General features: G+C 63.2%; 97 protein-coding genes, 13 tRNA genes and 2 pseudogenes (2 of these 112 cut by a window edge). 37 read left to right on the top strand and 75 right to left on the bottom strand.

The genetic code is table 11. The features are described from left to right. From HG549_RS07640 to gltX, 11 genes are all read right to left on the bottom strand, one after another. Positions 1-280, bottom strand: the 5' end (the start) of a protein-coding gene (locus tag HG549_RS07640) for a tRNA-dihydrouridine synthase (protein ID WP_170028936.1). The gene continues 692 nt to the left of window position 1, outside the view; the window shows 280 of its 972 coding nt (coding positions 1-280); it begins with the start codon at positions 278-280; its stop codon lies off the left edge, out of view. A gap of 52 nt (positions 281-332) precedes the next feature. Further along, positions 333-767 (bottom strand): thioesterase family protein, encoded by a 435-nt coding sequence (locus tag HG549_RS07635; protein ID WP_170028935.1) that lies wholly within the window; start codon positions 765-767, stop codon positions 333-335. 136 nt (positions 768-903) lie between these two features. Further along, positions 904-1,785: an alpha/beta fold hydrolase gene (locus HG549_RS07630; RefSeq protein ID WP_170028934.1), complete on the bottom strand. Its 882-nt coding sequence runs from the start codon at positions 1,783-1,785 to the stop codon at positions 904-906. Between the two features lie 13 nt (positions 1,786-1,798). After that, on the bottom strand, positions 1,799-2,338 hold the full coding sequence (locus HG549_RS07625) for a TetR/AcrR family transcriptional regulator (RefSeq protein WP_170028933.1): 540 nt from the start codon (positions 2,336-2,338) through the stop codon (positions 1,799-1,801). Between the two features lie 166 nt (positions 2,339-2,504). Further along, positions 2,505-2,580: transfer RNA gene (locus tag HG549_RS07620), tRNA-Glu, on the bottom strand. A gap of 42 nt (positions 2,581-2,622) precedes the next feature. Then, positions 2,623-2,698: transfer RNA gene (locus tag HG549_RS07615), tRNA-Ala, on the bottom strand. A 61-nt stretch (positions 2,699-2,759) separates the two neighbouring features. Continuing rightward, positions 2,760-2,835: transfer RNA gene (locus HG549_RS07610), tRNA-Glu, on the bottom strand. Between the two features lie 43 nt (positions 2,836-2,878). Next, positions 2,879-2,954, bottom strand: a tRNA-Ala gene (locus HG549_RS07605). A gap of 53 nt (positions 2,955-3,007) precedes the next feature. Then, a tRNA-Glu gene (locus tag HG549_RS07600) sits at positions 3,008-3,083 on the bottom strand. Positions 3,084-3,155: 72 nt separating this feature from the next. Beyond that, a tRNA-Ala gene (locus tag HG549_RS07595) sits at positions 3,156-3,231 on the bottom strand. Between the two features lie 334 nt (positions 3,232-3,565). Next, a complete protein-coding gene (gene gltX, locus HG549_RS07590; RefSeq protein WP_170028932.1) occupies positions 3,566-5,047 on the bottom strand; it encodes a glutamate--tRNA ligase in 1,482 nt (493 codons plus the stop codon). A gap of 143 nt (positions 5,048-5,190) precedes the next feature. Here gltX and HG549_RS07585 point away from each other — a divergent pair, with 143 nt between their 5' ends. Beyond that, positions 5,191-6,246 (top strand): HlyD family secretion protein, encoded by a 1,056-nt coding sequence (locus HG549_RS07585; protein WP_170028931.1) that lies wholly within the window; start codon positions 5,191-5,193, stop codon positions 6,244-6,246. Beyond that, positions 6,236-7,786, top strand: a complete 1,551-nt coding sequence (locus HG549_RS07580; protein ID WP_170028930.1) for an MDR family MFS transporter — start codon at positions 6,236-6,238, stop codon at positions 7,784-7,786. Before HG549_RS07585 ends, HG549_RS07580 begins: the two co-directional genes overlap by 11 nt. Positions 7,787-7,939: 153 nt before the next feature. On the opposite strand, the gene uvrB is transcribed toward HG549_RS07580, so the two are convergent. Beyond that, complete coding sequence (uvrB, locus tag HG549_RS07575; RefSeq protein WP_170028929.1) at positions 7,940-9,955, bottom strand: excinuclease ABC subunit UvrB; 2,016 nt, start codon at positions 9,953-9,955, stop codon at positions 7,940-7,942. Between the two features lie 287 nt (positions 9,956-10,242). On the opposite strand from uvrB, the gene HG549_RS07570 reads away from it, so the two are divergent. Beyond that, the gene (locus HG549_RS07570; protein ID WP_170028928.1) at positions 10,243-11,439 is read left to right on the top strand and encodes an amino acid aminotransferase; all 1,197 of its coding nucleotides are present in this window, start codon (positions 10,243-10,245) and stop codon (positions 11,437-11,439) included. 62 nt (positions 11,440-11,501) lie between these two features. Continuing rightward, positions 11,502-11,577 (top strand) — tRNA-Asn (locus HG549_RS07565). Between the two features lie 95 nt (positions 11,578-11,672). On the opposite strand, the gene HG549_RS07560 is transcribed toward HG549_RS07565, so the two are convergent. From HG549_RS07560 to HG549_RS07535, 6 genes are all read right to left on the bottom strand, one after another. Beyond that, complete coding sequence (locus HG549_RS07560) at positions 11,673-12,233, bottom strand: DUF1285 domain-containing protein (protein ID WP_170028927.1); 561 nt, start codon at positions 12,231-12,233, stop codon at positions 11,673-11,675. A gap of 10 nt (positions 12,234-12,243) precedes the next feature. After that, positions 12,244-12,849, bottom strand: a complete 606-nt coding sequence (locus HG549_RS07555; protein ID WP_170028926.1) for a DUF4823 domain-containing protein — start codon at positions 12,847-12,849, stop codon at positions 12,244-12,246. A gap of 66 nt (positions 12,850-12,915) precedes the next feature. Beyond that, the gene (locus HG549_RS07550; protein WP_170028925.1) at positions 12,916-13,884 is read right to left on the bottom strand and encodes a GTP 3',8-cyclase MoaA; all 969 of its coding nucleotides are present in this window, start codon (positions 13,882-13,884) and stop codon (positions 12,916-12,918) included. Between the two features lie 104 nt (positions 13,885-13,988). Further along, entirely contained in the window at positions 13,989-14,624 is a 636-nt protein-coding gene (locus HG549_RS07545) for a TetR/AcrR family transcriptional regulator (RefSeq protein ID WP_170028924.1), read from the bottom strand. A gap of 474 nt (positions 14,625-15,098) precedes the next feature. Next, positions 15,099-15,881, bottom strand: coding sequence for a TatD family hydrolase (locus HG549_RS07540; RefSeq protein ID WP_170028923.1), 783 nt, complete (start codon positions 15,879-15,881; stop codon positions 15,099-15,101). Between the two features lie 30 nt (positions 15,882-15,911). Beyond that, entirely contained in the window at positions 15,912-16,898 is a 987-nt protein-coding gene (locus HG549_RS07535) for a DNA polymerase III subunit delta' (protein ID WP_170034086.1), read from the bottom strand. Between the two features lie 177 nt (positions 16,899-17,075). On the opposite strand from HG549_RS07535, the gene HG549_RS07530 reads away from it, so the two are divergent. Next, the gene (locus HG549_RS07530; protein WP_256666081.1) at positions 17,076-17,912 is read left to right on the top strand and encodes a deoxynucleotide monophosphate kinase; all 837 of its coding nucleotides are present in this window, start codon (positions 17,076-17,078) and stop codon (positions 17,910-17,912) included. A gap of 114 nt (positions 17,913-18,026) precedes the next feature. Here HG549_RS07530 and HG549_RS07525 read toward each other — a convergent pair whose 3' ends face one another. After that, positions 18,027-19,814: an IlvD/Edd family dehydratase gene (locus HG549_RS07525; protein WP_170028922.1), complete on the bottom strand. Its 1,788-nt coding sequence runs from the start codon at positions 19,812-19,814 to the stop codon at positions 18,027-18,029. A 97-nt stretch (positions 19,815-19,911) separates the two neighbouring features. Further along, complete coding sequence (locus HG549_RS07520; protein ID WP_170028921.1) at positions 19,912-21,114, bottom strand: fumarylacetoacetate hydrolase family protein; 1,203 nt, start codon at positions 21,112-21,114, stop codon at positions 19,912-19,914. Positions 21,115-21,228: 114 nt separating this feature from the next. Here HG549_RS07520 and HG549_RS07515 point away from each other — a divergent pair, with 114 nt between their 5' ends. The 3 genes from HG549_RS07515 to HG549_RS07505 all read left to right on the top strand — a co-directional run bounded on the left by HG549_RS07515 (position 21,229) and on the right by HG549_RS07505 (position 25,322). After that, positions 21,229-22,173, top strand: coding sequence for a LysR family transcriptional regulator (locus tag HG549_RS07515; RefSeq protein WP_170028920.1), 945 nt, complete (start codon positions 21,229-21,231; stop codon positions 22,171-22,173). 101 nt (positions 22,174-22,274) lie between these two features. Continuing rightward, the gene (locus HG549_RS07510) at positions 22,275-23,858 is read left to right on the top strand and encodes an aldehyde dehydrogenase (NADP(+)) (RefSeq protein WP_170028919.1); all 1,584 of its coding nucleotides are present in this window, start codon (positions 22,275-22,277) and stop codon (positions 23,856-23,858) included. Between the two features lie 99 nt (positions 23,859-23,957). Continuing rightward, positions 23,958-25,322: an MFS transporter gene (locus HG549_RS07505; protein WP_170028918.1), complete on the top strand. Its 1,365-nt coding sequence runs from the start codon at positions 23,958-23,960 to the stop codon at positions 25,320-25,322. 90 nt (positions 25,323-25,412) lie between these two features. On the opposite strand, the gene mltG is transcribed toward HG549_RS07505, so the two are convergent. The 9 genes from mltG to HG549_RS07460 all read right to left on the bottom strand — a co-directional run bounded on the left by mltG (position 25,413) and on the right by HG549_RS07460 (position 32,962). Further along, positions 25,413-26,600 carry an endolytic transglycosylase MltG gene (mltG, locus tag HG549_RS07500; RefSeq protein WP_170028917.1) on the bottom strand — a complete coding sequence of 396 codons (1,188 nt, stop codon included), beginning with the start codon at positions 26,598-26,600 and terminating at the stop codon, positions 25,413-25,415. A gap of 4 nt (positions 26,601-26,604) precedes the next feature. Then, a complete protein-coding gene (gene pabC, locus HG549_RS07495; protein WP_170028916.1) occupies positions 26,605-27,420 on the bottom strand; it encodes an aminodeoxychorismate lyase in 816 nt (271 codons plus the stop codon). After that, complete coding sequence (gene fabF, locus HG549_RS07490; RefSeq protein ID WP_170028915.1) at positions 27,420-28,664, bottom strand: beta-ketoacyl-ACP synthase II; 1,245 nt, start codon at positions 28,662-28,664, stop codon at positions 27,420-27,422. The genes pabC and fabF overlap by 1 nt, the downstream gene beginning before the upstream one ends. A gap of 186 nt (positions 28,665-28,850) precedes the next feature. Then, the gene (gene acpP / locus HG549_RS07485) at positions 28,851-29,087 is read right to left on the bottom strand and encodes an acyl carrier protein (RefSeq protein ID WP_016715141.1); all 237 of its coding nucleotides are present in this window, start codon (positions 29,085-29,087) and stop codon (positions 28,851-28,853) included. A 202-nt stretch (positions 29,088-29,289) separates the two neighbouring features. Then, on the bottom strand, positions 29,290-30,030 hold the full coding sequence (fabG, locus tag HG549_RS07480) for a 3-oxoacyl-ACP reductase FabG (protein WP_063911721.1): 741 nt from the start codon (positions 30,028-30,030) through the stop codon (positions 29,290-29,292). A gap of 15 nt (positions 30,031-30,045) precedes the next feature. Continuing rightward, entirely contained in the window at positions 30,046-30,984 is a 939-nt protein-coding gene (fabD, locus tag HG549_RS07475) for an ACP S-malonyltransferase (protein WP_170028914.1), read from the bottom strand. Between the two features lie 240 nt (positions 30,985-31,224). Next, positions 31,225-32,235 carry a phosphate acyltransferase PlsX gene (gene plsX, locus HG549_RS07470; RefSeq protein WP_170028913.1) on the bottom strand — a complete coding sequence of 337 codons (1,011 nt, stop codon included), beginning with the start codon at positions 32,233-32,235 and terminating at the stop codon, positions 31,225-31,227. A 3-nt stretch (positions 32,236-32,238) separates the two neighbouring features. Further along, positions 32,239-32,421: a 50S ribosomal protein L32 gene (gene rpmF / locus HG549_RS07465; protein ID WP_010223221.1), complete on the bottom strand. Its 183-nt coding sequence runs from the start codon at positions 32,419-32,421 to the stop codon at positions 32,239-32,241. Between the two features lie 13 nt (positions 32,422-32,434). Continuing rightward, positions 32,435-32,962 carry a YceD family protein gene (locus HG549_RS07460; protein ID WP_170028912.1) on the bottom strand — a complete coding sequence of 176 codons (528 nt, stop codon included), beginning with the start codon at positions 32,960-32,962 and terminating at the stop codon, positions 32,435-32,437. A 97-nt stretch (positions 32,963-33,059) separates the two neighbouring features. Here HG549_RS07460 and HG549_RS07455 point away from each other — a divergent pair, with 97 nt between their 5' ends. Continuing rightward, positions 33,060-33,638, top strand: coding sequence for a nucleoside triphosphate pyrophosphatase (locus HG549_RS07455; RefSeq protein ID WP_170028911.1), 579 nt, complete (start codon positions 33,060-33,062; stop codon positions 33,636-33,638). A 37-nt stretch (positions 33,639-33,675) separates the two neighbouring features. Here HG549_RS07455 and HG549_RS07450 read toward each other — a convergent pair whose 3' ends face one another. Genes HG549_RS07450 through rluC form a run of 3 tightly spaced genes read right to left on the bottom strand, consistent with a single transcriptional unit; the run spans position 33,676 to position 36,306 of the window. After that, a complete protein-coding gene (locus HG549_RS07450) occupies positions 33,676-34,665 on the bottom strand; it encodes a S49 family peptidase (protein WP_170028910.1) in 990 nt (329 codons plus the stop codon). Positions 34,666-34,671: 6 nt separating this feature from the next. Further along, positions 34,672-35,346 (bottom strand): HAD family hydrolase, encoded by a 675-nt coding sequence (locus HG549_RS07445; protein ID WP_170028909.1) that lies wholly within the window; start codon positions 35,344-35,346, stop codon positions 34,672-34,674. Positions 35,347-35,349: 3 nt separating this feature from the next. Beyond that, positions 35,350-36,306 (bottom strand): 23S rRNA pseudouridine(955/2504/2580) synthase RluC, encoded by a 957-nt coding sequence (gene rluC / locus HG549_RS07440; protein WP_170028908.1) that lies wholly within the window; start codon positions 36,304-36,306, stop codon positions 35,350-35,352. A gap of 796 nt (positions 36,307-37,102) precedes the next feature. Between rluC and rne the strand changes: the two genes are divergently transcribed. Then, positions 37,103-40,441 (top strand): ribonuclease E, encoded by a 3,339-nt coding sequence (gene rne / locus HG549_RS07435; RefSeq protein ID WP_170028907.1) that lies wholly within the window; start codon positions 37,103-37,105, stop codon positions 40,439-40,441. Positions 40,442-40,614: 173 nt separating this feature from the next. Here the strand turns inward: rne and murB are convergent, their stop codons facing one another. From murB to HG549_RS07395, 8 genes are all read right to left on the bottom strand, one after another. After that, complete coding sequence (murB, locus tag HG549_RS07430; protein ID WP_170028906.1) at positions 40,615-41,634, bottom strand: UDP-N-acetylmuramate dehydrogenase; 1,020 nt, start codon at positions 41,632-41,634, stop codon at positions 40,615-40,617. Further along, positions 41,631-42,095 carry a low molecular weight protein-tyrosine-phosphatase gene (locus HG549_RS07425; protein WP_170028905.1) on the bottom strand — a complete coding sequence of 155 codons (465 nt, stop codon included), beginning with the start codon at positions 42,093-42,095 and terminating at the stop codon, positions 41,631-41,633. Before HG549_RS07425 ends, murB begins: the two co-directional genes overlap by 4 nt. After that, positions 42,095-42,859 (bottom strand): 3-deoxy-manno-octulosonate cytidylyltransferase, encoded by a 765-nt coding sequence (kdsB, locus tag HG549_RS07420; RefSeq protein WP_170028904.1) that lies wholly within the window; start codon positions 42,857-42,859, stop codon positions 42,095-42,097. Before kdsB ends, HG549_RS07425 begins: the two co-directional genes overlap by 1 nt. After that, positions 42,856-43,041, bottom strand: a complete 186-nt coding sequence (locus tag HG549_RS07415; protein ID WP_003247142.1) for a Trm112 family protein — start codon at positions 43,039-43,041, stop codon at positions 42,856-42,858. Before HG549_RS07415 ends, kdsB begins: the two co-directional genes overlap by 4 nt. A gap of 43 nt (positions 43,042-43,084) precedes the next feature. Then, complete coding sequence (gene lpxK / locus HG549_RS07410; RefSeq protein ID WP_170028903.1) at positions 43,085-44,086, bottom strand: tetraacyldisaccharide 4'-kinase; 1,002 nt, start codon at positions 44,084-44,086, stop codon at positions 43,085-43,087. Further along, a complete protein-coding gene (locus HG549_RS07405) occupies positions 44,086-44,520 on the bottom strand; it encodes a biopolymer transporter ExbD (protein WP_170028902.1) in 435 nt (144 codons plus the stop codon). Before HG549_RS07405 ends, lpxK begins: the two co-directional genes overlap by 1 nt. Next, entirely contained in the window at positions 44,517-45,152 is a 636-nt protein-coding gene (locus tag HG549_RS07400; protein ID WP_170028901.1) for a MotA/TolQ/ExbB proton channel family protein, read from the bottom strand. Before HG549_RS07400 ends, HG549_RS07405 begins: the two co-directional genes overlap by 4 nt. 782 nt (positions 45,153-45,934) lie before the next feature. Next, entirely contained in the window at positions 45,935-48,148 is a 2,214-nt protein-coding gene (locus HG549_RS07395) for a DNA internalization-related competence protein ComEC/Rec2 (RefSeq protein ID WP_170028900.1), read from the bottom strand. A gap of 142 nt (positions 48,149-48,290) precedes the next feature. Between HG549_RS07395 and HG549_RS07390 the strand changes: the two genes are divergently transcribed. Further along, positions 48,291-48,917, top strand: a complete 627-nt coding sequence (locus HG549_RS07390; RefSeq protein ID WP_170028899.1) for a DUF2062 domain-containing protein — start codon at positions 48,291-48,293, stop codon at positions 48,915-48,917. On the opposite strand, the gene HG549_RS07385 is transcribed toward HG549_RS07390, so the two are convergent. The 3 genes from HG549_RS07385 to HG549_RS07375 form a co-directional block, all read right to left on the bottom strand. Then, a complete protein-coding gene (locus tag HG549_RS07385; protein WP_170028898.1) occupies positions 48,801-49,580 on the bottom strand; it encodes an ABC transporter permease in 780 nt (259 codons plus the stop codon). The genes HG549_RS07390 and HG549_RS07385 overlap by 117 nt on opposite strands. Further along, entirely contained in the window at positions 49,577-50,509 is a 933-nt protein-coding gene (locus tag HG549_RS07380; protein ID WP_170028897.1) for an ABC transporter ATP-binding protein, read from the bottom strand. The genes HG549_RS07385 and HG549_RS07380 overlap by 4 nt, the downstream gene beginning before the upstream one ends. 145 nt (positions 50,510-50,654) lie before the next feature. Further along, the gene (locus HG549_RS07375) at positions 50,655-51,278 is read right to left on the bottom strand and encodes a glutathione S-transferase (protein WP_170028896.1); all 624 of its coding nucleotides are present in this window, start codon (positions 51,276-51,278) and stop codon (positions 50,655-50,657) included. Positions 51,279-51,500: 222 nt separating this feature from the next. On the opposite strand from HG549_RS07375, the gene HG549_RS07370 reads away from it, so the two are divergent. Both HG549_RS07370 and HG549_RS07365 read left to right on the top strand, forming a co-directional pair. Then, positions 51,501-53,948, top strand: a complete 2,448-nt coding sequence (locus tag HG549_RS07370) for an acyl-CoA dehydrogenase (RefSeq protein ID WP_170028895.1) — start codon at positions 51,501-51,503, stop codon at positions 53,946-53,948. A 90-nt stretch (positions 53,949-54,038) separates the two neighbouring features. Further along, complete coding sequence (locus tag HG549_RS07365; protein ID WP_170028894.1) at positions 54,039-54,452, top strand: PA2817 family protein; 414 nt, start codon at positions 54,039-54,041, stop codon at positions 54,450-54,452. A gap of 102 nt (positions 54,453-54,554) precedes the next feature. Here HG549_RS07365 and HG549_RS07360 read toward each other — a convergent pair. From HG549_RS07360 to HG549_RS07340, 5 genes are all read right to left on the bottom strand, one after another. Next, a tRNA-Gly gene (locus tag HG549_RS07360) sits at positions 54,555-54,630 on the bottom strand. A gap of 87 nt (positions 54,631-54,717) precedes the next feature. After that, positions 54,718-54,793: transfer RNA gene (locus tag HG549_RS07355), tRNA-Gly, on the bottom strand. A 3-nt stretch (positions 54,794-54,796) separates the two neighbouring features. Continuing rightward, positions 54,797-54,872: transfer RNA gene (locus tag HG549_RS07350), tRNA-Glu, on the bottom strand. 91 nt (positions 54,873-54,963) lie between these two features. After that, a tRNA-Gly gene (locus HG549_RS07345) sits at positions 54,964-55,039 on the bottom strand. 4 nt (positions 55,040-55,043) lie between these two features. Further along, positions 55,044-55,119: transfer RNA gene (locus HG549_RS07340), tRNA-Glu, on the bottom strand. A gap of 285 nt (positions 55,120-55,404) precedes the next feature. On the opposite strand from HG549_RS07340, the gene HG549_RS07335 reads away from it, so the two are divergent. Then, the gene (locus HG549_RS07335; RefSeq protein WP_170028893.1) at positions 55,405-56,172 is read left to right on the top strand and encodes a hypothetical protein; all 768 of its coding nucleotides are present in this window, start codon (positions 55,405-55,407) and stop codon (positions 56,170-56,172) included. Between the two features lie 102 nt (positions 56,173-56,274). Here the strand turns inward: HG549_RS07335 and HG549_RS07330 are convergent, their stop codons facing one another. Then, positions 56,275-61,269 carry a hypothetical protein gene (locus HG549_RS07330; protein ID WP_170028892.1) on the bottom strand — a complete coding sequence of 1,665 codons (4,995 nt, stop codon included), beginning with the start codon at positions 61,267-61,269 and terminating at the stop codon, positions 56,275-56,277. A 229-nt stretch (positions 61,270-61,498) separates the two neighbouring features. Further along, positions 61,499-65,839 carry a hypothetical protein gene (locus HG549_RS07325; RefSeq protein WP_170028891.1) on the bottom strand — a complete coding sequence of 1,447 codons (4,341 nt, stop codon included), beginning with the start codon at positions 65,837-65,839 and terminating at the stop codon, positions 61,499-61,501. A 331-nt stretch (positions 65,840-66,170) separates the two neighbouring features. On the opposite strand from HG549_RS07325, the gene HG549_RS07320 reads away from it, so the two are divergent. Both HG549_RS07320 and HG549_RS07315 read left to right on the top strand, forming a co-directional pair. Next, complete coding sequence (locus HG549_RS07320; RefSeq protein ID WP_170028890.1) at positions 66,171-68,435, top strand: autotransporter outer membrane beta-barrel domain-containing protein; 2,265 nt, start codon at positions 66,171-66,173, stop codon at positions 68,433-68,435. Between the two features lie 97 nt (positions 68,436-68,532). After that, positions 68,533-68,933: pseudogene (locus HG549_RS07315) on the top strand (IS5 family transposase); the annotation flags it as partial. A gap of 127 nt (positions 68,934-69,060) precedes the next feature. Here the strand turns inward: HG549_RS07315 and HG549_RS07310 are convergent. The 5 genes from HG549_RS07310 to HG549_RS07290 form a co-directional block, all read right to left on the bottom strand. Further along, entirely contained in the window at positions 69,061-69,849 is a 789-nt protein-coding gene (locus HG549_RS07310; RefSeq protein ID WP_170028889.1) for a hypothetical protein, read from the bottom strand. A gap of 236 nt (positions 69,850-70,085) precedes the next feature. Further along, positions 70,086-71,996, bottom strand: a complete 1,911-nt coding sequence (locus tag HG549_RS07305) for a hypothetical protein (protein ID WP_170028888.1) — start codon at positions 71,994-71,996, stop codon at positions 70,086-70,088. Between the two features lie 5 nt (positions 71,997-72,001). Next, positions 72,002-74,089: a hypothetical protein gene (locus HG549_RS07300; protein WP_170028887.1), complete on the bottom strand. Its 2,088-nt coding sequence runs from the start codon at positions 74,087-74,089 to the stop codon at positions 72,002-72,004. Positions 74,090-74,232: 143 nt separating this feature from the next. After that, a complete protein-coding gene (locus tag HG549_RS07295) occupies positions 74,233-74,724 on the bottom strand; it encodes a GAF domain-containing protein (protein ID WP_170028886.1) in 492 nt (163 codons plus the stop codon). Continuing rightward, the gene (locus HG549_RS07290) at positions 74,725-75,612 is read right to left on the bottom strand and encodes an ATP-binding protein (RefSeq protein ID WP_170028885.1); all 888 of its coding nucleotides are present in this window, start codon (positions 75,610-75,612) and stop codon (positions 74,725-74,727) included. Between the two features lie 201 nt (positions 75,613-75,813). Here HG549_RS07290 and HG549_RS07285 point away from each other — a divergent pair, with 201 nt between their 5' ends. Next, positions 75,814-78,171: a response regulator gene (locus HG549_RS07285; protein WP_170028884.1), complete on the top strand. Its 2,358-nt coding sequence runs from the start codon at positions 75,814-75,816 to the stop codon at positions 78,169-78,171. Here HG549_RS07285 and HG549_RS07280 read toward each other — a convergent pair. Next, positions 78,161-78,649 (bottom strand): glutathione peroxidase, encoded by a 489-nt coding sequence (locus HG549_RS07280; RefSeq protein WP_170028883.1) that lies wholly within the window; start codon positions 78,647-78,649, stop codon positions 78,161-78,163. The two genes, HG549_RS07285 and HG549_RS07280, sit on opposite strands and share 11 nt — an antisense overlap. Positions 78,650-78,663: 14 nt before the next feature. Further along, a complete protein-coding gene (gene msrB, locus HG549_RS07275; protein WP_112251862.1) occupies positions 78,664-79,059 on the bottom strand; it encodes a peptide-methionine (R)-S-oxide reductase MsrB in 396 nt (131 codons plus the stop codon). Between the two features lie 167 nt (positions 79,060-79,226). Here msrB and HG549_RS07270 point away from each other — a divergent pair, with 167 nt between their 5' ends. Together HG549_RS07270 and htpX are read left to right on the top strand one after the other, a co-directional pair. After that, the gene (locus HG549_RS07270; protein WP_170028882.1) at positions 79,227-80,438 is read left to right on the top strand and encodes a pyridoxal phosphate-dependent aminotransferase; all 1,212 of its coding nucleotides are present in this window, start codon (positions 79,227-79,229) and stop codon (positions 80,436-80,438) included. Between the two features lie 557 nt (positions 80,439-80,995). Next, positions 80,996-81,883, top strand: a complete 888-nt coding sequence (htpX, locus tag HG549_RS07265; protein WP_170028881.1) for a protease HtpX — start codon at positions 80,996-80,998, stop codon at positions 81,881-81,883. A 71-nt stretch (positions 81,884-81,954) separates the two neighbouring features. Here htpX and HG549_RS07260 read toward each other — a convergent pair whose 3' ends face one another. Next, positions 81,955-82,605 (bottom strand): thiopurine S-methyltransferase, encoded by a 651-nt coding sequence (locus HG549_RS07260; RefSeq protein WP_170028880.1) that lies wholly within the window; start codon positions 82,603-82,605, stop codon positions 81,955-81,957. 101 nt (positions 82,606-82,706) lie between these two features. On the opposite strand from HG549_RS07260, the gene HG549_RS07255 reads away from it, so the two are divergent. Continuing rightward, on the top strand, positions 82,707-83,474 hold the full coding sequence (locus HG549_RS07255; RefSeq protein ID WP_170028879.1) for a class III extradiol ring-cleavage dioxygenase: 768 nt from the start codon (positions 82,707-82,709) through the stop codon (positions 83,472-83,474). Between the two features lie 226 nt (positions 83,475-83,700). Here HG549_RS07255 and HG549_RS07250 read toward each other — a convergent pair. Together HG549_RS07250 and HG549_RS07245 are read right to left on the bottom strand one after the other, a co-directional pair. Next, a pseudogene (locus tag HG549_RS07250) lies at positions 83,701-85,414 on the bottom strand (DEAD/DEAH box helicase). A gap of 430 nt (positions 85,415-85,844) precedes the next feature. Continuing rightward, positions 85,845-86,600 carry a spermidine synthase gene (locus HG549_RS07245; RefSeq protein ID WP_170028877.1) on the bottom strand — a complete coding sequence of 252 codons (756 nt, stop codon included), beginning with the start codon at positions 86,598-86,600 and terminating at the stop codon, positions 85,845-85,847. 117 nt (positions 86,601-86,717) lie between these two features. Here HG549_RS07245 and HG549_RS07240 point away from each other — a divergent pair, with 117 nt between their 5' ends. Then, positions 86,718-88,064 carry a class II 3-deoxy-7-phosphoheptulonate synthase gene (locus tag HG549_RS07240; RefSeq protein WP_003247094.1) on the top strand — a complete coding sequence of 449 codons (1,347 nt, stop codon included), beginning with the start codon at positions 86,718-86,720 and terminating at the stop codon, positions 88,062-88,064. 116 nt (positions 88,065-88,180) lie between these two features. Here the strand turns inward: HG549_RS07240 and HG549_RS07235 are convergent, their stop codons facing one another. Beyond that, complete coding sequence (locus tag HG549_RS07235; protein ID WP_170028876.1) at positions 88,181-88,399, bottom strand: DUF1127 domain-containing protein; 219 nt, start codon at positions 88,397-88,399, stop codon at positions 88,181-88,183. Positions 88,400-88,495: 96 nt separating this feature from the next. On the opposite strand from HG549_RS07235, the gene HG549_RS07230 reads away from it, so the two are divergent. Next, a complete protein-coding gene (locus HG549_RS07230; RefSeq protein ID WP_170028875.1) occupies positions 88,496-89,347 on the top strand; it encodes a LysR substrate-binding domain-containing protein in 852 nt (283 codons plus the stop codon). Positions 89,348-89,398: 51 nt separating this feature from the next. On the opposite strand, the gene HG549_RS07225 is transcribed toward HG549_RS07230, so the two are convergent. Continuing rightward, positions 89,399-90,148, bottom strand: coding sequence for a sulfite exporter TauE/SafE family protein (locus HG549_RS07225; protein ID WP_170028874.1), 750 nt, complete (start codon positions 90,146-90,148; stop codon positions 89,399-89,401). Positions 90,149-90,262: 114 nt separating this feature from the next. Between HG549_RS07225 and HG549_RS07220 the strand changes: the two genes are divergently transcribed. The 3 genes from HG549_RS07220 to HG549_RS07210 all read left to right on the top strand — a co-directional run bounded on the left by HG549_RS07220 (position 90,263) and on the right by HG549_RS07210 (position 92,299). Continuing rightward, entirely contained in the window at positions 90,263-91,216 is a 954-nt protein-coding gene (locus HG549_RS07220; RefSeq protein ID WP_170028873.1) for a LysR family transcriptional regulator, read from the top strand. A gap of 59 nt (positions 91,217-91,275) precedes the next feature. Then, positions 91,276-91,731, top strand: coding sequence for a MarR family winged helix-turn-helix transcriptional regulator (locus HG549_RS07215; protein WP_170028872.1), 456 nt, complete (start codon positions 91,276-91,278; stop codon positions 91,729-91,731). Positions 91,732-91,870: 139 nt separating this feature from the next. Continuing rightward, positions 91,871-92,299, top strand: coding sequence for an organic hydroperoxide resistance protein (locus HG549_RS07210; protein ID WP_170028871.1), 429 nt, complete (start codon positions 91,871-91,873; stop codon positions 92,297-92,299). Positions 92,300-92,510: 211 nt separating this feature from the next. On the opposite strand, the gene efp is transcribed toward HG549_RS07210, so the two are convergent. Then, positions 92,511-93,080, bottom strand: a complete 570-nt coding sequence (gene efp, locus HG549_RS07205; RefSeq protein WP_170028870.1) for an elongation factor P — start codon at positions 93,078-93,080, stop codon at positions 92,511-92,513. 48 nt (positions 93,081-93,128) lie between these two features. Continuing rightward, positions 93,129-94,274: an elongation factor P maturation arginine rhamnosyltransferase EarP gene (gene earP / locus HG549_RS07200; RefSeq protein WP_170028869.1), complete on the bottom strand. Its 1,146-nt coding sequence runs from the start codon at positions 94,272-94,274 to the stop codon at positions 93,129-93,131. A 130-nt stretch (positions 94,275-94,404) separates the two neighbouring features. Here earP and HG549_RS07195 point away from each other — a divergent pair, with 130 nt between their 5' ends. Continuing rightward, positions 94,405-94,797, top strand: coding sequence for a hypothetical protein (locus tag HG549_RS07195; RefSeq protein ID WP_170028868.1), 393 nt, complete (start codon positions 94,405-94,407; stop codon positions 94,795-94,797). 2 nt (positions 94,798-94,799) lie between these two features. Beyond that, a complete protein-coding gene (locus tag HG549_RS07190) occupies positions 94,800-95,270 on the top strand; it encodes a GreA/GreB family elongation factor (RefSeq protein ID WP_170028867.1) in 471 nt (156 codons plus the stop codon). Between the two features lie 186 nt (positions 95,271-95,456). On the opposite strand, the gene HG549_RS07185 is transcribed toward HG549_RS07190, so the two are convergent. Then, positions 95,457-96,395, bottom strand: coding sequence for a LysR family transcriptional regulator (locus HG549_RS07185; protein ID WP_170028866.1), 939 nt, complete (start codon positions 96,393-96,395; stop codon positions 95,457-95,459). A 118-nt stretch (positions 96,396-96,513) separates the two neighbouring features. On the opposite strand from HG549_RS07185, the gene HG549_RS07180 reads away from it, so the two are divergent. From HG549_RS07180 to HG549_RS07165, 4 genes are all read left to right on the top strand, one after another. Further along, the gene (locus HG549_RS07180) at positions 96,514-97,263 is read left to right on the top strand and encodes a 3-oxoacyl-ACP reductase family protein (protein ID WP_170028865.1); all 750 of its coding nucleotides are present in this window, start codon (positions 96,514-96,516) and stop codon (positions 97,261-97,263) included. 127 nt (positions 97,264-97,390) lie between these two features. Beyond that, positions 97,391-98,578, top strand: a complete 1,188-nt coding sequence (locus tag HG549_RS07175; protein ID WP_170028864.1) for an MFS transporter — start codon at positions 97,391-97,393, stop codon at positions 98,576-98,578. Positions 98,579-98,788: 210 nt separating this feature from the next. Beyond that, positions 98,789-99,169: a hypothetical protein gene (locus HG549_RS07170; RefSeq protein WP_170028863.1), complete on the top strand. Its 381-nt coding sequence runs from the start codon at positions 98,789-98,791 to the stop codon at positions 99,167-99,169. A gap of 202 nt (positions 99,170-99,371) precedes the next feature. Then, positions 99,372-101,504 (top strand): TonB-dependent siderophore receptor, encoded by a 2,133-nt coding sequence (locus HG549_RS07165; RefSeq protein ID WP_170028862.1) that lies wholly within the window; start codon positions 99,372-99,374, stop codon positions 101,502-101,504. Between the two features lie 169 nt (positions 101,505-101,673). On the opposite strand, the gene HG549_RS07160 is transcribed toward HG549_RS07165, so the two are convergent. Next, a tRNA-Ser gene (locus HG549_RS07160) sits at positions 101,674-101,763 on the bottom strand. 199 nt (positions 101,764-101,962) lie between these two features. Here HG549_RS07160 and HG549_RS07155 point away from each other — a divergent pair. The 3 genes from HG549_RS07155 (at position 101,963) to HG549_RS07145 (ending at position 104,631) form a co-directional block, all read left to right on the top strand. Next, positions 101,963-102,652, top strand: coding sequence for a crotonase/enoyl-CoA hydratase family protein (locus tag HG549_RS07155; RefSeq protein ID WP_170028861.1), 690 nt, complete (start codon positions 101,963-101,965; stop codon positions 102,650-102,652). A gap of 156 nt (positions 102,653-102,808) precedes the next feature. Further along, the gene (locus tag HG549_RS07150; protein ID WP_170028860.1) at positions 102,809-103,528 is read left to right on the top strand and encodes a 1-acyl-sn-glycerol-3-phosphate acyltransferase; all 720 of its coding nucleotides are present in this window, start codon (positions 102,809-102,811) and stop codon (positions 103,526-103,528) included. Between the two features lie 131 nt (positions 103,529-103,659). After that, positions 103,660-104,631, top strand: a complete 972-nt coding sequence (locus HG549_RS07145) for a magnesium and cobalt transport protein CorA (RefSeq protein WP_170028859.1) — start codon at positions 103,660-103,662, stop codon at positions 104,629-104,631. Between the two features lie 31 nt (positions 104,632-104,662). Here the strand turns inward: HG549_RS07145 and HG549_RS07140 are convergent, their stop codons facing one another. Next, positions 104,663-105,394 (bottom strand): amidotransferase, encoded by a 732-nt coding sequence (locus HG549_RS07140; protein ID WP_170028858.1) that lies wholly within the window; start codon positions 105,392-105,394, stop codon positions 104,663-104,665. A 527-nt stretch (positions 105,395-105,921) separates the two neighbouring features. On the opposite strand from HG549_RS07140, the gene HG549_RS07135 reads away from it, so the two are divergent. Beyond that, the gene (locus HG549_RS07135) at positions 105,922-106,722 is read left to right on the top strand and encodes a cytochrome c (RefSeq protein WP_170028857.1); all 801 of its coding nucleotides are present in this window, start codon (positions 105,922-105,924) and stop codon (positions 106,720-106,722) included. A 113-nt stretch (positions 106,723-106,835) separates the two neighbouring features. Here the strand turns inward: HG549_RS07135 and HG549_RS07130 are convergent, their stop codons facing one another. From HG549_RS07130 to HG549_RS07115, 4 genes are all read right to left on the bottom strand, one after another. After that, positions 106,836-107,168: a ribonuclease E inhibitor RraB gene (locus HG549_RS07130; protein ID WP_170028856.1), complete on the bottom strand. Its 333-nt coding sequence runs from the start codon at positions 107,166-107,168 to the stop codon at positions 106,836-106,838. A gap of 175 nt (positions 107,169-107,343) precedes the next feature. Next, entirely contained in the window at positions 107,344-107,580 is a 237-nt protein-coding gene (locus HG549_RS07125) for a hypothetical protein (RefSeq protein WP_170028855.1), read from the bottom strand. A gap of 217 nt (positions 107,581-107,797) precedes the next feature. Then, positions 107,798-109,873, bottom strand: coding sequence for an LTA synthase family protein (locus HG549_RS07120; RefSeq protein ID WP_170028854.1), 2,076 nt, complete (start codon positions 109,871-109,873; stop codon positions 107,798-107,800). A gap of 140 nt (positions 109,874-110,013) precedes the next feature. Then, positions 110,014-110,205, bottom strand: a complete 192-nt coding sequence (locus tag HG549_RS07115; RefSeq protein WP_170028853.1) for a PLDc N-terminal domain-containing protein — start codon at positions 110,203-110,205, stop codon at positions 110,014-110,016. Positions 110,206-110,330: 125 nt separating this feature from the next. Here HG549_RS07115 and HG549_RS07110 point away from each other — a divergent pair, with 125 nt between their 5' ends. Then, on the top strand, positions 110,331-111,269 hold the full coding sequence (locus tag HG549_RS07110; protein WP_170028852.1) for a ZIP family metal transporter: 939 nt from the start codon (positions 110,331-110,333) through the stop codon (positions 111,267-111,269). Positions 111,270-111,375: 106 nt separating this feature from the next. Here HG549_RS07110 and HG549_RS07105 read toward each other — a convergent pair whose 3' ends face one another. Together HG549_RS07105 and HG549_RS07100 are read right to left on the bottom strand one after the other, a co-directional pair. Then, positions 111,376-111,906: a hypothetical protein gene (locus HG549_RS07105; protein ID WP_170028851.1), complete on the bottom strand. Its 531-nt coding sequence runs from the start codon at positions 111,904-111,906 to the stop codon at positions 111,376-111,378. Positions 111,907-111,965: 59 nt separating this feature from the next. Next, positions 111,966-112,490: an ankyrin repeat domain-containing protein gene (locus HG549_RS07100; RefSeq protein WP_170028850.1), complete on the bottom strand. Its 525-nt coding sequence runs from the start codon at positions 112,488-112,490 to the stop codon at positions 111,966-111,968. Between the two features lie 268 nt (positions 112,491-112,758). On the opposite strand from HG549_RS07100, the gene HG549_RS07095 reads away from it, so the two are divergent. After that, on the top strand, positions 112,759-113,031 hold the full coding sequence (locus HG549_RS07095; protein ID WP_170028849.1) for a DUF3509 domain-containing protein: 273 nt from the start codon (positions 112,759-112,761) through the stop codon (positions 113,029-113,031). 61 nt (positions 113,032-113,092) lie between these two features. Here HG549_RS07095 and HG549_RS07090 read toward each other — a convergent pair whose 3' ends face one another. Together HG549_RS07090 and HG549_RS07085 are read right to left on the bottom strand one after the other, a co-directional pair. Then, complete coding sequence (locus HG549_RS07090; protein ID WP_170028848.1) at positions 113,093-113,629, bottom strand: oxidase; 537 nt, start codon at positions 113,627-113,629, stop codon at positions 113,093-113,095. Beyond that, positions 113,629-114,098, bottom strand: partial view of an MFS transporter gene (locus HG549_RS07085; protein ID WP_170028847.1) — the 3' portion only. It continues 688 nt past the right edge of the window; 470 of the gene's 1,158 nt are visible here — the last part of the coding sequence; the start codon falls outside the window, past its right edge — the gene reads right to left on this strand; the stop codon is at positions 113,629-113,631. Before HG549_RS07085 ends, HG549_RS07090 begins: the two co-directional genes overlap by 1 nt.

Genomic DNA, 114,098 nt, shown 5'->3' with positions numbered 1-114,098 from the left:
GGTCGATCACCGGCGCCCCCAGCGCGCAAGCCAGCGCGGCGTTTTCGGCCAGGCACACCGGGTCGGAACCCAGCAATTGCACACGCATCGGCACCCCGGCGGCAGTCCGCGCGCCGTTGCGCAACTCGGGCGCCAGCTTGTCGAACGAGGCAGGCGGCAGCAGGCGGTCACATACGCGAATGAACTCGGTGACGCACCAGTCGATACCGCCAACGCGGGTCAGCACGTCGCGCAGGATGTTGTCGACCAGCCCCTCCATGGGGGCCAGGGCAATTTGCATGTCGGGGTCTCGGCGGGAAAAAGCCGGCAGTCTAGCAAAAATTGCCGCTGTTTCAGGCGCCGATCAGCGCCGGGCCGTAACCATCGAGAAATTCCGCCGGCATACGCCTGGGCTTGCCGCTGGACAGCTCGATGCAGGCGAAGGTGGTCTGGGCGCGCAGCAGGGTCACGCCGTCACGCGGGCGCTTGAGCTGGAAGCGCCGGGTCATGCGCAGGCGCTGGTCCCAGTCGATGATCCAGGTGGCCAGTTGCAGCTCGTCATCCTCGTAGGCGGCAGCCAGGTAGTCGATTTCGTGGCGCACCACGGCCATGGCCCGGTCCAGGCGGCGGTATTCGGCCAGGTCCAGGCCCAGGCGCTGCGAGTGGCGCCAGGCGCAGCGCTCCAGCCAGGTGACGTAGACGGCATTGTTGGCGTGGCCGAGGCCATCGATGTCCTCGTTAGCCACGCGCAGGTCGATGACGAAAGGTGTTGCCAGGTCCCAGCTCATATTCGCTTCCTTGGCGCAAAAGTGAATTTAGCAGTGACCTGCGGGGCAAAGTCCAGCCCTTCGACGCTTGCCTGCGGGGCTACGCGCCCTTGTAGGAGCCTTGTGTCGCGATGGGGCGCGTAGCGGCCCGAAAATCTCAGTCCCAGCACAGATTGCCGGGGCTGTTGCGCAGCCCATCGCGACGCAAGGCCTCTCCTACAGGGACCGCACCAGCCCGGGCCAGCAGCTCCAGCACCGCTTCACCCAGGCGCGGGTCGGCCAGCACGCGCTGGTGCCCGCCCTCCTCCAGCAGCAACAGCCGGCTGTCGAACCAGGCCTTGTGAATGGCCTGGGCTTCGCCAGCCGGCACCAGCTCGTCATTGGCGGCATGCACCACCAACCCCGGCAACTCCAGCTGGTAACCACTGACATCGAGCCGCGCAATCTGCATGCCCACATCCCGCTCCACCTGGCGGATGAATGCGGCCCGCGCCCGTGCCGGCAGGCCCAGGCGGTGGGCGAAACCACGCAGTACGCCCAGCAGTTGCGCCGGTGCAGCGATGCTCACTGCCGCTTCCGCACGCAGGCCCATCTGCAGCGCCAGCAACACACTGGCACCGCCCATGGAATGGCCAATCACTGCGCGCAGCGGCGGCAACTCGGCGGCAGCCTCCAGCAAGGCCCGGGCAAACAGCACCACGTGCGCCTGCGCGCCGGGCGACCGACCATGCCCTGGCCCGTCCAGCGCCACCACGGTGTGCCCGGCCTGGACCAGGGCCTCGATCAAGGCGGCAAACTGGGTCGGCCGCCCCTCCCAACCGTGCATCAACAGCACGGTCGGCCCTTTGCCCCATCGCAACGCAGACAAACCGAAGCGCAAGGTGATGCGCTCGGCGCTGGCCAGTACCGGCAGTTCCCATTGCCGCGGCGGCAGGCTGCGCGGGGTCATGAAGGCACGGCGCATCTTGCCCGCAACACGCTCCGGGGCCAGGCGGCCCAGGGTGCCGTTGACACCACGAATCCAGCTCAGGGTCGTCATCGCCATGCTCCTGTCAGAGTACCGCCGATTTGGCGGCGCGTAGAATGCGGTCAGACAGCTCGCTGGTGCCCAAGGCCCGGGCCAGGGCCAGGCCGCCGATCATCAGGGCCAGGTCGGCCAGGGCCTTGTCGGCTTCCTCGGGGCGGTCGACCATGGCGGCCGTCATCAACTCGATGTGCTCGGCCAGCACCTCGCGAAAAGCCTGTGGCAGGCGCTGCATTTCACCCAGCGAATTGGGCAGTGGGCAGGCATGCACCTCGGCATCGCGGTGCTTGCGCGACAGGTAGAAGGCGCTGACCAATGCCCGCCGCTCAGCGCCATCGAGGCTGGGATCGACCTGGGCCAGCAAGGCTCGGCGCTCGCCCAACAGTTGGCGGAACGCCTCGAGCATCATTTCGTCCTTGCTGTCGAAATGGGCATAGAAACCGCCCACGGTCAGGCCTGCCGCGCCCATCACCTGGCTGACGCTAGGCTCGGCCGGGCCATGCTGGATCAACGCCGTGCATGCCGCTTCGAGAATGCGCTCGCGGGTTTTGCTCTTCTTGTCGCTCATCAGGCACTCGCCGATAAAATATGATGATCGAAATATTATACCCATCATATTTTTCCGCAAGCGAATTCTGCAGCCTTCTGTCGGCGAGTTTTTTGTGGGAGAAAAAACAAAAGGCCCATTCAATAAGCGAATGAGCCTTTAAGGTCCCGCAATACGCGGGTAAATGTGGCGTCCCCTAGGGGACTCGAACCCCTGTTACCGCCGTGAAAGGGCGGTGTCCTAGGCCACTAGACGAAGGGGACGTAACCTTCGCGAAGATCCACGTATGTGAACCCTGGCAGAAATGGTGGAGCTAAGCGGGATCGAACCGCTGACCTCCTGCATGCCATGCAGGCGCTCTCCCAGCTGAGCTATAGCCCCGAAACAAAAGGCTCATCAATAATCGACGAGCCTTTTTAAGCCCTGCAAAACGCAGGAAAAGTGGCGTCCCCTAGGGGACTCGAACCCCTGTTACCGCCGTGAAAGGGCGGTGTCCTAGGCCACTAGACGAAGGGGACGTAACCTTCGTGCCGATCCGCTTGCGCGAACCGCGGCAAAATTTGGTGGAGCTAAGCGGGATCGAACCGCTGACCTCCTGCATGCCATGCAGGCGCTCTCCCAGCTGAGCTATAGCCCCGGATTTCTAGCCTCTCGGCCCAGCGACATCGTGAAACATCGCTTGTGCAAAACTGGCGTCCCCTAGGGGACTCGAACCCCTGTTACCGCCGTGAAAGGGCGGTGTCCTAGGCCACTAGACGAAGGGGACGAACCTTCTTACCTTCAAGACCCGGTTGCTGGACCCGGTCTTGCTTGACAGCCTTGGCTGCCAAACGGAATTTGGTGGAGCTAAGCGGGATCGAACCGCTGACCTCCTGCATGCCATGCAGGCGCTCTCCCAGCTGAGCTATAGCCCCACAATGTCGCTCTGAACCGAAGCGCTGGCTGGGTGCCTGACGTTTCGTTTTCGTTCATCGCTGTGGACGGGGCGCATATTAAGATCGGATTGCAGGGCTGTCAAACTAATTTTTCAAAATATTCAAAAAAATTTTCACAGATAACAATCACTTACCGCCCTGCCCTGGTAAATCGAAGCGCCGCGCGCTTGTAGGAGCGGTCTTGTGTCGCGAAAGGGCCGCAAAGCGGCCCCGGCAATTTTTGCGTTACAGCTGAAATCGCGGGACCGCGTTGCGCTCCTTTCGCGACACAAGGCCGCTCCTACCGGGCTCAGCCAAGGCCTTTGGAGCGCTATCAGGCGATGGACGCCAGCAGCTTTTCCCATTCCTTGTTTTCTTTCTTCGACACGCCACCCAGCAGGTCCAGGGCCTGGCGCAGGCGGTAGCGGGTCAGGTCGGGGCCAAGGATTTCCATGGCATCGAGCACCGACACCGAGCTGGCCTGGCCAGTGATGGCGGCGAACATCAGCGGCATGGCGTCACGCAACTTCAGCTCCAGCGCCTCGACCACCGCCTGGATGCAACCGGTGATGCGCTCCTTTTCCCACTGGCGCAGGCTTTCGAGCTTCCACAGGATCAGCTGGATCACCTGGCGCACCTGGTCGGCGGACAGCTTCTTGCTTTCGAACAGCTTGGCATCGAGCTTCAGCGCACCTTCGAAGAAGAACCCGCCCAGCGGAGCAACCTGGCTGAAGGTTTCCACCCGGCCCTGCACGTGCGGGGCAATCTTCATCATGTAGTCGCTGTTGAACGCCCACTTCTGCAGGCGCGCGGCGAACTCTTCGACCGGCAACTCGCGCAGCCACTGACCGTTCAGCCAGGACAGCTTCTCGATGTCGAAGATCGGGCCGCCCAGCGAAATACGCGACAGGTCGAAATGCTCGACCATCTCGGCCAGCGAGAACTTCTCCCGCTCGTCCGGCATCGACCAGCCCATGCGGCCCAGGTAGTTGAGCATCGCCTCGGGCATGAAGCCCATGCGCTCGTAGAAGGTCACCGAGGTCGGGTTCTTGCGCTTGGACAGCTTGGACTTGTCCGGGTTACGCAGCAGCGGCATGTAGCACAGCTTGGGCTGCTCCCAACCGAAGTATTCGTACAGCTTGATCAGCTTGGGCGCCGATGGCAGCCACTCTTCGCCGCGCAGCACGTGGGTGATGCCCATCAGATGGTCGTCGACCACGTTGGCCAGGAAGTACGTCGGCAGCCCGTCGTTCTTCATCAGCACCTGCATGTCCATGCGGTCCCACGGGATCTCGACATCGCCACGCAGCATGTCCGGGACCACGCACACGCCTTCGCTCGGCACCTTCATGCGGATCACGTGCGGCTCGCCAGCGTCCAGGCGGCGCTGCACTTCCTCGGCGCTCAGCAACAGCGCGCGGCCATCGTAGCGCGGGGTTTCGCCACGGGCTTGCTGCTCGGCACGCATCTGCTCCAGCTCTTCGGCGGTGCAGAAGCAATAGAAGGCATGGCCGGCGTCCACCAGCTGCTTGGCATACTTGGCGTAGATCTCGCCACGCTCGCTCTGCCGGTACGGGCCGTGCGGGCCGCCGACGTCCGGGCCTTCGTTCCATTCAATACCGAGCCAGCGCAGGGCATCGAAGATCTGCTGTTCCGACTCGCGCGTGGAACGCAGCTGGTCGGTGTCTTCGATGCGCAGGATGAACTCACCGCCGTGCTGCTTGGCAAAGCAGTAGTTGAACAGGGCGATGTAGGCAGTGCCGACATGGGGGTCGCCGGTAGGCGATGGCGCGATACGCGTGCGTACGGTGGTCATGGAGGGTCTCGAACGAAAGATGAAACAAAGGCGGGATGTTAGCAGGAGGCAGGCACCGGGCTCCAGCAATGGCGCGAACGACACTTGTCGATGCGCCCCATGCCGCTGTTAAATTTATTTACATTTCTGGAACGATAGTGCTCATGCCTGCCCAACTCAAACGCCGCCTGCTGGTCTTCTTCCTCCTGGTGGCGACCATTGCCCTCGCCCTCCTCGGCCACTGGTACTTCAAGGGGCGCTTCTATGAAAGCACCGACAACGCCTACGTGCAGGGCGAAATCACGCGCATTTCCAGCCAGTTGGGCGCGCGTATCGAGGCAGTGGCGGTCGCTGACAACCAGCATGTGCACCCGGGCGACCTGCTGGTGCGGCTGGAGGCCGCCGACTTCGAACTGGCCGTGCAACGCGCCCGCGCCGCCCTGGCTACGCGCGAAGCCGAGCATGCGCAGGCAGAAAGCCGCCTCACCCAGCAGGCCAGCCTGATTGCCGCCGGCCAGGCCCAGGTGGCAGCCAACCAGGCCACCTTCGACCGTTCGCGCCTGGACCTGAGCCGCGCCGAGAAACTGCGCAAGCCGGGCTTCGTCTCGGAAGAACGGGTCACCACGTTGTCGGCCGACAGCCATGTCGCCGGCTCGCAGGTCGACAAGGCCCGCGCCGACCTGCAAAGCCAGCGCCAGCAGGTCAACGCGCTGAGCGCCGAACTCAAGCGCCTCGACGCGCAAATTGCCAACGCCCGCGCCGACCTGGCCCAGGCCGAACTGAACCTGACCCGTTGCGAAATCCGTGCGCCGATCAGCGGCACCATTGGTCAGCGCAGCGCACGTGATGGCCAGGTGGTACAGGCCGGTGCCTACCTGCTGTCGATCGTGCCGGACGAAGACATCTGGGTGCAGGCCAACTTCAAGGAAACCCAGATCGGCCGCATGCAGCCAGGGCAGCGCGCCGAACTGGTCTTCGACAGCTACCCCGATACACCGATCGAAGGCCGGGTCGACAGCCTGTTCGCCGCCTCTGGTGCGCAGTTCAGCCTGCTGCCACCCGACAATGCCACCGGCAACTTCACCAAGGTGGTGCAGCGCATCCCGGTCAAGCTGACCTTCCGTGCCGACAACCCGCTGCACGGGCGCATCCGCCCAGGCATGTCGGTGACCGCCACCGTCGACCTGCGCAGCGAAGACGAAGGCCAAAATGGCCGCTGACGTGTTGCTCAGGCCATCTGCGGAGCCGACCCGGCGCGACTGGATCGCGGTAATGAGCGTGATGCTCGGTGCGTTCATGGCGGTGCTGGACATCCAGATCACCAACTCGTCGTTGAAGGACATCCAGGGCGCCTTGTCGGCGACGCTGGAGGAAGGCTCGTGGATTTCCACCTCGTACCTGGTGGCGGAAATCATCATGATTCCGCTCACCGCCTGGCTGGTGCAACTGCTGTCGGCGCGGCGCCTGGCGGTGTGGGTGTCCGGCGGCTTCCTGCTGTCGTCGCTGCTGTGTTCGATGGCCTGGAACCTGGAGAGCATGATCCTGTTCCGTGCCCTGCAGGGTTTTACCGGCGGCGCATTGATCCCGCTGGCCTTCACCCTGACCCTGATCAAGCTGCCCGAGCACCACCGCGCCAAGGGCATGGCCATGTTCGCCATGACCGCCACCTTCGCCCCCTCCATCGGCCCCACCCTGGGTGGCTGGCTGACGGAAAACTGGGGCTGGGAATACATCTTCTACATCAATATCCCGCCAGGCCTGGTGATGATCGCCGGCCTGCTGTACGGGCTGGAGAAGAAGGACGCACACTGGGAGCTGCTGAAAAGCACCGACTACGCCGGCATCGTCACCCTGGGCCTGGGCCTGGGTTGCCTGCAGGTGTTTCTGGAGGAAGGCCACCGCAAGGACTGGCTGGAGTCGCAGCTGATCGTCGGCCTCGGCAGCATCGCCCTGGTCAGCCTGATCACCTTTGTCATCCTGCAGTTTTCCAGACCACAGCCACTGATCAACCTGCGCATCCTGGGCAACCGCAACTTCGGCCTGTCGAGCATCGCCAGCCTGGGCATGGGCGTGGGCCTGTATGGCTCGATCTACCTGTTGCCGCTGTACCTGGCGCAGGTGCAAGGCTACAACGCCCTGCAAATCGGCGAAGTGATCATGTGGATGGGCATCCCGCAGCTGTTTCTCATCCCGCTGGTGCCGCAATTGATGAAAGTGGTGTCGCCCAAGTTGTTATGCGCTTTGGGCTTCTGCCTGTTCGGCGCCGCGAGTTTCGGCTCGGGGGTGCTCAACCCGGATTTCGCCGGGCCGCAGTTCAACCATATCCAGATCATCCGTGCCATTGGCCAGCCGATGATCATGGTGACCATCTCGCTGATCGCCACGGCGTATATCCAGCCGCAGGATGCCGGCTCGGCATCGAGCCTGTTCAATATCCTGCGCAACCTGGGCGGGGCGATCGGCATTGCGCTGCTGGCCACGCTGCTGGATGCGCGGACCAAGGTGTATTTCGATTATTTGAGGGAGGCGCTGGTGCCGGGCAACCCACAGGTGGCGGAGCGCCTGGCGCAACTGGCGGAGCGGCTGGGGAATGACAATGCCGCGCTGGGGAAATTGAGCGAGATTACCCATCAGCAGGCATTGATCATGGCCTACAACGATGCCTTCCACTTTGTCGGGATCGGCTTGGCGGTGAGCATGGTGGCGGTGTTGATGACCCGCAAGCTGCCTGAGGGGTTGAAGGCTGGGGAGGCCCATTAAGGCCGCTGCAGATCGACGCCCCCCTGTAGGAGCGGCCTTGTGTCGCGATGGGCTGCGCAGCGGCCCCAGGATTTGTGCCGCATGGAATATCCTGGGGCCGCTGCGCAGCCCATCGCGACACAAGGCCGCTCCTACAAAGGGCCGCGCCTGGCTTCAGCTGGTAATCAACCGCTCCCGCAACTGGGCAATCTCGTCGCGCAACTGCGCCGCGGCCTCGAATTCCAGGTCGCGGGCGAACTGCATCATCTTCTCTTCCAGCTGCTTGATGCGCTTGGTGATCTCGCCTGGCGTACGCAGCTCGGCCTCGTAACGGGCGCTCTCCTCCGCCGCCTTGGCCATGCCCTTGCGCTTCTTGCTGCGCGCGCCTGGCACGGTGGCCCCTTCCATGATGTCGGTGATGTCCTTGACCACGCCCTTGGGCACAATGCCATGGGCCTGGTTGAAGGCGATCTGCTTCTCGCGGCGCCGCTCGGTTTCGTCGATGGCCCGCTGCATCGAACCGGTAATCTGGTCGGCGTACAGGATGGCCCGGCCATTGAGGTTGCGCGCCGCGCGACCGATGGTCTGGATCAGCGAACGCTCGGAACGCAGGAAACCTTCCTTGTCGGCATCGAGGATCGCTACCAACGACACTTCGGGCATGTCCAGGCCTTCGCGCAACAGGTTGATGCCTACCAGCACATCGAAAGTCCCCAGGCGCAGGTCGCGGATGATCTCCACCCGTTCGACGGTGTCGATGTCCGAGTGCAGGTAACGCACCCGCACGTCGTGGTCGGCCAGGTAGTCGGTAAGGTCTTCGGCCATGCGCTTGGTCAGCGTGGTCGCCAGCACCCGCTCGCCCTGTGCCACGCGCTTGCGGATTTCCGACAGCAGGTCGTCGACCTGGGTCAGCGCCGGGCGCACTTCCACCTGCGGGTCGACCAGGCCGGTCGGGCGCACCACCTGTTCCACCACGCGCCCGGCGTGCTCGGCCTCGTAGCTGCCCGGTGTCGCCGACACGAAAATGGTCTGCGGGCTGACCGCCTCCCACTCGTCGAAACGCATGGGTCGGTTGTCCAGGGCCGAGGGCAGGCGGAAACCGTATTCGACCAGGGTTTCCTTGCGCGAACGGTCGCCCTTGTACATGGCGCCTACCTGCGGAACGCTGACGTGGGATTCGTCGATCACCAGCAGGGCATCAGGCGGCAGGTAGTCGTACAAGGTCGGCGGCGGCGCCCCGGCCGGGCGCCCGGACAGGTAGCGCGAGTAGTTCTCGATGCCGTTGCAGTAGCCCAGCTCCAGGATCATCTCCAGGTCAAAGCGGGTGCGCTGCTCCAGGCGCTGCGCCTCCACCAGCTTGTTGGCTTTCTGCAGGTATTCCAGGCGGTCCTTGAGCTCTTCCTTGATGCCCTCGACCGCTTCCAGCAGGGTTTCCCGCGGGGTCACGTAGTGGCTCTTGGGGTAGAAGGTGAACCGCGGCAGTTTGCGGAAGACCTCGCCGGTCAGCGGGTCGAACGCGGCGATGTTCTCCACCTCGTCATCGAACAGTTCGATGCGGATGGCCTCGAGGTCCGATTCGGCCGGGAAGATGTCGACCACATCGCCACGCACACGGAAGGTGGCGCGGGCGAAGTCCATCTCGTTGCGGGTGTACTGCAGGTCGGCCAGGCGTCGCAGCAGCGCACGCTGGTCGAGCTTGTCGCCGCGATCGACGTGCAGGACCATCTTCAGGTAGGTCTCGGGGCTGCCCAGGCCGTAGATGCACGATACCGTGGTGACGATGATCGCATCGCGCCGCTCCAGCAGCGCCTTGGTTGCCGACAGGCGCATCTGCTCGATATGGTCGTTGATCGATGCGTCCTTCTCGATGAAGGTGTCCGAGGACGGCACGTAGGCTTCGGGTTGGTAGTAGTCGTAGTAGGAAACGAAGTACTCCACCGCGTTGTTGGGGAAGAACGCCTTGAATTCACCGTACAACTGCGCGGCCAACGTCTTGTTCGGCGCCAGTACCAGGGTCGGCCGCTGCACCTGCTGGATGACGTTGGCAATGCTGAAGGTCTTGCCCGAGCCGGTCACCCCGAGCAGCGTCTGGTGCGACAGCCCCGCCTCGATGCCTTCGACCATCTGGCGGATGGCCTCGGGCTGGTCGCCGGCCGGCTGGAAACGGGTGACGAGCTGGAACTCGGACATGACGGACCTCGCGGTGTTTCAGCAACTGTAAATTTAGCCAGTAGTCTATACCCAAATGCGTTCGCCGGGGGGCGCTTTCAAGGCATAGCTGTGAGCGCTTGTTACGGTGGACCGGGTAATTGGACCAATGGTCGAAAAATATTTGCGCAAATCACTGGAAAAGCTGCGCCATAGTGTCGCGGTGACCGGTCGGTATCACTATACTGACACCCCGTTTGTGCACCGCTTCAGTGCATTCGGCTGGAGCGTGTACGTCCTATCACACTCCAATCAGAGCCAAGGTAACAATGAGCCTGTTTTCCGCTGTCGAGCTGGCACCCCGCGACCCTATTCTGGGCCTCAACGAAGCATTCAACGCCGACCCACGTATCGACAAGGTCAACCTGGGCGTAGGCGTTTACTGCAATGAGGAAGGCCGCATTCCGCTGCTGCGCGCCGTGATCGAAGCCGAGACCCAGCGTGCTGCCCAGCACGCCTCGCGCGGCTACCTGCCGATCGACGGCATCGCCTCCTACGACCAGGCTGTCCAAAAGCTGCTGTTCGGCGCCGAGTCGCCGCTGCTGGCCGCAGGCCGCGTGGTCACCGTACAGGCCGTCGGCGGTACCGGCGCACTGAAGATTGGTGCCGACTTCCTCAAGCGCATCTCGCCGAACGCCGTGGTCGCCATCAGCGACCCGAGCTGGGAAAACCACCGTGCCCTGTTCGAATCGGCCGGCTTCCCGGTGCAGAACTACCGCTACTACGACGCACCGACCAACGATGTCAACCGCGCCGGCATGCTGGAAGACCTGAACAACCTGCCGTCCGGCTCGATCGTGGTACTGCACGCCTGCTGCCACAACCCGACCGGTGTCGACCTCAACCTGGACGACTGGAAGAACGTGCTGGAAGTGGTCAAGGCCAAGGGCCACGTGCCGTTCCTCGACATGGCCTACCAGGGCTTCGGTGACGGTATCGCCGAAGACGCCTTCGCCGTGCGCCTGTTCGCCGAATCGGGCCTGGAGTTCTTCGTCTCCAGCTCGTTCTCCAAGTCGTTCTCGCTGTATGGCGAGCGCGTCGGCGCGCTGTCGATCGTCACTGCTTCCAAGGACGAGAGCACCCGCGTGCTGTCGCAGGTCAAGCGCGTGATCCGCACCACCTACTCCAACCCGCCGACCCACGGCGCGACCATCGTTGCCACCGTGCTGAACAGTGCCGAACTGCGCCAGATGTGGGAAACCGAACTGGCCGAAATGCGCGAGCGCATCCACGGCATGCGCAAGCAGATGGTCGAGCTGCTGGCCCAGTACGGCGCCAAGCGCGACTTCAGCTTCGTTGGCCGTCAGGTCGGCATGTTCTCCTACTCGGGCCTGACCGTTGAACAGGTCGCCCGCCTGAAGAACGACTTCGGCATCTACGCCCTGGACACTGGCCGCATCGCGGTGGCCGCCCTGAACCAGAGCAACATCCACGTGGTCACCAAGGCCATCGTCGAAGTGCTGTAACTGCTTGATTTGCCTGGGGGTGGCTTGACTTCCCCCGGGCAATCAGTAAGATGTGCGCAGATTCCGCGATAGCTCAGTCGGTAGAGCAAATGACTGTTAATCATTGGGTCCCTGGTTCGAGTCCAGGTCGCGGAGCCAAACACTGAAAAAGCCCCCGGGTGCGCAAGCACCGGGGGCTTTTTCGTTACGCCGGGTCATGCTCAGGACGAGAAGGCCGACACCCGCCAAAACCTTCAGCAGTTGCGCCCGATCGGGTAGAACTCACCGTGGCTCCACACCCCCAGCCATTGCTCGCCTGCAATGTCGCGCGGTACCGCCAGCTCCACCAGCTGGTAGAACACGTTGCGATGAACCAGCGCCTCGAGGTTGCTGCGCATCAGTACATACGGCGACGGCTCCTGGGTCACCGGGTCGGTCACCACCCGCAGCGGGTTGGCAGGCCCGGCCTCCACCTGGTCCTCGACATTGCTGGTGAAGCGCAGCACCTGCTGCTCACCCTGCCCCTGCACATCCAGCGCCACGGCCACGAACGGCGCATCATCAACGCGGATACCCACCTTTTCCACCGGGGTAACCAGGAAATAGTCATCGCCGTCACGGCGGATGATGGTGGAAAACAGCCGCACCATCGGCTTGCGTCCGATGGGGCTGCCCAGGTAGTACCAGGTGCCATCGCGGGCGATGCGCATGTCGATGTCACCACAGAAGTCCGGGTTCCACAGATGCACCGGCGGCAGGCCCTTGGCCTTGGGAAGCTGCGCCAGCAGATCATTGGCCTTGCCGGAATCGCTCATTGCGCTTGCCTCATTCACTCATGCCCAGGAGGCTACGAGCGTACTCGCGCATCGGCGCCGCAAGCAAATCTTCCGGAGTATTGTCGTGGAACGTCAACAAACCGCCACGGCTCTTGATCCGCGCGGTGTCGATCAGGTAGCGGGTGTTGGTCTCGATCAGCATCATCTGCACCACGCCAGTGTCCCAGCCCAGGCGGTCGACAGCCTGTTCGTCGTACCATTCGTCGCCATTGCCGATGCGGTCATCGGTACGCGCAAAGCGGGTGTACAGCACATAATCGGCCCCCACCGAACGCGCCTGGGCGATGGCCTCTTCGAGGCCCAGCGGGCCCTGGGCACGGCGTACCAGCGGGAAATATTCGACGAAACTCTTGAACGCCTGCTCGGCGACCACATTCTGCCGTGGCACCGGCCCCTTGCCCGGCGGCACGAACGCACCCTGGCCAATGAAGATGAACGAGTCGGGCTGCAGGCGGATCGACAGGGTGCGACGGGTATCGCTGTGGTCCAGCAGACCGGCATCGCTCATGTGATAACGGACGCCCTCGCCCATATCGCTGACATTCATACAACCGCCAAGCGCCATCAGCGCCAGCAGCAAGACCAGGCTACGCATCTTTCCTCCAGTGGCCGGCGACGAAAAACCGGCGAATAGCCGGCGGATGCAGCTTTTGCGCCAGCTTCAACCACCGATCACCTTCATCACCATCACATCGCCGGAAAACGCCAGCTCCTGCTTGTCTGCAAGGGCCTTGACCAGCAACCGCTGCAAGGCTGGGAGCGCCTGATGGCGCGGCTTCTCCAGCAAGTCAGCGATGTAGTGGCGATTACCCGACGACAGGCAGCCATGCAGCCAACCGGTAGAGGACAGGCGCAGCCGCGAGCAGCTGCGGCAGAACGGTTCGCTTTCATTGGCGATCACGCCGAAGTGGCCTTTGCCGGGGACCTGATAACGCAAGGCGGTGGCACCTGGCGGCGCATCGACCTTGGCAATGGCATGCCGATCAGCGATCAGTGCCAGCAACTGGTCGAGGCCGACGAACTGCTGCAGGAACGCGTTATGGTCGCGGGCCAGGTGCCCCATGCGCATGAGTTCGATGAAGCGCAGTTCGAAACCGCGCGCAAGGCAGTAGTCCAGCAGCGGCAATACCTGGTCGAGGTTTTGCCCGCGCATCGGCACCATGTTCACCTTGATCTGCATGCCCAGCGCGCTGGCCTGCTCCATGCCCGCCAGCACGCTCGCCAGGTCACCTCCGCGGGCGATGCGGCGGAAAGCCTGCGGGTCCAGCGTATCGAGGGAAATGTTCAGGCGGCGAATACCCGCCGCCTGCAACTGGGGCAACTTGCGCGCCAGCAGCTGGCCATTGGTGGTCAGCGAGACATCGTCGAGGTCGAGCCTGGCCACCGCGGCCAGGAAGCCCTCCAGCCGTGGGCTGACCAGTGGCTCGCCGCCAGTGACGCGCAAGCGTTCGATACCGGCCGCCTCGATCAGGTAGGCCACGCCGCGAGCCAGTGCGTCTGCCGACAACTCGTCCTGCGCTGCCACCAGGCGCTTGCCATCGGCAACGCAATAGGTGCAGGCGTAGTTGCAGGCAGCCGTCAGGCTGACGCGCAGGTTGCGAAAACGCCTGCCTTGACGATCGACGATCATGAATGACTCCGGCATGGGTGATGGGGCTGACAAAACCTGACTCATAAATCAGGTTTTTGCAAGCCCCGCGCCATGACGGTTTCAGCAGGAAGCGTCGGAACGCTTCAGTTGGAAGGTTCCGGGTCGCGCTTGCGCTTGTTGCCCATGCGCACGCCAATGTCCATGAGGAATTGGAAGAAGCCTTCCTGATCCTCCAGCACGTTGCTCCAGAACGGCGAGTGGTACAGCGCCACAGCGCCATGCACCAGCGCCCAGGCAGCGCAGTAGTGGAAATACGGCGGCACGTCTTCGAGCTTGCCTTCGCTGATACGGCCTTCGATCAGCTGGGTCAGGCGATCGAAGTTGGAGGCACGGATCTTGTGCAATTGCCCGACCATTTCCGGCACCTGGTTGCCCTTGACCACCTTTTCTTCCAGGCGGTCGAACAGCCGGTAACGCTGCGGGTCGCGCATGCGGAACTCGAAGTAGGCGCGCGACAGGGCTTCCTTGTCGCGGTCGACATCGGCCGAGTGCAACAGCGTGTTCAGGTCGCGCTCGTAGTCGAGCATAAGGCGCAGGTAGATCTCCGCCTTGGACTTGAAGTGCTTGTAGATCGTGCCTTTGCCGATGCCCACGGCGTCGGCGATCATCTCGACCGTGACGCTGTCTTCACCCTGTTCGAGGAACAGTTTGAGCGCGGTATCGAGGATTTCCTGTTCGCGACGGCGAAACTCACGGACCTTACGAGGTTCTTTCTGCATAGGAAGGAGCTGGATGACAATCGAAGCGGTTTATTATGCCTAACTTGCAGGAAATTGCACGGATCATCCAAGCATGTCTGTGTTTCACGATGCATACGGCCATACGCTGCGGGAGGAATGAAACGTCGACGTATTCCAAATCTGTTTAAAAAACGACCAGCAGGCACTGGCACTGCGCCAAACCTGGCCAATACTAGAAGTGTTGGCGCGGCGCATCCCCCCCAAGTGGCGCGCCGATAAAGGTGCTCAGGGACCGCGTACCTTTGTTTTACTCCTAATGGTCTTAACCCGGATTCCCCCCCCAGAACCCGGGTTTTTTTTATTCGTTTCGGGGGCTCGGGGCGATGGGATTTCGGGGGATTGCATGAGGGCGGCAAGGGTATGCCTCGGGTTTTGTTGCGCTCGATCTCACAGGCGCTGAATTTGGCGCGGCAGGCACCTGTCGCCCCCACACAACCCCGACGCCCTGCCGAATCAGGCCACCCGTGCCAATGGGAACAACCGCTTGAAGTTGGCCGTGGTCTGCTCGGCCAGTTGCTCATAGCTGGCCCCCCGCAACGAAGCCACATATTCCGCCACCTCGCGCACATACTGCGGCAGGTTCGGTTTGCCGCGATGTGGAATCGGCGCCAGATACGGCGAATCGGTTTCCACCAGCAGCCGATCGACCGGCACCTGCCGCGCCACCTCACGCAAGGCATCGGCATTGCGGAACGTGACAATGCCAGACAAGGAAATGTAGTACCCCAGGTCCAGCGCGGCCTTGGCCATCTCCCAGTCTTCGGTGAAGCAGTGCAATACGCCGGCCTGCGGCAGAGCAGCCTCGCGCAACAGCGCCAAGGTGTCGGCGCGCGCCGCGCGGGTGTGCACGATCACCGGCTTGCCGGTCTGCCGCGACGCCTCCAGGTGCAAGCGGAACGAAGCCTGCTGCAGCTCGGCAGCTTCCGGCTCGTAGTGATAATCCAGCCCGGTTTCGCCAATCGCCACCACATGCGGGTGGGCCAGCTCGCGCAACAGCCACTCCAGCGCCGGGGTCTCGCCAGGTGCAAGGTCCAGCGGGTGCACGCCCACCGAGCAGTCGACATCGGCGTACTGTTCGCTCAGCGCCTTCACCGCAGCGGCATTTTCGGCACTGACGCCGATACACAGAAAGTGCCCGACCCCGCGCTCACGCGCCGCCTGCAAGGCAGCATCGAGTGAGCCCTGGTGAGCGCTGAGGTCAAGACGGTCGAGGTGGCAATGGGAATCTACGAGCATGGGATAACGGCACACATGGAAAAATGAAAATCAGCGGGCGCCCGGCAACTGCAGCCAATGAGCCAGCAGCGATTCAAGCAACAGGGCGCGATTGAGATTGGCCTTGCCCAGTACCTTCTGGCGTTGCTCCAGGAGCCACGCCTGTACCTCCAGTACCTTGGCCTGGCGGCTCTTCTGCGCCAGGTACTGCACCACCTTGCGCATATCGGCCAAGCCTAGCCCCTCCTCGTCCTGGGTCAATTGGTAGCGCAGGATCAAGTGCGCCCAATCGCAGAACCAGTCGAACAGCAGCAACAGCGGCACGTTGTTCCAGGCCTCGGCCAACTGGCTGGGCGATTGCTGCTGCTTGAGCAGCTTCTTCACCCCGTCGGTCACCAGCGCCCGCTGCTCGCGCACGCCCTGTGCCTGCAGGCTGACGGCCATCAACGGCGAACCGGCGGCCAACGTCAGCAACTCGTCACGCTCGGCCTCGTCACTGTCGGCCAGCGCGCCTGCCAGCCAGGCCCGACTCTGGGCCAGGCTGGGCTGCGGGCAGGCCACCTGCTGGCAGCGGCTCTTGATGGTCGGCAGCAAGCGACTGGGCTGATGGCTGACCAACAGCAGCACGGTATCACCGGAAGGCTCTTCGAGGCTCTTGAGCAAGGCGTTGGAAGCGTTGACGTTCATCGCCTCCACCGGCTCGATCAGCACCACCTTGCGCCCACCCAGCTGCGCCGTCTGCACCACGAAAGCCACCAGCTCGCGCACCTGGTCGACCTTGATCGGCTTGTCGGCTTCCTCGGGTTCGAGAACGAAGTTGTCCGGGTGGCTGCCGGCCTTGAGCAGCAGGCAGGACTTGCACCCGCCGCAGGCCTCCAGGCCCTGGGGCTGCTGGCACAGCAGGCGCGCCATCAGGCGCTCGGCCAGGGCCCGCTTGCCGATACCCTGCGGCCCGTGCAGCAGGTAGGCATGCGCGTGCTGGCTGCGGCCGGCCAGTTGTTGCCAGAGGGCCTGCTGCCAGGGGAAGACCTCAGCCACGGGTGCCAATACCGTCGCCAGGCAAACCGCGCCCGCCGCCTTGGCAGGCATGGGTGGCATCATGTTTTCGGGTTTCACCAAACGTAAACACTGTGGGTTACAATCCTTTCTCGAAAACGTAAACGCCCTTGAAGCCCAGTAAATACAGGAGTTCGGGCAGCAAACGGGGAGTACGACATGCGAACAATCATCGGCCTTGCAGCCCTGGCTCGGTCAGGTAAGGACACCGTAGCTTCGATGCTGCTGAGCTACCCGGGGGTTGCTGCCTACGCACTTGCCGATCCTCTCAAGCTTGGCTGCCAGGCGCTGTTTGGTCTCACCGAAGACGAGACATGGTGCGATGACATCAAGGAGCAGCCCATTGATCTGTGGGCTCGCTCTCCAAGAGAATTCTTCCAGACGGTTGGTACCGAATGGATGCGCAATCATAACCCAGACCACTGGCTGATCCGAGCGGAACGCGAAATCAATCCACCTGCGGCCGCACAGAGCGGTACGCGCAAGGCCGCACCTGCCAAGCCAAACCACACTCCATTTACCCTGGCCGCCCAAGCCATCTTTGATTTCACGGACGAGCAGCTGTCAGACCCACGGCTGCTGGCCAGCCAGGACCCCACCTGGGGCCTTTCTCCCGCTGAAGCCATCGATCTGCTCAAACGCCACGCATACGCCTTGTACCCGGACTATGACACCCGTCGTGCCAAGCGCCCTCTCGAACAGCTGAAGCCGCGCAGCAAGATCCCTGCTGATGCCACGACCGTGATCTTCAAGGACATCCGCTTTGAAAACGAAGCCGCTTTTCTTCGCCACCACAACGGCCTGATCTGGCACATCGTTCGCCCAAACCTTCCGAAGGTGAACGCGCATTCATCTGAACACGGCATTGCCCAGGCACCCGGCGACCTGCTGATCACCAACGCGGGTTCCCTGGGGGACCTGCAGGCAGCTGTGCAGCACGCATGGCAGCAAAGCAAGCCCGCAAGGGCTTGTCAGAAGTCGCCTGCGAGGCAATGAACGAGATACCGAACCATCGCGACCCAGCCATGCCGGCAGCTGCACTGCAAATGGCTGCAGGTTGGACTGCCACCGTTGCTCGGCATGGAGGCAGCCCAAGCCCCGCAAGGCCACTCAATGGGAATGCCGCGGCATCCCCCCTTCACGGGCGATCACACGCATATGCAGCGTCGCCGGCTCCAGGCAGCCGCCGGTGGACAACTGCCCGACGAGTTGCCGATAGAGTTCCTGCCAGGGCGTCTGCGAGGCCGGGATGCTCGGCTTCCAGGCCGCACGTCGGCGTGCCACTTCTTCGTCGTCCACCAGCAGGTCGACCCGCCGCTGGTTGAGGTCCACGCGCAGCCAATCGTTGGTCTGCAACAATGCCAGGCCGCCGCCCACCGCCGCCTCCGGCGACATGTTGAGGATCGAAGGGCTGGCCGAGGTGCCGCTCTGGCGGCCATCGCCCAGGCACGGCAGCGAGTCGATGCCTTTCTTGATCAGTGCCGCCGGCGGCGCCATGTTCACCACTTCGGCACTGCCTGGGTAACCCACGGTGCCGGCGCCACGAATCACCAGGATGCAACGCTCATCGATGTCCAGTGCGGGGTCGTCGATGCGCGCGTGGTAGTCCTCCGGCCCCTCGAACACGATGGCCCTGGCCTCGAAGCTGTTTTCCTTGCCCGGTTCGGCCAGGTAGGTCTTGCGGAAGGCTTCGCCCACCACCGACATCTTCATGATCGCGCTGTCGAAGAAATTGCCGCTGAGCACGATGAAGCCGGCGTTGTGCTTGAGCGGCGCATCGAACGGCAGGATGACCTCGCGATCGCTGGTGGCTGCGTCGCGAACCACCTCGCCGATGGTCCTGCCGCTGACCGTCGCGCATTCCTCGTGCAGACGGCCGGCCTTGCGCAGCTCATGCATCACCGCCGGAACGCCGCCCGCGCGGTGGAAGCCTTCACCCAGGTATTTGCCCGCCGGCATGCAATTGACCAGCAGCGGCACGTTCTCACCGATGCGCTGCCAGTCGTCCAGCGACAGCTCGATGCCCATGTGCCGGGCGATAGCGATCAGGTGCGGTGGACAGTTGCTCGAAGCGCCCAGGGCCGAAGCCACGGCGATGGCATTCTCGAACGCCTCGCGGGTCATGATCGACGACGGGCGCACGTCCTGCATCACCAGCTCGCAGATGCGCCGCCCGGTGGCGTAGGCCATCTGCCCGCGTTCGCGGTACGGCGCGGGGATGCTCGCGCAGCCTGGCAGCGACATGCCCAGGGCCTCGGCCAGGGCGTTCATCGACAGTGCCGTGCCCATGGTGTTGCAATGGCCGACCGACGGCGACGCGGCAGTGGTCATCTCCATGAAGCCTTCGTAATCGATTGCGCCCGCGGCCATCAGGTTGCGCGCATGCCACAACACCGTGCCCGACCCGATCAGCTGGCCCTTGTGGTGGCCATCGAGCATCGGGCCGCCGGACAGCACGATGGCCGGCATGTCCGTGGTGGCAGCGGCCATCAGGCAGGCTGGGGTGGTCTTGTCACAGCCGGTGGTCAGTACCACGCCATCCAGCGGGTAGCCGTGGAGGATTTCCACCAGGCCCAGGTAGGCGAGGTTGCGGTCCAGCGCTGCGGTTGGCCGGCGGCTCTGCTCGGCGATCGGGTGCACCGGGAACTCCATGGGGATGCCGCCGGCATCGCGAATCCCCGCCTTGACCCGCTGGGCCAGTTCCAGGTGGTGGCGGTTGCAGGGCGTCAGGTCACTGCCGGTCTGGGCGATGCCGATGATCGGCCGCCCCGATTGCAGTTCGTCGCGGGTCAGGCCGTAGTTCATGTAGCGCTCGACGTACAACGCGGTCATGTCGGCGTGGCTCGGGTCGTCGAACCATTGCTGGCTGCGCAGCGGGCGTTTCGCGGTATCGGTCATGTCGTTCTCTCTTGTATTTATGGGTACCCGTCAGCGTTGCAACACGCTGGCATGTGCAGCGCTATGCACCACTGAGGTGCCGCTGCCAACCGCGTCATCAAGGGCGGTATTCCCCGACAGAGCGGTGCAGCAGCCCTCGGGCAGCCAGGTTGCGCATCAACGCGCCGAGGCCGAAGGTCCAGGGGCGGGCCTTGTCACTCGTGGTGACCTGGTTGTGCAACTGGCCCAGCAAGGGGCTGGCGATGCGCACCTGGTCGCCAGGCTTGTGGGTGAAACCCGCACCCGGCAGGTCACGGTCCTCGGTCGGGGCGAACAGCGTGCCGAGGAACAGCAGGAAACCGTCGGGGTACTGGTGGTTTTCATTGAGCGTTTGCCGGACCAGATCCTCTGGGTCGCGGCTGATCTGGTCCATCGAGCTGCTGCCGACCAGGCGGTAGCCGTCGCTGCCCACGACTTCCAGGTCGACCACGCAGCGGCGCACCGCGTCCAGGTCGAAGGTTTCGTCGAACAAACGAATGAACGGGCCCACCGCGCACGAGGCGTTGTTGTCCTTGGCCTTGCTCAGCAGCAGCGCGCTGCGCCCCTCGAAGTCGCGCAGGTTGACATCGTTGCCCAGGGTCGCGCCGTGGATGCGGCCGCGGCTGTCCACCGCCAGCACCACCTCGGGCTCGGGGTTGTTCCAGGCCGAATGCGGGTGCACGCCAATGGCGCTGCCACTGCCTACCGCGGCCAACACCGGGGCCTTGGTGAACACCTCGGCATCCGGGCCGATGCCGACTTCCAGATACTGCGACCACATGCCCTGTTCGATCAACAGTGCCTTGAGCGCCATGGCCTGCGGTGAACCTGGGCGCACCGCCCGCAGGTTGTCGCCGATCGCCGAGCGCACCGTGGCACGCACGGCCTCGGCCTTGTTGGCATCGCCACCGGCCTGCTCTTCGATCACCCGCTCGATCATGCTGGCAGCGAAGGTCACGCCTGCCGCCTTGATCACCTGCAGGTCGACCGGTGCAAGCAGGTAGGGCTGGTTGCCGTCGAACGCTGCGCCGCTATTGCCCAACAAGGCTTCGACACTGCCCAGGAAGCGGCCCGGGGTGCTGCGCACGGCCTGCACGGGGTCTTCGCATTCGAGCAGTTGGCTAAGGGTGGCGAAACGCTCGGAGAGATCGAACACGCCGTCGGTGCGCAAGGTGATCAGCGAAGGGCCCCCAGGTTCGCCGGGGGTCCAGGCGCGACCGATCAGGGTGCCGGTCAGGCCATCCTCGGGCAGGGTATTGGCGGGGGTGAGCGTCATTGGCATGGCATCAAATCTCTCGGCACAGGAAAACTGCACGCTAGGCATGCCAGGCGATAAACTCCAATGGCATCTTTTCACTATTCGATAACATTGGGTTATTGCAACAAGGTGGATCACATGTCGGACCTGTCTTTCTCCCACGTCTGCAACTGGCTCAAGTTCCGCCACCTGTTGCTGATCGACACGCTTGGGCGCACCCACAACATGCACCTGGCGGCGCAGCAGATGAACCTCACCCAGCCGGCGATCAGCAAGATGCTCAAGGAAATCGAGAATTTGCTCGGTTTCGCCCTGTTCGACCGCCTGCCGCGCAGCATGCCACCCACCGCGTTGGGCGAGCAGGTGTTGCGCTATGCCCAGGTCGCCCTGAACGATGCGCGCAACTTCGTCGATCAGATCGACAGCCTGCGCCAAGGGGGGCACGGCCATTTGAAGGTGGGCGGCATCTTTGCTGCCACCGCCGTGGCGCTGCCGGATGCCATCGTCGAGATCAAGCAGCGCAAGCCATTGCTGTCGATCGAGGTGGTGGAGCAGACCAGCGATCACCTGATGGCCATGCTCGAGGACAAGATCCTGCACCTGGCCGTGGCCCGCTTCACCGACGTGTCGCAGCACCAGCGCTTCGACTTCCAGCCACTGGCGCCGGAACCCTTCTGCTTCGTGGTCAACGACCAGCACCCATTGAGCAATGCCGGGCCTGTGACCTTGCCACAGCTGCTGGAGTGGCCGTGGATTCTCTACCCCAAGGGCACGCCGATCCGCGGGCGCATGGAGCGGGCCTTCGCCCAGGCGGGCGTGGCGGTGCCGCGCAATACCATCGATACCATTTCCATGCAGACCTTCCTCAAGGTGCTTTTGGGCGGGCCAATGATCGGCATGCTGCCGCAGGCGATGGTCGAGCCGCACCTGGCCAGTGGCGTACTGGTCAACCTTGACACGCCACTGCACCTGACGCCCCAGGACTACGGCATTCTCACCCGCAAAGGCGAGCCCTTGAGCGGCGCGGCCTTGGAGTTCGCCGAGATTCTCCTGACACATGCGCGTCGCGTTTCGGAGGATTGATAACCTTCCGTTATCGGATGATCCCTAAAAGCCATTGGGCAAGAATCGCTGAGCCACCTAGATTAGCGCCCCATGTCTTCCGTAACGCCGAGGAATCATCCATGACGCTACACGCAGGCCAACAATTCATCGGCGGGAGCCGCCGCGCTACTGGCCAGGCGACCCTCTACAGCATCGATGCGCGCACCGGACAGGCGCTGCCCGGTGCGTTTTATCAAGCCACTGAACAGGAGGTGGACGCCGCTGCCCGTGCGGCGGCTGCAGCCTATCCAGTGTACCGGGCGCTGCCCGCCGCGCGCCGGGCCGAGTTCCTCGATGCGATCGCCGAGGCGCTGGATGGCTTGGGGGATGACTTCATCGAAACCGTATGCCGTGAAACGGCCTTGCCGCCAGCGCGTATCCAGGGCGAGCGGGCGCGCACCAGCGGCCAGCTGAGGCTGTTCGCCACGGTACTGCGCCGAGGTGATTTCACCGGCGCTCGCATCGATCGTGCGCAACCCGAGCGTCTGCCGCTGCCACGCCTGGACATCCGCCAATGCCGCATGGGCCTGGGGCCGGTCGCCGTCTTTGGCGCCAGCAACTTCCCCCTGGCATTCTCGACGGCCGGTGGCGACACCGCCGCAGCGTTGGCCGCTGGCTGCCCAGTGGTGTTCAAGGCACACAGCGGCCACATGGCCACGGCGCAATGGGTGGCCGAGGCCATCATCGGCGCCGCTGAGCGCTGCGCGATGCCGGCGGGTGTATTCAACATGGTGTTTGGCGGCAGGGTCGGCGAGGCGCTGGTCAGGCACCCGGATATTCAGGCCGTTGGTTTCACCGGCTCGCTCAAGGGCGGACGGGCCTTGTGCGATATGGCCGCGGCGCGACCTCGGCCTATTCCGGTATTCGCCGAAATGAGCAGTATCAACCCGGTACTGGTCCTGCCCCAGGCGCTGGCGATTCGCGGCGAGGCCGTGGCGCGGGAACTGACGGCTTCGGTGGTATTGGGATGTGGACAGTTCTGCACCAATCCTGGCTTGGTGCTGGGGGTACGCTCAGCGCAGTTCAGCGCCTTCGTCGCGCACTTGAGCGCACAGATGGCCGAACAGGCGCCGCAAACCATGCTCAACGCCGGCACCCTGGCCAGCTACGCCCAGGGTGTGACCACCCTAAAGGCGCGGGCCGGCATCCGCCTGCTTGCCGGGGCCGAGCAGCAGGGTAACCAGGCCTGGCCGCAACTGTTCCAGGCCGATGCGAAATTGCTGCTGGACGGTGAACCGCTGCTGCAGGAAGAAATCTTCGGCCCGGCCACGGTGGTGGTTGAACTGGCTGATCAAGACCAGCTGGTCGCAGCGTTGCACGCGCTTGGCGGCCAACTGACCGCCACGCTGATTGGCGAGCCCGGCGACCTGGCGCAAGCCGCGTCTTTGGTAACGGTGCTTGAACAGAAGGTTGGCCGGGTGCTGGTCAACGGTTACCCGACTGGCGTCGAGGTATGCGAGGCGATGGTTCATGGTGGCCCGTATCCGGCCACCTCGGATAGCCGTGGCACCTCGGTCGGCACGCTGGCGATAGAGCGCTTCCTGCGTCCGGTGTGCTACCAGAATTTTCCCGACGCACTGCTTCCCGAGGCACTGCGCGACGCCAACCCACTGGGGCTGCTGAGACTGGTCGATGGCCGGCCCACCCGCGAGCCGATTCCCTGAACACTGTTACTCACAGGCGCAACACCACCGGGTGCGGTCGTGCCCGGTGCTCTTTCAATAACAACAATCAGGCATGCACGACATGCCAAGAGGCTGGTTATGGATCATCAAGTTGTCGACCCCGTGCGCGATCAGGCTTTCGAGGATCGCACCTATCGCAAAGTAATCGTCCGCATCCTGCCGGTCCTGTTGCTGTGTTACATGGCTGCCTATCTCGACCGGGTGAATATCGGCTTCGCGAAACTGAGCATGCTGGAGGATCTGCAATTCAGTAATACCGTCTATGCCCTCGGCGCCAGCGTTTTCTTCTGGGGCTATTTTCTGTTTGAGGTCCCGAGCAACCTGCTGCTGCATCGATACGGCGCCCGGTTCTGGATTGCCCGCATCATGCTGAGCTGGGCCATCGTCTCCATGGCTGTCGCATTTACCCAACCCCTCGCCTCGTTCTTCCACGTCGAGTCCAGCACAATGTTCTACGTGCTGCGCTTCTTGCTCGGCATCTGTGAGGCCGGCTTCTTTCCAGGCGTGATTCTTTACCTCAACTACTGGTTCCCCACCCATCGCCAAAGCCGGGTGATGTCTGGGTTCCTGATGGCACTGCCTGTCAGCCTGACGCTAGGCGGTATCTTGTCGGGATGGCTGATGACCAGCATGGACGGCTGGCACGGTATGGCCGGCTGGCAGTGGATGCTGCTGATCGAGGGCGTACCATCGCTGGTCATGGCGGCAATCGTTTTTGGCTGCTTGTGCGACAACATCGACAAGGCTGCCTGGTTGTCCCAGCAAGAAAAGGCACTGCTCAAGGCCAACCTGAAGCAAGATGCGCACGGCAAGGTTTCGCGCCTGAAAGATGCCTTCTTCAGCCCACGAGTCTGGCTGCTGGTATTCATCCTGCTGACTTTCAACACAGGCTTCTATGGCCTGGCGTTCTGGATGCCATCGATCATCAAGAGTGCGGGAGTGACCAGCAGCCTGGAAATCGGCTTGCTGACCGCCATCCCCTATAGCGTGGCGGTAATTGCCATGTTGCTCAACGCACGCCACTCCAACCGCACTGGCGAACGGCGGCTGCATGCTGCGATCCCGGCGTTCATCGGTGGCTGCGGACTGATGCTCAGTGCAGCCTTCGCACATGATGTCGTGCTTTCAATCCTGTTCCTGACCGTCGCTGCATCTGGGGTGCTCAGCCTGATGCCTATCTTCTGGACGCTGCCGGGCACAGTGCTCTCAGGTGTCGCTGCTGCGGCTGGCATTGGCATGATCAACGCTTTCGGCAACCTGTCCGGTTTCACCGGCTCGATGATCACAGCCGTGGCAGAGAACCTCACCGGCGACATCAACAACGGCACCTATGTGCTGGGCCTGTGCCTGTTCATCAGCGGCGCACTGGTCATGGCGATCCCGGCGGCGATGTTGAAGCGGCCCGACGCGCAGCCCCGCACGCAGTTGCTGGAAGCAGCATGAGCGAAGGCGCAAGCCTGCGCCAGGCGCTGCCGATGTCGGCGCCGTGCTCGATGAGCGCGAACATCGGCTCGCCGGGCACACCGGCAGCCCTTAAGGTTGTTCGTCAGGCTTCGGCCGTTCGGCTGCTTGCGCGCCGCCGACCGGGGCGTCCTGCGCAGGCGGTTGATCGGGCGCGGGCTGCTCGGCCGGCTCATCCGCCGCTGGCGCTTCAAGCGACGCGCCCGCGTCGGCCCCCGGCTGGGGCTGTGGCGCGGGGCTGGAGCGGTAGTCCGCACGGCGCTTGAGCTGGAATTCGCGCACCGCCGAGTTGTGGTCGTCGAGGTCGTCGGAAAACACATGGCTGCCATCGCCACGGGCGACGAAGTACAGGCTGGTGCCATCCGACGGGTTGAGCGCCGCATGAATCGCCTCGCGGCCGACCATGGCAATCGGCGTCGGCGGCAACCCGGTCATGGTGTAGGTGTTGTACGGCGTCGGCTCGCGCAGGTCGGCACGCGTGAGTTTGCCGTTGTAGCGCTCACCCATGCCGTAGATCACCGTCGGGTCGGTCTGCAGCATCATGCCCAGGCGCAGGCGCCGCACGAAGACCCCGGCGATCTGCCCGCGCTCCTGGGGAATACCGGTTTCCTTCTCCACCAGCGAGGCCATGATCAGCGCCTGGTACGGGTCGCGGTACGGCAGGTCGGTGGCGCGCTCCGCCCACTCCTTGGCCAGCACTTCATCCAGGCGCATGTACGCCTGCTGCAGCAGCTCGACGTCGCTCATGCCCCGCACGAAGCGGTAGGTGTCGGGGAAGAAGCGCCCTTCGGGGAACACACCGGTATGGCCGAGCTTGTCCATCACCTCTGCATCCGACAGGCCGTCCAGGGTGTGCTTGAGCTTTTCATGCCTGGCCACGGCAGCCCGCACCTGGCGGAAGGTCCAGCCCTCGACCAGGGTGAGGTTGTACTGCACCACGTCGGCCCGCCGCCAGGCATCGAACAGCTGCTCGACGGTCATGCCGGGGGTCAGGCGGTACTCGCCGGTGTGCAGGGACGTACCGGCCATATTGAACCGCCAGTACAGGCGCAACCAGACAGCGTCGTCCAGCAACCCTTCGTTCTGCATGCGATAGAACATGCGGTTGGGGTTGGTGCCATTGGGCACGTCGAGCAGGCGTTCCTGCGTCACGTGCAAGGGCTGCTGCAGGACCGAGTTGACCTTCCAGGCCGACCAGCCAACGGCCAGGCCGGCAAGGATCAAGCTCATTTCCAGCAGCAGCAGGAATTTGCGTCTCACGAATTCAGGTTTCCAGTAACGTACGGGCAACGGCCTGCAGTTTACGGGTGAGCGGGCCCGGCGACCAGTTTAGCGCGGCGATGCCACGCACGGGCCAGACACCGTAGACACTATTGCAAACAAATACTTCATCGGCCTGTTCCAGCGCCTCGAACGGCAGGTCGCATACCTGCAGCGGGATGCCCTGCAGCGCCGCCTGTTGCAGCAACGCCGCGCGCATCACGCCAGCGACGCCGCAACGGCTGAGGTCAGCCGTGAACAGCTTGCTGTCGCGCACCAGGAACAAATTGCTGAACACCCCTTCGATCAGCCTGCCCTGCCCATCGCGCATCAGCCCTTCGGCATGTTCGCTGTCCTGCCATTCGGCACGGGCCAGCACCTGCTCCAGGCGGTTGAGGTGCTTCAGCCCGGCCAGCAGGGGTTGCTCGCCAAGCCGGGTCTGGCACAGGAACAGCCGCACGCCGCGCTCGGCATGTTCGACAGGATAGCTGGGTAACGGGCTGCCCTGCAGGATACGTCGCGGCATGGCACCGGCAACCGGCGCATAGCCGCGCTGGCTGTCACCACGGGTAATGATGAGTTTGGCAACGCCATCACCGAGCTGGCTGGCATAGCGCAGGAGTTCGTCGCGCACCAGTGCCAGGTCGGCATCGATCGCCAGGCGCTGGCAACCCAGCGCCAGGCGGGCGAGGTGGCCGTCCAGCAGGCTGGGCCGGCCGCCACGCACGGCGATGGTCTCGAACAGGCCATCGCCGTAGGCCAGGCCGCGGTTCTGCAGGTTGACTGCAGCCGCTGGCTGGCCGTCGATCCAGCTGTGCATCAACCGGCGAACCGGCGGAATACCAGCGAACCGTTGGTACCGCCGAAACCGAACGAGTTGGACAGCACCACGTCGATCGGCATGCTGCGCGCCTGGTGCGGCACGAAGTCGAGGTCGCAACCTTCGTCCGGCTCGTCCAGGTTGATGGTAGGCGGCGCCATCTGGCTGTTGATGGCCAGGACGCTGAAGATCGCTTCCACCGCACCGGCAGCGCCCAGCAGGTGGCCGGTCATCGACTTGGTCGAGCTGACCGCCAGCTTGTAGGCATGCTCGCCGAACACGCGCTTGATCGCTGCGACTTCAGCGATGTCGCCCGCCGGGGTCGAGGTGCCATGGGCGTTGATGTAGCTGACCTCTTCCGGCTGGATGCCGGCATCGCGCAGGGCGTTGGCCATGCAGCGGGCAGCGCCTTCACCGGTGTCGGGCGGCGATGTCATGTGGTAGGCATCACCGCTCATGCCGAAGCCGACCAGCTCGGCATAGATGGTGGCACCACGCGCCTTGGCGTGCTCCAGCTCTTCAAGCACCAGGGCACCGGCACCGTCGGACAGCACGAAGCCGTCACGGCCCTTGTCCCACGGGCGGCTGGCCCGGCTTGGCTCGTCGTTGCGGGTGGACAGTGCACGCGAGGCACCGAAACCGCCCATGCCCAAGCCGCAGGCAGCCATTTCGGCGCCACCGGCGATCATCACGTCAGCTTCACCGTAGGCGATGTTGCGCGCGGCCATGCCGATGCAGTGGGTGCCGGTGGTGCACGCCGTGGCGATGGCATAGTTCGGCCCCTGCAGGCCCAGGTGGATCGACAGGAAGCCGGAGATCATGTTGATGATCGAGCCCGGCACGAAGAACGGCGAAATGCGACGCGGCCCCGAATCGTGCAGGGTGCGGCTGGTTTCTTCGATGTTGGTCAGGCCGCCGATACCCGAGCCCATGGCTACGCCAATCCGCTCGCGGTTGGCGTCGGTGACTTCCAGGCCGGCATTACGCACCGCCTGGAAACCGGCCGCCAGGCCGTACTGGATGAACAGGTCGAGCTTGCGGGCCTCCTTGGCCGACAGGTATTGCTCGACCTCGAAGCCTTTCACCGAGCCGCCAAAACGGGTGGAGTAGGCAGACAGGTCCGTATGCTCGATCGGACCGATGCCACTGCGGCCAGCCAGAATGCCCTGCCAGGTGCTCGGTACATCGGTACCCAGTGGCGATAGCATACCCATACCGGTGACCACGACGCGTCTACGCGACACAGTACTCTCCTTTTCTAATAACAGAGTCTCTTGCCATTGCATTCAAGCGCTGGAATGAAATGGCAACAGGCTCTTGGTACGCGGTGAACGAGGCAGCCTGGAAAATACGGGCGCTCGCAAAGAAAAAACCGCACGCCGGCGAAGGCAGTGCGGTTTTCCCCGACAAGTAGCGTCGACTAGAGCGTCTTAGGCCTGGTGGGCTTTGACGTAGTCTACGGCAGCTTGAACGGTAGTGATCTTCTCGGCTTCTTCGTCAGGGATTTCGGTCTCGAATTCCTCTTCCAGAGCCATCACCAGCTCAACGGTGTCAAGCGAATCGGCACCCAGGTCATCGACGAAGGACTTCTCGAGAGTCACTTCCTCTTCCTTGACGCCCAGTTGCTCGGCGACGATTTTCTTGACGCGTTCTTCGATGTTGCTCATACCTAGGTTTACTCCTAATGGATATATGTCAGGCAGCTGGCCGGTGGCTAATTTTATAGAAAGACGTTCGCTTTTCAAGCTAAACGCACTTTCAGGCCAGTCACCGTACCCACTGCCTGGAATCTGGTTGCAGCTTTATAACGGATTTTAGGCTCGCAGTATGACTCTTTTTTTACGAAATCCGTCACATTGAGTTGCTGTGTTACATGTACATCCCGCCGTTGACCGGCACGGTAGCGCCGGTGACGTAGGCTGCGCCGTCGGATGCCAGGAACGAAACCACCTTGGCGATTTCGTCGGCCTGGCCCAGGCGACCCAGCGGGATCTGGGTCTGCAGCGCTTCACGCTGCGCTTCCGGCAGTTCGCGGGTCATGTCGGTGTCGATGAAGCCCGGGGTCACCGAGTTGACGGTGATACCGCGCGAGCCCACTTCACGCGCCAGGGCGCGGCTGAAACCTTCGAGGCCCGCCTTGGCGGCCGCGTAGTTGGCCTGGCCGGCGTTACCCATGGCACCGACGACCGAGCCGATGCTGATGATACGACCCCAACGCGCCTTGGTCATGCCACGCAGCACGCCCTTGGACAGACGGTAGAGGCTGTTCAGGTTGGTGTCGATCACGTCGAACCACTCGTCGTCCTTCATGCGCAGCATGAGGTTGTCACGGGTGATACCGGCGTTGTTGACCAAGATGGCGGGGGCACCGAACTGCTCGCCGATGGCGGCCAGCACGGCCTCGACCGATTCGGCGCTGGTCACGTTCAGCTCCATGCCGGTGCCGGCGATGCCGTGCTCCTTCAGGGTGGCGGCGATGCGCTCGGCGCCGGAAGCCGAAGTGGCGGTACCGATCACGGTCGCGCCCTGGCGGCCCAGCTCGAGGGCGATGGCCTGGCCAATGCCACGGCTGGCGCCGGTGACCAGTGCAACTTTACCTTGCAGGCTCATGCAAGCTTCTCCAAATCAGGCCAGCGCCGCACGGGTGGCGGCGACGGCGTCAGGGGTATTGAGGTTGTAGGTGGTGACACCATCGGCGCAACGCTTGTTCAGGCCGGCCAGCACCTTGCCTGGGCCGCACTCGACCAGGTTGACGGCACCGTTCGCCGCCAGGGTCTGCACGCATTCGACCCAGCGCACCGGCTGGTACAGCTGCGCCAGCAGGTCCTGCTTGAGGGTGTCGAGGTCAGCGGCAACGGCGGCGGTGACGTTCTGCACGACCGGAATCTGCGGGGCCTTCCACTCGATGGCATTGACCGAGTCGGCAAAGCGCTCGGCAGCCGGCTTCATCAGCGCGCAGTGCGACGGTACGCTGACCGCCAGCGGCAGGGCGCGCTTGGCACCCTTGGCCTTGCACAGCTCCATGGCACGGTCTACCGCGGCCTTGTTGCCGGCGATGACCACCTGGCCTGGCGAGTTGAAGTTGACCGCGCTGACCACCTGGTCTTCAGCCGCTTCGGCGCAGATTGCAACCACCACGTCGTCATCCAGGCCGAGAATGGCAGCCATGGCACCATGGCCGGCCGGCACGGCTTCCTGCATCAGCTGGCCACGGCGTTCGACCAGGCGCACGGCGTCCGCCAGGCTGATGCTGTCAGCGGCAACCAAGGCGCTGTATTCACCCAGGCTGTGACCGGAAACGAACGCCGGCCGCGCACCGCCCTCTTCCAGCCACAGGCGCCACAGCGCGATGGAGGCGGTGAGGATGGCCGGTTGGGTCTTGTCGGTCTGGTTGAGTTGTTCTTCCGGGCCTTGCTGGACCAGCTTCCACAGGTCGTAACCAAGTGCCTTGGACGCTTCGTTGAAGGTTTCGATGATCACTGGCTTCTCGGCGCCGAGCTCGGCGAGCATGCCCAGCGACTGGGAACCTTGACCGGGAAAGACGAATGCGAGAGATGCAGACATTGAACAAGCCCTTATGATCTTGTCGTCGGATAGGGTGCGCCAGGCCCTGGGCCAGGCGCGGAATCTGAAAGCTTGGATGGAGACTCCACCTGCGCGGTCACATTTAAGCACTTCATCGGCGATATGCCTAAAGTCTTTGTTTACCAGCACCGGCCCCCTCGCGGGCTTGCCCGCACCCACAATCTTCAGCCCTGTGGCAATCCTGTGGGAGCGGGCAAGCCCGCGAAGGGGCCGACACAGCTACAGGAGCAAATCCTCCAACCGCCCATGCAAACGCTGCGGCAGGTTCTCCTGGATCTCGATCAACGCCCGCTGGATGGCACTCTGGAAGCCCTGCACGCCCGCCGAGCCATGGCTCTTGATGACGATGCCCTGCAGGCCGAGGAAGCTCGCCCCATTGTGCCGCGCCGGCGCCAGGTCGGCCTGCAGACGCTTGAGCAGCGGCATCGCCATGGCCCCGGCCATGCGCGCCAACACGCCACCCTTGAACAACTGCTCGATGCGCGCACCGATCATCGTTGCCAGGCCCTCACTGGACTTGAGCAGGATGTTGCCGACGAAGCCGTCGCAAACCACCACGTCCGCCTCGCCACGATACAACCCGTCACCCTCGACGAAGCCCACATAGTTGAGCCCGCGAGCGTTCTGCAACAGGCTGGCCGCCAGCTTGACCTGCTGGTTGCCCTTGATGTCCTCGGTGCCGATGTTCAGCAGCGCCACGCGCGGCCTGTGCACGCCCAGGGCTTGCGCAGCCACCGAGCCCATCACGGCGAACTGGTAGAGGTTTTCCGCACTGCAGTCGACGTTGGCCCCCAGGTCGAGCAGCTGGCAATAGCCGGACTGGGTCGGGATCGCCGCCACCATGGCCGGCCGATCGATACCCGGCAGGGTCTTGAGCACGAACCGCGACAGCGCCATCAACGCACCAGTGTTGCCGGCACTGACACAGGCCTGCGCCTTGCCATCGCGCACCAGTTCGAGGGCGATGCGCATCGACGAGTCGGGCTTGCCACGCAGCGCCTGGGACGGCCGCTCATCCATGCCGACCACCTCGCTGGCGGCCACAATTTGCAGGCGCGCGCGATCCGCAGCCGCAAGGCCGCTGACAAGATCTTCAAGGAGGGAGGGTTGACCGACGAGGGTCAGGTGCAGCGAGGGAGTAGCCGAAAGGCAGGCAATGCTAGCCTGGACAATGCTGCGGGGACCGAAGTCCCCGCCCATTGCGTCGATCGCGATGATCTGAGCGGACAAGGATTACTCGTCAGCGCCCTTGTCGATCACTTTGCGACCACGGTATACGCCTTCTGGCGAAACGTGGTGACGCAGGTGTACTTCACCGGTGGTTTTCTCTACCGACAGCGCGTTTTCCGACAGGGCGTCGTGCGAACGGCGCATGTCACGGGCAGAGCGGGATTTTTTGTTCTGCTGAACAGCCATAATTGATTAACTCCTAAACGTTTGGGTCACGCTTTAACTGCGCCAAAACACTGAACGGGTTGGACCGCGATACCTCGTCCTTGCTCGATTCGGGCTCGTCTGCGCCCGCCGGCTGCTGGCATTCTTCCGGATGGTGAGCAGGCACGATCGGCAAGGCGAGCAGAAGCTCTTCCTCGATCAATGCCTGCAGATCCAATGGATCTTCGCCCAGTTCCAGCACGTCATAGCCTTTCGGCAACGACTGGGTATTCGCACCCTCCTTCACCACGGCGTATGTACATTCGCTGTGGATCGGCAGGGTGACCAGCTCAAGACAACGCTGGCAAACCATCTTGACCTCGACGTCCAGCTCGCTGTGGATAACCACTACGTGCTGTTCATCTCGTTCAAAATCGAACTTCGCCTGCACCGTACCGACATTGTCGGAAAGCGGGTCGCAGAGTCTTTCCAAATCAGCGAGTTGCAGCGAACCGTTGATGGTTACGCCGCGATCAGCCAATTTGCGCGGGTCAACGTGAGGTGGAATCGGGTCATTCAACATAGGCGCAGCATTCTAGGGATGCCCCCCGCCCCTGTCAAAGGAAATTCGGCGGCATCGTGCGTGATAGAATTTGGTTCAACCGATCCAGGAGTCTACCATGCTTCCTCTGTTACTGGCTTCCAGCTCTGCCTATCGCCGTGAACTGCTCGCACGCCTGCGCCTGCCCTTCAGCTGGGCAAGCCCTGACATAGACGAACAGCGCCTGCCTGGCGAACCGGCAGCGGACCTGGTGCGGCGCCTGGCCAGGCACAAGGCACAAGCGCTGGCCAGCAGCCATCCGGCACACCTGATCATTGGTTCGGACCAGGTTGCGGTGCTGGGCGAACAGGTACTGGGCAAGCCGCACACCTTCGAGCGCGCCTGCGAGCAGTTACTGGAGTGCAGCGGGCAACAGGTGAGTTTTCTGACCGGGCTGGCACTACTGAACAGCGCCACCGGGCAATGCCAGGTGGATTGCGTGCCGTTTACCGTGACATTGCGTGAACTGAGCCGCGAGCAGGTGGAGCGCTATGTGGCGGCAGAACAGCCGCTGGATTGCGCTGGCAGCTTCAAGGCGGAGGGGCTGGGGGTGAGCCTGTTCCAGAGCACGCACGGGTGCGATGCGACCAGCCTGATCGGGCTGCCTTTGATTCGGCTGGTGGATATGCTGACCAAGGAAGGCATGGCCATCCCTTGAGACCCTGGGGCCGCGTTGCGGCCCCGGCAAACTCGGTTCAGCGCAACTGCGGCCCCTGGAACCCCATCCACATGGCCAGGTGCTCGGCCACGCTGGCCCCTACGCGCTTGGAGAAGCGATCGAGCGGCGATTCCTGCACGGTGAAATCCACCAGCTCTTTTTCGCCAACGATTTCCCGCGCCACGTAGCTGGCACTGCCCAGCCCATCGACCAAGCCCAGCTCCTTGGCCTGCTCACCCGACCAGACCAGGCCACTGAACAGCTCAGGGTGGTCCTTGTCCTTCAGACGCTCGCCGCGCCCTTGCTTGACCATGGCGATGAATTGCTTGTGGGTGACATCCAGCACACCTTGCCAGAAGCGGGTCTCGTCAGGCTTTTCCGGCGAGAACGGGTCGAGGAAGGCCTTGTGCTCGCCCGAGGTATAGGCCCGCCGCTCGACGCCCAGCTTCTCCATGGTGCCAACAAAGCCGTAACCCGCCGCCGTCACGCCGATCGAACCCACCAGGCTGGCCTTGTCGGCGTAGATCTCGTCCGCCGCACTGGCAATGTAGTAAGCACCGGAAGCGCCCAGGTCAGTGATCACCGCATACAGCTTGATGGCCGGATACTCGGCGCGCAGGCGGCGGATTTCGTCATACACGTAGCCCGCCTGCACCGGGCTGCCACCCGGGCTGTTGATACGCAGCACCACCGCCTTGGTCTTGCTGTCCTTGAACGCCTCGCGCAAGCCCTTGACGATGTTGTCGGCGCTGGCCGACTCCTGATCGGCAATCATGCCGCGCACTTCGACCAACGCGGTATGGCTGACATTGCGCGACGCGGCCTTGTCCATGTCCATCAGCGGCGTGAACAACGCCAGGATGCCGAACAGGTAGACGAAGGTCAGCAGCTTGAAGAAGATCCCCCAGCGACGCGTCCGGCGATGCTCCTGGACGTTCGCCAACAGGGTCTTTTCCAGCAGCCGCCAGCTGTTGCGCGCTTCGCGCTCGTCGGGTTCGGTCTCAGGGGCTTTCCATTCGTCTGCCATGCTTACCTACCTTGGAAAAGGAATTGCGGAACCGCCCAGCCACTCGCGCAACTGGGAAAAGTGATCGAGGCATACCTGCGGCCCGAACTCGGCCAGCGCCTGCAGCGACATGGCACCATAGCCCACGGCCGCCGAATGCATGCCGGCATTGCTGGCCATCTGCAGGTCGAACGCCGAATCGCCGATCATCAGCGCACGCCCCGCTTCGACACCACAATGACCGAGAATTTCCTCGAGCATGCGCGGGTGCGGCTTGCCACGGGTCTCGTCGGCGGCGCGGGTGATGTCGAAGAACTGCTCCCAACCATTGGCCTTGAGCACCCGGTCCAGCCCACGGCGCGCCTTGCCGGTGGCCACCGCCAGGCGGTAACCCTCGGCACGGAAGGCATCCAGCGACTCCACCACGCCATCGAACAGCGGCGAGGGCTGCTGGTCCAGGGCCATGTAGATATCGGCATAGTGCTGACGGAAGCTTTCGACTTGTGCAGGCGCCAGGTGCGGGTACAGGGTGTGGATCGCCTCGCCCAGGGCCAGGCCGATGATGCCCTTGATCGCATCATCGCTGCTTTGCCCCTCGCCGGCACGCTCGGCGGCGGCGTTCATGGCCTCGACGATGCGCCCGATGGAGTCGGCCAACGTGCCATCCCAGTCGAAGATCAGTAGCTCATAGCCCTTTTTCATAGGTCAGGATGCACTCAGCCGCTCAACGGTTTTCGCCCACATCTCATCCACCGGCGCCTCGAGCTTCAGCTCGCCGCCGTCTGGCAGCGGCACGGTCAGCGCGTAGGCATGCAGGAACAGGCGCTTGCCACCCAGCTCGCGAATTTCGCGGCTGAAGTCTTCATCGCCGTACTTGCTGTCGCCGGCGATCATATGCCCGGCATGCAGGGTGTGCACGCGGATCTGGTGGGTACGGCCGGTGATCGGGCGCGCCTCGACAATGGTGGCGAACTCGCCAAAGCGGCGCAGCACGCGGAACAGGGTCAAGGCCTCCTTGCCTTCTTCATTGACCTCGACCATGCGCTCGCCGGAACGCAGGTTGCTCTTGAGCAACGGCGCGCTGACCTGCTTCTTCGACGTCGGCCAGTGGCCGCGCACCAGCGCCATGTAGCGCTTGTCGACACCATCACCGCGCAGCGCAGCATGCAGGTGGCGCAGCATGCTGCGCTTCTTGGCGATCATCAGCAGGCCGGAGGTGTCACGGTCCAGGCGATGCACCAGCTCCAGTTCCTTGGCATCCGGGCGCAGCTGGCGCAGCGCCTCGATCACGCCAAAGCTCAGGCCGCTGCCGCCATGCACGGCGATGCCGGCCGGCTTGTTCATCACGATCAGCGCCTTGTCTTCGTAGACGATGGCGGCTTCCAGGCGCTGCAGCAGGCCCTGGGCCACCGGAGCCGGCTCGTCGCGCTCGGGCAGGCGGACAGGCGGTACCCGCACGATGTCGCCAGCCTGGATCTTGTATTCCGGCTTGACGCGGCCCTTGTTGACCCGCACTTCACCCTTGCGCAGGATGCGGTAGACCAGCGTCTTGGGCACGCCCTTGAGGGCCGTGATAAGGAAATTGTCGATGCGTTGGCCGGCAAGTTCCGGCGCGACTTCGATCAGCTGAACGCCGGAAGTCGGGGGGGTATTGGTCGTCATTACGGGATCATAACAATTTTTTATGGAATTGAAGCACTTAATCATTGCTGCTATAGTCGCGAACGCCGCCAAAAGCGGCAGGCCAGTGGCACCAGGCTCCTAGCCGGTCCCTGACCAACGCAATTCTCCAGGACGCGAGGCCGTCCTACGGGGTTTTCGCCAGTTTACCGAATTGCCTGGAATCGCCACCAGCGCCGTGTAGAGAAGACCGAAAAAAAACGACAAGTGCGGTGTTTCACCTGCTTACCCGATTCTTTTCGCTGCACCTCTGCCCGCCCGTCGCTTCCACGCAACGCCCGGCGAATGCTTCGGAAATACCTGCCTTGGACATGAATGGCGCCAGCGCCGAACCTGCGCTGGCGAAAAATGCAACCCGTTGCGGATTCAGCGCGCGGCAGCACCCGAATTATCAGGGATACGTGCAGGGTGGAGATGCACAGCCCTCGGACCGTGTAGCACCGCGTCCGGCCACCAGCCCACTGACGGCTGGCGAGCGGATAAGGTCCTGAACAGATGCCCCCGGGCGTCCACGGCTGACGGTTGATTCCTCCTCCTGACTGAGTGCACAAGGCCCGCTTGGTTGATTCGGATTCCAATTCGAAGCCACCGGGGCCTTGTTGGCACCGCAGCAAACAGGACGCGTCGTCGCGACAACGGCAGGCTGGGCAACCGGCTGGTGCCGAACGTTGCTCGACACGGGGGTGGCCCGGCCACCCTTTGCGCACCTTGGCACCGACCATGAGACGTCGTGTGTGCCGAACGCCGTTTCCGGCAGCCCGGAAACCGACGGTACAACATGAAAAGAATGCTGATTAACGCAACTCAACCCGAAGAGTTGCGTGTAGCCCTGGTGGACGGCCAACGTCTCTACGACCTGGACATCGAGTCCGGCGCGCGTGAGCAGAAAAAGGCCAACATCTACAAAGGCAAGATCACCCGCATCGAACCCAGCCTCGAAGCCGCCTTCGTCGACTTCGGTTCCGAACGTCACGGCTTCCTGCCGCTGAAAGAAATCTCCCGCGAATACTTCAAGAAAGCCCCCGAAGGGCGGGTCAACATCAAGGAAGTGCTGAGCGAAGGCCAGGAAGTCATCGTCCAGGTCGAGAAGGAAGAGCGCGGCAACAAAGGCGCCGCCCTCACCACCTTCATCAGCCTGGCCGGCCGCTACCTGGTCCTGATGCCGAACAACCCGCGTGCCGGTGGCATCTCCCGCCGCATCGAAGGCGAGGAACGCAACGAACTGCGCGAAGCCCTGAACGGCCTGACCGTGCCGGGCGACATGGGCCTGATCGTGCGCACTGCCGGCCTTGGCCGCAGCAGCGAAGAAATGCAGTGGGACCTCGATTACCTGCTGCAACTGTGGACCGCCATCAAGGAAGCGTCCCAGGACCGCGCCGCACCGTTCCTGATCTACCAGGAAAGCAACGTCATCATCCGCGCCATCCGCGACTACCTGCGCCAGGACATCGGCGAAGTGCTGATCGACAGCATCGATGCCCAGGAAGAAGCCCTGACCTTCATCCGCCAGGTGATGCCGCAGTACGCCAGCAAGGTCAAGCTGTACGAAGACAGCGTGCCGCTGTTCAACCGCTTCCAGATCGAAAGCCAGATCGAGACCGCCTTCCAGCGCGTGGTCGACCTGCCGTCCGGTGGCTCGATCGTGATCGACCCCACCGAGGCCCTGGTGTCCATCGACATCAACTCGGCGCGTGCGACCAAAGGCAGCGACATCGAAGAAACCGCCCTGCAGACCAACCTGGAAGCGGCCGAGGAAATCGCCCGCCAGCTGCGCCTGCGTGACATCGGCGGCCTGATCGTCATCGACTTCATCGACATGACCCCGGCGAAGAACCAGCGTGCCGTGGAAGAACGCGTCCGCGAATGCCTGGAAGCCGACCGCGCCCGCGTCCAGGTCGGCCGCATCTCGCGCTTCGGCCTGCTGGAAATGTCCCGCCAGCGCCTGCGTCCATCGCTGGGCGAAAGCAGCGGCATCGTCTGCCCGCGCTGCTCCGGCACCGGCATCATCCGCGACGTCGAGTCGCTGTCGCTGGCCATCCTGCGCCTGATCGAAGAAGAAGCCCTGAAAGACCGCACTGCCGAAGTGCGCGCCCAGGTGCCGATCCCGGTAGCCGCGTTCCTGCTCAACGAGAAGCGCAACTCGATCACCAAGATCGAACTGCGCACCCGTGCACGGATCATCATCCTGCCGAACGACCACCTGGAAACCCCGCACTTCGAAGTCCAGCGCCTGCGCGACGACAACCCGGAAGTGCTGAGCAACCAGTCCAGCTACGAAATCGCCGCCGCCGAAGCCGAAGAAGCACCGCAGCCAACCGCCACCCGCACCCTGGTTCGCCAGGAAGCCGCGGTGAAGACCGCCCCGGCCCGTGCCAATGCGCCGGTTCCGACCGCCGTTGAAGAGCAGCAGCCAGCCGCACCGGCCACCCCTGCGCCGAGCGCGCCGGAGCCGAGCCTGTTCAAGGGCCTGGTGAAATCGCTGGTCAGCCTGTTCGCCGGCAAGGAAGAACCTGCCGCCGCGCCGGTCGTCACTGCCACCGAAAAACCGGCTGCCGAACGCAGCCCGCGTAACGAAGAACGCCGCAACGGCCGCCAGCAGAGCCGCAACCGCAACGGCCGCCGCGACGAGGAACGCAAGCCACGCGAAGAGCGTGCCGAGCGTGCACCACGTGAAGAGCGCCAGCCACGCGAGGAGCGTGCACCGCGCGAAGAGCGTGCGCCACGTGAAGAACGCGCCCCACGCGAAGAGCGTGCACCGCGTGAAGAACGTGCCCCACGCCAGCCACGCGAAGACCGCCGCGGCAACCGTGGCGAAGAGCGCGTGCGTGAACTGCGTGAGCCGCTGGACGCCACCCCTGCCGAGCGCGAGGAGCGTCAGCCGCGTGAAGAGCGTGTAGCCCGCGAAGAGCGTGCACCGCGAGAGGAACGTGCTCCGCGTGAAGAGCGTGCGCCACGTGAAGAACGCGCCCCGCGCGAAGAACGTGCTCCTCGTGAAGAACGCGCCCCGCGCGAAGAACGTGCTCCTCGTGAAGAACGCGCCCCGCGTGAAGAGCGTGCTCCTCGTGAAGAACGCGCCCCTCGCGAAGAACGTGCTCCTCGTGAAGAACGCGCCCCTCGCGAAGAGCGTGCTCCCCGTGAAGAACGTGCCCCGCGCCCACCGCGTGAAGAGCGCCAGCCACGCGCAGCCGAAGAAGCGGCCGTGCAGGCTGCCGAACTGGCCGAAGAGCAACTGCCGAGCGAAGAGTTGCTGCAGGACGAACAGGAAGGCACCGATGGCGAGCGCCCACGCCGCCGCTCCCGTGGCCAGCGTCGTCGCAGCAACCGTCGTGAGCGTCAGCGCAACGCCAATGGCGAGCTGATCGAAGGCAGCGACGAAGAAGGTAACGAAGAGCAGCCGCAACAGCACCAGGCCACCGAGCTGGGTGCCGAACTGGCTGCGGGCCTGACCGTGACTGCGGCTGTCGCCAGCAGCAGCATCAGCGCCGAAGCCGAAGCCCAGGCCAACCAGCAGGCCGAGCAGGCTACCGCTGAAGTCGCTGCTGCAGAAACCGGTGACCGCGAAGCCGCCCAGCCTGTAGAGCAGGCCGAAGCAGCCGCCAAGGCGGAAGAAGTTGCCGTGGCACCGGTGGTCGAGCAACCGTTCAGCGAGCCTGTGGTCGCAGTCGAGGCAAGCGCCGAGCCTGTGGTCGAAGTCGCACCGCAGCCCGTGGTTGAAGCGGCACCAGCCGTCGAGCCAGCCGTGGCTAGCGAAGCTGCGACCGAAGCGCCTGCTGTCGAGGCCGGTGAAATCGAACAGGCCCCGGCCGTGATCGAAACCGCCGCGGTTGCCGAACAGCCTGCGCCGGTTGTCGAGGCCCAGCCAGAAGTGGTTGCCGCCGAGCCTGCCCCGGTGGTCGTCGAGCCGGTAGTCGTCGAGCCTGCCCCGGTTGCAGCCCCTGTGGTTGCCGAACCTGCCACTGTCATGCTGGCCAACGGCCGTGCGCCGAACGATCCGCGTGAAGTGCGCCGCCGCAAGCGTGAGGCCGAGGCTGCCGCCAAAGCCGCACAGGAAGCTGCAGCAGCGGCCGAGGAACCCGCCCTGGAATCCACCGATGAGCAAAAACCTCATCACGGTTGATAGCCAAGGCTGAATGAAAAAGCCCCGCCAGTGCGAACTGGCGGGGCTTTTTCTTGGGCTACTGTTGCATCTCAGCTTCGCAGCATGAATTGCCGGGGCCGCCTTGCGGCCCTTCGCGACGCAAGGCCGCTCCTACACAGGGGTAATCAGTGGGCCTGACAGGGCCAGGCCTATCAGTAGAGGTTGGGCTCCATCTCCAGCTCGACGCCAAAGCGCTCCAGGATATCGGCCTGGATCCGCCGCGCCAGCGCATGCATCTGCGCCCCGCTCGCCTGGCCATGGTTGACCAGCACCAGCGACTGCAGGCGATGCACCCCGGCATCGCCCTCGCGGTAGCCCTTCCAGCCGGCCTGCTCGATCAACCAGCCAGCGGCCAGCTTCACCTGCCCGTCGGCCTGGGGATAAGCCACCACGCCAGGGTACTGGGCCCGAATACGCTCGACCTGCGCCGCCGCTACCACCGGGTTCTTGAAGAAGCTCCCGGCATTGCCCAGCTGTGCCGGGTCTGGCAACTTCTCGCGGCGAATGCTGCAGATCGCTTCGCTGATCGCCTGCGCGGTCGGCTCGCTCACGCCCTGCTCGGCCAGGCGCTGACGCACCGGGCCGTAATCCAGGTGGGCGTGCAAGGTGCGGCTCAAGGCAAAGCGCACCCGCAGGATCAACCAGCGCCCAGGGTTGCGCTTGAACAAGCTGTCGCGATAACCAAAGGCACACTCCGCCAGGCCGAAGTCACGCAATGCGCCGGTCTCACGGTCGAGGGCGGTCAGGCCGACGAAAACATCCTTGATTTCCACGCCGTAGGCGCCGACGTTCTGCATCGGCGCAGCGCCAACCGTGCCAGGGATCAGGCTGAGGTTCTCCAGCCCGCAATAGCCCTGCGCCAGCGTCCATTGCACGAACGGGTGCCAGGGCTCACCGGCTTCGGCCTCGACCACGATGCGTTCGCCGTCGTCACTGAGTACGCGCCGGCCACGACTGGCCATGTGCAATACCCAGGCGTCGATATCCCTGGTCAGCAACAGATTGCTGCCACCACCAATCACCAGCACCGGCAAGCCGTGCTGCTGCGCCTGGCTCAAGGCCTGGCGCACTTCCTGGTCGTCATGGGCCGGGCTGAAATAACGCGCCTTCACGTCGATGCCAAAGGTGTTGTAAGGCTTGAGCGAGACCTGCTCCTGCCACTGCAGTGTCATAGCCGCCCCTTGATTTCCAGCACCAGCGCCTGGCACGCCGCCTCGACCAGGTCGAGCACCTGCTCGAAGCCGTCGGCACCGCCGTAGTACGGGTCTGGCACTTCATCCAGCGCTGCGCCATAGCGGCGCAGGAACAGGTCAAGCTCCCCCACTGCCGTGTGCGGGCGCAAGGCACGCAGATGGCTGAGGTTGCTCTCGTCCATGGCCAGGATCAGGTCGTATTCGGCAAAATGCGCCACCTTGACCTGCTGGGCGCGCTGCTGCGACAGGTCATACCCACGCGCGAGCGCCGCCTTGCAGGTACGGCTGTCGGGCGCCTTGCCGACATGCCAGTCACCGGTGCCGGCGGAAGCCACATGCACCTTGTCGGCTAGCCCGGCAGCCTGCAGTTGATGGCGCAGCACGCCTTCGGCCGTGGGCGAGCGGCAGATATTGCCCAGGCAGACGAACAGAATGCGCATCAGGCCTCCAGCAAGCGCCGTACGCGCTCCAGGTCTTGCGCAGTATCCACGCCAACGGCAGGCGCCTCGATGGCATCTTCGACGTGAATGCGCACGCCATGCCACAACGCCCGCAGTTGTTCCAGCGATTCAGTCTGCTCGAGCCAGCACGGCCCCCAGCTGACGAAGTCCTGCAGGAAGCCGACACGGTAGGCGTACATGCCGATGTGGCGACGATAAGGCACGCCTTCCGGCAGCTGGCTACGGTCGCTGGCGAACGCGTCACGCGCCCACGGCAGCGGCGCGCGGCTGAAGGTCAGGGCCAGGCCATGCTTGTCACTGACCACCTTGACCGCATTGGGGTTGAACACGGTTTCCGGCTCATGGATCGGCTCGGCCAGGGTGGCGATGCCAGCCTGCGGGTGCGCGGCCAGGTTGGCTGCCACCTGATCGATGATTACCGGCGGGATCAGCGGCTCGTCGCCCTGCACGTTGACCACGATGGCATCGGCCGGCAGGCCCAGGCGCGCAGCCACTTCGGCCAGGCGGTCGGTGCCCGATTCGTGGTCGGCACGGGTCAGCAGCACTTCGGCGCCAAAGGCCTGGCAGGCCTCGACGATGCTGGCATCGTCAGTGGCGATGACCACACGGCCGGCGCTGCTCTTGCGCGCCTGTTCCCACACATGCTGGACCATCGGCTTGCCGGCGATCGGCAGCAACGGCTTGCCCGGCAGGCGCGTGGAGCGCAGGCGGGCAGGAATCACCACGGTGAAGTTCAGGCTCATTTGTCCAGACGCTCGTCGTCGGTCAGGGTGCGAGCCTCGCTTTCCAGCATTACCGGGATGCCATCGCGGATCGGGTAGGCCAGGCCAGCGCCCTTGCTGATCAGCTCGGTCTTGTCGGCACTGAGCTTGAGCGGGCCCTTGGTGATCGGGCAGGCCAGGATATCGAGCAGTTTGGTGTCCATTGGAGCTTCCTTTAGGCCAGGTGGCCGGAAATTGATAACGGGCTCAGGGCTTGCGCAGCAAGCGTTGCAACTGGTCGTCGAACCAGGCGCTGAAGGCTGCCGTAGGCTGGGCGTCGACAGCCAGGTACCACCAGTCGTCAGCGGCGAAGGCCCGGCATTTCACCGCGTCCTTCTCGGTCATGACCAGTGGCAGCGTTGGGCTGAAGGCCAGGCTTGCGGCGCTGAACTGCGCATGGTCGGCAAAGGGATGCGGCACCGGCCGCCAGTTTAGCCCCAGCAGGGTATTGAAGAAACGTTGCGGATTGCCGATACCGGCCACCGCATGCAGGCGTTGGCCAGCGGGGAAATGATCGAGCGCGCGGCGCTCGCCACTGCGCAAGTTGACCAGGGCGGATGGTTGCAGGCAGAAGCCGAAGCCATCGGCGCGGTCCTCGCGGCTACCGTTGAACAGCACCGCATCCGCGTCGTGCAGGCGCTCGGCCGGCTCACGCAACGGCCCCGCCGGCAGGCAGCGGCCATTGCCCAGGCCGCGGGCGGCATCGATCAGCACCAGTTCCAGGTCACGCGCCAGGCGGTAGTGCTGCATGCCGTCGTCGCACAGGATCAGGTCGAGGGGTTCGCTGGCCAGCAATGCCTGTACCGCGCGGGAGCGGTCGGGGTCGATCATCAGCGGCACGCCGCTGCGCTGCACGATCAGCAGCGGTTCGTCGCCGGCCTGCTCGGCAGGCTGGTCGGCCTGCACGCGCCATGGCAGCTGCGGCGGTTTGGCGCCATAGCCGCGGCTGACCACCCCGACCTTCAGCCCCTGCCGGCGGCAGTGCTCGATCAGCCAGAGGATCATCGGCGTCTTACCGGTACCGCCCACGGTGATGTTGCCGACCACGATGACCGGCACCGGGGCCCGGTAGCTGGTGCTTTCGCCACGCACGAAACGCGCCCGCTTGCGGGTGACCACGCAGCGGTACAGCGCCTCCAGCGGGCGCAATAGCGCCAAGGCCGGGTGCCCGGCGTACCAGGCCGCGAGCAATCGGTCGGCGAAGGCCATCAAGGCGTCCCCTGGGCCGCCTCGACCGTGGTCATGCGCAGCTGGCTGAAACCGAGCTTGCCGGCGGCATCCATCGCGGTGACTACAGCCTGGTGCGGGGTCCTGCCATCGGCGCTGATGGCCAGTGGCAGCTTGTTGTCGCCGCCCGATTCACGCTCGATCGCCTCGCTCAGGGTGGCCAGGTCGCTCTTGGGCAGCAGGTGGTTGTTCACCGAGTACACGCCTTCGGCGCTGATGGTGATTTCCACCAGCTTGCCCTGGTCGGCCGGCGTCGGCTCGGCGCTGGTGGCTTCGGGCAGCTCGACGCGCAGCTGGGTCTCGCGGGTGAAGGTGGTGGTGACCACGAAGAACAGCAGCAGCACGAACACCACGTCGATCAGCGACGCCAGGTTGATGTCGACGTTCTCCCGCTGGCGATTGCGCCGGAACTTCACGCCTTGCCTCCGGCCACTTCCACTTCACGGTCGCCCTGGAGTACTTCCACCAGCTTGATCGCTTCCTGTTCCATGCCGACCACCAGCTCATCGATGCGGCGCAGCAGGAAGCGGTGGAAGAACACCGCCGGGATACCGACCATCAGGCCGGCCGCGGTGGTGACCAGGGCCTTGGAGATACCGCCCGCCAGTACGGCTGCGTTGGCGGTCATCTGCGAGCCGATGAAGGCGCTGAAGATGTCGATCATGCCCAGCACGGTGCCCAGCAGGCCGAGCAGCGGAGCCATGGCAGCGATGGTGCCGAGGGTGCTGATGTAGCGCTCCAGCTCGTGGATGACGCGCGAGGCAGCTTCCTCGATGCATTCCTTCATGATTTCGCGGCCATGGCGCGAGTTGGCCAGCCCGGCAGCAAGGATTTCGCCCAACGGCGAATCGGCGCGCAGGGCCTTGAGCTTGTCACTGGTGAGCTGCTTGTCCTTGATCCACATCCAGACCTGGCCCAGCAGGTGCGGCGGGGTGACGCGACTGGCGCGCAGGGTCCACAGGCGCTCGACGACGATAGCCATGGCGGCGATGGAGCTCAGAATGATCGGCAGCATCATCCAACCACCGGACTTGACCAATTCCCACACAGTAAACGCCCCCTCGGAAAAAGGCCGCCACTCTACCATAGGCGCGCCGGGGGCTCATCTGCCGGAGGTCAGGGAATTGGCGCTGGGGCCAGAGGGGGATGCCTTGGTTCGGCATCAGGGCGGACAGGTGCTCGCCATCACAGATGCAGCGCCTGTGAGATCGAGCGCCGCCCGCGCGGCGCATCGCGGATAAATCCGCTCCTACATTTGTTGCAACGTGGCCATTCCTGTGAGGCCATGGTTGTCAGCCTGGTTGGCATGACGGGATTCTTGGGTGGGCATTGATGCCGCCTCGCCTGCCTTGAGACATGCACCAAGGCAGGCAACCATGGCGTAACAGGTTCGGCACGTTGCAACAAATGTGGGAGGCGCGCCGGGGCTCATCTGCCGGAGGTCAGGGAATTGGCGCTGGGGCCAGAGGGGGATGCCTTGGTTCGGCATCAGGGCGGACAGGTGCTCGCCATCACGGATGCAGCGCCTGTGAGATCGAGCGCCGCCCGCGCGGCGCATCGCGGATAAATCCGCTCCTACATTTGTTGCAACGTGGCCATGCCTGTGAGGCCATGGTTGTCAGCCTGGTTGGCATGACGGCATTTTTGGGTGGGCATTGATGCCGCCTCGCCTGCCTTGAGACATGCACCAAGGCAGGCAACCATGGCGTAACAGGTTCGGCACGTTGCAACAAATGTGGGAGCGGATTTATCCGCGATGCGCCGCGCGGGCGGCGCTCGATCTCACAGGCGCTGAAAATCCAAAGGCAAGCACCTGCAAGCCACTGCACCCTACCGTGCCGAATCCCGCCAGAACCGTCGCTGTTCCCGCACGCTTTCAACCGCCCCATGACGCCCCAACACCAACCGCAACGCCCCCTCCACCGCCGTGTCATGCATCACCACCCCATGCCGCCGATAACGTTCGACCACCTGCGCATGCGGGTGCCCGAAGCTGTTGTTGCGCCCTCGCGACACCAGCACCCCACGCGGCGCCGTGGCCCGAATGAACGCCTCGGTGGAAGAACTCCGGCTGCCATGATGCGGCGCCTGCAACCAATCCATACGGGGTGTGTCGGTGGCCGCCAACCAGGCCTGCTCGGCAGCCGCCTCCATATCGCCTGCCAACAGCAAACGCTCGCCCTGCGCCTCGACCAGCAACACGCAGGACCGGTCATTGCTGCTCTGCCCGTCAGCCCAGCGCCACAGCGAAAAATGCACCCCATCCCATGCCCATTGCTCGCCACTGGCACACGGCTGCAACTGGAGATCTTGCAGCGCTTCACCACCGATGGCGCGCCGTACCGGCAAACCACGCGCTATCGCCGCAGCACCGCCGGCATGGTCGGCGTGGGCGTGGCTGACCAGCAGCAGGTCCAGGCGGCGCACCCCCAGCTTGCGCAGGGTCGGCAGCACCACCCGTTCGCCCAGGTCGGTGTCGCCCCTGGCCGGCCCGGCGTCGTACAGCAGGTCGTGATGCCGCGTACGCAACAGCACCGCCAGGCCCTGGCCGACATCCAGTTGCCAGACCTCGACGTGCCCGAACGGCAGCGTCGCCCTCGGCACCGACAATGCCAGCAGCATGACCCCACCCAGGCCACGCAGCGGTACCCCACGGGGCAGCAGCAATAGCCAGGTACCCAGGCAGACCAGCAGCCAGGCCCACCACGGCAGCACCGGCGGCAGCCATGCCGGGCGCTGCTGTGCCACCAGCGCCAGCAGCCGGAACAACCCGTCGAGCAAGCCACCCGCCAACCACAACAATGCCTCGCCTACCCCACCCAGCGGCAACAGCAGCGTGCCCAGCAACGCCAGCGGCAGTACCGCCAGGCTGACCCACGGTACCGCCACAAGGTTGGCCAGCGGCGCACTCAGGCTCACCGGCAAGCCGGTGGCCAGCAGCACCGGCAGCAAGCCGATGGCGATCACCCATTGCGCCCGCGTCCAGGCCTGCCAGGGCCGCCAGCCGCCCAGCCGCGCACTGAAGCAGTAGGCAAGCGTGGCCACCGCTGCAAACGACAGCCAGAACCCGGGCAACAGCGCCGCCAGCGGCTCAACCAGCAGCACGGCAACCAGCGCCAGCAGCAAGGGCAAGGCCGCGCCAAGATGGCGGAAGCGCAGGCGCCAGAGCAGCACCACGGCCAGCATCAGGCAGGCGCGCTGCACCGGCACGCCAGCCCCGGCCAGCCAGCCGTAGGCCAGCGCCGCCGCCATGGCCAGGCCACACGCCGAGGGCAACCAGGGCAGCCGTGCCGGCCACAGCCCCCAACGCGCCAGCCCGGCGACCAGGCCATACAGCAAGCCGGCGACCAGGCCGATGTGCTGCCCGGAAATCACCAGCAGGTGCACCGTGCCGGTAGCCTGCAACGTCTGCCAGTCGTGCCGCGCCAGGCCCGTGCCGTCGCCCAGCACCAGGGCGACCAACGCCGCCTCGCGGCCATGGGCGTCGATCGCCAGCAGGCGCTGGCGCAGGCGGTCACGCCAGCCGCCGGCAACCGGCGCCAGCAGTTGCCCGGCCTTGACCGTACCGGTGGCACCGATGCGCCGCGCCAGCAACTGGGCCTCCAGGTCCGGCCCATGCGGGTTGAGCAACCCGACCGGGCGCTGCAGGGTCGCCGCCAGCCGCCACTGCTCTCCTGCGCGCAGCGGTGGCCCGTCGAACCAGCTCAGCTGCAGGCGCTGCGGCAGGTCGGCGCGCCGCGAACGGGCCCCTTGCAGCTCGAAGCGTACCCCGTGCGCGGTGCGGGTCGGCAGGCCGACCACCCGGCCCTCCAGCCACAGGGTACGGCCTTCCAGCCCGGGCGCCAGGCGGTCATCCAGGGCCAGCTGCGCCGAGCCAAGCGCCCAGCACAGGCCCAGCAGGAAGCAACCCAGCGGCCACAGCCGGATGAACAGGCAGACGCCAGCGCCAACGGCCAGTAGCACCAGCCATCCGACCGACGGCAACGCGGGGAAAAAGCCCAGGCACAACAGCCCGAGCGCGAGCGCAAACATCCCTGTGCGCATGAGGTAGAGCTCCAGAAGCAAAATCACCTTCTGAGGCATAGCCCAATTGCCGGCAGCGCTTGCTCAACAATTGTCACAAACTCTAAACGAGGCTGATCGGGAATCAGGGCATACTGCCCGGATCAACGCTCCGGGAGCCTACATGCCGCGCCGACTTTTCAAACGCTACATGCCGGATCCGACCAGCATTCGCGAACACAAGTCCTTACGCTTTTTTGGCAAGCTGCTGCACGACCCGAACCTCTGGCACTTGAACCGGCACTCGGTAGCCCGGGCCATGGGGGTCGGCCTGTTCGCGGCCCTGATCCCCATTCCCATGCAGATGCTGCTGGCGGCTGCACTGGCGATTCCGGTGCGCGGCAACCTGCCGATCGCTGTCAGCCTGGTATGGCTGACCAACCCGCTGACCATGCCACCGGTGTTCTTCGTCACCTACATGACCGGCGCCTGGCTGATGCAGGTTCCGCCGCGCAGCCTGCCCGACGAGCTGACCTTCGCCTGGATCAGCGACCAGCTGGCCACGCTATGGCAGCCGTTCCTGCTGGGTTCGCTGGTGTGCGGGGTGGTGCTGGGTGTCGTCGCCTACTTCACTACCCTGCTGTACTGGCGCTGGTGGATTGGCCGGCAGTGGCGCCGGCGCAAGCTCAGGTGTTCAGGCGCGCATGCCGCGGCCGCTGACCAGCAGGCGAACGCACAGCACGTAGAGCACCGCGGTGGCGACCAGCATGAAGGTAATCGCCGTGCCAATGCTGATATCCGACACCCCTAGGATGCCGTAGCGGAACGAGTTGACCATGTGCAGCACCGGGTTGGCCAGCGACACGGTCTGCCAGAACGGCGGCAGCAGGTTGATCGAATAGAACACCCCGCCCAGGTAGGTCAGCGGCGTCAGGACAAAGGTCGGGATGATCGAGATATCGTCGAAATTGCGCGCGAACACGGCGTTGACGAAGCCCAGCAAGGAGAAGATGGTGGCGGTCAGCAGCACCACGCCCACGGTCACGCCCAGGTGATGCACCTGCAGGTGGGTGAAGAACAGCGACAGGAAGGTCACGATCACCCCCACCGCCAGGCCACGCAGCACCCCACCCAGCACATAACCGACGAGGATGGTGTGCGGCGATACCGGCGATACCATCAGCTCTTCGATCGAACGCTGGAACTTGCTGCCGAAGAAGCTCGACACCACGTTGCCGTAGGAGTTGGTGATCACCGACATCATGATCAGCCCCGGCACGATGTACTCCATGTAGCTGAAGCCACCCATGTCGCCGATCTGCCGACCGATCAGGTTACCGAAGATGACGAAGTACAGGACCATGGTGATCGCCGGCGGCAGCAGGGTCTGCGGCCAGATGCGCAGGAAGCGCCGCACTTCGCGGTAGACGATGGTATTCAGGGCGACCCAGTTGGTGCGCAGCTCGACACTCATACCGCCACCTTCGACAGGTTTTTTTCCACCAGGGACACGAACAGCTCCTCGAGTCGGTTGGTCTTGTTACGCAAGCTCTGGACCTCGATGTTCTGCAGCGCCAGCTGGCCGAACAACGCGGTGATGCCGATGTCCTTGTCCACTTGCACTTCCAGGGTGTGCGGGGTCAGCAGGCGGCAGGGGTAGCCCTGCAGCGCCGGCGCCGTGGCCAGGTCGTGCTTGAGGTCGAGGACGAAGGTTTCGACATGCAGCTTGCCCAACAGCTGGCGCATGCTGGTGTTCTCGACGATGGTGCCGTGGTCGATGATGCCGATGTTGCGGCACAGCTGCTCGGCCTCTTCCAGGTAGTGGGTGGTGAGGATGATGGTGATGCCTTTCTGGTTCAGCTCGGTGAGGAAGCTCCACATCGAGCGGCGCAGTTCGATGTCCACGCCGGCAGTGGGCTCGTCGAGAATCAGCAGGCGCGGTTCGTGGATCAGTGCACGGGCGATCATCAGCCGGCGCTTCATGCCGCCGGACAGCGAACGCGACTGCACGTCGCGCTTGTCCCACAGGCCCAGCTGGGTCAGGTACTGTTCGGCGCGCTCCTTGGCCAGCTTGGGCGGGATGCCGTAGTACCCGGCCTGGGTCACGACGATGTCGAAGGTCTTCTCGAACTGGTTGAAGTTGAACTCTTGCGGCACCACGCCCAGGCAGCGCTTGAGCGCGGCCGGTTCGCGGTCGAGGTCATGGCCGAATACGTTGACCGTCCCGCTGGTCTTGTTGACCAGGGTCGAGAGGATGCCGATGGTGGTGGATTTGCCGGCGCCGTTGGGGCCGAGCAAGGCGAAGAAGTCGCCTTCGGCAACATCCAGGTCGATGCCCTTGAGGGCCTGGAAGCCGTTGCCGTAGGTCTTGGTTAACTGTCGGATCGACAGGGCAGAACTCATAGCGGGTCACTTACCAGAAAAAAAGGTGCAGGACACGCCAGGCAAAGTCACTGGCGCAGTGAGTGCGGCCAATGGTGCTTGGCCTGGCCGCACAAGTACAGTCACATGTATTGATAATGACTATCGAAGCATGCGTGGTGTTCGATCAGGTCAGCGCTGTCATCACCGCCGCCTGGTAGGCCGGGCGTGCCTTGAGGCGCTCGTACCAGGCTTGGAGGTGATGCATGGCCGGGCGCTCGATGGGCATTTCGAACCAGGCATAGATGAAGCTGCCCAGTGGAATGTCGCCCATGCCGATGCGCTCGCCGGACAGGTACGGTTGCCTGGCCAGGGTTTCGTCGGCGATGGCCAGCAACGCGGCGCATTGCTTGTGCGCGGCATTGATCGCCACCCAGTCACGCTGGTCTTCAGGGGTGCGCAGCAGGCCCCAGAACAACGGGCGGAACGGGCCGGCGAAAGACGAGGTGGTCCAGTCCATCCACTTGTCGGCCAGGGCGCGCTGGCGTGGGTCCTGGAGATACCAGCCCTGCTCCGCACCGTACTCGGCGCACAGGTAGCGGACGATGGTATTGGATTCCCACAGGGTCAGGTCACCGTCTTCGAGCATCGGCACCAGGCCGTTGGGGTTGCGGGCCCGGTAATGCGGCTCATTGACCACGCCGAAAGCGCCACCGGCGTCGATGGACTCGAACTCCAGGCCCAACTCGTGGGCGATCCACAGCGCCTTGCGCACATTGCTCGAATTCTTGCGGCCCCAGATCTTCAGCATGGCAACGTCCTTATGAAATGCGGAGGTGACACAGTCTACTCCAGAGTTTTGTTGCCTGTACCGGCCCGATCGCCCGCGTGCCAGCGATTGGGCCGGTACAGGCAACGCCATGCTGAAACTCCTGGCGCCCCACCCTTGTCACTGTTCTGACCCTGTCGTCCACAGCGTTGCGTCTAAGCTATCCGGGACGGCTCAAGCCCCTGGTTCCAAGGAGGACCGATTATGTTGCTGTTGTGGTTGGTGGTATTGGTGGTCGGCGCGGCGTACCTCACGCACCGGCGCCTGGCGCCCTTGCAGATTCTCGGCATCATGGCCGGCTACGTGCTGCTGATGAGCATTTTCAGCCGTGCCCCCGGCTGGTTGCTGACCCTGATCTGGCTCGTGCTGGGCGTGAAATTTGCCCTGGTGGCGCTGCCGGAATGGCGCCGCAAGGTGTTCACCGGCCCGGTGTTCAACTGGTTCCAGCGCACCCTGCCGCCCATGTCGCAGACCGAGCGCGAAGCGATCGACGCCGGCACCGTGTGGTGGGACGGCGAGCTGTTCAGCGGCCGCCCCGACTGGCGCACCCTGCTTGCCTACCCGGCACCGCAGCTGACCGAAGAGGAACAGGCCTTCCTCGACGGCCCGACGGAACAACTGTGTGCCATGGTCAGCGACTGGCAGATCGGCCAGGACATGGACCTGCCCCCCGAAGCCTGGGCGCATATCAAGCAGCATGGCTTCTTCGCCCTGATCATTCCCAAGGAATATGGCGGCAAAGGCTTCTCGGCCTACGCCCACTCGCAGGTGGCGATGAAACTGGCGACCCGCAGCGGCGACCTGGCGTCCACGGTGATGGTGCCCAACTCGCTCGGCCCGGCCGAACTGCTGCTGCATTACGGTACCGACGAACAGCGCAACCACTACCTGCCGCGCCTGGCCCGTGGCGAGGAAATTCCCTGCTTTGCCCTGACCGGCCCACTGGCCGGCTCCGACGCTGGTGCGATGCCCGACAGCGGCGTGGTGTGCAAGGGCCAATGGCACGGTGAAGAAGTCCTCGGCCTGCGCCTGAACTGGGAAAAGCGCTACATCACCCTGGGCCCGGTCGCTACCCTGCTGGGCCTGGCGTTCAAGGCCTACGACCCGGACCACCTGCTGGGTGATCAGGAAGAACTCGGCATCAGCCTGGCGCTGATCCCGACTGACACCCCCGGCGTGGACATCGGCAAGCGGCACCTGCCACTGGGCGCCGCGTTCATGAACGGCCCCAACAGCGGCAAGGACGTGTTCGTGCCGCTGAGCTTCCTCATCGGTGGCCAGGCCATGCTCGGCAAGGGCTGGATGATGCTGATGAATTGCTTGTCGGTCGGCCGCTCCATCTCCCTGCCCGCGGTGGGCACTGGCGCGGCCAAGTACACCAGCCTGGTCACCGGCCAGTACGCCAACATCCGTGAACAGTTCAATGTGCCGCTGGCGGCCTTCGAGGGCATTCAGGAATCGCTGGCGCGCATCGCCGGCAACGCCTGGCTGATGGACAGCGCGCGTCTGCTGACCGCCAAGGCCGTCGACCTGGGCGAGAAGCCCTCGGTGCTGTCGGCGATCCTCAAGTATCACCTGACCGAGCGCGGTCGCGAATGCATCCAGCACGCCATGGACGTGCATGGCGGCAAGGGCATCATCATGGGCCCCAACAATTACCTCGGCCGCAACTGGCAAGGCGCACCGATTTTCATCACGGTAGAAGGGGCCAATATCCTCTCGCGCAACCTGATGATCTTTGGCCAGGGTGCCATCCGCTGCCATCCGTTCGTGCTCAGGGAAATGGCCCTGGCCGGGCGCGAGGACCGCGACCAGGCATTGCAGGAATTCGACGACCTGCTGATGCAGCACATCATGTTCGCCGCGGGCAACGCGGCCAGCACACTGGTATTCAACCTGGGGCTGGGGCGCCTGGAAAACGTGCCCGGTGACACCCTGAGCCAAGGCTACTTCCGCGCCTTGAACCGCCAGGCCGCGGCCTTTGCGCTGCTGGCGGACTTGTCGATGATGCTGCTGGGCGGCGCACTCAAGCGCCGCGAGCGCCTGAGCGCACGGCTGGGCGATGTGCTGAGCTACCTGTACCTGGCCAGTGCCGCGCTCAAGCGTTACCACGACCTGGGCGCGCCGGAGCACATGCAGGCGCTGCTGCGCTGGGCCATGGAAGAAAGCCTGGGCCAGGCGGAAAAGGCCCTGGACCGCCTGCTCGACAACTTCCCCAACCGCTTTGTCGGCTGTGCGCTACGGCTACTGGTGTTCCCCTTCGGCCGCCTCCATACCGGGCCGAGCGACGAGCTGGATGCCGAGGTCGCAGCACTGATTGGCCGCAACAAAGGCGATCCGGCACTGGAGGAGTTGCTTGCAGGCTGCTTCAGGCCACAGGCCGACGGCGACCCGGTGGCGGCGCTGCAACGCGCCAGCGACCTGCTGGACGAGACCGCCCCGCTGTACAAGGCGTTGCATCAGGCAATCAAGGAAGGCCGAGTGCAACCCGCACCCGGCCAGTCGGCGATCGACGCAGCGGTCGCCAGCGCGGTGCTGCAGCCAGGCGAAGGGCAACGCCTGCACGCAGCGGAACAGGCACGCCGCGCAGTGATCGATGTCGATGCCTTCGACAAGGCCCAGTTGCTGGCGGAACCGGGCAAGGTTCGCTGATCGGCCCTGCCGGGAAGGGGCCGCTTTGCGGCCCCTTCCCCATCCCGCGTATACTCCGCGCCCGTTTCGACCACACCGAGGACCGCCACCATGGCCAACCCCCATCTGGAATACCACCTGCAACTGCTGAACCACCTGCGCACCATCCTGGTCGCCCTGGGTGAAGCGGATCAGGTACCGGAGGAAAGCCACGCCCTGTTCCTCGAGCGCTTCGATGAACTGCTGACCCTGCTGCCGCAAGACCCGCTGCAAAGCCAGTACCTGGGCCAGGACCTGATCTGCCAGGTGATCCAGCGCTACCCGCAGATCGCGCACCTGGTCCCCCGCGACCTGCTGTGGTTCTTTGCCGGTGACTGCCTGCACTTCATGCCCGACGAAGAGCTGGCGCTGTACCAGCAGCTGGAAGAACGCCGCTACGAAGCCGAGCAGGCGGGCGAACCGTTCGACTGGAACCTGGAAAAGCAGCTGCTGGGCGCCCAGCAAGGCCCCGCCAGCACGCACTGACGGCCACGCACAGGCTGCGATGCAACATGCGCAGCCTGTTCACCCGGCCTTTTCAGGGAGCAAAAAAAAACGCCACCTCATAAGAGATGGCGTTTTCTGAATTGGAGCGGGAAACGAGACTCGAACTCGCGACCCCGACCTTGGCAAGGTCGTGCTCTACCAACTGAGCTATTCCCGCAATTTGAAGCTTTTACCGCTAATCGGCGTGAAGCGCCTTTACGACCTTCACCACCACTGCACCGTGCGAACGCCACAGTATTTAAACTGGAGCGGGAAACGAGACTCGAACTCGCGACCCCGACCTTGGCAAGGTCGTGCTCTACCAACTGAGCTATTCCCGCATTTGGCGTCCCCTAGGGGACTCGAACCCCTGTTACCGCCGTGAAAGGGCGGTGTCCTAGGCCACTAGACGAAGGGGACACACAACACTTTTCAGTGCACCAGACATGAACCTCACGATTCACCCTGGATTTTCTTTTCCTGCCTCGCCACAAGGCGCTGCCGGATAAACTGGAGCGGGAAACGAGACTCGAACTCGCGACCCCGACCTTGGCAAGGTCGTGCTCTACCAACTGAGCTATTCCCGCAATTTGGCGTCCCCTAGGGGACTCGAACCCCTGTTACCGCCGTGAAAGGGCGGTGTCCTAGGCCACTAGACGAAGGGGACACGCTGCTGGCATCGCTGCCTGCTTTCACTCCCTGCCGCGTTTCGCTGTGTGCTTTACGCTGCAAGTGGCGCGCATTCTATGGATGCTTGGCAGAGGCGTCAACCCCTTTGTAGAAATTTATTTAAATCAACGACTTCCGGGCGCGGGGTGCAGATCTGCAGGCGGCGGCCGATATAAGGAAAGCCTGCCAATAAAGGGGCCGGCACAGGTACATGGTGGCTGTTCGTCCCCAGGCGAACTTACTACACTCAAAGGTGTGATTCATCTTCAACGAGGCATTAACGGTGACACCACTTCTGATCACCCTGCTCATCGTGGCGGGTATCGCGTTGCTGATCGTGATCGGCTACCTCAACAACGTGGTCGAGAACAGCAAGCTCGAGCGCGCCCGGCTGAAGATCGAGCTGGCCGACCGCCTGCGCCGCTGTGGCGAAATCACCGAGACCTTCCCCGGCCAGTTCATGACCCCGGCGCTGAAGCTGCTGCTGACCCGCCTGGAGCTCAACCTCAACCAGCGCCAGCTGGCACTGGACAAGCACAACGCCGAACTCAAGGCACGCATTGCCGAACTGGAGGGGCTGATTGCCCTGGGCGGGAAGATCCCGGTAAACAACCCGCCCAGCCCGATCCAGACCGAGGTCAAGGCCAAGGACGTGCGCTTTTTGCTGGAGGCGCTGCACAACCAGGTGACCCGCGCCGCCCAGGAAGGCTTCCTGCCCACCCCCGAGGCCAAGCAGTGGGTCAAGGAAATCCGCCATGTGCTGGTGCTGCTGCATATCGAGTTCTTCAACAACCTCGGCCAGCAAGCCCTGCAGAAGGGCCAGCCGGGCCAGGCGCGCCTGGCTTTCGAGCGCGGCGTGCAGTACCTGCGCAAGCAGCCGGAGCCGAAGGCCTATGAAGAGCAGCTGACCTACCTGGAGAAACTGCTGGCCCGGGCCAACGCCCAGGTGCTGGAAAACATGGAGCCGGCAGAGAACGAGCAGAACGAACTCACCCAGGGGCTCAAGACCGATGACGAAGAGACCTGGAAGAAGCGGGTAATCTACGATTGACCCGCAGGCGTTGCCGCTCGATGCAAGAAGCAATGCCAATAACGGAGCAAACCGCAACAGCACGCCACGCATTCAGGTATCGCGGCGTGCTGTTGCGTTGGCTCAACTGACAGCGATCACGCTCTGCTGCTGAGCCATCAATGCACGGCCACGGCTGGAGCTTGTAGCACGATAAGTTACAAACGTATCGATCTGATCGCGCACCACGGAGCTATCCCCCCCGCCCACTGCATGCCCCCAAGTGATCACCCTGCCATCCCGCCGCAACGCGACAAAACCATAGGTATTGCCGTAAAGCGCCTGGATGTCCACCAGCTCACTGGCTACCGCGGCAGGAATACTACCTCCGACCGTGGTGTTACCCCAGGCCTTTACCGTACCGTCATGGCTGAGCACGGCGAAAGCATAGGAGGAGCCGGCTACCTGCACCACGTTGGTCAGCTCCGAGATGTAACCCGGCACTGTACCTCCAGAGGCTGTTTCTCCCCAGGCCACCACGCTACCGTTACGGCGTACCGCCGCAAAAGCCCGCCCTGTGGAAACCACGTCGATGATGTCGGAAATCCCCTCGAAACCCGCAGGCAGGGTACCTCCAACAGAAGGAGTGCCCCAGGCCACCAAGTGGCCCGTTGCCCTTTGCGCCACAAAGGCATGATCGTTAGAGCAACACAGCCGGACAATATCGATGACGTGGGCCACCGGCTTGGCATCACCGCCGCTGGCCGGAGCCCCCCAGGCCACCACTGTGCCATTGGCGCGCCTGGCAGCAAATGCGAGACCACTGCCGAGGATATCCACGATATCAGTCAAGTTCCCCAAGTCTACCGGCACAGTACCACCGTTCACAGGCGATCCCCATGCCACCACCTGGTTTGTCTTGCGCAGTGCGGCGAAGGCAGAGGACGAAGGGACGACCCGCACAATGTCGGTGAGCCCATTAATCGGTTCAGGCACGGGTACGCCATACGTACTCGTCCCCCAGGTTACGACAGACCCCGTTTCCTTGATACCGGCAAAGGCGTACGCGTTGCCACATACCTCACGGAACCCGTATGGCGAAACCGATCCCATGCTTCCCCCTTGAGCGGCATTCCCCCACACCATGACGTGCCCACCCACCCGACGCACTGCGTAGGCAGTGGCTGTACAGCTAACCTCGACAACATCATTGAGCGTCATGATCAGAGCCGGAATCTCCCCGCCATAGGCAGGGTAGCCCCAGCCTCGAACGCGCCCATCGTTACGCAGTGCAACAAAAGCTCCAGTTCCGGCCGGTGACGTAGAATAAATACCATTGCCGATGATATTGGCCGGATTCAATGTGACCTGGTCATCCAAGGTTCGTACTTGCAGAGGCAGATCTGGCCGAGTGTCCAGCCACTCTTGTGCACTGCTCCATTCATTGGCCCCGCTATATCGCCACTCAGCCATCACCGGTTTGCCCGTATCGGCCTGATAGGCCTTCAACCAGCGAGAGGTATAGGGAGCCCGACGGGCGCTCCGATTATGCCGGGCTCCAAAAATCCGCAGCAGGCCTTTGCCAATGTTTGTTCGCACATCGTATTCGACAGTACCCGAGCGTTTCTCAGGCAGGTTGCCGCCTGGCAGCACTATATAGGTAACGCCTATGCTGCCGTTTTCATTCGCTTTGATGACGGAGTAGCCAATCGGGAAGCGCTGTGCGCCTGCCACGGTCACGGGGTGCGTCTGAGTGTCCGGGTAGCCCCCGGTCACTTCTATGCGCACCTTGTCCAGCGGTTGCAGACCAGCGCTGGCGGCGATGAACAGCGTAGCACCGTCCCGAACACGCTCGGGGTCGATGATCGCCTCCTCATCGGCTTCTTCAATGAGCGGGTCCGGAAGCGCTGGCTCGGTAAATTCAAGCACTGTGAATTCAACCGGAGCAGAGGGCTCTTCTGGCCCAACACCTCCCCGGAGGACGAAATAGGTCACGGTGATCTTGCTGTTTTCGTTCCCCATGATCACTTCAGCGTCAATCTTGAACCGCTGGCTACCTGCCACGGTCACGGTGTGTGTCTCATCGTCAGGGTGCGCCCCCGTCACTTTGATACGCACCTTGTCCTGCGGTTGCAACCCGGCACCAGCGCCGATTACCACCGTTGCACCTTCCATGACACGTGCGGGATCGATGACCCGCTGTTCAGTGGCCTCTTCGATGACCAGTTCCGGAAGCGCTGGCTCGCTAAACTCAAGCACTGTGAATTCAACCGGAGCAGAGGGCTGTTCTGGCCCAACACCTCCCCGGAGGACGAAATAGGTCACGGTGATCTTGCTGCTCTCGTTACCTCTGATCACTTCAGCGGCAATCTTGAACCGCTGTCCACCTGTCGTCTCCACGGGGTGCGTCTGATCGTCCGGGTACGCCCCCTTCACTTCGATACGCACCTTGTCCTGCGGTTGCAACTCGGCGCTGGCGTCGATGAACACCGTTGCCCCTTCCGGGACGAGTGCGGGATCGATGACCCGCTGTTCAGTGGCCTCTTCGATGACCAATTCCGGCAGTACTGGCTTGCCAATTTCAAGCACTGTGAAGTCAACCGGAGCAGAGGGCTGTTCTGGCCCAACACCTCCCCGGAGGACGAAATAGGTCACGGTGATCATGCTGTTTTCGTTCCCCATGATCACTTCAGCGGCAATCTTGAACCGCTGTCCACCTGTCGTCTCCACGGGGTGCGTCTGATCGTCCGGGTACGCCCCCTTCACTTCGATACGCACCTTGTCCTGCGGTTGCAACTCGGCGCTGGCGTCGATGAACACCGTTGCCCCTTCCGCGACAAGTGCGGGATCAATGACCCGCTCTGCCGTGGCTTCTTCGATGACCAGTTCCGGAAGCGCTGGCTCGCTAACTTCAAGCACTGTGAATTCAACCGGAGCAGAAGGCTGTTCTGGCTGAACACCTCCCCGGAGGACGAAATAGGTCACGGTGATCTTGCTGTTTTCGTTCCCCTTGATCACTTCAGCGTCAATCTTGAACCGCTGGCTACCTGCCTCGGTCACGGTGTGGGTCTTATTGTCCGGGTACGCCCCCGTCACTTCGATACGCACCTTGTCCTGCGGTTGCAACCCGGCGTCGGCGCCAATGAACACTGTTGCACCGTTCGCGACAAGTGCGGGATCGATGACCCGCTCTGCAGTGGCTTCTTCGATGACCAGCTCCGGAAGCGCCGGGACAGCAGCCCCGACTTGCAGCGTCAACGGTTCGGAGTAACTGGGCCCTCCTCCCTCCGCCCGCTCGACCCAGTAAGACGCCACCACCGTATGACCGTCGTTATCGGCTACCAGTCTTTTATTGATGGTCAATTCAAAATATTCGCGGTTGAAGTTGGTACTGGTGATCTTGATCCAGTCTTCCAGTGACGCCTCATCCGTGCCATTCCAGTTGAAATGCAGTACATCGCCTATCTTGATACGCGCGTAGCGCTGCACCACCAGCTTGGTACCACCGACCGGTACCTTTTCGGGATCGAGCACCCAGCTGCCATCTGCCTGTTGCTCTGCGTAGCTGACACTCGGTGCTGGCAACTCAGCGCGCGGCTCACCGACGTTGAAGGTGATCGTGCGCTCCGACCTGCGCGGCGACTGACCTTCCCGCTCCAGGACGTAGAGCAGCACCAGTTTGCCGCCCTCGATTGCCTTCAGGTGTTTGCCATCGACCGAGAACGGAATCGGCTCCTTGCGCTCTACCTCACCGTTGCTGATGTCATGGGGACGGATTGCCGGGAAGTATGGCTCCAGATCCGGCCGTTCCCCCTCCCAGACCAGAGTGATCACATCGGCCGTCTGCATACTGTCGTCCCAGGGCACGTCAATGTCGGCTATCGGCAATGCAGGGTCGAGGGTGCCCTGCTGGGCATCCAGTGCCTCCGGTGCGGCCAGGCGTACAGCTTCGCCCTGAATGGTGACGAACTGGCCTCTGGACTGATAGTTGCCTTCAGCCCGCTGCTGCTCATAAGCCGGGACACCCAGGGCCTGGCGCGACGCCTCCGACTTGACCAGCTCATAGCTGAATTTCGCCTGGGTCTTGGCCAGTTGGCGCACATCTGCATTGGCAATGCCGATTTCGAGCACCACCGGCACGCTCTCGATTGGCTTGGGCGGATAAGTGATGTCCACCGGGCGCCCGTCCTCGGTCTCGCCGAACAGGCTGGCCACGATGCTGTCGCCCACCGCGAACGGCTCACCAGACGCCACCACCTGCAAGGTAGCATCGGCATCACCCAGAACCTCGAGGTCGAGGATGTTGTTCCTGGCTTCCTTCACGATGCCAGCGGCAAGTCGCGCATTGCCGGTGTCGACCACCACCCGCTGCTCGGCACTCCAGTCCTCGGATTTGTTGTCAACCAGGTCATAAACTTCAAAAGCTATCGCCAGGCCTTTTCCATCCGAATCGCCCGCCGCGAGAATCACTGCTTCCTCGACCACGATCACAACGGGATTTTCCTCGGGGTTATCTGCCTGTTCCCGGGTCACAGTTCGGCTAACGAACTGACCGCCCCAGCTGAGGCGGATCTTGTCGTACTCGGCCATGAACGGATAAGGCAGGATGGTCACCTCCACCCCCTGCTTGGCGCGCTCCTGGTCCACCCCGTCCTTGAGCACATCCTCCGGCAAGGTGAATCTAAGCTCGGAGTGCCCGGGGTTGGAGCCGTCCTGGTCCTGGCCACCGGGACGCTCGAGCTTGACGTAGATACTGGTCGGCGCCGAAGGCTCCTCTACCTGCCCCAGTCGCTTGACCCGATAGCTGAGTTCAGCAGCGCCATTCTGCAGGTGAGTAGGCGGAGCGAAGAGCGTCTGGCGCTGGTCTACCAACTCCTTGGGAATGGTCAGGTTGCTGACCTCGTCACTGCCGAGCAGAATCCGCACCCGATCACCTTCACCCATTTGCGGCCACGCCGGGACATATAACTGCAGGCCGTTTCTGGGAAAGTTTTCACGGGCCGCCGCAAGGTTGATGCCCCATTTGTCGGTGAACACCGGGCCGGTAGCACCAGGTATCGAAAGTTCTTCAAGCACCAAGCGCCTGTCATCTGATGCCTGGGCAATGATATTGCCTGCCGATTGGTCGTTGTCCAACATTGCGCAGCTCCTTTACCGAGTGATGGATCAGTAGGAGCCATTACATGCCGTGCGGATAAAGCCCGCTACTGGCAAAAATAATAGGTACGACAGCACGAAGATCCCGAACATCGCCTGGCCCGGATAAAAAAACGGCATGCCGACCAAGGCCGGCAATGCCGATTTTTCGTGACCACTCCATAGCCCGCGCAAGCGCATCAAGTTCAGCGTTGTTGGTCCCAGTTACTTGTCAACCTAGCTTGATACCGTTAAACAATGGACCTATCTGCGCAGACCTCCCTTCACCACCGCCGTTCATGTCCTTGTGATAGGCCTCGTTTTTCCAGAAAGGCCACGGGTTGAAACCTCCCCACTGATCCCGCGCCCAGTAAACCCCGCCTGGCCAGCCGATCTGGCCAAGCCCACCGCCTGCCCTGTACTGATTGAAGACCTCCCGCAATTCGCTCATCCAGATGCGCTGATCCCACCCTACGATGTACTGGGCAGACGACATCAAATACATGCGAATGACATTCTGCACCGTCACGTTGTAGCTCACCATTTGCTGGGCCTGGTCGCGCACGGTGATGACAGCACTGCCATTGCCACGCGACCTGACGGTACCGTTGCTATCGACGCTCGCGACTGCCGTATTGCTGGAGCTGTATTCATATGGCGGTACACCGCCACTGGCCACGCGTTGCCGCGACGTGTTGGCCGGCGCCACGCTGGGCCCCTGGCCATTATCACCACGCACGAAGAGCCTGCCATTGAGTACCATGGGGCTGGTATCGATCACCAACGGCGGCCGGTTCTCGACCGTGACGATCCACTCGCCGGAAACCGGCTGGTTGCCATATAGGCCTTTCGCGGTGAACGCATGACGACCAACGGCAAGCCCCGACATCGGTGTCTCCCAGTTGCCCCCAGGTGCGGCTACGGTAGGCCCAGCCGTGCCATTGTCCAGCACCTCCACTTTCAGCCCGGCTTGAGCGGTGCCATAAAGGGTCAGCCCGGTTTCATAGGTGCGGCCACCATTACCAATCGGCTGGCCCTTGCTATCGACCACACGGGTGATGGCTGGCGTGGCACCTTGGCGCATTTCGAAGCTATGGCCGCTCGACTCCAGCTTGCTGCCGTACAACGCCACAGCCTTGACCAGGTGCTGGCCGACGCTCAGGGCAGAAACCACAGCGCTCCAGTTGCCGCTGCCATCGACCGGTGCCTGGCCCTTGGGCGTGGCACCGTCGAACAGTTCGACCCGCCGCCCGATACTCGCCGTGCCAGTGACCGTTACACTGGAGTCGTAGGTGAAACCATTGTTGGCAACGTCCCCCAGGCTGTCCTGCACCCTGACGATGCTCGGTGCCACTTCCTCCACCACCGTGAATGTGCGAGCGTCCGAAACCAGGCCAGCGCCATACAACGCCTTGGCCGTCAAACTGTAGGCGCGGCGCTCGAGCCCGGCCATGGGATGGCTCCAGTTGCCGCTTGCATCAACCGGCACCTCACCCAACGAGTTGACACCTTCGAAAAGCTCGATCTTCTGGTTGATACTGGCCTTGCCGGCCAGGCTCACCTGCGCATGTACCGTGGTACCGCCTTGCGCCACCTCGCCGTCGCTGTCCCTGACACTGGTAATGCTCGGCCTGATTTCCTCATAGACGGTGAACGTCCTCACCGCCGATTCTTCACCTGCGCCATACAGTGCCTTGGCCCTGACGCCATAGACCTTGATCGGCAGCTGATTGAGCCGTAACGTCCAGATGCCCCCAGGGCTGACGGTCGGCGCGCCCAGGCTGTCATTGCCGTCGAAGATTTCAACCTGTTCATTGGCACTCGCTTCGCCGCCCAGGGTAAGCGCGGTATCGACCGTCGCACCGCCATCGGGGACTTCGCCCCGGGAGTCCAGGACGCTGATGATGGTCGGGAAGATATAGTCGACCACTGTAAACCGGCGCACTGCCGACTCCTGGTCACGGCCGTAGAGCGCCCTGACCTTGATCGCGTAGCCTTTCACCTGCAGGCTTCGCAAGGTCAGGGTCCAGTTACCGGCAATATCGGCCTGGGCGGTGTCGACCGGCACGGTGCCATCCAGGATCTGCACCGGCTGCCCGACACTGGCCTTGCCCACCAGGACGATCTGCGTATCGACCGTGGTCTTGCCGTCGGCCAATTCGCCGCGCGAGTCCTGCACACTGTCGAGGGTCGGTGCCAGCTCGGCGACCACCTCGAAGGCACGTGGCGCAGAGAGGTCCTTGTTGCCATACACGGCCCGGGCCTTCAGTTCATGACTACGGATCGTCAGGCCATCGAGGTCCACGCTCCAGGCGCCGCCAAGGTCAACATCTACGGTACGCAGACTCACTTCGCCCTCGAGCAGTTCAATTTGCAGGCCGGGGCTCGCGAGCCCGGAGACGGTTACAGTCGTATCGACCGTAGTCGCCCCTTCGGCCAGCTCGCGGCGCGAATCCTCGATGCGGGTGATGCTCGGCACGACATACGCCACTACCGTGAACTCCCAGGGCTCGGAGACCAGGCGCCTGCCGTACTGGGCCCTCGCTTTGACGCTATACGAACGCGGTACCAGGTCGGACATCGGGAAGTACCACACACCATCGGCATCGGCCCCTGCCGAGCCCACCTCGGCATCACCATCGAGCATGTCGACACCGAACCTTGCTCGCGCAGTACCGCTCAAGGTGATTGCAGTGTCGACGCTGATCCCGCCATTGGCGACAGCCCCATAGCTGTCGACGGCTGCGTCGATGGCCAAGGGGATGGGTGTGCCGATATACAGTTCGAGAAGATTAGAAATTTCGAGTTGCCCAGTGCCCGCGCGCCTGACCGTGTAAAACGCGGAAATCACGGTGCCATGCGAAAACTCCACCACTGCTGGGCTGATACGGAAATCCACCGGTCGCCCCAGTTGGCCCTGGGTAATTTCGAGCCAGTCACTGGTCGTACCGTCTGGGTACACGCTGCGCCAGTAGTACGTCAGGATATCGTCCTCAAGCCAATCGGTGTAACCAACATGCAGGGTAGCGCCATTGGGGAAGATCCATTCCGGGTCCAGCACTTCGCCATCCGACTCGAGCACCTCAGGTGCAGGCAAGGTATGGCGTAGCGTGGTCACCCGGTAATAGCTGCGATCGGATTCACGCACCCCGTAGAGCGTCGCACTGTCATTGGCGACCCGATAGTAGAGTTCCAGCGTACCGCCGGCGATTTCCTCGATGTGCTGGCCTTCAATGTGGAACTGCAATGGCTCTTCGTTGCCTGTGGCCAGCGTTTCCTGTTCGTGAAGGTAGGGAGTGCCGTCCGCGCGCGTGCCATGCCAGACCAGGTTGACCACATCACCACTCTGCATGCCTGGCCCGGCAAGCACCCAAGCCGACTCGGTACGGCCGTCAATCAGGTCTTCGATGGCTTCCAGCACGATCGGCGCCGGCAGTTGATAGATGTCGCCTTCGATGCGGGCAAATGCCCGCTTCGACGATTGCGCTGGAGAACCATCCGCCGGCCGCAATACATAGGATGCGTCTCCCGTACCCTGGGCCGTGCTTCGTACCAGGCGATTGGGAACCGTGGCTTCGAGAAGCGCGGGTACGCTTTCGACAGTCAGCGTCTGCTGATGGACAAGTGGCTCTCCACTTGCCGGCGTACCGACCCAGGTGAATTCGATGCTGTCGCCTACTGTGATCGGGGACTGGTCTGTACGGATAAACACTGTGACATCACTGGCTTTGAGTTCGACCAGGTCGATCACACCATTGACCGCCTCCTTGATGATCGGGGCATCCAGCCGCCAGGCCCCAGCCTCTACCTTGATAACGGTGGGGCGGGAGCGGTCGCTGGCAAAGTTCCACACTTCATCGTGCGGCCAATGGCTCAGTTGCAATGCGTCGGAGTCACCAGCGGCAAGGATGACGTCCTGTTCGACCAGGATTTCCACCGGGTCGTTACCTGCTGCTTCAGTTTCACTGATTACCCGCGGTACTTTCACGCTGCCCCAGTTCAGTACCACTACATCCTGCGAGGCACGGTCGGGGTAGGTATCGATGGTTACCGGCACGCCCTTGGCAGCCCACTCTGCAGTGACCCCATTGTCGATGACATCCTGCGGGACCCCGGGCCGTGGCAATTCCGAGTGCCCGGGCAGATGCGGTTCCTTGTCGACGCCGCCCGGGCGGTACTGCTTCACCCGCAGACGCAGCGGTGCCGACAGTTCGGGCGCCGTCGCGTCCTTGCGCAGCAATTCGAAATGAATGTTCTCCACCCACTCGACATTGAACCTGTCGGCAGGCAGGTAGAAAAAAATCCGTTCCCCCTCATCAGTCTCTTTAACGTCGATAGGAGGCAGCGGGTTGCCGTCGATATACACCGTCAGCACGTCTCCCTCGTACATGTCCAGATAAGGGTCGATGGCAGACAATAAACCCTTGGGATCTTCTTCGATCGTGCTGATATTGATACCGCCATCGGCTGACGCGACGGGCGTGGTCATGCCGGCTATCAGCAATGGCCGTAAAACCAGCGGAACAGAGCCATCGGCAGGAGGAGGAAAGAGCCTTGCAGAGAACCGGTTCATGAATAAGCCTCTTGGGAAAAGTGATTGCGCCATTGAACGGCTGTTACCTGCCGCCACCCAGTGACGGGGACAAACAACAGTGAACGTTGCAATCAACACTTTTCCAACTGGCAAAATTACTAGTGCGGTAAAACGTCCTGCCAGCTTTCGCCTGGGCTGTCTACTGATAAAACTGTTAGGTGGCTGGATACAACTGCTGACTTATCATGGGAGCAGATTTCTGCAGTCGCCAAAAGATGGCTTTATTAGGGTGTTTTGCTGATTTTTCCTACAGACCACATCAGTCTCTCCTGCTGGAATGGCGCGCAATTCTCTACCACATGGAGTTCCCATGAAAGAAGCATTTGCGGTTACTGCGCTCAAGCTCAAACCCTTGTATATTGCGACGATTCCCCTGTTATTAACTGCGCCTGTTGCCCAGGCGGTAATCATCGATAACGGCGATACCGTCACCATCGATGTCACTACGCCAACCGACGGTTACACCGTACGCAATAAAAGCAAGTTAATTGTCGATGGTGCGACAACCACATCATTGAATATCCAATCCGCTTCCAACGTGCGAATCACTGGCGGCACCGTGCAGGGCGGGCTCTTTCCGGCCCTGACCGTAACCAATGCTTCGGCTACCGTCGATAATTCGCTCATTGAAAGTGATAGGTTGGGCGTGTCTATCAACCGCCTGAGAGGCTCCATCGACGGCTCCCAGGCGTTGATCAATAACAGCCAGATTGCTGGCGGCGAAATCGGCGCCCAGGTGACTGGCGCCAGCCGTCTGGTACTGGTCAATACTCAGGTGCGCGGTACCGGTGTCGGCAGTACAGGCGTCAACCTGCTGGGTGGTGCCCTGGATGCCACCGGCGGCTCGATCAGCGGCGATGCCAGTGGCGTGCGCCTGGCCTCGGACGGGGAAGGTATCGGCAACAGCAGCGCAGTGCTCGACGGCACTACGGTTGAAGGCCGATCAGGTCCGGCTTTGCTGGTAGAGGATGGCGCGCAGGCAAGCATTGCAATACGCAACGGTGCGCAACTGATCGGTGCTGATGGCAACCTGTTGCAGGTCCGTGAAGCTTCGGCGGCAGAGGTCGAGCTGAGCAAGGTCGACCTGCAGGGTGCCATGCGCGTCGAGGCTGGCAGCAGCGCAGACGTCACGCTGCAGCAGGCGCGCTGGAGCGGCGCATTCGAGGTGGAGGCCGGTGGCAACGGCACCTTGAACCTGGAAAACCGGTCGCACTTCAGCGGGCGCCTGGGCAATGTCGAGCAATTGAATATCAGCGGGCAATCCAGCTACACCATGACCGAAGACAGCCAGGTCGGCAGCCTGACCTTGAACGATGGCACCGTGAACATGGGCAGCGGCAGCAATTTCTACACCCTCAACCTGCAGAGCCTGGCGGGCAACGGCGTGTTCGCAATGAACGTCGACTTCGCCAGCAATGCCCACGACACCCTGGTGGTGTCGGGCAACGCCACCGGCAACCACCAACTGCTGGTGGCCGATTCCGGCAAGGACCCTGTATCACCGGAACAGCTGACCTTGGTACGCACCGGCCAGGGTGACGCCAGCTTCAGCCTGTACAACGGCCGTCCCGTGGCCGTAGGCGCCTGGGCCTATGGGCTGGAGTCGCGTCAGGATGGCAGCGGCGGCACCGAGTGGTTCCTTGATCCGGAGAAAAAGACCGTCAGCCCCGGCACTCGCTCGGTGATGGCGCTGTTCAACACCGCACCGACCGTGTGGTACGGCGAACTCACCTCACTGCGCAGCCGCATGGGCGAGCTGCGCTTCAATGGTGGCCAGCCGGGCGTGTGGATGCGCACCTACGGCAACCGCTACAACGTCGCCGACAGCAGCGGCACAGGTTATCAGCAGAACCAGCACGGCGTGTCCTTCGGTGCCGACGGGCGGCTGCCGCTGGGCGATGGCCAGTGGTTGGCCGGCGGCATGCTCGGCTACAGCAAGTCCGACCTGGACCTTGAAGAAGGCACTTCCGGCACCGTCGACAGCTACTACGTGGGCGCATACACCACCTGGCTGGATGCCGAGAGCGGCTACTACTTCGACGGTGTGGCCAAGTTCAACCGCTTCCAGAACAAGGCCAAGGTCGCGGTGAACGACGGCAGCCATGCCAAGGGCGACTACGACAACCTGGGCCTGGGCGTTTCCGCCGAATTCGGTCGCCACCTGGCCCTGGACCACGGCTATTTCGTCGAACCCTTCACCCAGTGGTCCACGGTGGTCATCCAAGGCAAGGACTTCAGCCTGAGCAACGACCTGGAAGCTGATGGCGAGCGTACCCGCTCGCTACTGGGCAAGGCCGGTGTGACCGGCGGGCGAACCTTCGACCTGCAGGGCGGCGGCAAACTCCAGCCTTACCTGCGCGCGGCCCTGGCCCACGAGTTCGCCAAAGGTAACGACGTGCATGTGAACAACAACCGATTCAACAACGACCTGTCCGGCTCGCGCGGTGAACTGGGCGCCGGTCTGGCAGTGCAACTGTCGGGGGGGCTGCAGGTACATGTAGATCTGGAATACATCCATGGCGAGTCCATCGAGCAACCTTACGGTGCCAACCTGGGGTTACGTTACGATTTCTGAACTAGGCTCTGTACGAAATCCCGAGAAATCCAATCGTCGCGCTTCCAGAGCTGAGATTTTGTAGAGTCACCCGCCATCAACGGAAAGGAATTCTGTGATGGCAAAGCGTTACGAACTCTCGGACGAGGCTTGGGGTGTGGTCTCCGATCTCTTCATCGAGACCCATGGCCGAGGGCGGCCGCGACTGAGCGACCGCCTGATGCTCGACGGCGTGCTTTGGGTACTCTGCTCGGGTGCAGCGTGGCGGGATATGCCGGAGCGCTTCGGCCCATGGTCAACAGTGTATCAACGGTTTCGGGGCTGGCGGAATCAGGGGACGTTCGATCAGATGCTCAGACGCTTGCACCTGAGATTGAATGAGCAAGGCTTGATCGATCTGCAAACCTGGATGATCGACTCAACCGCAGTACGCGCAACCCGAGCCTCTTCTGGCGCCGGGAAAAAAGGGGGCCTGACGAGCCTGCCGATCACGCTCTAGGCTCTGTACGAAAAGCCTTGATACTTGTTCATGCTGCGTTGAAAACAGCCTCGGAATGCTCATGTACTCCAGTACACTCCGCTTCCTCGGCTGTTTTCGCCTTGCCTGACCTGCGTCTCAAGACTTTTCGTACAGAGCCTAGCGATATCAAGGCGCGGGCGTCAGTCTTACCAGGACGGTCTTGCACTCAGAATCCGGTCCTTCGTTTCCTTTACGGTCGGTGAGCGTATAGAACAGGGCACCGTCTCCCTCAAAAGTAAGATCAGCTTCCAGGAGCTCAATCGTGACCGGAACAACCAAGTCGGCACGAGTGAAACTCCCGACTTTTTTCGCCAAGGGAATCGAGGGCCCGAACCAGAGCGTCACTACGTCATTGATCTTGGCATCTGCATAATCACCTCGCACACTGACCACTACCTTGCCACCATTGGCATCCAGGTATTCCTTGGTGATCCCATTAGCCTCCACTTCGGGCGGCAAAGTCACCCGTGCACCGGGCTGGTTATTATTGGGCGCTGTCGTATCGATATTCACCTCCAACAGCAACGATGGCGTGATGTTGCCGACAAGATTGACCGTATATGACAAGAAAAAATGCCCCTGCACCATCGTCTCCGATGCTGGCAGCGTCAACTCCACAGGAAAATCGGGAATCGGTGTCGTGAAGGAAAACGGCGTGCCCACCGCTACCTCGTTCCAGTAGAGAGTGATAATTCCCCGTTTGCCATCTTCGCCCTGATCGAAGGCTGGCACATCAATCGTCAAATCGGTGCCGCGCAGGTGTTTAGGCAACTGGTTCGGAGCATCATCTGCTGTATCTGCCAACAGCGGGTTCCTGCTGCTGAAAGCAGGGGCATCAACAAATGCAGTTCTCAAGCGAGAACCAGGTGTCGCCATATGTGCTGCAGCGTCAGTGATGCGGTTTTTAGTGCTCATAATGTTTTACCTCGCTTCATCTTTGAACGGCGCTCGTTGGCCACCAGTGTGTGACGCCATACCGAGTGCGGGTGGTGTACACAAACTTACAAAAAGGCAATAACGGAGAAAGCATTGAGACCCTACTGCTTATAGATGTCCCGCAAGGTGAAATGATAAGGGGAGCCTGCGCCCCCTTATCATTAGTGCATTGGCTCATGAAGCAGGGAATCGCGTCGGCGTTCCCTGTTTCCGCGTCAACGTTTGCCGCGCAGCGGGATCTCGCAAGCCAGGTTGCCTGGACGTCGAACCTCCACATCGACAAGGTGACGTTTCGAAGGGGCTCCAGGCACCCCGTCGATATCCACAGTGAAATGGATACTACCCCATGCCTGCAAGGTATCTCTCAGTGCCGTTTCATAAGGCAGCAGCACAGTGAAGCCATCGCGTACCTCGTCCTCATTCGGGGTATAGGAGAACGTATGGCTGGTGCCGTCAATCGGGATGGTACCTGTGTCATCAGTCCAGCCTTGGTAGATAAAGGTCAGCGGCTTGTCGGCAAGCCGCATGTCTCCTCCCGGCACCTGGATCTCGGCGTACAATGCACCGTCGTGTACTTGCAGCGATGGGCAGTTCAATACATTGTACTTTGGGTCCAGGTGCTGGAAGGTCGGCTCCGGCAACACGATCTCAATACCGGAGACGTCCACAGGCTGCGGCCCCGAAAGATAGACGTTTTCGTTCAGGGCATGGCCGACTGCATAATGGACAGGGATGGCATCGCCATTGCCGCCGTCCTTGACGATATCCCAAGGAATGGTGAAAGCGATTTCGGTAGAATTACTGTCCAAATCCACTTTCAAACCAGTATCCTTTCCGTTCCACCACAGCTGTGCAAACTGACCATCAGCGACATTCGGGTAGATGGCGGCTGTTGCTTCGACGTTCTGGTTGGCGTCATCCTCGGTCAATACGTTTTCTGCCGATACCGCCCCTTTGACCGTCAGGATATTCAAGTCCGGATGGACTTCTTTCGGTGGATCTTCCGGGTCTGGCCCCGGCATGCGCAGGTCGACCTTGAAGTCCTTGCCGACAGCCTCCGGATAGGGCTTCGTATTACGCTCGATCCGATAGGTGACCCGGGAATCCTTCTCCCCGTAATTGCCGCTATAGATTAGCGCAAAGGGCAAATTGACTGTGGCGCCGCCCTGGGGCATTTGCTGTGGCGCATGGTCAGTTCCGTCGAAAGTCACCACCACGCGGTCGTTGGCAAACCAGTTGGTGTAGGCCGGGATCACGACTTTCACGCCCTGCACGGCATCGGCATAGTCGACCAGGCCATCGTCCGCGACTGGCACCAGCGGCGGCTTAAGATTCGTTGGCGCAGGCGTCAACATCACCGGGACGGTCTTGTACTCAGAATCCGGTCCTTCGTTTCCTTTACGGTCGGTGAGCTTATAGAACAGCGAACTGTTTCCCTCAAAACTAATATCAGCTTCCAGGAGCTCAATCGTGACCGGAACAACCAAGTCGGCACGAGTGAAACTCCCGACTTTTTTCGCCAAGGGAATCGAGGGCCCGAACCAGAGCGTCACTACGTCATTGATCTTGGCGTCTGCATAATCACCTCGCACACTGACCACTACCTTGCCACCATTGGCATCCAGGTATTCCTTGGTGATCCCATTGGCCTCCACTTCGGGCGGCAAAGTCACCCGTGCACCGGGCCGGTTATTATTGGGCGCTGTCGTATCAATATTCACCGTCAACGGCAATGACGGGGTGGTATTACCGAAGATCTCGACTTCATATGACAAGGGAAAACTCCCCTGCACCGTCGTCTCCGATCCTGGCAGCGTCAACTCCACAGGAAAATCGGCGATCGGCGTCGTGAAGTTAAACGGCGCGCCCACCGCTATCCCGTTCCAGTAGAGAGTGATGCTTCCCGGTTTGCCATCTTCGCCCTGGTCGAAAGGGTTCACATCAATAGTCAAATTGGTGCCACGTTGATCCTTATGCAACTGGTGCGGGTCATCATCGGTTGTATCTGGCAACAGCGGGTTCTTGCTACTGAACGAAGGCGGATCAAGTTCGTCTGCCATCCTCAAGCGAAAATTTCGTGCCGCGACACGTGCTGCAACAGCGGTGATTCGTTCCTCAATACTCATGATATTTATCCTCGATTCATCTTTGAATGGCCTGACAACAGTCCCATTAAACGCCGCGCAGCTCTAGCCAGCACGCGGTAAAACGTTCGATTTTTGGTGGCACATTTATATCCGGGCTTGCAGATTTCACCACTCGGCAATGTTCTGTCGATGTAGAACAGTGCCCTTTGCGACTTACCGTAACCGCCCGCCAACTTGGTCAGTTCATAACTGATAATGGCCGAGGCCTCTTTTTCCATCGGTTCGATATGAACGTCATAAGGCAGTACGGTTACCTCAAAACCGTTTTCGGCCTCATCCTTGCTCAGGAACCTGCTCGCACTGAAGGCCGTGGACGGGATCGGGCGCAGGCCACCCAGGTCTTCGTGGCCAAGCCAGGCGACTTCGACGGTATCGCCTTCGGCAAAGTTGTCATTGCCTTCGACCCGGATCGTCACGCCTTCCCAGATCGGTGGCATGGTCGAGCAGTTCAGGTAGCCTGACGTATCGGCCTGGGGAATATCCGGGGCCGGCAGACCGGTGATGGGCTCGACAACAACCCGCACCGCAGTGGTGGGGGCCAATTGTTGGTTAACCCCATTGTCGGTGACGTAGAACACCGGCAAGGCGGTGTTGTTCTTATCCTGCTCGATGATCCGCCAGGGCACCGACAATTCAAGCAGCTGCCCGCCGACATCCCCCGGCTTTACATCGTAACGATCGGCAGGTTCAACCACTGTGCCCCAGAATATCTCCAGGTATTCACCCGGCAGGGGATCGTCGAATAACGGCAGCAGTACTCGCGCATTCTCGCCTTCATCCTGTGCAGTCAGTTCGTTGGGCAGGTCGGAAACCGCCCCGCGAACTTCCAGCTTGGCCAGGTCTGTGTTCAGCAATGCCGGTGCCATTGCATGGTCCTGACCGGCAATCGTGAAGTCGAAGGGGGCCGTGGCAACGGGTGAGGGTGCTGAGTAATTGGCACCGTAACGCACTCGGTAAGACACTGATACGGCATCCGGCCCCAAGCCATTGGCAACCAGCGCGGGCCAAGGCACGTATGCACTCAATGGGAATGCAGCCGGATCGACGGGAAACTCGCTGAGGCGCTGCCCGCCCCAGTCAACCTCAATGAAATGGGATGCTTCGGCATTGTCGTAAGCATCGATTTCGACGGTAACTCCGCGCTGCTCGGCAGCCCCTTCGCGGGCATGCTCCCGGTCGATCAGCCCGCGGATCGACAGTGGTATGCGCGGTGGCGGCAGTTTGGCCGGTGCAGGCACCAGGTTGACCTGAATGGGAGATGCATAGGAGACAGCGCTCTCGTTACCCGCCAGGTCGTACAGGCGGTAGTAGAAATAGCGAGTCCCTCCACCACTGGCGCGGATATCCGCCTCACCCATTGCCAGGAACAGCCGCCGGTTATCGATCTCCTCCTTGGAAAACCTATGCTCACCGGCAACCGGGTGACCGTCGGGCAACGGGTCGAATTCGGACCAGTAAAACACCGCCTCATCGAACTCAACCATGCCAAGATAACTGGGCACTCTGAGTTGCACTTCACCGTGCTGGGTCAGATACTCATCGGTGATGATGCCAACCAGTTCATCAGGGAATATCGCAGCAGTAAGCCGCTGGCCCTCATTTGGCGGAGCCCTGTCAACGGTAACCAGTTTGTCCACTGACGGCGTGGTATTGTTAGTACGCGTAATCCGGTAAGAGAGGTGGAAGCGGCCCTGAGTCAACCGATCACGCGGAACGGTGATGACTTTGGCACCGGGATCAATCGGCGGCCAGAATTCCTCACTGTTCACCGTGATGAATGCAGCGCCCTCAGGGCGCCAACCCACCTCGAGCAGGTCGGAGTACAACGGATTCTCTGAAAAGTCCCATGCGTCAACGATCACTTCGAGGTCATCGTCCAGCGCAGCACGCAACAGGATGCCTCCGGGGTATTCCTGGCCGGCCTCGTCTTTCACGATTGCTGGAACTTCAGGAGCCGGATAGTTGAAGTCGTTCGCCAACGTGACATGCGCAAAAGGATTAACCTTCATGAGCGTCCCTTTGAAATAGGTGCGGATAACAACCAGCAGCGAAGAGGCTGCCGTCAGTTGCACACCATTGGACGCCCAAGTTTGAACTTTGAAAACTGACAGAAATGCTAGGTGCGTAATACACCCGCGGCAGGTTAAATGGCTGTGGATAGCGAAAAGAAAAGGCCCGAAACTGGGCCTTTATGGGTATTGGCTATGCCAATCGATTAGGGGAGTGAACAGTCCGTCAATTGCAGGAAGATCGCTGCCAACCGTTCCAGCCCTGCCTGGTCCTCCTCGCTGAAGCGGCCGATTTTCGGGCTGTCCAGGTCCAGCACACCAATCAACCTGCCCTCCTTCACCAGCGGGATCACCAGCTCGCTGTTCGACGCGCTGTCACAGGCGATATGCCCCGGGAACGCATGCACGTCTTCCACTCGTTGGGTCTGGCGGGTGGCCGCCGCTGCCCCGCACACGCCCTTGCTGAACGGAATGCGCACGCAGGCGACCTGGCCCTGGAACGGGCCGAGCACCAGCTCTTCGTTGCGGTTGAGGTAGAACCCCGCCCAGTTCAGGTCGTCCACCTGGTGATACAGAAACGCCGAGAACTGCGCGGCATTGGCGATGAAGTCGCGTTCGTCGGCAAACAGCGCCTGCACTTGCGCCGCCAGCAGGTTGTAGCCGTCGAGTCCGGCGCCACTGGCATTGAGGTCGATCATTCAGTTTTGCTCCAGCAATTGCAGCCCGACCCAGTAGCGGGCGAACTGATAGGCACAGCGGCCATTACGGTTACCGCGGCCGGTAGCCCAGCGCACGGCGAGGATGTCCAGGGCTTCGTCACGCTGCCAGCGCAGGCCGGCCGGGCGCGCCAGCTGGCCGATCCAGTGCTCGACCACGTTGAGGAAGTGTTCCTGGCTGAAGGGGTAGAACGACAGCCACAGGCCAAAACGGTCGGACAAGGCAATCTTGTCCTCCACCGCTTCGTTGGGGTGCAGCTCGCCGTCGACCATTTTCCAGTTTTCGTTGTCGCTCTGTTTTTCCGGCACCAGGTGGCGGCGGTTGGAGGTGGCGTACAGCAGCACGTTGTCCGGGGCCTGTTCCAGCGAACCATCGAGCACGCTCTTGAGCACCCGGTAGTCGCCCTCCCCGGCTTCGAACGACAGGTCGTCGCAGAACAGGATGAAGCGCTGCGGCAGTTTCTGCAGTTGCTCGACCACGCGTGGCAGGTCGGCCAGGTGGTCGCGTTCGATTTCGATCAGGCGCAAGCCGGCACTGGCGTGTTCGGCCAGCAGCGCGCGTACCAGCGACGACTTGCCGGTGCCACGCGAGCCCCACAGCAGCGCATGGTTGGCGGGCATGCCGTTGATGAACTGGAGGGTGTTGCGGCCCAGCTGGTCACGCTGCTGGTCGACACCGATCAGGTCGCTCAGGCGGATGTCCAGGCTGACCTCCAGCGGCAGCAGGTAGCCGCTGCGGCCGTCGCGCTGCCAGCGCGCGGCCAGGGTGGTGCCCCAGTCGATGTCCGGGCGTTGTGCCGGCAACAGGGGGTCGAGGCGCGCCAGTACCGATTCGGCGCGGTCCAGGAAAGCTATCAAGCGGGCGTCCATGACGACTCCTACGGATTCAGATTCAAGGCTGCCGTGCCGGCCTGTTCGCGGCTGCAGCCGCGCCTGCAGGTACACCACGGGCTACAAGGGCAGTGATAACCCCGCGGGAGCAGCTTCAGCGGCAAACCGGCCGGCACTGACAATTGAGCAAATCAAGCCTGAATGTGCGACAGACCCACCAGCAGCCGGGGTTGATCGGCTATGCTTGCGCTGCGCAAGGAACGTGGAACCGGCTCGGCACTCATGGATATCAAGTTCACCAATCGCCTGTCATACAAGCAAGCCCGGTTGACAGTCCTGGTCGGCTTCATCCTGGGAACATTGCTCAGTCTCATCCAGATCGGCATCGATTATGCCAGCGAAGACGCATCCATCAACCGCGAAGTGCGCGCCTTGCTGAAAATCAGCCACAACCCGGCCTCGCGCATCGCCTACAACATCGACTCGGAGCTGGCCCTGGAGCTGACCAGCGGCCTGTTGCAATCGCCGGCGGTCATCCGCGCGCGGCTGAGCGACAACAACGGCATGGTGCTGGCCGATGTCCAGCGCCCGCGCATGGAGGACCGTTACCGCTCGCTGAGCGACTTCCTGTTCGGCGAGCAGCGCCAGTTCGAGGATCGCCTGTACCTGACCCACATGCCCGACGACTACCTCGGCAACCTGTACCTGGAGGTGGACACCTACTCCTTCGGTGCCCGTTTCCTCGACCGCGCCGGTGTCACCCTGGTCAACGGCTTCGCGCGCAGCCTGGTGCTGACCGGCATCCTCCTGGGGCTGTTCTACATGATGCTGACCAAGCCGCTGGTGACCGTGATCGGTGCGCTCAGTGGCCGCGACCCGCGCAAGCCTCGGCAAACCCGCCTGGACTGCCCACATGGCCACGAAAACGATGAGATCGGTGTGCTGGTGAAGGTCGCCAACCAGCAGTTCGTCAGCATGGCCACCGAGATCGACCAGCGCCGCAATGCGGAAAACCGCCTGACCCAGTACCTCAACGAGCTGGAAGACATCGTCTCGGCGCGCACCAATGAGCTGAAAGCCAGCAACAACAGCCTGAGCCGCTCCAACCAGGAACTGGAAGAGGCCCGCCGCCGGGCATTGGACATGGCCCAGGCGCGCTCCGCCTTCCTCGCCAACATGAGCCACGAGATCCGCACCCCGCTCAACGGCATGCTCGGCATGATCGCCCTGGCCCTGGACAGCCCCTTGCCCAGCGAGCAGCGCCAGCAGCTGGCCATCGCCCACGACTCCGGCAAGGTATTGGTCGAGCTGCTCAACGATATCCTCGATCTGTCCAAGTTCGATGCCGGCCAGCTGGAGCTGGAGCGCATCCCGTTCGACATGGGCTCGATGGTCGAGGACACCGCCAACCTGCTGTCGCAGAACACCGCGCAGAGTGTCGAGCTGACCTGCCTGATTGCCCGCGACTTTCCCAGCAGTGTGCTGGGCGACCCCACGCGGGTGCGCCAGGTGGTCAGCAACCTGCTGTCCAACGCCCTCAAGTTCACCCGTTTCGGCCGCGTCGATGTGCGCCTGACCACCATTGTCGGTGGCGTGCGCCTGGAAGTGCGCGATACCGGCATCGGCATCCCTGAAGAAGCCCAGGCACGCATCTTCCAGCCATTCACCCAGGCCGGCGCCGGCATTACCCGCCAGTTCGGCGGCACCGGCCTGGGCCTGGCGCTGACACACAACCTGTGCAAGGCCATGCAGGGCCGCCTGCACATCGATTCGCGGCCGGGCTTTGGCAGCCGCTTCAGTGCCGAGCTGCCGTTGGCCGTGCACACCGAGGCTATCGCCCCGGCCCCGCTGCACGGGCGGGTGGCGGCACTGAGCATGGCCGGCAGCGGGCTTGATGAGTTGCTCCAGAACCTGCTGCCCGCCTGGGGGCTGACCTACCAGCGCCATGACAGCAGCGCCACGCTGGATGCCGCCGTCATCGACCTGCTGATCACCGATGACCTCGACCGCCTGTTTGAACTGCGCCCGGCGCTGAAGACCCCGATCCTGCTGGTGACCGCCTACGGCAACTTCCTGCCCAGCGAACAATCGGTCGCCCTCGCCCCGCTGCATCAACTGGCCCGGCCACTGGCGCGCAACGCCCTGTACCAGACCCTGCGCCGCACCTTGCAAGGCTTCGAGCCCGAACACCCGCTCGCCAGCCCGGCCATCACCGTGGAACAAGGCCGCGCGCGGATCCTGCTAGTGGAGGACAACCCGGTCAACCAGCTGGTGGCCAAGGGCATGCTGGCCAAGCTGGGCTGCCAGGTACAACTGGCGACCCAGGGCGCCGAGGCCCTGGAAATGCTCGAGCAGGACACCTTCGACCTGGTGCTGATGGACTGCAACATGCCGGTGATGGACGGCTACGAGGCCAGCCGACGTATCCGCCAGAGCGGCCGTTGGCCCGACCTGCCGATCGTCGCCCTCACCGCCAATGCCATGCCCGAGGAGCGCGAGCGCTGCCGGGCGGCAGGCATGAACGACTATCTGGCCAAGCCGTTCCGCCGCGAAGAGCTGCTGGCACTCATCGACCACTGGGTGCCGGTCAACGGCTGAGCAGGCGCTCGATGTCTGCCTGCAGCGCCTGCGGCTTGGTGGTGGGGGCATAGCGCCTGACCTGGCCGCTGGCCGGATCGACCAGGAACTTGGTGAAGTTCCACTTGATCTTCTGCGATCCGAGCAGGCCTGGGGCACGCTGCTTGAGTTCGACGAATAGCGGGTGGGCCCCCGGGCCGTTGACCTCGACCTTGCGGAACAAGGGGAAACTCACGCCGAAATTGCGCTCGCAGAACTGGGCGATTTCCCGCGCATCGCCCGGCTCCTGCTTGCCAAACTGGTTGCAGGGGAAGCCCAGCACCACCAGGCCACGTGCCCGATAGGCCTGCCACAGTTGCTCCAGGCCCTTGTATTGCGGGGTAAAGCCGCACTGGCTGGCGGTATTCACCACCAACAGCGCCTTGCCCGGGAAGTCGCCGAGCGTCTTGTGCTCGCCACCCAGGGTCACGCATTTGATATCCAGCATCGCTTCAGCCATGTGGCGGGCTCCGGTCAGTCGCGCGGGCGCAGGTCGATGCACACCGAGTTGATGCAGTAGCGCAGGCCGGTCGGTGGCGGGCCGTCCGGGAACACATGGCCCAGGTGCGCATCGCAGCGGGCGCAGGTGACCTCGGTGCGGATCATGCCGTGGGAGGTGTCGCGGATCTCGATCATCGCGCTGTCCTCGATGGGGGCATAGAAGCTCGGCCAGCCGCAGCCGGAATCGAACTTGGTCTGCGCATCGAACAGTGGCAGGCCGCAGCAGATGCAGTGGTAGATACCGTCACGGCGCTCGCTGTTGTACTTGCCGCTGAATGGCCGCTCGGTGCCTTTGAGGCGGCATACCTGATACTGCTCGGGGTCGAGCATCGAGCGCCATTGTTCCAGGGTTTTCTCGATCTTTTGCATGTAGGGACCTCGGCAGGCTGAATTTCACTGTGCACCGTCTTTTCCGGGGCGCGGGTGGCACGTATATTAGTTGGCTTCGTGTGCCAGGCGTTCAGTCTGGCACCCGCTTCCTGCCCTTTCAAACCTTTCGGCGGGGCGTAGCGCGTTTTCTCAATCGGGATCCCATCATGCAGTTCAGCAAATCGAACAAGCTCGCCAATGTCTGCTATGACATTCGCGGCCCAGTGCTCAAGCACGCCAAGCGCCTGGAAGAGGAAGGCCACCGCATCCTCAAGCTGAACATCGGCAACCCGGCGCCGTTTGGCTTCGAGGCGCCTGACGAAATCCTCCAGGATGTGATCCGCAACCTGCCCACCGCGCAGGGCTACAGCGATTCCAAGGGCCTGTTCAGTGCACGCAAGGCGGTGATGCAGTACTGCCAGCAGAAGGGCATCGAAGGTGTCACCATCGAGGACATCTACCTCGGCAACGGGGTGTCCGAGCTGATCGTCATGTCGATGCAGGCGTTGCTCAACAACGGCGACGAAGTGCTGATCCCGGCCCCCGACTACCCGCTGTGGACCGCTGCCGTGAGCCTGGCCGGCGGCAAGCCGGTGCACTACCTGTGCGATGAACAGGCCGACTGGTTCCCCGACCTTGACGACATCAAGGCCAAGATCACCCCGAACACCAAGGCGCTGGTGATCATCAACCCGAACAACCCGACCGGCGCGGTGTACTCCCGCGAGTTGCTGCTGGGCATGCTCGAACTGGCCCGCCAGCACAACCTGGTGGTGTTCTCGGACGAGATCTACGACAAGATCCTGTACGACGAAGCCGTGCACATCAGCACCGCCTCGCTGGCGCCCGACCTGCTGTGCCTGACCTTCAACGGCCTGTCCAAGTCGTACCGGGTGGCGGGCTTCCGTTCCGGCTGGCTGATCATCTCGGGGCCCAAGCACCACGCCCAAAGCTACATCGAAGGCATCGACATGCTGGCCAACATGCGCCTGTGTGCCAACGTACCGGCCCAGCATGCCATCCAGACCGCGCTGGGCGGCTACCAGAGCATCAACGATCTGGTACTGCCACCGGGCCGCCTGCTGGAACAGCGCAACCGTACCTACGAGCTGCTCAACGATATCCCGGGGGTGAGCTGCGTGAAGCCGATGGGCGCGCTGTATGCGTTCCCGAAGATCGACCCGAAGGTGTGTCCGATCCATAACGACGAGAAATTCGTCCTCGACCTGCTGCTGTCGGAAAAGCTGCTGATCGTGCAGGGGACAGCGTTCAACTGGCCATGGCCGGACCACTTCCGCGTGGTGACCTTGCCGCGGGTGGATGACCTGGAAGCGGCGATCGGGCGGATTGGCAATTTCCTGAAAGGGTATTCGCAGTAAGGTTTGACGGAGGTTGGGGGGCGGCGAGATTGCGCGTCGCCCGCGTGCCGAACCTGTTATGCCATGGTTGGCAGCCTTGGTGCATGGCTTGGGCCTTGCGCAGCCTGGGAGATCGAGCGCCGCCCGCGCGGCGCATCGCGGATGAAATCCGCTCCTACATTTGTTGCAACGTGACCATGCCTGTGAGGCCATGGTTGTAAGCCTTGTTGGCATGACGGGATTTCGGGGTTGGCATTGATGCCGCCTCGCCTGCCTTGAGACCTACACCAGGGCAGGCAACCATGGCGTAACAGGTTCGGCACGTTGCAACCAATGTAGGAGCGGATTTCATCCGCGATGCGCCGCGTGGGCGGCGCTCGATCTCAACGCAACCGGAGATCTCAAGGCATGAGCCGCTTCTTACATCCTGCAACGCTCTATCCCACAGCCCCCCTGCCATCCTCTGCCATACTCCGCCGTACACAGTTTGAAATAGTCACCCGATTGAATCAGCACGGCCGGCACCTTATATACCCCGCAGTAAGCGACAACTCATCCGTCAGGAGAACGTAACAACCATGATGCGCATTCTGTTGTTTGTAGCCACCAACCTCGCGGTGGTGCTGGTTGCAAGCATTACCCTGAGCCTGTTCGGTTTCAACGGGTTCATGGCCGCCAACGGGGTCGACCTGAACCTCAGCAGCCTGCTGGTGTTCTGCGCCGTGTTCGGCTTCGCCGGCTCCCTCGTCTCGCTGTTCATCTCCAAGTGGATGGCGAAGATGACCACCGGCACCCAGATCATCAGCCAGCCGCGCACCCGCCACGAACAGTGGTTGCTGCAAACCGTCGAGGAACTGTCCCGCGAGGCCGGCATCAAAATGCCCGAGGTGGGTATCTTCCCGGCGTACGAGGCCAACGCCTTCGCCACCGGCTGGAATCGCAACGACGCGCTGGTCGCGGTATCGCAGGGGTTGCTGGAGCGCTACTCGCCCGATGAGGTGCGCGCGGTACTGGCCCACGAAATCGGCCACGTGGCGAACGGCGACATGGTCACCCTGGCGCTGGTGCAAGGCGTGGTCAACACCTTCGTGATGTTCTTCGCACGCATCATCGGCAACTTCGTCGACAAGGTCATCTTCAAGAACGAAGAAGGCCAGGGCATTGCCTATTACGTGGCGACCATCGTTGCCGAACTGGTCCTCGGCATCCTGGCCAGCATGATCGTGATGTGGTTCTCGCGCCGCCGCGAATACCGCGCCGACGAGGCCGGTGCGCAGCTGGCCGGTACTGCTGCGATGATCGGCGCCCTGCAACGCCTGCGCGTGGAGCAAGGCCTGCCGGTGCACATGCCTGACACCCTGAAGGCGTTCGGCATCAATGGCGGCCTCAAGCACGGCCTGGCCGGCCTGCTGATGAGCCACCCGCCGCTGGAAGACCGTATCGAGGCCCTGCGCCGTCGCGGTTGATTCACCCAGTGACAAAAAAGGGCGACTTCGGTCGCCCTTTTTTGTACACGCCTGCCCTGGCAACACAGCAATCAGCGGCTTACCTGATACACCCTCTCCAACAGGCTGGTAATTCCCGCCTGCACAAACCTCGGGCTCTGCTCGATGACCTCTGCAACCTCCAACTCGTCCACCTGCCGCTCGGCCAAGCCTTGACGCAGCTCTTCATCCCCGACCGAGAACGGCGGCCCGTCCAGCAGCGCCTGGTCGTAATCCACGGTTACCACCAGCCCGCGACACCCCGCCGGCAGCAATGCCGACAATCGTTGCAGGTAACGTGCGCGCATCTCTGGCGGCAGCGCGATTACCGCCGCCCGGTCATACAGCCCTGTACAGTCGCCAACATCCTCCGGCTGCAGAGCAAAGAAATCACCGCACCACAGCTCCAGATCGCCACTGCGCCAGACCTCGAACGCCCCGCGCTGCTGCACCTCGGCATCAAGCCCATGCTCGTGGAAGAAATCCTCCACCGCCCGCCGCGACAGCTCGATGCCCACCACGCGATGCCCCTGCCCGGCCAGCCAGGCCAGGTCCAGGCTCTTGCCGCACAGCGGCACCAGCACGCGGCTGCCCGGCAGCCGCTGCAGTTGTGGCCAATACTTTTGCAGGTAGGGGTTCACCTGCGCCTGATGAAAACCGATCTGGTTGTCGGCCCACCGCTGCTGCCAGAACGCTGGCTCCATGATCACTCCCGATTTTTAGATGGTTTACCGGTAAAACTTGGTTTGGATTTCGATGTGTAGTTGTTCGAAGATGAACACATCTTAACCGCCAGGACTCTGCCATGCTGCCCAGCCTGTTCATTTCCCATGGTTCCCCCATGCTTGCCCTGCAACCCGGGGCCAGCGGGCCAGCGCTGGCCGGGCTGGCCAACCGCCTGGCGCGACCGAAAGCGATCGTGGTGGTATCGGCGCACTGGGAAAGCCGCGAACTGCTGGTGACCGGCAGTGAACGGCCCGAGACCTGGCATGACTTCCATGGCTTCCCGCAGGCGCTGTATGCAGTGCAGTACCCGGCGCCGGGCGAGCCCGCCCTCGCCCGGCAGGTCAGCGCCCTGCTGAGCGCTGCCGGGCTGCCGGCCCGGCTGGACCCGCAACGCCCGTTCGACCATGGCGCCTGGGTACCGTTGTCGCTGATGTACCCGGATGCGAACATTCCTGTAGTGCAGGTTTCGCTGCCCAGCCATTTGGGGCCGGCATTGCAACTCAAGGTGGGCCAGGCGCTGGCCGGGCTACGTGACCAGGGTGTGCTGCTGATTGGTTCAGGAAGCATCACCCACAACCTGGGTGAACTGGACTGGCACGCCGGGCCGGAGGTGATCGAACCTTGGGCGCTGGCGTTCAGGGATTGGGTGGTGGAAAAGCTGCAAGCCGATGACCAGGCAGCGTTGCTGGACTACCGGCAACTGGCACCGAATGCGGTGCGTAACCATCCCAGCGATGAGCACCTGCTGCCGCTGTTCTTTGCCCTTGGGGCGGGGGGCAAATGTGGCGTGGTGCACCAAGGGTTTACCCTGGGGGCGTTGGGGATGGACATTTATCGGTTCGACTGAAGATAGCCGGGGGCGCTGTGCGCCCCTTTCGCGACACAAGGCCGCTCCTACCAGGGTTACGCGTTACCATGGAGTACGCACTCCTACCAGGGTTACGCATCACCATGGAGTACGCGATCCTTTGTAGGAGCGGCCTTGTGTCGCGATGGGCTGCAAAGCAGCCCCAAAAAGGCACAGACAAAAAAAATCCCCGACCTGAGCCGGGGATTTTTTCATTGCGCCAGGATCAATCCTCGCGGTAGCGGCGCAGCTTCAGCTGCTTGCCAGCTACGCGGGTGTCCTTGAGCTTGGACAGCAGCTTCTCCAGGCCGTCTTCCGGCAGCTCGACCAGGCTGAAGCTGTCGCGCACCTGGATGCGGCCGATGGCGTCACGGGCCAGGCCGCCCTCGTTGAGGATCGCACCGAGCAGGTTCTTGGCCGCGATGCCGTCGCGGGCACCCAGGGCAGTACGGCAACGCACACGGCCTTCGGCCAGCGGCATCGGCGCACGGCGCTCGCGGTCACCACGCTCCGGGCGTTCGCCACGCTCAGCACGCTCACCACTGCGCTCACGCGGGGTGAAGCTTGGCACCAGCGGCTGCTCACGCTCGACTGCAGCCAGGTCCAGCGCCTGGCCATTGGTGGCCTTGCGCAGCAGGGCGGCAGCCAGGGCACGCGCGCTGCAACCCAGGTCGTTGGTCAGGCGGTCGAACAGCTCGCCATGGGTGGCTTCGGCTTCGGCTACCAGCGGCGCCAGGCTCGAAGTCAGCTTCTTGATGCGGGCATCCAGCACGGCCTGGGCATTCGGCAGGCGCGCTTCGGCCACCTTCTGCCCGGTAACACGCTCGATAACCTGCAGCATGCGGCGCTCACGCGGGGTGACCAGCAGCAGTGCGCGACCATCGCGACCGGCACGACCGGTACGGCCGATGCGGTGTACGTAGGACTCCGGGTCGTACGGCATGTCGACGTTGAACACGTGGGTGATGCGCGGTACATCCAGGCCACGGGCGGCAACGTCGGTGGCGACGACGATGTCCAGGCGGCCATCCTTGAGCGAGTCGATGACGCGCTCACGCTGGTTCTGGGCGATATCGCCGTTCAGCGCGGCAGCCTTGTAGCCCTTGGCTTCCAGCGCGGCGGCCAGGTCCAGGGTGGCTTGCTTGGTACGCACGAAGGCGATCAGCGCGTCGAACTCTTCCACTTCCAGCAGACGCAGCACAGCCGGGATCTTCTGGTCGGCGTGGACCATCAGGTGGGCCTGCTCGATCGCGGTAACGGTCTGGGTCTTGCTCTGGATCTTGACGTGCTTGGGCTCGCGCAGGTGACGCTCGGCGATCGAGCGGATCGACGACGGCAGGGTGGCGGAGAACAGCACGGTCTGGCGGCTGGCCGGGATGGCATCGAAGATCACTTCGAGGTCGTCCATGAAGCCCAGCTTGAGCATCTCGTCGGCTTCGTCGAGGACCAGGTACTGCACGGTGGAAAGCACCTTTTCGTCACGACGCAGGTGGTCGCACAGGCGGCCCGGGGTGGCCACGACGATTTGCGCGCCATTGCGGATCGCCCGCAGCTGTGGGCCCATTGGGGCACCACCGTAGACGGCGACCACGTTCACGCCCGGCATCTGCTTGGCGTAGGTTTCGAAAGCGGTAGCAACTTGCAGCGCCAACTCACGGGTTGGCGCCAGGATCAGGGCTTGCGGTTCGCGCTTGCTCACATCGATCTTGTTGAGGATCGGCAGGGCGAAGGCAGCGGTCTTGCCGGTGCCCGTCTGCGCCTGGCCGATCATGTCGTGACCGGCGAGGATGATCGGGATCGATTGTTGCTGAATGGCGGACGGCTCTTCGTAGCCGGTCGCCAGAACGGCAGCAACAATGTTCGGATTGAGATCGAGAGCGGCGAAGCCGCCGGTTTCCTGGGTCATGGGTCTGCCTCTAGGTGCATCCGCAAAGACCCATGCTCCAAAGCTGCACAAGCCATGAAAGACCGACAGGTCACCCAGGCAGCTTTGGCGGCGGGGATTTGCGAAAACGATTGAAAAAGAAAACTTGGGAAAGTCCGCCTAGCGGACGCGCAGCCGAAGCTGGACTCGGAGGGTTTGCACCACCTGATTTTGAGGTCCGCTAAAAGACCGGCGCGTACTATACCCGAAATAGTGCAGGGACGTGAGGAAAATTTTCGCAAACTGCGGCCAGTATCGAGCCATCAATCAGCGCAAGCTGAATCGATAATCCGCTGGGCACAGACAGGGTCGGCGCAGCAGCGGCCTTGTGTCGCGAAAGGCTCGCAACGCGGCCCCGGTATTCCAGTGGTGATGCCGCTATTGCTGGGGCTGCTGGGCAGCCCTTTCGCGACACGAACCCGCGCCTACCTCGACCGCGGCAGCCATCAGGTGGCCGGGCGAATCTCGCGGATCAGCCCTTCCAGGCTGTAGCCCAACCGTGGCGCCAGCGCCTCGGCGCGCGCCCGCAGCCCGTCGAGGTCCAGGGTCTGCTCCAGGTCCGCCGGTACCAGCAGGATGACATTGCCCTCCTTCACCGGCAGTTCCCAGTAGTGCCGGTGGTACAAGCCACGCAGCAAGGCTGCGCCCAGCGGCTTGCCGTCGTCGGTGGCCCACTGGTTGATCACCAGCCAGCCGCCGGGGTTGAGCTGCTGCTGGCAGCTTTCCAGGAAGTTCCACGCCAGGTGCCCTACCCCCGGCCCATGGTCGGTGTACAGGTCGACGAACACCAGGTCGGCCTTTTCCGCCGTGGGCAGCAGCTCCAGGGCATCACCGATGCGTACATACAATCGCGGGTCGTCATCCAGGCCCAGGTATTCCATGGCCAGGCGCGGCACGTCCGGGCGCAACTCGATGGCCTCGATGTCATCCAGTGGCAGGAACTTCATGCACGCCTGGGTCAGCGTGCCGGCACCCAGGCCGAGGAACAGCGCGCTTTCCGGTTGTTCGTGGCACAACGCCCCGACCAGCATGGCGCGGGTATAGTCGTACTCCAGCCAGCTGGGGTCGGCGGTGAACACGCAGCTCTGCTCGATCGCATCGCCAAACTCCAGAAAGCGGTAGTCGTCGACTTCATACACGCTGATGACACCAAAGGCATCTTCCACCCGTGCCAGTAGCCGCTCTTGCCGTTCCGTCGTCATGTTCACCACCCAACCGCGCAAAAACGCGCATTGTCCGCCAACACCCTTGCTGCAACAAGCACGGCGCCAACTGTTACCATGGCCCGATAGCCTACAACCGACCAGACCGAGCCCGAGATGAACCAACCGTGGAGCCCTGACAGCTGGCGCGCCCTGCCGATCCAGCAGCAACCGACCTACCCTGACGCCGCGCACCTGCTGAAGGTCGAACAGACCTTGGCCAGCTATCCGCCGCTGGTGTTCGCGGGCGAAGCACGCGAGCTGCGCCGGCAGTTTGCCGAAGTCACCGAAGGCCGCGCCTTCCTGCTGCAGGGCGGCGATTGCGCCGAGAGCTTCGCCGAGTTCTCGGCGGCGAAGATCCGCGACACCTTCAAAGTGCTGCTGCAGATGGCCATCGTCATGACCTTTGCTGCCGGCTGCCCGGTGGTGAAGGTCGGGCGCATGGCCGGGCAATTCGCCAAGCCACGCTCCTCGGGCGATGAAACCATCGGCGACATCACCCTGCCGGCCTACCGTGGCGACATCGTCAACGGCATCGGCTTCGACGCCAAGAGCCGCATCCCCGACCCGGAACGCCTGCTGCAGGCCTACCACCAGGCCACCGCCAGCCTCAACCTGTTGCGTGCCTTTGCCCAGGGCGGGTTTGCCGACCTGCACCAGGTGCACAAATGGAACCTGGACTTCATCGCCAACTCGGCGCTGGCGGACAAATACCACCAGCTGGCCAACCGCATCGATGAAACCCTGGCGTTCATGCGCGCGTGCGGCCTGGACAGCGCGCCGCAACTGCGCGAAACCAGCTTCTTCACCGCCCACGAAGCACTGCTGCTGAATTACGAAGAAGCGTTCGTGCGCCAGGACAGCCTGACCGGCGACTACTACGATTGCTCGGCCCACATGCTGTGGATTGGCGACCGCACCCGGCAGCTGGACGGTGCCCATGTGGAATTCCTGCGCGGCGTGCACAACCCGATCGGGGTCAAGGTTGGCCCAAGCATGAACCCCGAAGAGCTGATTCGCCTGATCGACACGCTGAACCCGGCCAACGACCCCGGGCGCCTGAACCTGATCGTGCGCATGGGGGCTGGCAAGGTGGGCGACCACCTGCCGGGGCTGATCCGCACGGTCGAACGCGAGGGGCGCAAGGTGCTGTGGAGTTCCGACCCGATGCATGGCAATACCATCAAGGCCAGCAGTGGCTACAAGACCCGCGACTTCGCGCAGATCCTCGACGAGGTGAAGCAGTTCTTCCAGGTGCACCAGGCCGAGGGCAGCCATGCCGGCGGCATCCACATCGAGATGACCGGGCAGAACGTGACCGAATGCATCGGTGGTGCCCGGCCGATTACCGAAGATGCCTTGTCGGACCGCTACCACACCCACTGCGACCCGCGGATGAATGCCGACCAGTCACTGGAGCTGGCGTTTCTGATTGCCGAAACGCTGAAGCAGGTACGGCGTTGAGGGTGATGGGTGTATGCCTTGGGGTTTAGGTTGCCGGTGAGATCGCACGCCGCGCGGGCGGCGCTCGATCTCACCGGCGCTGAAAACCCCAAGCCAAGCCCCTGCAACCCCCTCGCTCACTTACGCAGCGGGTCATCCCAGAAATGCCGCTCGGCCTCTTGCTGGATGTCGGCCCGGCTCAACCCCAGGTCGTGCAGGGTGGCATCGCTGAGGCTGGCCAGCTGCTGACGCTGGCGGTACAACTGCAACCACCGCGCCAGCTGGTGTGCGGCCGCATGCCACAGGTGGTTCAGGGAAAAGGCAGGTTGCTGGATGCTGCTGACATGACCTTTCATCGTGAAGCCCTCCGTGTTGATGGCTCCAGTCTGCGGCCGGGCATAAGATCAATCCAACGAATGTTTCTGATGCCATGCATCTCGGAGATTGATGCAATGTCCCAGTACCAGAGTCTCGACGCCGACGTCCTGCGCACCTTTGTCGCCATCGCCGAGCAAGGTGGCTTCACCCGGGCCGGCGAGGTGGTCAACCGCACCCAGTCGGCGGTGAGCATGCAGATGAAACGCCTGGAAGAAGACATCCTGCAACGCCAGCTGTTCGAGCGCGACGGCCGCCAGGTGCGGCTGACCGCCGAAGGCCAGGTGCTGCTGGGTTATGCCCGGCGTATCCTCAAGCTGCACGGCGAAGTGTTCAATACCCTGCGCATGCCGCACATGGTCGGGATGGTCCGTATCGGCACGCCGGACGACTACGCCATGCGCTTTCTGCCGACCATCCTGTCGAGCTTTGCCCAGGCCTACCCGCTGGTGCAGGTAGAGGTGCATTGCGAGTCGTCCAAACAACTGATGCTGCGCCAGGACCTGGACCTGACCATCGTCACCCGCGAACCGGGTAATGAAATTGGCCAACTGTTGCGCCAGGAGCGCCTGGTATGGGCCGCCGCCGACGGTTTCTGCCCGCAGGAGCAACGGCCGATACCGCTGGCGTTGTTCAACAGTGACTGCTTCTGCCGGGCCTGGACCTGCAATGCCCTGGAGGCCCAGGGCATCGATTACCGCATCGCCTATACCAGCCCGAGCCTGGCGGCGATTTTTGCCATCGTCACGGCCGGGCTGGCAGTAACCGCGCAGCTGCACAGCCTGATTGGCGGCAACCTGCGCATCCTGGGCGAGAACGAAGGGTTGCCGCAGTTGCCGGTGGCCAATGTGATGCTGGTGCGCAGTACGCAGAGTGCGTCGCCGATTACCGATTGCATGGCCGATTACATCATCGAAGGGTTCAAGTGAGCCCGGGGCTGCTGTAGCAGCGGCCTTGCTCGCGACAAGGCCGCAAAGCCCTCACAGCTCAAACCCGAGCATCACCGCGCACACCACCAGGAACACGCAGAACATCGCCCGCAGCGCCTTCTCCGGCAACGCATGGGCCAGCTTCACGCCCCAGCTGATGCTGAGCAAGCCGCCCACCGCCAACGGGATGCCTACCCCCCAGTCAACGCTATGGTGCACCCCATAGGTGAGCAAGGTCACCAAGGTACTCGGCGCCGCCAGGGCCAGCGACAACCCCTGCGCGACCACCTGGGTGGTACCGAACACACTGGTCAGGATCGGCGTGGCCACCACCGCCCCGCCCACGCCGAACAAGCCACCCATGGTGCCGGCGAAGCTGCCCAGCACGCCCAGCCATGGCCAGGGGTGACGCAGCTCAGCGCTCGGCGGCGCAACTTTCATGAACATCCGCGCCACGTTCCACACTGCCAGGGCGACCAGGAAGCCGACAAAGCCCAGGCGCATGGAGTGCGCATCCAGCCCCACCGCCCAGATCGACCCCAGCCAGGCGAACACGAAGCTGCACAGCGACAATGGCACGGCGTGGCGCAGTTCGATGCGGTTACGCTGGTGGTAGCGCCACAGCGCCAGCAGCACGTTCGGCACCACCATCACCAGTGCCGTCCCCTGGGCCAGCTGCTGGTCCAGGCCAAACAGCACGCCCAGCGCCGGAATCGCGATCAACCCGCCACCTATGCCGAACAGGCCACCCATGGTGCCCAGGGCAGCGCCCAGCACGATATACAACACCCACTCGATCATCAGGGCCTCTCTGCCTGTACACACACGATGCGGGCATGCTAACCATTGCGGGCTGGCGGGGAAACGCATAGCAGCGCACAATGGCTTTGCGTTATCCGCACAAGCAAGGCAGCCATGAGCCCCGATACCCTCACCGACCAACTGAGCCTGTTTCTCGATGTGCTGGAAACCGGCAGCTTTTCTGCTGCCGCACGCCGCCACCCGCTGACCCCGTCCGCCGTAGCCCGGCGCATCGACAGCCTGGAAAGCGCCGTAGGCAGCCGCCTGTTCACCCGCAGCACCCACGCCGTGCGCGCCACTCCCGCGGGCAACGCCTTCGCCGAACGGGCCAGGCGCATCATCGAAGAACTGCGCCTGGCCCGCGCCGAAGCGGTGTCGCTGAGCAATGCCCCCGAAGGCCTGATCCGCATCGACGCCCCGGCCGCATTTGGCCGCCGCCACCTCGCGCCGGCCATTGCCGACTTCCTGGTGGCCTACCCGGGCCTGGACGTGCAACTGCGCCTGATCGACAGCTTCGTCGACCTGCATGGCAGCCACCTCGGCGAAGTCGACCTGGTGCTGCGCGCCGGCCCGCTGGCCGATACCCGGCTGGTCGCCACGCCACTGGCCTACATGGTGCGTATCGCCTGCGCCAGCCCCGCCTACCTGGCCAGCCGCGGCATCCCCACCTGCCCCAGCGAATTGCCCGGGCACGACGGCCTGGACTGGGACGGCCTGGCGCCGCCCTTTGCCTGGCGCTTCAACGTGGCCGGGCAAACCCGCCTGTACCGCCCCGCACGCATGCGCATGGCCGCGAACAACGCCGAGACCCTGCTGTTCGGGGCGCTCGCCGGGTTGGGCATCGCCCACCTGCCCACCTGGTTGATCAGCGAGTACCTGCTGCGCGGCGAGCTGGTACCACTGTTTTGCGACGGCGGCTTGCCGCAAGCCGAAACCAGCGGTATTTACGCGCTACGCCTGGAACACGAAACGAACTCTCGCAGCCGTTTGCTGCTCGAATTTCTCAAGAGCCGCTTCAGCCCGATTCCACCCTGGGACCTGGCTTTGCGCAGCGAATTGCACAAGTAACGCGCGCACTAATGATCAGCGTGCCAGACTTACCCATTGGTTAACTTTCAAGGACCTGCATGAACGCCGACACCCAAGCCTCCTGTGACGAGCTGCTGCTGGAAAACCAGGTCTGCTTTGCCCTGCACTCCACCTCGTTGCTGATGACCAAAGTCTACAAACCGCTGCTGCAGGCCCTGGGCCTGACCTACCCGCAGTACCTGGCCATGCTCGTGCTGTGGGAGCGCGATGGCCTGACCGTGGGTGAGATCAGCCAGCATCTGCTCACCGACCCCGGCTCGCTGACCCCGCTGCTCAAGCGCCTGGAAAGCGAAGGGCTGCTGCAGCGCAACCGCAGCCGCGAAGACGAACGGGTGGTGCTGGTGCAACTGACCGACAAAGGCCGCGCGCTGCAACAGCGCGCCAGGGAAGTGCCGCAGTGCATTCTCAAGGCCAGTGGGCGCAGCCTGGAACAGCTGCAGCAGTTGCAGGCCGACCTGCTGACCTTGCGCGAGAACCTGCAAAAGAACCTCTGACAATGGGTAGCGGGAGGGCCGTTCGGACGAATGGCAAAAATTTATCTTGCGCACTAACTAATTGCGCGCTAATTTAAATCCCACACCAACCCGCGCCCTTCCGCAGACGGAAGCGCACAACACGTTAGCGAGGCTCAAGATGCAAAAGGTCAATCCGCTGTACATCGCAGAAGCTACCTCCACCGGTGGGCGCGACGGCAAGTCCCGCTCCAGCGACGGCAAGCTGGAAGTCAAGCTCAGCACCCCCAAGGAACTGGGTGGCGCTGGTGGTGACGGTACCAACCCTGAGCAGCTGTTCGCCGCCGGTTACTCGGCATGCTTCATCGGCGCCTTGAAGTTCGTGGCCGGGCAAGAGAAGAAAGCCCTGCCGGCAGAGGCCTCGATCACTGCGAAGGTCGGCATCGGCCAGATTCCGGGCGGGTTCGGCCTGGATATCGACCTGCACATCAACCTGCCGGGCCTGGCCCAGGCCGAGGCCGAAGGGCTGGTGGAAAAGGCGCACAAGGTGTGCCCATACTCGAACGCCACCCGCAATAACGTGGACGTACGGTTGCATGTGACCGTGTAAGGCTCGATTGTAGGAGCGGCCTTGCGTCGCGATGGGCCGCAAAGCGGCCCCAGGAGTGGCCTGCAAAAGCCAGTATTTTTGTGGGATTGTGGGGCCGCTTTGCGGCCCATCGCGACGCAAGGCCGCTCCTACACAGGCGAGTGATGCAGGTAACGATCCAGATACGAAAAAACCCGGCCAAGGCCGGGTTTTTTGTGTTTCACAAGAAGAATTACTTCTTGGAACGGCCCTTGAAGGAGCCATCGCGGGTGTCGATATCGATCCACTCGTCGATTTCGATGAAGTCGGCAACCTGGACTTCAGTACCGTTGGCCAGCTTGGCAGGCTTCATGACCTTGCCCGAGGTGTCGCCGCGAGCAGCGTTCTCGGTGTAGGTGACCTGGCGGCTGATGGTGGTCGGCAGTTCGACCGAAACCACTTTCTCTTCGTACATGGTCAGGGCGCAGACGTCCTGCATGCCTTCTTCGATGTACGGCAGAACGGCGTCGATGTCTTCGGCGTTCAGCTCGTACATGGTGTAGTCGGTGGTGTCCATGAAGGTGTACGCGTCACCGCTGATGAAGGACAGGGTCACTTCCTTGCGGTCGAGGATCACGTCGTCCAGCTTGTCGTCGGCGAAATAGACGGTTTCAGTCTTGTAGCCGGTCAGCAGGTTCTTCAGCTTGGTCTTCATGATCGCGCTGTTGCGACCCGACTTGGTGAATTCGGCTTTCTGTACCAGCCACGGGTCGTTGTCGATCCGCAGTACGGTGCCGGGTTTCAGTTCTTTACCAGTTTTCATTACGCAGTATCCGAATCTGGATGGATTTATAAAAATCGAGGCCGCGTATCATAGCCAATTTCGGTAAAACTGTACCAGCGTCATGGCAAGGTCCGGCTGAGCGGCCTGTTGGGCACACCAATGGCGGGCATGCGCCTGCAGCTCGTCCCAATGCGCCAGCACCTCGCCCCAGGCGGCGTGCATGTCGCGTTGCGTGCGGCTGTCGAGGTTCCAGGCGCGCCACAGATCGACCAGGGCGACTGCGGCAGCGTCCGACAGGCCCTGGCGATAAAGCGCCAGGAACGCTTCGAGTTTTTCCCAGTGGGCGTTCTCCTCTTGCACATAGATGTGCCACAGCAGTGGCCGCCCCGCCCACTGCGCACGCACGAACGAATCCTCGCCGCGCACGGCGTTGAAGTCGCAGCACCAGAGCAGGCGGTCGTAATCGTCCTGGCTGACGAAAGGCAGCACCTGCACGGTCAGCGCCCCCCGCTGGCGTACCGCCCCCACCGGCAGCGCAGGCTCGCCCAGCCAGGCACACAGGTCGCCGAGGATGCGCCCTTCCGGCACCAGCAGGTGGCTGGGCCGGGCATCTTCGGCCAGGGCCTGCAGCCAGCCCCCCAGGTGCGGGTTCTCGTAGGCGAACAGCGAGATCAGCCGCGCGCCGTCCTGCACCGGTACGCCGAGCCCTGCAAGAAACGCGCTGCGCTGCGCCGGGTCGGCCTCGAAGGCCGCGCGGCGCGCCAGCAAGGCGGCCTCGCGTAGCAGGCCGCCGGTGCCGGCGGTAAAGCCGGGGAAGAAGAACACCGTGCGCAACCCGTTGCCTTGCGGCGATGGCAAGCCGTGGCACCCCTCCACCCAGTCTTCGGCACTGAGGTATTCCAGGTTCAGCCATAGCGCCGGTCGCGGCCGCGCGGCCAGTGCTTCGATATAGCCAGCCGGCAAGCGGCAGCCGAAGGCGCCAATGACCACGTCGGCACTGGCCACCGGTTGCCAGTCGGCCGGCCACTGGCGTATCTCGACGCCCTGCTGCCACTGCTGCTCGAGCGTGGCATCGGCACCCGGGCACAGGCGCACGAACGCGCGCAGGTCGTCCACCCACAGGCGCACCGCCAGGCCATGTTCGGCCACCAACTGGCGGGCCAGGCGCCAGGTCACGCCGATATCGCCGTAGTTGTCGACAACGGTGCAGAAGATGTCCCAGCTGGCTTTCATGTGCCCTGCCCTCGCCCAACGGAAAAACCGCGAATTCTGCGGATAAATTGTCGCCGACAAAAGCACCCGCGCGGAAAAATGCCCAGGCGCATGCGACAATGCCCCCGAACCACCCTGCCAGGACAGTGCCATGCCCCGCCACCGTGAACTGAAGATCACCCTCAAGCCGTTACCGTTGACCCTGTGCGTTGCCCTGGGCCTGTGGCTCGGCGCCATGGCCATCGCTGCCAGCCTGTGGCTGGCCCTGCAGCTGTGGCCAGAGCAGGTGCAGCCACTGGCCCAGGCGGTGGCGCCTGGCATTGCCCGGCCAGTTGCAGCGCCAGCCCCGGCGGCGGACGCCCAGGCCGAGATGTTCGAGCGTTACAAGGACATCCTGCACAAGCAGGAGCAGCAACAGGCCGCCGAAGCCGCCCAGGGCAACCCGCGCAACCTGAACAGCCCCAAATGCCAGTTCTGGTTGCAGCAGAACCGCACCGCGCCCACTGACAAAAGCCAGGCCAACGTGCTGGAGTTCTGTTACTGACCATGGACAAGCCCCGCCTGCTGGCGCAGATCGTCGCCACCCTCGAGCATGACCTGGACGTGCTGACACGCGCGGCACAGGCCGCGTATGAAGCGGCCACCGCCGAGGAGAACATCGCCGAAAACAAGTACGACACCCTGGGCCTGGAAGCCTCGTACCTGGCCACTGGCCAGGCCCGCCGCAGCGCCGAGATCCGCACGGCGCTGCAGACCTACCAGCAACTGCTGCTGCGCGATCATGACCCGGCACGCGGGGTGCAGATGAGCAACCTGGTGACGCTGGAAGATGAACACGGCGGGCAGCGGCGCCTGTTCCTCGGGCCCGAGGCGGCAGGGTTGAAGATTGGCGAGGGGGATGGGCTGGTCACGGTGATTACCCCGCGATCGCCGCTGGGGCAGCAGTTGATGGGCAAGCACGTGGATGATGAGGTGCGGCTGGGGTCGCAGACGTTGTTGATTGTCGATGTAGCCTGAGCTGCCCCGTCACCCGGCGCGGCCACATGCGGTCGTTTTGTAGGAGCGGCCTTGCGTCGCGATGGGGCGCACAGCGGCCCCAAGATCTGCGCGCCAGCATGAATAGTCGGGGCTGCTACGCAGCCCATCGCGACGCAAGGCCGCTCCTACAACGGCCGCATCAAGCCTGGGAGCCGCGCAGTACCGTCAAAACGCCTGCAAGGCATCGAACCGCCTCGCCAGGCCCTGACGGGCAAACTGCTCCACCACAAAATCGACAAACGCCCGGGTCTTGCCCGGCAACAGCTTGTGCTCGGCGAAATACAGGCTGATATGCCCATCGTCCACATACCAGTCCGGCAGCACCCGGCGCAGCCGCCCACTCTCCAGGTACGGGACCGCAAACGGCAGGCTCACCAGGGCAATCCCCAGCGCTTGCTCGGCCACCGCACACGCCGCGTCCGAGTCGCTCATGGTCATCGCCTGGCGCAACGCCAGGGGCTGCTGCTCCTGCCAGCGGCTGGTCAACGGCCACGACCGCACCCGGCCGGTCTGCGGCGAACGGATCAGGATACCGTCATGCCGCTGCAGGGCTTGTGGCTCGGTGACCGGTGCATGGCCGGCCAGATAAGCCGGCGCCGCCACCAGCACCCGGTGCGCCGGGGTCAACTTGCGCGCCACCACCCCTGGCGGCAGTTCGAAGCCGCCGCCAATCGCGGCATCGAAGCCCTGGCCGATCAGGTCGACCTGGCGGTTGTCGAAATGCCAGTCCGGGGTAATCGCCGGGTAGCGACGCAGGAACTCGCCCAGCAGCGGCAGCACGTACAAACGCCCGAACACCGTGCCCATGCTGACCCGCAACAACCCGGCCGGCTGGCCCTCGGCGCTGGCCAGGTTGGCCACCGCGTACTGGATGGTGCGAAAGCTGTCACCGACCTCCCCGAGAAATCGCTGCCCCGCCTCGGTCAGGGTCAGCTTGCGGGTACTACGCTGGAACAACCGCACCCCCAAGCGCGCTTCCAACTGGGCGACATGCTTGCCTACCGCAGCCGGGGTGAGGCTCAGGCGCCTGGCAGCCTCGGCAAAACTGCCGACCTCGGCGCTGCGGATGAAACACTCCAAAGCGTTGAACGACTCCATGGCCATGATTCGCAACCAAAGGTTTACTCTGCTGATAGTGATTGCCATCTTATCAGCAGGTAATCAAGCGCCGATACTGCGCCCATCCAAGGCATTCCGGCCTGGCTTCCAGCAGGAGATCAGCATGACCAAGCAACACACCCTCGAAGGCAAAGTGGCCCTGGTACAGGGCGGTTCCCGTGGTATCGGCGCAGCCATCGTGCGACGCCTGGCCCGCGAAGGCGCGCAGGTGGCCTTCACCTATGTGAGTTCCGCCGGGCCGGCAGAACAACTGGCGCGGGAAATTACCGAAAACGGCGGCCGAGCCCTGGCACTGCGCGCCGACAGCGCCGATGCAGCAGCGGTACAACTGGCCGTCGATGACACCGTGAAGGCCTTCGGCCGGCTCGACATCCTGGTCAATAACGCCGGGGTACTGGCGGTGGCGCCAGTGACCGAGTTCGACCTGGCCGACTTCGACCACATGCTGGCGGTGAACGTGCGCAGCGTGTTCGTCGCCAGCCAGGCGGCGGCGGGCTACATGGGCCAGGGCGGGCGCATCATCAATATTGGCAGCACCAACGCCGAGCGCATGCCGTTTGCCGGCGGAGCGCCGTATGCCATGAGCAAATCGGCACTGGTCGGCCTGACGCGCGGCATGGCCCGTGACCTGGGGCCGAAAGGCATCACCGTGAACAACGTGCAGCCCGGGCCGGTAGATACCGACATGAACCCGGCCAGCGGTGAATTCGCCGAAAGCCTGATCCCGCTGATGGCGATCGGGCGGTATGGCGAGGCGGACGAGATCGCCAGCTTCGTCGCCTACCTGGCGGGGCCCGAGGCCGGCTATATCACCGGGGCCAGCCTGACTGTCGATGGTGGCTTTGCCGCCTGATTGAAGGCCCGCCTGTGCTGGCCTGTACGCAGGTAACCCCGCGAACAGGCCAGAACAGCTGTCGCCATTCGCTCACTCAGCTCGCGCCGTGGATAATTCGCCTTTACCTGCCCGTAACGAGAACCGCATGCATACCCCAACCTTGAGCCGCGCACTCATCCTGCTGATGGCCACCGCCACCGGCCTGGCCGTGGCCAGCAACTACTATGCGCAACCGCTGCTGCACAGCATCGCCCAACAGTTTGGCCTGAGCACCGCCAGCGCGGGCAGCATCGTCATTGCCGCGCAGCTCAGCTATGGCGCCGGCCTGTTGCTGCTGGCGCCACTCGGTGACCTGTTCGAGCAGCGCCGGCTGATTACCGTGATGACCGCGATTGCCACCCTGGGCCTGGTGATCAGTGCCTGCGCACCGAGCCTGCCCTGGCTGATCCTCGGCACCGCGCTGACCGGGCTGTTCTCGGTGGTGGCGCAAATTCTGGTACCCATGGCTGCAGCCCTCAGCGAGCCTCATGCGCGTGGGCGCGCAGTCGGCACGCTGATGAGCGGCCTGCTGCTGGGCATCCTGCTGGCACGCACCGCCGCCGGCTTGATGGCCGAGCTGGGCGGCTGGCGCAGCATCTACGTGCTGGCCGCCGTGCTGATGGCCATCACTGCCGTGGCGCTGTACCGCAGCCTGCCGCAACACCACAGCCATGCCGGGCTGAAATACCCGGCGCTGATCGGCTCGGTGTTCCGCCTGTTCGTCGAAGAACCAGTGCTGCGCCTGCGCTCGCTGCTCGGCCTGCTGGCATTCAGCCTGTTCGCCCTGTTCTGGACACCGCTGGCGTTCTTGCTGGCAAAAGACCCGTACCACTATTCCGATGCAGTGATCGGCCTGTTCGGCCTGGCCGGTGCGGCGGGTGCGCTGTCGGCCAACTGGGCCGGGCGCCTGGCCGACCGCGGCAAGGGCGCGCTGGGCACCACCGTGGGCCTGGTGGTATTGCTGCTGTCCTGGGTTCCGCTGGGCTTTGCCGAGCAATCGTTGGTGGCCCTGCTACTGGGCGTGCTGATGCTCGACCTGGCGGTGCAACTGGTGCACGTGAGCAACCAGAATGCGGTGATCGCCCTGCGCCCTGAAGCGCGTACGCGGCTGAATGCCGGTTACATCACCTGTTACTTCATCGGCGGGGCGCTGGGCTCGTTGCTGGGCACGCAATTGTTCCAGTACCAGGGCTGGATGGGCATCGTCGTCGCTGGGCTGGTGATTGGCGCGCTGGCATTGCTGGCGTGGGGGATGGCCGAGCGCAAGCGCAGGCAGCTGTTGCAGGCAGCCTGAGAATCCGCGTCGGGTTTGTTCGCGGGCGCGCCTGCAGCCACAGCTATTCAGGCTTGTGGCCATCCCGTGGCAGCAGGCATGCCGGCGAAGAGGCCATCAGCCATGGCGACAAAGTACCGCACTACCCTCCGTCGTCTGGGCGTTGACTTGCCCGCCATGGCAGCGCTCAGTAAGCGTTGGTCAATGCCCTTTCCCTGACAGGACGACGTTATGACAAGACTCACGGTGCAATCCGGCGATTTCTTGCAAGGTGAAGGCGAGTATCGCAACGGATCGCTCACGCTCAAGACCCCGCGCAGCCCCTCCCCGGGCGAGCGCATTTCCCTGGCCCGCATCAGCGACCTGCGGCTGGCCAGTCTCGAATCCAGCCGTAGCCTGGGCAGCGCCCTGGGCTGGGGCGTGGCCGGCGCCCTGGTGGCCGGGCCGGTGGGGCTGCTGGCCGGACTGTGGCTGGGCGGCAAGGAAGAACAAGCCACCTTCTTGGCCACCTTCAAGGACGGCCGCAAGCTCATGGCCAGTACCGATGGCAAGACCTGGTCGAAGATCGATGACAACTGGCGCCAGCACCGGCGGCCAGCCAGCAAAGGCTGACTGAGTATCGCAACACCCGGATCGTTTTATGGGCAAGGCGGCGGTAAGATGCCGCCTTTTTCATGGCCTGTGCCGGCCTCTTCGCGGGCTTGCCCGCTCCCACAGAAAACTCACTGTTCTCAGGTGCAGTGATATCACTGTGGGAGCGGGCAAGCCCGCGAAGAGGCCGGCACAGGCGCAGCGCATCCAGGAGCCCCACCGCATGCCCCCGCGTCAAACCCGCCTGCCCCTGAGCCTGCTCAGCCTGGGCCTGGCCCTGCATTGCCCGCAGGTGCTGGCCGAAGACAGCGTGTTGCTGGCCCCGTTGCAGGTGGCCGACACCTATGCCAGCGACGGTTACCAGGCTCGCGAAGCCGCGGTGGGCGGCTTCCAGCCTGCGCCGTTGCTCGATACCCCCGCCGCCATCAGTGTGTTCAGCCAGCAGTTGCTCGAAGACCGCCAGGTACGCTTGCTCAGCGAAGTGCTGCAAAGCGATGCCTCGGTGGGCGAAAGCTATGCCCCCATCGGTTACTACGAAAACTTCAACGTCCGTGGCTTCGAGCTCAATGCGGCCAGCAGCTACCGCATCAACGGCCAGACCATCGCCGGCGAGCAGAACGTGGCCCTGGAAAACAAGCAGCAGGTGGAATTGCTCAAAGGCCTGTCGGGGCTGCAGAGCGGCGTGTCGGAGCCAGGCGGCCTAGTAAACTACGTGACCAAGCGCGCCGAAGACGTGCGCAGCGTCACCGTATCGACCAATGAACAGGGCGAACGCTACCTGGCCACCGACCTGGGCGGCTGGTTCGGCAGCGAGCGGCAATTCGGCCTGCGCGCCAACCTGGCCCATGAAGATATCCGCTCGTATGTCGACCACGCCGATGGCAAGCGCGACTTCGCTTCACTGGCCTTCGACTGGCAGCTCAACCCGGATGCCACCTTGCAGCTGGATGCTGAATACCAGCACCGCGAACAACGCTCGGTACCGGGCTATCAGCTGCTCGGCGGCAGCACTGTGCCCCATGGCATCGATCCCGACGAGCGCCTCGCCTACCAGCACTGGGCCAAGCCGGTGCAGAACGACTCGCTGAACCTGGGCGGGCGTTTCGAGTACCACTTCAACGAGGCCTGGAGCGGAACCTTGAGCGCCTCGCGCAGCAAGGTGGTGATCGACGACTACAGTTCGTTTGCCTGGGGATCGAGCGCAGGCGCGTTCTTCGGCAGCAATGGCGACTACGATATCTACGACTTCCGCAGCCCCGACGATACCCGCCGCACCGATGAGGCGCAGGCGATGCTCAATGGGCGTTTCGACGCGCTGGGCGTGGCGCACGACCTGACCGTAGGTACCAGCGCGCAGCGGCGCACCCTGGATCAGCGCCCGTACTACAACGAGTGGCTCGGCACCGGCAACATCCATGCGGGTAGCCCGGTGCTCGCCCCGTCCGCCAAACCTGTCGGCGCCAGCGAACGCCGCCTGGACAGCCGCCAGTACGGCCTGTTCGTCAGCGACCGCATCAGCTTCAGCGAGCAATGGCAGACCGTGCTGGGCGCGCGTGAAGTGCGCCTGGATGAACAGACCTGGGACGAAAACGGCGCCGCAGGCCGCCATACCCGACAGTACCAGCTGCTACCCAATGCCGCGTTGATCTACAAGCCGCAGCCGGATACCACGCTATATGCCAGCTATGCCAAAGGCCTGTCAGCAGGCGGCACAGCCCCTTGGTTTGCCAGCAACGCCGCGGAAATACTTGCGCCAACCACGTCGCACCAGCTGGAACTGGGCCTCAAGCATGACTGGCAAGGCCTGAGCTTCAGCGCCGCGCTGTTCCAGATCCGCCAGGCCTATCAATATGCGCGCCCGGACGGCGCAGGCCACTACACCTACCTCCAGCAAGGCCAGCAGAAGAACACCGGCCTGGAACTGGGCGCCAGTGGCTGGGTAACCTCGAACCTGCAGGTGCAGGCCAGCGCCGCCGCCATACGTGCGCGGGTACAGGACAGCGGTACCGATGCCTATGAAGGCCACCAGGCGATCAATGTGCCCAGGCTGCGGGCGGCGCTGCAGGCGGAATACACCCTGCCGGTGCCGGGCCTGGCGTTACTCGGCGGCGCACGCTACAGCGCCAGCAAGTATGCAAGCCAGGCGGGGAACGTGGAGGTTGGCGGGTACACCGTGTTCGATCTCGGCAGCCGATACCGCCTGCGGGTCGGGGAATATGACACGGTGCTGCGGCTGACAGTGGATAACCTGTTCGACAAACGCTACTGGCGCGACGTGGGCGACTACCTGGGCGACAACTACCTGTTCCAGGGGGCACCGCGGACCGCCCGGCTTTCGGCCTCGGTGAGTTTCTGAGGCTGTGGGGCCGCGTTGCGGCCCATTGCGACACCGGCAGATCGCGCAGGTCAAGCTGCACGCACCCCGGTAAGCGGCAGCCTTGTGTCGCGGGGGCTGCGCAGTAACCCTCATTCCCCGGAAAACAAAAAGCCCCCGGCTGTTCAGCGCGGGGGCTCTTCGTAGAATGTGGCGGTGAAGAAGGGATTTGAACCCTTGATACGATTTCTCGTATACACACTTTCCAGGCGTGCTCCTTCGACCACTCGGACACTTCACCGTTTTCTCTTCAAGCCTTTCAGCCTGTCGAGGCGCGCTAATTTAGTGGAAGGTCTTTCCTTTGGCAAGCATTTTTTTCAATTTTTTCATGCATTTGCATTTGAGCCGCGGCGAACGCTGACCGACCGGTCAGCCTTGCTGCTTTACCTCGCCCCTGGCGCTGGGTAACGTCGTCGCCACGCCAACAAAAGGACTCTGCCATGAGCGAGCTGATTACCTACCACGCCGAAGACGGCATCGCCACCCTGACCCTGAACAACGGCAAGGTCAATGCCATTTCGCCAGACGTCATCGCCGCGTTCAACGCCGCGCTCGACCGCGCCACTGAAGAACGCGCGGTGGTGATCATCACCGGCCAGCCGGGGATTCTGTCCGGCGGCTACGACCTCAAGGTAATGACCAGCGGCCCGCAACAAGCCATCAGCCTGGTCACCGCCGGTTCCACCCTCGCCCGCCGCCTGCTCGCGCACCCGTTCCCGGTGGTGGTCGCCTGCCCGGGCAATGCCGTGGCCAAGGGCGCCTTCCTGCTGCTGTCCGGCGACTATCGCATCGGCGTCGAAGGGCCGTACAAGGTGTGCCTGAACGAAGTGCAGATCGGCATGACCATGCACCATGCCGGTATCGAGCTGGCCCGCGACCGCTTGCGCCGTTCGGCCTTCCACCGCGCGGTGATCAACGCCGAAGTGTTTGACCCGCTAGGCGCGGTAGAGGCCGGCTTCCTCGACAAGGTGGTACCTGCCGAACAGTTGCATGAGGCCGCACTGGCGGCGGCGCGCGAGCTGAAGAAGCTGAACATGCTGGCGCACAAGAACACCAAGCTGAAGGTGCGCAAAGGGTTGCTGGACGCGCTGGACAAGGCGATCGAGCTGGACCAGCAGCATATGGGTTGAGCACTGGCGTTATCGCGGATCCCCCTCTCCAGAGGCCTCGCTGCATAGGTGGCAGCGGGGTTACCCGCGAAGCGGCCGGCACTGCTCACAGCAGAGTTTGCCCAGACCAGTGCACACCCGTACACTGCCCGGCGACTGTCTGGTGTGAGTCGTACCATGCTCTACTCCCTTCGCATGTTTCTGCTGGCGCTGCATTTTCTTGTGGTTGGCGCCGTGGGCCTGGTCATTGGCCTGTGCCGCCCGTTCAACCCCGACAACAGCCGCGTATTCGCCCGCCTCTACAGCCTGCCCGCCACCTGGCTGATGCGGCTCAAGGTCAAGGCCGAAGTCGGCCCGCTGTGGGACCAGCCGCCCGGCTGCGTGATCGTCGCCAACCACCAGTCCAACTTCGACCTGTTCGTGCTGGGCCAGGTGGTGCCCCAGCGCACCGTGGCCATCGGCAAGAAGAGCCTGGGCTGGATCCCGCTGTTCGGCCAGCTGTTCTGGCTGGGCGGCAACGTGCTGGTCGACCGCAAGAACGCCTATCAGGCACGCAAGGCCCTGCAGAAGACCACCCGGGTGCTGCAGGATGACACCTCGATCTGGATTTTCCCGGAAGGTACGCGCAATGCCGGCGAGCAGCTGCTGGCGTTCAAGAAGGGGGCGTTCCACATGGCCATCGAGGCCGGTGTACCGATCGTGCCGGTGTGCGTCAGCCGTTACGCCGGGCGCCTGAGCCTGAACAGCTGGCGCCGGCGCACGGTGATCGTGCGCTCGCTGCCGCCGATCGCCACCGCGGGCATGACCCTGCAGGACCTGCCGGCGCTGATCGAGCAGTGCCGGGTGCAGATGCAACATTGCATCGATCGCATGGAAGCTGAACTGGCCGAGCGCTAGGCCGCCTGCGTGGGCCTCTTCGCGGCTTAAGCCGCGAAGCAGCCAGCTCCGATTCCAGCCCCGGCAGGTTGCTCTTGCGCCAGCTACAGCCCAAGCTGTACGTCGTGTCCAACCGGAATAAGCGAACAACCATGGGTCGAGTCGTGGCATCGGCGGTGTACAGCGCCGGCAGAAAGGTCACCAACATCAGCATCGACGAAGGCAGCGAGTGGGCACGCAAGCCCGGGCACTTCGTGTGGATCGGCCTGGAAGAGCCCAACGCCGAGGAGCTGGCCAACCTGCAGCAGCAGTTCAACCTGCACGAACTGGCCATCGAGGACGCCCTGGAAAAGCACAGCCGGCCCAAGCTGGAAACCTTCGGCGACGCCCTGTTCATCGTCACCTACTCGCCGGTGCGCCACGAAGGCAAGCTGGAGTTCATCGAAACCCACATCTTCGCCGGCAACGGCTACATCATCACCTGCCGCAACGGCCACTCGAAATCCTACGCCCTGGTGCGTCAGCGCTGCGAGGCGCGGCCATTGCTGCTGGAGCACGGCGAAGACTTCGTGCTGTACGCCCTGCTCGACTTCGTCACCGAGAACTACCAGCCGGTCAGCGAGGCCATTCATGGCGAGATCGAGGAGCTGGAGCAGAGCGTGCTCGGTGGCTCGCTGCAGGAGGACGATATCCGCCGCCTGCACAGCCTGCGCCGCGACATCCTGCGCCTGCGCCGCTACGTGGCGCCGATGGTGGAGGTGAGCGAGGAACTGCAACGCCTGAGCTTCCCGTTCATCGACAAGAACATGCGCCCGTATTTCCGCGACGTGCAGATCCACGTGACACGGCAGATGGAGGACCTGGCCGGCATCCGCGACATCGCCAGCCAGACCATCGAGATCGGCATGCTGCTGGAATCGTCGCGGCAGAGCATCGTGCAGCGCAAGTTTGCCGCCTGGGCGGCGATCCTGGCGTTCCCTACGGCGATTGCCGGGATTTACGGGATGAACTTCCAGAACATGCCGGAGCTGGGCTGGCACTACGGCTATTTTGCGGTGCTGGGCGTGATCGGCTTGGGCTGTAGCGGGCTCTATGCCAGCTTCAAGAAGTCGGGCTGGCTCTAGAAAGCCGGGGCCGCGTTGCAGCCCCCGGCCGTTATGCCGCGTCGTGCTTGCTGATCGGGTGCTGGATGAAGCGCAGCATCCACTCCCCGACCAGGTCCCCCTGGTGCTCGGTGGCCAGGCTGGCCACCGCCTTGTGGTACACCTCATCCCCCAGGTACTCCTGGCGCGCATCCAGTAGCGCGCGGGAGTAGTCATGGACGAATTCCGGGTGGCCCTGGAAGCACAGCACCTGGTCACCAATGTGGTAGGCCGCGTTCGGGCAGAAGTCGCTGGACGCAATCACCGTGGCCCCCTCGGGCAACGCGGTCACCTGGTCCTGATGGCTGATCAGCAAGGTCAGCTCCGACACTTCCGGGTCCATCCACGGCGCATGGGCTGCCAGCGAATAGCGATGAATACCCACGCCCCAGCCCTGCTCGGCGCGTTCGGCCTTGCCGCCCAGGGTCAACGCCAGCAACTGGTGGCCGAAACACACCCCCAACAGCTTCTCGCCACGCTCGTACAGCTTCAGCAGGTAGGCCTTGAGGGTCTGGATCCAGGGGTCGGTACCGAAGGAATCGGCCTTGCTGCCGGTCACCAGGTACGCATCGAACACTTCCTCGTCGGCGGGGTAATCGCCATTCATCACGTTGTACACACGAAACTCGGCGGCGATCGGCTGACGCGAGAAGAGCTGCTCGAACATCCTGCCGTAGCCCTGGTACTGCGCGATCAACTCCGGTCGCAGGACATCGGTTTCAAGGATGCAGATGCGTAACGACATAGGGATAGTCCTGAACGACATAGGTGGGAATCTGCTGTAGAGACTGACGCGAAAGGCACGTACAAGCAAGTAGGGCGCACTGACGAACGGTCACATTTCGTCGGCGCGCTGCTGGCACTTGCGCCACTGTCTAGCGAGAGGATGCCAGCCGGATGGCACATGGCCTCATAGCCAGATAAACCGATATCGTCAATTGTTAGAACAAAGGGTTCTCAAACATGGATGACGCACACCCTACTGTTGGTTGTATATCCACTTTCAAGAGGCAGGCAGTACCGGCGTCCACCCACGCCACTGCGATCAGCCCGAAGCTCGACAGGGAAGCCAAGGGGTATTCAGGAATAACAACAAGAAGGCGGTCCGCCATGTTCAGACAATCGAAAATTCGCCAAGCTGGGCTCATTCTCTTCGCCACGACTCTGCTGCTGATCCTGCCGAACCTGACACGCTTGTTCGGCTGATTGCCGCTGTGGCGTCAACAGGCAACGCACAGGTAACCTGCTGGCCTTGATGGTTGGAGATTACCCATGCGCCACTGCCTTGCACTGTTAGCGTTACTCCTGAGCCTGCCGCTGTCGGCGGCGCAACTGCACCTCGAACTGGGCGCCACGTCGCGCCAATGGAGCAGTGCCGAGCTGCTGGCGCACCCGCAGGCTCGGCAGATCAGCATCGACCAGGACGTGTCCTATCAGCGGCCCATGCATTATCGGGCGGTGCCGCTGGCCGTGCTGCTCGAGGGGGTGAACGCCAGCGACCATCTGCAGGCGGTGGCGCTGGACGGTTTTGCTGCCGAAATGCCCGCCGCGCCGCTGCTGCAGCGCGGGCCGGCCCAGGCCTGGCTGGCCGTGGAAGACCCGGGCAAGCCGTGGCCGGCACTGGGCCAGGGCAAACCGAGTGCTGGGCCGTTCTACCTGGTGTGGACGGCACCGCAGGCAAGCGGCATCCGCCCGGAACAGTGGCCGTTCCAGATTGCCACGATTCGCAAGCTCGCTTCTGTCGAAGCGCGCTTTCCGGCGCTGCTGCCCGACCCCAAGCTGCCGGCCGACAGCCCGGTCCGCCAGGGCTTTGCCTTGTTCCAGCAAAACTGCCTGGCCTGCCACCGGCTCAACGGTGCCGGGGATGCGCAGCTGGGCCCGGACTTGAACGTGCCGCACAACCCGACCGAGTATTTCCAGCCGGGGTATCTACGGCAACTGATTCGTGACCCGCAGCGCCTGCGGCAGTGGCCGCAGGCGAAGATGCCGGCGTTTACGCAAAGCGTGTTGAGCGAAGCAGAGCTGGATAGCCTGCTGGCATATCTGGCGCACATGGCCAAGCGCAAGCCTTGAGAGCGGCGTACGCGGCTTCGCGGCTGGCCCGCTGGCACAGGATGACCGGTGAATTGCCCGGGTCAGCTCCCTGGTTGAGCGGGCACAATCGCGAAGCAGGCAGCACAGAACGCTCAGGCGGTGACCCGCTCCTGCTTGACCCCCCACCCTTCCACCTCGCCACCATAGGGCGTGACCAGCTGCTCGAAGGCCTCTTCGAAGTCACCTATGCCACCGTGGGTGGCATACATGACCTTGCTCAGTTCCAGGTGCCAGGCACCGTCGTCCAGTTCCTTCACCTGGGCATTGAGGGACTCGCCGCGAAACTGGCCGGCGGCGCGACGGGCGCCAGCCTCGTCGGGGAATACCGCGTAGAACTCGATGGGGTGGATCTGGGTGAAGTCGAAACCGCCTGCTTTCATCTGGCGCAGGACGTTGCTGCTGATATCGTCGTTCTGGCTGCTCATGAATCGTCCTCCTGAATAATGCGATGGATAGACTTTCCGTGCACTACGCACCTGCCGGCAGCGGCCGGGCAGTTCGAGCTGATGCAAGACGCGAAGAGATGCGGTGCCAACCTGCGGAACAACAGGCACCTTCCACCAGCGTAGTGCCTGCCTCGGCACCACGCAAACGTACAGGTCAGGGCGCTTCGTGGATACTGGTGATGGTCACGCCGCTCTGCTCCTTGAGCCAGCGGGCGGTGGGAGAAATGGTGCGGTCCTGGAAGTCGTTGAGGTCCAGCTCATCCATCACCGGGAACAGGTGCGAGCGTATCGCGCGGGCGGCGTCCTCCTCACTGGGACGGTGCTCGGCATGCAGCACCAGCGAGGACGGTTCGCCTTTCTGGTCGGCAAAGATGACTTCCCACTCTTTCATTGAACGAGCCCTCTCAATTCAAGGAACACAGGTGTGTGATGCCTGAATAAATGACCTTGGGCCAAGAAGAATGTTCAGTCGGGGGGAGGTTTGAGGCACGGCCATTGCCAGCAGGCCGGCCCCCACCGGGGGAGTGCAGAGGTTGCGCACCATGCGCTGTACCGGTGGGCGCCGGCTTGCCGGCGAACAGGGCCGCAAGGCGGCCCTGACTGCAGCCTTACTTCGGGGTACCGTGCACTACACCGGCGGTGTTATCCAGCAGGCTCTTGGTCGCCGTCTGGATATACGCCTCGAGCTTCTTCAGCATTGCCGGCTGATCCGGGCTTTCGATCAGCTCGGCCTTGAACTCGCGCCCCAGCTGGTAGCGGTACATGCGCGGGGTCATGTCCTTGGACTCGATCAGGATGCGGTCGCCCTGCACCAGGCCGACGATCTGTTCGCTGCCCGATGGCTTGATCATGCCCATGCCCTGGTCGCCCTCAGGCAGGTTGAGCAGGTCGCGGCCCCAGCACTGGTGGCGGGCCTGGCCACCCAGGCGGCCCATGATGGTCGGCACGATATCGACCTGGGTGCCCACGGTGTGGTTGACCGCGCCAAACTTCTCCTGGATGCCCGGGCCAATCAGCAGCAACGGCACGTTGAAGCGGCCCAGGTCCAGCTCGGTGACCTGCTGCTGGTTGCCAAAGCCATGGTCGCCGACGATGACGAACAGGGTTTCCTTGAAATACGGCTGCTTGCGCGCCTTCTCGAAGAACTGGCCCAGCGCCCAGTCGGAATAACGCATGGCGGTGAGGTGCTCGTCCAGGCGGCCTTGCCCGGTGACTTTCTCTACCGGCAGGTCCTTGGGCAGCGCATACGGTGTGTGGTTGGACAGGGTCTGCAACAGTGCGTAGACCGGCTTCTTGCCGTCGTGCTTGGCCAGCTCTTCGGCGCCACGGTCGAACATGTCCTGGTCGGACACGCCCCAGGTCGGGTCGGAGAACACCGGATTGACGAAGTCGTTACGGCCAATGAAGGTGGTCATGCCCTGGTTGCCGAAGAACCCGGACTGGTTATCCCAGGCGAAGTCGCCGTTGTAGACGTACATGTCGTCGTAGTCGCGGGCGCTGAGCAAGGCCGGCAGGCCAGACAGCTTGTGGCCGCCTTCCGGGGTCTGCATCAGGTATTCGAAGCCTGGCAGGTTGGGGAAGCAGGCCATGGTGGCGAACATGCCCTGGTGGGTATGGGTGCCGTTGGAGAAGAAGCGATCGAACAGCAGGCCCTCTTTGGCCAGCTTGTCGAAATACGGGGTGATGTTGTTGGGGCTGCCCAGCGCGCCCACCGAGTGGCCGGCAAAGCTTTCCATCAGGATCACCACCACGTTCTTGATCGGCAGGGTGCGCTCGGCCGGCGGGGTGAAGTCGCGGCGGATGGCAGCCTCGTCGGCATCGACCAGCGTGTCGTTGGCGGTCAGCAGTTGCTCACGCACGCTTTGCGTGGCCACGTCCTGCGGCAGCACCGGCTTCCAGATGTTGGCGCGGTCCTCGCCGAAGCGGCTCTTGGCGGCATCGATCAGGGTCAGGGTACCGTTCAGGCCCAGCTGGTTGACGAAGTTGGAATCGGTGGTGAAGGCATCACCCCAGCGCATCGGCGGGCCCTGGCGCAGGGTGCCACGCGCGGCGACCACGGCCACCAGCAGGATCACCATGAACACGGCCAGGCGGTTGTACCACGGCGCCACGCGGCGCTGCAGGGTGACTTCGCCGTTGCCAGCGCCGCGGGTGATGCGGTCGATGCCCTTGAACAGCAGGCTCAGCAGCCAGGTACCGAACAGCCAGGCCAACAGGTAGCGCACCACCGGGAAGCCGTACCAGAGCATGCTCAGCACGGTTTTCGGGTCTTCCTTGATGTACTGGAAGACCAGGCCGTTGAGGCGCTGGTGGAACTCGCGGTAGAAGTCCATTTCCATCAGGCCGAGGAACATCACCACGCTCGCGCTGATGGTCAGCCACAAGCGGAACACCCCGCGCCGGGCCATGGCCCAGGGGCTGAGGATGGCCAGCAGCAGCGGAATACTCAGGTACACCACCACCCGCAAGTCGAAGCGCAGGCCGTTGAGGAAGCCTTCGGCGACAGTCGCATATGGGGTTTCGCCGATCATGTCGCTGTTGTAGACCAGCAGCGCCAGGCGCACGAGGCTGAGCATCAGCATGATCACCAGGCCGCTGAGCAGCGTGTAGGCCAGGTGGGATTTCAGGGTCGGCGGGAACGGCGCTCGCGCGCCCCGTTGCTTCAAGGCGTCAGGGTTGGCCATGAATGGGAAGGTCCTAGGATTGCGGTTTGCGGAGATGGCGCAGGTGTGAACCAACGCAGCATGGTGCGGGTGCGAATTCTGTTTAAACCAATGTGAAAATTTTGTCACGGGGGTGTTGCCGGTTTTGTCCGTTGCGGCGCTCAGATACGCACATTTCCCCGCGGCCCGGCTATCGCCCAGATCACCAGCCCCACTACCGGCAACAAGGCGATCAGCAGGATCCACAGCACCTTGATGCCCACCTCGCTGGCACTTCTGACTACATTGAGAATGGCCCAGATATCCAGCGCCAGGATGATCAGCCCGACCAGGCTGTTGAACATCGACCCCATGGCAAAACTCCTGTCAAAGGCTTTGCTGCACAGCATAGCCAGCTATCACGTCGATAGAAGGGAATCCTTGGCCGTTTGCGCGGGTCACTGCATAAACTGGCCCATCCACTGATTTCGAGGTTGCCATGCCACCCGCACACACCCACAGCATCGTCCCGCCGTCAGGCATCAGCGCCTGGCGCCAGCAGATCAACAACAGCCCGTGGGTCGGCGCCGGCCTGGCGCTGAGCCTGCTGGCAGTGCTGGTACTGCTGGGGGCAAGCCTGTGGAACGCGATCCACGGCGACCATGCTCAGCACCTGCACCTGGCGGCGCTGGGCGGGCTGTCCGGCTTCGGCGCGACCGCCCTGGGTGCGGTGCTGGCGGTGGTACTGCGTGACGTCAGCACGCGCAGCCAGGACGTGATGCTGGGCTTTGCCGCCGGCATGATGCTGGCAGCCAGTTCGTTCTCACTGATTCTGCCGGGCCTGGACGCTGCCCGGGAAATCACCGGCAATGGCCCTGCTGCGGCGCTTACCGTAGTGGTGGGCATGGGCCTGGGCGTGCTGCTGATGCTCGGCCTGGACCGCTTTACCCCGCACGAGCACGAAAGGGTCGGCGTGGCCGGGCCGGAAACCGAGCGGTTCAGCCGGGTGTGGCTGTTCGTGCTGGCGATCACCCTGCATAACCTGCCCGAAGGGATGGCGATTGGCGTGAGTTTCGCCAACGGTGACATGAACATCGGCCTGCCGCTGACCACCGCCATCGCCATCCAGGACATCCCCGAAGGCCTGGCCGTGGCCCTGGCCTTGCGGGCCACGGGTTTGTCGAACCTGAAAGCGGCCCTGGTGGCGATCGGGTCGGGGCTGATGGAGCCGCTGGGCGCAGTGATCGGCCTGGGCATCTCGACCGGCTTTGCCCTGGCCTACCCGATCAGCATGGGCCTGGCGGCGGGAGCGATGATCTTCGTGGTGAGCCATGAGGTGATTCCCGAAACCCACCGCAACGGGCACCAGACCACGGCGACCCTGGGGCTGATGGGTGGGTTTGCGGTGATGATGTTTCTGGATACAGCGCTGGGCTGAACTCATCAGCTGCCTGGGCTGGCCTCTTCGCGGATAAATCCGCTCCTACAAGGACATCTGCGGGCCTGTAGGAGCGGATTCATCCGCGAAGGGGCAAAAGGTGCCATCAGACGTGTACCGCTACCTTCAAGGCCTCCAGCGCTGGCTCGACCCTGATGCCGAGTTCCGCCCCCAACTCCAGCACCCGTGCCAGGTCGTTCTGCCCCACCATCACCATCTGCAGCTCGTCATCCAGCAACTGGCTGAAATTGAGCAGTACATAACCCCCCGCTTCTTTGTTCAGCGCGCCCATTTGCACCTGGATACGGTTGAGCGCGGTCAGCGGCTCGGTGCGGGCCAGCTGCTTGGGCTTGAGGGTGAACGGTACGCTCTGGTCGAACGAAGCACTGATCTGCTCGAACAGCTCCTGGTAGCTGTCGGCCTGGAACACCACGGTGTCCGGCAGGCTGCCCAGCACCACCCATTCGCCCAGCGGGATAGGGAAGCTGTCGTCGTAGTTGATGTCGGGGTTGGCGGCGAGGAAGGCAGCCGGGTCGGCGTAGGCCTGGGCGGCTTCGTCGGCGATGCGCTCGATGTCCTCCTCGCGCATGCAGCCAGCGCCAATGAGGCTGATGAATTCGAGCAACTGAGTTTTCATGAAAGGGGCCTGCGACGGGTGAAAAGTCGCCAAGGATAGCCGCAAACGCCCCCTTGCGGTTAGCCGGCCAGCGCTTGCAGCCGTGCTGCGGTATCCACGGCGCCCATGGTTTGCGCCGCCATTAGCGCGGTGGCACCGCGGACATCCTGGCGCGCCGGGTCGGCGCCCTGGGCCAGCAGGTAATCGAGGATTTCGCTGCGGTTGAACATGGCCGCCAGCATCAAGGCGGTGCGGCCATCCTGCGCGGCGGCATCCACCGGCACGCCATGCTCGAGCAGCAGGCGGATCATGGCCAGGTCGCCCTTGAACGCGGCGCCGGCGATGGGCAACTGGCCGTTGTCATTGGCAATCAGCGGGTCGGCGCCGTGTGCCAACAGCACCCGCACGGCGTCGTGATGACCGTGGTAGCTGGCCAGCATCAGCAAGGTGTCGCCCTTGTGATTGCGCAGGTTGGCCGGCAGGCCGCTGGCCAGCAGGCGCCCGAGCATCTCGGCATCGCCCTGGCGGGCACGGTCGAATACCTGCTCGGCGAATGCGGCCGCCTCGTCTTCGCTCATGGTGGTGGGTGCGGTTTGGGTGGACATCGGGAACCTCCTGGCATCAAACATTGCCCAAGTGTTTGTCAGGCCCCGGTTGCCGGTCAAAGGTTCAGTTTCTATCGAGCCGATAGGCAACAGGCGCACCGTGCAAAATGCACTGTGCAAAATGCACGACCTTGCAGATTGCACGGCCCACCGCTTCCACAACTATACTAAGCCGCTGATTTTAAACGATTTTTCCAAAACAAAACTCTTGGCACGCTCACTGCAATCTACCTGTTCACGATTGCTACCAAACCTGCCAGGAGTTGATATGGACCTCATCCAGGAAAAGTTCGTCTCGGTATTTCCGGCCTACCAGGTCACTACCCAGCCCCGCCCGGACGGCGGCATCCTGCTGACCCTGCGCGCGGCCGACGGCAAGGTGACCCGTCGGGTGCTGACCTATGGCCAACTGCATAGCGCCGAACAGCTGTCGTGGGCGATCAGCGCCATTCGCCGTGACCTGGCCGAGCAGGCCAGCGAGTTGCCGGTGATTTCCATGCTGCAGAGCCAGCAGCGCTTTGCCTTGCCAACTTACCGCTGAGTCTTGGGTTGGCGTTACCGGCCGCTTCGCGGGCTAGCCCGCGAACGGGCCGGTAATACCCTCACAGCTCGTCGATACCAAGAAACGCCCTGGCGCTTTCATCCCCGGTAAAACGTGGCTGCGCACCTTGCTCGCTGGCATACAGGCGCAACGCCAGGCAAAACGGCGTATCGCCCAGTTCCACCCAGCGCCGGGTCCCCGCCGGCATCACCAGCTGGTCGCCCTTCTCGCACAGCAGCGAATACACCCAGTCGCCCGCACGCAGGCCAACCTGGGCACGCCCGCTGATCACGGCAAATACTTCGTCAGCGTCATGCACGTGTTCATCGCGTATGTCTACCTGCGCCGGGTCGGCACCGTCACGGTTGAGCACCACGAAGGCCTTGCTGCCATGCGCTGTCATCAACCGGTCCAGGTGCTCCCGGCAGGCGCCCAGCACCTCTTCGTGGGCCGAGCCCGGGCGCACCCGCAGGCCAGGTTCGGCATGGGCAAATCGCACGCCCTGTTCGGCCAGGGTGGCGGCGATGTCATCGTGATGGGTCAGCACCTTGTTCGGCAGTTCCGGGCTGGAAGTGTGGAAAACGCTGAGAATGCTCATCAGGGGCGGGTCCTGGTCGGTTGCGAACAAAAGGCAATGATAACGGCTGCGGCCAAGGCTGCGGCACTGGCCATACCAAAGGTGAAGGTGGGCCCCAGCAGGTTCCAGCTATAGCCCGAATACAGCGCCCCCAGCGCCCCGCCAGTGCCGGACAGCGCCGCATACAGTGCCTGGCCCTGGCCCTGCTGGCGGGGGCCGAAACTGGCCTGGACGAAGGCGATGCTGGCGGCGTGGAAGCAACCGAAGGTGGCCGCATGCAGCAACTGGGCGAATACCAGCACTGCCGGCTCGCTGGCCAGGTTACCCAGCAACAGCCAGCGCAGCGCCGCCAGCACGAAGCTGGCCAACAGCACCCGCTGCACGGAAAAGCGCGCGAATACCCGGCTCATGAACATGAACACCAGCACTTCGGCCACCACGCCAAGGGCCCACAACAAGCCGATGGCACCGCGGCTGTAGCCCAGGTGTT

The organism is Pseudomonas sp. SK (genome assembly GCF_012975065.1).
GTDB classification, from domain to species: Bacteria; Pseudomonadota; Gammaproteobacteria; order Pseudomonadales; family Pseudomonadaceae; genus Aquipseudomonas; species Aquipseudomonas anuradhapurensis.
This window is presented reverse-complemented; position numbering and strand designations above follow the sequence as displayed.

Coding starts and splice junctions, on each gene's coding strand:
- HG549_RS07540 (WP_170028923.1), bottom strand. CDS start 15,881: ATGCTCGTAGATTCCCATTGCCACCTCGACCGTCTTGACCTCAGCGCT.
- lpxK (WP_170028903.1), bottom strand. CDS start 44,086: ATGGCCTTCGCCGACCGATTGCTCGCGGCCTGGTACGCCGGGCACCCG.
- HG549_RS07180 (WP_170028865.1), top strand. CDS start 96,514: ATGACCAAGCAACACACCCTCGAAGGCAAAGTGGCCCTGGTACAGGGC.
- HG549_RS07625 (WP_170028933.1), bottom strand. CDS start 2,338: ATGAGCGACAAGAAGAGCAAAACCCGCGAGCGCATTCTCGAAGCGGCA.
- HG549_RS07245 (WP_170028877.1), bottom strand. CDS start 86,600: ATGACGACGGAACGGCAAGAGCGGCTACTGGCACGGGTGGAAGATGCC.
- fabG (WP_063911721.1), bottom strand. CDS start 30,030: ATGAGCCTGCAAGGTAAAGTTGCACTGGTCACCGGCGCCAGCCGTGGC.
- HG549_RS07635 (WP_170028935.1), bottom strand. CDS start 767: ATGAGCTGGGACCTGGCAACACCTTTCGTCATCGACCTGCGCGTGGCT.
- HG549_RS07455 (WP_170028911.1), top strand. CDS start 33,060: ATGCTTCCTCTGTTACTGGCTTCCAGCTCTGCCTATCGCCGTGAACTG.
- HG549_RS07105 (WP_170028851.1), bottom strand. CDS start 111,906: ATGAAAACTCAGTTGCTCGAATTCATCAGCCTCATTGGCGCTGGCTGC.
- HG549_RS07425 (WP_170028905.1), bottom strand. CDS start 42,095: ATGCGCATTCTGTTCGTCTGCCTGGGCAATATCTGCCGCTCGCCCACG.
- HG549_RS07210 (WP_170028871.1), top strand. CDS start 91,871: ATGCAAAAGGTCAATCCGCTGTACATCGCAGAAGCTACCTCCACCGGT.
- htpX (WP_170028881.1), top strand. CDS start 80,996: ATGATGCGCATTCTGTTGTTTGTAGCCACCAACCTCGCGGTGGTGCTG.
- efp (WP_170028870.1), bottom strand. CDS start 93,080: ATGAAAACTGGTAAAGAACTGAAACCCGGCACCGTACTGCGGATCGAC.
- HG549_RS07145 (WP_170028859.1), top strand. CDS start 103,660: ATGGGTCGAGTCGTGGCATCGGCGGTGTACAGCGCCGGCAGAAAGGTC.
- rluC (WP_170028908.1), bottom strand. CDS start 36,306: ATGACGACCAATACCCCCCCGACTTCCGGCGTTCAGCTGATCGAAGTC.
- gltX (WP_170028932.1), bottom strand. CDS start 5,047: ATGACCACCGTACGCACGCGTATCGCGCCATCGCCTACCGGCGACCCC.
- HG549_RS07365 (WP_170028894.1), top strand. CDS start 54,039: ATGGCCAACCCCCATCTGGAATACCACCTGCAACTGCTGAACCACCTG.
- HG549_RS07380 (WP_170028897.1), bottom strand. CDS start 50,509: ATGAGTTCTGCCCTGTCGATCCGACAGTTAACCAAGACCTACGGCAAC.
- HG549_RS07450 (WP_170028910.1), bottom strand. CDS start 34,665: ATGGCAGACGAATGGAAAGCCCCTGAGACCGAACCCGACGAGCGCGAA.
- HG549_RS07505 (WP_170028918.1), top strand. CDS start 23,958: ATGGATCATCAAGTTGTCGACCCCGTGCGCGATCAGGCTTTCGAGGAT.
- HG549_RS07100 (WP_170028850.1), bottom strand. CDS start 112,490: ATGTCCACCCAAACCGCACCCACCACCATGAGCGAAGACGAGGCGGCC.
- msrB (WP_112251862.1), bottom strand. CDS start 79,059: ATGCAAAAGATCGAGAAAACCCTGGAACAATGGCGCTCGATGCTCGAC.
- HG549_RS07130 (WP_170028856.1), bottom strand. CDS start 107,168: ATGAGCAGCCAGAACGACGATATCAGCAGCAACGTCCTGCGCCAGATG.
- HG549_RS07270 (WP_170028882.1), top strand. CDS start 79,227: ATGCAGTTCAGCAAATCGAACAAGCTCGCCAATGTCTGCTATGACATT.
- HG549_RS07520 (WP_170028921.1), bottom strand. CDS start 21,114: ATGCCAATGACGCTCACCCCCGCCAATACCCTGCCCGAGGATGGCCTG.
- HG549_RS07530 (WP_256666081.1), top strand. CDS start 17,076: ATGCGAACAATCATCGGCCTTGCAGCCCTGGCTCGGTCAGGTAAGGAC.
- HG549_RS07550 (WP_170028925.1), bottom strand. CDS start 13,884: ATGATCGTCGATCGTCAAGGCAGGCGTTTTCGCAACCTGCGCGTCAGC.
- HG549_RS07580 (WP_170028930.1), top strand. CDS start 6,236: ATGGCCGCTGACGTGTTGCTCAGGCCATCTGCGGAGCCGACCCGGCGC.
- HG549_RS07285 (WP_170028884.1), top strand. CDS start 75,814: ATGCTTGCGCTGCGCAAGGAACGTGGAACCGGCTCGGCACTCATGGAT.
- HG549_RS07240 (WP_003247094.1), top strand. CDS start 86,718: ATGAACCAACCGTGGAGCCCTGACAGCTGGCGCGCCCTGCCGATCCAG.
- HG549_RS07185 (WP_170028866.1), bottom strand. CDS start 96,395: ATGGCCATGGAGTCGTTCAACGCTTTGGAGTGTTTCATCCGCAGCGCC.
- murB (WP_170028906.1), bottom strand. CDS start 41,634: ATGACACTGCAGTGGCAGGAGCAGGTCTCGCTCAAGCCTTACAACACC.
- kdsB (WP_170028904.1), bottom strand. CDS start 42,859: ATGAGCCTGAACTTCACCGTGGTGATTCCTGCCCGCCTGCGCTCCACG.
- HG549_RS07175 (WP_170028864.1), top strand. CDS start 97,391: ATGCATACCCCAACCTTGAGCCGCGCACTCATCCTGCTGATGGCCACC.
- HG549_RS07555 (WP_170028926.1), bottom strand. CDS start 12,849: ATGCGTAGCCTGGTCTTGCTGCTGGCGCTGATGGCGCTTGGCGGTTGT.
- HG549_RS07235 (WP_170028876.1), bottom strand. CDS start 88,399: ATGAAAGGTCATGTCAGCAGCATCCAGCAACCTGCCTTTTCCCTGAAC.
- HG549_RS07155 (WP_170028861.1), top strand. CDS start 101,963: ATGAGCGAGCTGATTACCTACCACGCCGAAGACGGCATCGCCACCCTG.
- HG549_RS07280 (WP_170028883.1), bottom strand. CDS start 78,649: ATGGCTGAAGCGATGCTGGATATCAAATGCGTGACCCTGGGTGGCGAG.
- HG549_RS07290 (WP_170028885.1), bottom strand. CDS start 75,612: ATGGACGCCCGCTTGATAGCTTTCCTGGACCGCGCCGAATCGGTACTG.
- HG549_RS07395 (WP_170028900.1), bottom strand. CDS start 48,148: ATGCGCACAGGGATGTTTGCGCTCGCGCTCGGGCTGTTGTGCCTGGGC.
- HG549_RS07295 (WP_170028886.1), bottom strand. CDS start 74,724: ATGATCGACCTCAATGCCAGTGGCGCCGGACTCGACGGCTACAACCTG.
- HG549_RS07125 (WP_170028855.1), bottom strand. CDS start 107,580: ATGAAAGAGTGGGAAGTCATCTTTGCCGACCAGAAAGGCGAACCGTCC.
- HG549_RS07150 (WP_170028860.1), top strand. CDS start 102,809: ATGCTCTACTCCCTTCGCATGTTTCTGCTGGCGCTGCATTTTCTTGTG.
- HG549_RS07370 (WP_170028895.1), top strand. CDS start 51,501: ATGTTGCTGTTGTGGTTGGTGGTATTGGTGGTCGGCGCGGCGTACCTC.
- HG549_RS07165 (WP_170028862.1), top strand. CDS start 99,372: ATGCCCCCGCGTCAAACCCGCCTGCCCCTGAGCCTGCTCAGCCTGGGC.
- HG549_RS07445 (WP_170028909.1), bottom strand. CDS start 35,346: ATGAAAAAGGGCTATGAGCTACTGATCTTCGACTGGGATGGCACGTTG.
- HG549_RS07135 (WP_170028857.1), top strand. CDS start 105,922: ATGCGCCACTGCCTTGCACTGTTAGCGTTACTCCTGAGCCTGCCGCTG.
- HG549_RS07630 (WP_170028934.1), bottom strand. CDS start 1,785: ATGACGACCCTGAGCTGGATTCGTGGTGTCAACGGCACCCTGGGCCGC.
- HG549_RS07090 (WP_170028848.1), bottom strand. CDS start 113,629: ATGAGCATTCTCAGCGTTTTCCACACTTCCAGCCCGGAACTGCCGAAC.
- HG549_RS07325 (WP_170028891.1), bottom strand. CDS start 65,839: ATGAACCGGTTCTCTGCAAGGCTCTTTCCTCCTCCTGCCGATGGCTCT.
- HG549_RS07385 (WP_170028898.1), bottom strand. CDS start 49,580: ATGAGTGTCGAGCTGCGCACCAACTGGGTCGCCCTGAATACCATCGTC.
- HG549_RS07095 (WP_170028849.1), top strand. CDS start 112,759: ATGGACCTCATCCAGGAAAAGTTCGTCTCGGTATTTCCGGCCTACCAG.
- HG549_RS07415 (WP_003247142.1), bottom strand. CDS start 43,041: ATGGACACCAAACTGCTCGATATCCTGGCCTGCCCGATCACCAAGGGC.
- HG549_RS07510 (WP_170028919.1), top strand. CDS start 22,275: ATGACGCTACACGCAGGCCAACAATTCATCGGCGGGAGCCGCCGCGCT.
- fabD (WP_170028914.1), bottom strand. CDS start 30,984: ATGTCTGCATCTCTCGCATTCGTCTTTCCCGGTCAAGGTTCCCAGTCG.
- HG549_RS07585 (WP_170028931.1), top strand. CDS start 5,191: ATGCCTGCCCAACTCAAACGCCGCCTGCTGGTCTTCTTCCTCCTGGTG.
- HG549_RS07170 (WP_170028863.1), top strand. CDS start 98,789: ATGACAAGACTCACGGTGCAATCCGGCGATTTCTTGCAAGGTGAAGGC.
- uvrB (WP_170028929.1), bottom strand. CDS start 9,955: ATGTCCGAGTTCCAGCTCGTCACCCGTTTCCAGCCGGCCGGCGACCAG.
- HG549_RS07190 (WP_170028867.1), top strand. CDS start 94,800: ATGGACAAGCCCCGCCTGCTGGCGCAGATCGTCGCCACCCTCGAGCAT.
- HG549_RS07390 (WP_170028899.1), top strand. CDS start 48,291: ATGCCGCGCCGACTTTTCAAACGCTACATGCCGGATCCGACCAGCATT.
- pabC (WP_170028916.1), bottom strand. CDS start 27,420: ATGCACAGCTGGATCGACGGCCAGCCAGCGGCTGCAGTCAACCTGCAG.
- HG549_RS07215 (WP_170028872.1), top strand. CDS start 91,276: ATGAACGCCGACACCCAAGCCTCCTGTGACGAGCTGCTGCTGGAAAAC.
- HG549_RS07230 (WP_170028875.1), top strand. CDS start 88,496: ATGTCCCAGTACCAGAGTCTCGACGCCGACGTCCTGCGCACCTTTGTC.
- HG549_RS07110 (WP_170028852.1), top strand. CDS start 110,331: ATGCCACCCGCACACACCCACAGCATCGTCCCGCCGTCAGGCATCAGC.
- HG549_RS07260 (WP_170028880.1), bottom strand. CDS start 82,605: ATGGAGCCAGCGTTCTGGCAGCAGCGGTGGGCCGACAACCAGATCGGT.
- HG549_RS07460 (WP_170028912.1), bottom strand. CDS start 32,962: ATGTTGAATGACCCGATTCCACCTCACGTTGACCCGCGCAAATTGGCT.
- earP (WP_170028869.1), bottom strand. CDS start 94,274: ATGAAAGCCAGCTGGGACATCTTCTGCACCGTTGTCGACAACTACGGC.
- HG549_RS07120 (WP_170028854.1), bottom strand. CDS start 109,873: ATGGCCAACCCTGACGCCTTGAAGCAACGGGGCGCGCGAGCGCCGTTC.
- HG549_RS07525 (WP_170028922.1), bottom strand. CDS start 19,814: ATGACCGATACCGCGAAACGCCCGCTGCGCAGCCAGCAATGGTTCGAC.
- HG549_RS07225 (WP_170028874.1), bottom strand. CDS start 90,148: ATGATCGAGTGGGTGTTGTATATCGTGCTGGGCGCTGCCCTGGGCACC.
- HG549_RS07320 (WP_170028890.1), top strand. CDS start 66,171: ATGAAAGAAGCATTTGCGGTTACTGCGCTCAAGCTCAAACCCTTGTAT.
- HG549_RS07115 (WP_170028853.1), bottom strand. CDS start 110,205: ATGGGGTCGATGTTCAACAGCCTGGTCGGGCTGATCATCCTGGCGCTG.
- HG549_RS07310 (WP_170028889.1), bottom strand. CDS start 69,849: ATGAGCACTAAAAACCGCATCACTGACGCTGCAGCACATATGGCGACA.
- HG549_RS07195 (WP_170028868.1), top strand. CDS start 94,405: ATGCCCCGCCACCGTGAACTGAAGATCACCCTCAAGCCGTTACCGTTG.
- rne (WP_170028907.1), top strand. CDS start 37,103: ATGAAAAGAATGCTGATTAACGCAACTCAACCCGAAGAGTTGCGTGTA.
- HG549_RS07220 (WP_170028873.1), top strand. CDS start 90,263: ATGAGCCCCGATACCCTCACCGACCAACTGAGCCTGTTTCTCGATGTG.
- HG549_RS07515 (WP_170028920.1), top strand. CDS start 21,229: ATGTCGGACCTGTCTTTCTCCCACGTCTGCAACTGGCTCAAGTTCCGC.
- HG549_RS07305 (WP_170028888.1), bottom strand. CDS start 71,996: ATGAGTATTGAGGAACGAATCACCGCTGTTGCAGCACGTGTCGCGGCA.
- acpP (WP_016715141.1), bottom strand. CDS start 29,087: ATGAGCAACATCGAAGAACGCGTCAAGAAAATCGTCGCCGAGCAACTG.
- rpmF (WP_010223221.1), bottom strand. CDS start 32,421: ATGGCTGTTCAGCAGAACAAAAAATCCCGCTCTGCCCGTGACATGCGC.
- HG549_RS07375 (WP_170028896.1), bottom strand. CDS start 51,278: ATGCTGAAGATCTGGGGCCGCAAGAATTCGAGCAATGTGCGCAAGGCG.
- HG549_RS07560 (WP_170028927.1), bottom strand. CDS start 12,233: ATGAGCGATTCCGGCAAGGCCAATGATCTGCTGGCGCAGCTTCCCAAG.
- HG549_RS07545 (WP_170028924.1), bottom strand. CDS start 14,624: ATGCAGAAAGAACCTCGTAAGGTCCGTGAGTTTCGCCGTCGCGAACAG.
- HG549_RS07255 (WP_170028879.1), top strand. CDS start 82,707: ATGCTGCCCAGCCTGTTCATTTCCCATGGTTCCCCCATGCTTGCCCTG.
- HG549_RS07330 (WP_170028892.1), bottom strand. CDS start 61,269: ATGTTGGACAACGACCAATCGGCAGGCAATATCATTGCCCAGGCATCA.
- HG549_RS07570 (WP_170028928.1), top strand. CDS start 10,243: ATGAGCCTGTTTTCCGCTGTCGAGCTGGCACCCCGCGACCCTATTCTG.
- HG549_RS07140 (WP_170028858.1), bottom strand. CDS start 105,394: ATGTCGTTACGCATCTGCATCCTTGAAACCGATGTCCTGCGACCGGAG.